109 protein-coding genes, 5 tRNA genes and 6 pseudogenes (2 of these 120 running past the window's edge) are annotated in these 112,367 nt (G+C 61.6%); 56 read left to right on the top strand and 64 right to left on the bottom strand.

The genetic code is table 11. The features are described from left to right. The 3 genes in view from ABIN98_RS11025 to ABIN98_RS11015 are tightly spaced (at most 50 nt apart) and all read right to left on the bottom strand, a layout consistent with a single transcriptional unit that may run on beyond the window. Positions 1-537 carry the 5' portion of a 4-(cytidine 5'-diphospho)-2-C-methyl-D-erythritol kinase gene (locus ABIN98_RS11025; RefSeq protein WP_346909921.1) on the bottom strand. 339 nt of this gene lie to the left of the window's left edge, so the window shows 537 of its 876 coding nt (coding positions 1-537); the start codon lies at positions 535-537; the stop codon falls past the left edge of the window. An 8-nt stretch (positions 538-545) separates the two neighbouring features. After that, positions 546-1,478: a tetratricopeptide repeat protein gene (locus tag ABIN98_RS11020; RefSeq protein ID WP_346909919.1), complete on the bottom strand. Its 933-nt coding sequence runs from the start codon at positions 1,476-1,478 to the stop codon at positions 546-548. A gap of 50 nt (positions 1,479-1,528) precedes the next feature. After that, entirely contained in the window at positions 1,529-2,341 is an 813-nt protein-coding gene (locus tag ABIN98_RS11015) for a hypothetical protein (RefSeq protein ID WP_346909917.1), read from the bottom strand. A 554-nt stretch (positions 2,342-2,895) separates the two neighbouring features. On the opposite strand from ABIN98_RS11015, the pseudogene ppdK reads away from it, so the two are divergent. Then, a pseudogene (gene ppdK / locus ABIN98_RS11010) lies at positions 2,896-5,565 on the top strand (pyruvate, phosphate dikinase). Between the two features lie 11 nt (positions 5,566-5,576). After that, positions 5,577-6,533: a methylmalonyl Co-A mutase-associated GTPase MeaB gene (meaB, locus tag ABIN98_RS11005; protein WP_346909915.1), complete on the top strand. Its 957-nt coding sequence runs from the start codon at positions 5,577-5,579 to the stop codon at positions 6,531-6,533. A gap of 9 nt (positions 6,534-6,542) precedes the next feature. Here meaB and ABIN98_RS11000 read toward each other — a convergent pair whose 3' ends face one another. The 3 genes from ABIN98_RS11000 to map all read right to left on the bottom strand — a co-directional run bounded on the left by ABIN98_RS11000 (position 6,543) and on the right by map (position 10,540). After that, positions 6,543-8,816: a bifunctional diguanylate cyclase/phosphodiesterase gene (locus ABIN98_RS11000; protein WP_346909913.1), complete on the bottom strand. Its 2,274-nt coding sequence runs from the start codon at positions 8,814-8,816 to the stop codon at positions 6,543-6,545. Between the two features lie 175 nt (positions 8,817-8,991). Beyond that, positions 8,992-9,699 (bottom strand): DNA repair protein RadC, encoded by a 708-nt coding sequence (gene radC / locus ABIN98_RS10995; RefSeq protein ID WP_346909911.1) that lies wholly within the window; start codon positions 9,697-9,699, stop codon positions 8,992-8,994. 10 nt (positions 9,700-9,709) lie between these two features. Beyond that, complete coding sequence (gene map, locus ABIN98_RS10990) at positions 9,710-10,540, bottom strand: type I methionyl aminopeptidase (RefSeq protein WP_346909909.1); 831 nt, start codon at positions 10,538-10,540, stop codon at positions 9,710-9,712. A 182-nt stretch (positions 10,541-10,722) separates the two neighbouring features. Here map and ABIN98_RS10985 point away from each other — a divergent pair. Beyond that, positions 10,723-10,808, top strand: a tRNA-Leu gene (locus tag ABIN98_RS10985). A gap of 180 nt (positions 10,809-10,988) precedes the next feature. Here ABIN98_RS10985 and ABIN98_RS10980 read toward each other — a convergent pair. After that, positions 10,989-11,264 carry a type II toxin-antitoxin system RelE/ParE family toxin gene (locus ABIN98_RS10980; RefSeq protein WP_346909907.1) on the bottom strand — a complete coding sequence of 92 codons (276 nt, stop codon included), beginning with the start codon at positions 11,262-11,264 and terminating at the stop codon, positions 10,989-10,991. Beyond that, positions 11,257-11,496 (bottom strand): type II toxin-antitoxin system ParD family antitoxin, encoded by a 240-nt coding sequence (locus ABIN98_RS10975; protein ID WP_394701481.1) that lies wholly within the window; start codon positions 11,494-11,496, stop codon positions 11,257-11,259. Before ABIN98_RS10975 ends, ABIN98_RS10980 begins: the two co-directional genes overlap by 8 nt. A gap of 233 nt (positions 11,497-11,729) precedes the next feature. Here ABIN98_RS10975 and ABIN98_RS10970 point away from each other — a divergent pair, with 233 nt between their 5' ends. Together ABIN98_RS10970 and sfsA are read left to right on the top strand one after the other, a co-directional pair. After that, complete coding sequence (locus ABIN98_RS10970) at positions 11,730-13,175, top strand: TrkH family potassium uptake protein (RefSeq protein ID WP_346909903.1); 1,446 nt, start codon at positions 11,730-11,732, stop codon at positions 13,173-13,175. Positions 13,176-13,265: 90 nt separating this feature from the next. Further along, the gene (gene sfsA, locus ABIN98_RS10965) at positions 13,266-13,970 is read left to right on the top strand and encodes a DNA/RNA nuclease SfsA (RefSeq protein WP_346909901.1); all 705 of its coding nucleotides are present in this window, start codon (positions 13,266-13,268) and stop codon (positions 13,968-13,970) included. A gap of 37 nt (positions 13,971-14,007) precedes the next feature. On the opposite strand, the gene ABIN98_RS10960 is transcribed toward sfsA, so the two are convergent. From ABIN98_RS10960 to ABIN98_RS10935, 6 genes are all read right to left on the bottom strand, one after another. Continuing rightward, entirely contained in the window at positions 14,008-14,763 is a 756-nt protein-coding gene (locus tag ABIN98_RS10960; RefSeq protein WP_346909899.1) for a L,D-transpeptidase, read from the bottom strand. Positions 14,764-14,868: 105 nt separating this feature from the next. Next, the gene (locus ABIN98_RS10955; RefSeq protein WP_346909897.1) at positions 14,869-15,228 is read right to left on the bottom strand and encodes a hypothetical protein; all 360 of its coding nucleotides are present in this window, start codon (positions 15,226-15,228) and stop codon (positions 14,869-14,871) included. Positions 15,229-15,317: 89 nt separating this feature from the next. Further along, complete coding sequence (gpt, locus tag ABIN98_RS10950; protein ID WP_346909895.1) at positions 15,318-15,827, bottom strand: xanthine phosphoribosyltransferase; 510 nt, start codon at positions 15,825-15,827, stop codon at positions 15,318-15,320. Positions 15,828-15,841: 14 nt separating this feature from the next. After that, on the bottom strand, positions 15,842-16,588 hold the full coding sequence (locus ABIN98_RS10945) for a molybdopterin-binding protein (protein ID WP_346909893.1): 747 nt from the start codon (positions 16,586-16,588) through the stop codon (positions 15,842-15,844). 145 nt (positions 16,589-16,733) lie between these two features. Then, on the bottom strand, positions 16,734-17,918 hold the full coding sequence (locus tag ABIN98_RS10940; RefSeq protein WP_346909891.1) for an FAD-dependent monooxygenase: 1,185 nt from the start codon (positions 17,916-17,918) through the stop codon (positions 16,734-16,736). Between the two features lie 22 nt (positions 17,919-17,940). Further along, positions 17,941-18,186: a zinc-finger domain-containing protein gene (locus tag ABIN98_RS10935; protein ID WP_346894849.1), complete on the bottom strand. Its 246-nt coding sequence runs from the start codon at positions 18,184-18,186 to the stop codon at positions 17,941-17,943. 234 nt (positions 18,187-18,420) lie between these two features. On the opposite strand from ABIN98_RS10935, the gene ABIN98_RS10930 reads away from it, so the two are divergent. Both ABIN98_RS10930 and ABIN98_RS10925 read left to right on the top strand, forming a co-directional pair. After that, positions 18,421-19,176 (top strand): alpha/beta hydrolase, encoded by a 756-nt coding sequence (locus tag ABIN98_RS10930; protein WP_346909889.1) that lies wholly within the window; start codon positions 18,421-18,423, stop codon positions 19,174-19,176. Beyond that, positions 19,173-20,057 (top strand): alpha/beta hydrolase, encoded by an 885-nt coding sequence (locus tag ABIN98_RS10925; protein ID WP_346909887.1) that lies wholly within the window; start codon positions 19,173-19,175, stop codon positions 20,055-20,057. Before ABIN98_RS10930 ends, ABIN98_RS10925 begins: the two co-directional genes overlap by 4 nt. A 281-nt stretch (positions 20,058-20,338) precedes the next feature. On the opposite strand, the gene ABIN98_RS10920 is transcribed toward ABIN98_RS10925, so the two are convergent. After that, positions 20,339-21,157 carry an enoyl-CoA hydratase gene (locus ABIN98_RS10920; protein ID WP_346909885.1) on the bottom strand — a complete coding sequence of 273 codons (819 nt, stop codon included), beginning with the start codon at positions 21,155-21,157 and terminating at the stop codon, positions 20,339-20,341. A gap of 138 nt (positions 21,158-21,295) precedes the next feature. Between ABIN98_RS10920 and cysE the strand changes: the two genes are divergently transcribed. Next, positions 21,296-22,156, top strand: a complete 861-nt coding sequence (gene cysE / locus ABIN98_RS10915) for a serine O-acetyltransferase (RefSeq protein WP_346909883.1) — start codon at positions 21,296-21,298, stop codon at positions 22,154-22,156. A 78-nt stretch (positions 22,157-22,234) separates the two neighbouring features. Further along, positions 22,235-22,450, top strand: coding sequence for a DUF3126 family protein (locus tag ABIN98_RS10910; RefSeq protein WP_190292886.1), 216 nt, complete (start codon positions 22,235-22,237; stop codon positions 22,448-22,450). Between the two features lie 20 nt (positions 22,451-22,470). Here ABIN98_RS10910 and ABIN98_RS10905 read toward each other — a convergent pair whose 3' ends face one another. Continuing rightward, positions 22,471-23,193, bottom strand: a complete 723-nt coding sequence (locus tag ABIN98_RS10905; RefSeq protein ID WP_346909881.1) for a hypothetical protein — start codon at positions 23,191-23,193, stop codon at positions 22,471-22,473. Between the two features lie 235 nt (positions 23,194-23,428). On the opposite strand from ABIN98_RS10905, the gene ABIN98_RS10900 reads away from it, so the two are divergent. Both ABIN98_RS10900 and ABIN98_RS10895 read left to right on the top strand, forming a co-directional pair. Beyond that, complete coding sequence (locus ABIN98_RS10900) at positions 23,429-23,755, top strand: DUF6949 family protein (RefSeq protein ID WP_346909879.1); 327 nt, start codon at positions 23,429-23,431, stop codon at positions 23,753-23,755. A gap of 31 nt (positions 23,756-23,786) precedes the next feature. After that, complete coding sequence (locus ABIN98_RS10895) at positions 23,787-24,314, top strand: gamma carbonic anhydrase family protein (RefSeq protein ID WP_346909877.1); 528 nt, start codon at positions 23,787-23,789, stop codon at positions 24,312-24,314. A 208-nt stretch (positions 24,315-24,522) separates the two neighbouring features. Here ABIN98_RS10895 and ABIN98_RS10890 read toward each other — a convergent pair whose 3' ends face one another. From ABIN98_RS10890 to ABIN98_RS10880, 3 genes are all read right to left on the bottom strand, one after another. Further along, entirely contained in the window at positions 24,523-25,044 is a 522-nt protein-coding gene (locus ABIN98_RS10890) for a transglutaminase-like cysteine peptidase (RefSeq protein WP_346909875.1), read from the bottom strand. 585 nt (positions 25,045-25,629) lie between these two features. Then, on the bottom strand, positions 25,630-26,259 hold the full coding sequence (locus tag ABIN98_RS10885; protein WP_346909873.1) for a PilZ domain-containing protein: 630 nt from the start codon (positions 26,257-26,259) through the stop codon (positions 25,630-25,632). A gap of 126 nt (positions 26,260-26,385) precedes the next feature. Further along, positions 26,386-27,030, bottom strand: coding sequence for a PAS domain-containing protein (locus tag ABIN98_RS10880; RefSeq protein WP_346909871.1), 645 nt, complete (start codon positions 27,028-27,030; stop codon positions 26,386-26,388). 479 nt (positions 27,031-27,509) lie between these two features. Here ABIN98_RS10880 and ABIN98_RS10875 point away from each other — a divergent pair, with 479 nt between their 5' ends. Continuing rightward, a complete protein-coding gene (locus ABIN98_RS10875; protein ID WP_346909869.1) occupies positions 27,510-28,277 on the top strand; it encodes a rhomboid family intramembrane serine protease in 768 nt (255 codons plus the stop codon). Between the two features lie 104 nt (positions 28,278-28,381). Next, the gene (locus tag ABIN98_RS10870; RefSeq protein ID WP_346909867.1) at positions 28,382-28,813 is read left to right on the top strand and encodes a CBS domain-containing protein; all 432 of its coding nucleotides are present in this window, start codon (positions 28,382-28,384) and stop codon (positions 28,811-28,813) included. 199 nt (positions 28,814-29,012) lie between these two features. On the opposite strand, the gene hisI is transcribed toward ABIN98_RS10870, so the two are convergent. Both hisI and folE read right to left on the bottom strand, forming a co-directional pair. Further along, the gene (hisI, locus tag ABIN98_RS10865; RefSeq protein ID WP_346909865.1) at positions 29,013-29,465 is read right to left on the bottom strand and encodes a phosphoribosyl-AMP cyclohydrolase; all 453 of its coding nucleotides are present in this window, start codon (positions 29,463-29,465) and stop codon (positions 29,013-29,015) included. A gap of 302 nt (positions 29,466-29,767) precedes the next feature. Beyond that, positions 29,768-30,403 (bottom strand): GTP cyclohydrolase I FolE, encoded by a 636-nt coding sequence (gene folE, locus ABIN98_RS10860; RefSeq protein WP_346909968.1) that lies wholly within the window; start codon positions 30,401-30,403, stop codon positions 29,768-29,770. 303 nt (positions 30,404-30,706) lie between these two features. Between folE and ABIN98_RS10855 the strand changes: the two genes are divergently transcribed. Next, positions 30,707-31,165, top strand: a complete 459-nt coding sequence (locus ABIN98_RS10855; protein ID WP_346909864.1) for an iron-sulfur cluster assembly scaffold protein — start codon at positions 30,707-30,709, stop codon at positions 31,163-31,165. Between the two features lie 67 nt (positions 31,166-31,232). Further along, positions 31,233-31,553, top strand: coding sequence for a membrane protein insertion efficiency factor YidD (gene yidD, locus ABIN98_RS10850; protein ID WP_346909862.1), 321 nt, complete (start codon positions 31,233-31,235; stop codon positions 31,551-31,553). Here the strand turns inward: yidD and ABIN98_RS10845 are convergent. From ABIN98_RS10845 to ABIN98_RS10820, 6 genes are read right to left on the bottom strand one after another with little or no spacing between them, the layout of a single operon-like run. After that, positions 31,550-31,774 (bottom strand): hypothetical protein, encoded by a 225-nt coding sequence (locus tag ABIN98_RS10845; protein ID WP_346909860.1) that lies wholly within the window; start codon positions 31,772-31,774, stop codon positions 31,550-31,552. The two genes, yidD and ABIN98_RS10845, sit on opposite strands and share 4 nt — an antisense overlap. Then, a complete protein-coding gene (locus tag ABIN98_RS10840; protein ID WP_346909858.1) occupies positions 31,771-32,535 on the bottom strand; it encodes a hypothetical protein in 765 nt (254 codons plus the stop codon). Before ABIN98_RS10840 ends, ABIN98_RS10845 begins: the two co-directional genes overlap by 4 nt. A 2-nt stretch (positions 32,536-32,537) precedes the next feature. After that, positions 32,538-33,626, bottom strand: a complete 1,089-nt coding sequence (locus ABIN98_RS10835; RefSeq protein ID WP_346909857.1) for a Rieske 2Fe-2S domain-containing protein — start codon at positions 33,624-33,626, stop codon at positions 32,538-32,540. Then, on the bottom strand, positions 33,623-33,787 hold the full coding sequence (locus tag ABIN98_RS10830) for a hypothetical protein (protein ID WP_346909855.1): 165 nt from the start codon (positions 33,785-33,787) through the stop codon (positions 33,623-33,625). Before ABIN98_RS10830 ends, ABIN98_RS10835 begins: the two co-directional genes overlap by 4 nt. Continuing rightward, on the bottom strand, positions 33,787-33,966 hold the full coding sequence (locus ABIN98_RS10825; RefSeq protein WP_346909853.1) for a hypothetical protein: 180 nt from the start codon (positions 33,964-33,966) through the stop codon (positions 33,787-33,789). The genes ABIN98_RS10830 and ABIN98_RS10825 overlap by 1 nt, the downstream gene beginning before the upstream one ends. A gap of 44 nt (positions 33,967-34,010) precedes the next feature. Beyond that, the gene (locus tag ABIN98_RS10820; RefSeq protein WP_346909966.1) at positions 34,011-34,700 is read right to left on the bottom strand and encodes an SDR family NAD(P)-dependent oxidoreductase; all 690 of its coding nucleotides are present in this window, start codon (positions 34,698-34,700) and stop codon (positions 34,011-34,013) included. 391 nt (positions 34,701-35,091) lie between these two features. Between ABIN98_RS10820 and ABIN98_RS10815 the strand changes: the two are divergent. The 4 genes and pseudogenes from ABIN98_RS10815 to thrS all read left to right on the top strand — a co-directional run bounded on the left by ABIN98_RS10815 (position 35,092) and on the right by thrS (position 41,705). Further along, positions 35,092-36,849, top strand: a pseudogene (locus ABIN98_RS10815) (B12-binding domain-containing radical SAM protein). A gap of 181 nt (positions 36,850-37,030) precedes the next feature. Further along, positions 37,031-38,158: a GNAT family N-acetyltransferase/peptidase C39 family protein gene (locus tag ABIN98_RS10810; RefSeq protein WP_346909851.1), complete on the top strand. Its 1,128-nt coding sequence runs from the start codon at positions 37,031-37,033 to the stop codon at positions 38,156-38,158. A gap of 6 nt (positions 38,159-38,164) precedes the next feature. Beyond that, positions 38,165-39,629: pseudogene (locus ABIN98_RS10805) on the top strand (RimK family protein). 105 nt (positions 39,630-39,734) lie between these two features. Next, a complete protein-coding gene (thrS, locus tag ABIN98_RS10800; RefSeq protein WP_346909849.1) occupies positions 39,735-41,705 on the top strand; it encodes a threonine--tRNA ligase in 1,971 nt (656 codons plus the stop codon). 109 nt (positions 41,706-41,814) lie between these two features. Here thrS and ABIN98_RS10795 read toward each other — a convergent pair whose 3' ends face one another. Next, positions 41,815-42,906 (bottom strand): hypothetical protein, encoded by a 1,092-nt coding sequence (locus ABIN98_RS10795; protein WP_394701480.1) that lies wholly within the window; start codon positions 42,904-42,906, stop codon positions 41,815-41,817. Between the two features lie 288 nt (positions 42,907-43,194). On the opposite strand from ABIN98_RS10795, the gene ABIN98_RS10790 reads away from it, so the two are divergent. From ABIN98_RS10790 to ABIN98_RS10775, 4 genes are all read left to right on the top strand, one after another. Next, the gene (locus ABIN98_RS10790; RefSeq protein ID WP_346909964.1) at positions 43,195-43,716 is read left to right on the top strand and encodes a nitroreductase; all 522 of its coding nucleotides are present in this window, start codon (positions 43,195-43,197) and stop codon (positions 43,714-43,716) included. 5 nt (positions 43,717-43,721) lie between these two features. Next, complete coding sequence (locus ABIN98_RS10785; RefSeq protein ID WP_346909845.1) at positions 43,722-44,324, top strand: flavin reductase family protein; 603 nt, start codon at positions 43,722-43,724, stop codon at positions 44,322-44,324. Between the two features lie 251 nt (positions 44,325-44,575). Then, complete coding sequence (locus ABIN98_RS10780; protein WP_346909843.1) at positions 44,576-45,613, top strand: transglycosylase SLT domain-containing protein; 1,038 nt, start codon at positions 44,576-44,578, stop codon at positions 45,611-45,613. Between the two features lie 111 nt (positions 45,614-45,724). After that, a complete protein-coding gene (locus ABIN98_RS10775; protein WP_346909841.1) occupies positions 45,725-46,879 on the top strand; it encodes a DUF2336 domain-containing protein in 1,155 nt (384 codons plus the stop codon). 37 nt (positions 46,880-46,916) lie between these two features. Here the strand turns inward: ABIN98_RS10775 and ABIN98_RS10770 are convergent, their stop codons facing one another. From ABIN98_RS10770 to ABIN98_RS10715, 12 genes are all read right to left on the bottom strand, one after another. Next, entirely contained in the window at positions 46,917-47,465 is a 549-nt protein-coding gene (locus tag ABIN98_RS10770; protein WP_346909839.1) for an Hpt domain-containing protein, read from the bottom strand. 168 nt (positions 47,466-47,633) lie between these two features. Continuing rightward, positions 47,634-48,446: an NAD kinase gene (locus tag ABIN98_RS10765; RefSeq protein WP_346909837.1), complete on the bottom strand. Its 813-nt coding sequence runs from the start codon at positions 48,444-48,446 to the stop codon at positions 47,634-47,636. A gap of 148 nt (positions 48,447-48,594) precedes the next feature. Next, the gene (locus ABIN98_RS10760; protein WP_346909836.1) at positions 48,595-50,103 is read right to left on the bottom strand and encodes a sulfatase-like hydrolase/transferase; all 1,509 of its coding nucleotides are present in this window, start codon (positions 50,101-50,103) and stop codon (positions 48,595-48,597) included. Further along, the gene (gene phnX, locus ABIN98_RS10755) at positions 50,100-50,882 is read right to left on the bottom strand and encodes a phosphonoacetaldehyde hydrolase (RefSeq protein WP_346909834.1); all 783 of its coding nucleotides are present in this window, start codon (positions 50,880-50,882) and stop codon (positions 50,100-50,102) included. The genes ABIN98_RS10760 and phnX overlap by 4 nt, the downstream gene beginning before the upstream one ends. Before the next feature lie 15 nt (positions 50,883-50,897). Next, a complete protein-coding gene (locus ABIN98_RS10750; RefSeq protein WP_346909833.1) occupies positions 50,898-52,085 on the bottom strand; it encodes a 2-aminoethylphosphonate--pyruvate transaminase in 1,188 nt (395 codons plus the stop codon). Between the two features lie 43 nt (positions 52,086-52,128). Next, a complete protein-coding gene (locus ABIN98_RS10745; protein WP_346909831.1) occupies positions 52,129-53,223 on the bottom strand; it encodes an ABC transporter ATP-binding protein in 1,095 nt (364 codons plus the stop codon). Beyond that, positions 53,220-54,221, bottom strand: coding sequence for an ABC transporter ATP-binding protein (locus tag ABIN98_RS10740; RefSeq protein WP_346909829.1), 1,002 nt, complete (start codon positions 54,219-54,221; stop codon positions 53,220-53,222). The genes ABIN98_RS10745 and ABIN98_RS10740 overlap by 4 nt, the downstream gene beginning before the upstream one ends. A 9-nt stretch (positions 54,222-54,230) precedes the next feature. Further along, the gene (locus ABIN98_RS10735) at positions 54,231-55,382 is read right to left on the bottom strand and encodes an ABC transporter permease (protein WP_346909827.1); all 1,152 of its coding nucleotides are present in this window, start codon (positions 55,380-55,382) and stop codon (positions 54,231-54,233) included. 3 nt (positions 55,383-55,385) lie between these two features. Continuing rightward, the gene (locus ABIN98_RS10730) at positions 55,386-56,378 is read right to left on the bottom strand and encodes an ABC transporter permease (RefSeq protein WP_346909825.1); all 993 of its coding nucleotides are present in this window, start codon (positions 56,376-56,378) and stop codon (positions 55,386-55,388) included. 65 nt (positions 56,379-56,443) lie between these two features. Then, on the bottom strand, positions 56,444-58,498 hold the full coding sequence (locus tag ABIN98_RS10725) for an ABC transporter substrate-binding protein (RefSeq protein WP_346909823.1): 2,055 nt from the start codon (positions 58,496-58,498) through the stop codon (positions 56,444-56,446). Between the two features lie 117 nt (positions 58,499-58,615). After that, entirely contained in the window at positions 58,616-59,539 is a 924-nt protein-coding gene (locus tag ABIN98_RS10720) for a LysR family transcriptional regulator (RefSeq protein ID WP_346909821.1), read from the bottom strand. Positions 59,540-59,578: 39 nt separating this feature from the next. Beyond that, positions 59,579-60,328, bottom strand: a complete 750-nt coding sequence (locus ABIN98_RS10715) for an SDR family NAD(P)-dependent oxidoreductase (RefSeq protein ID WP_346909819.1) — start codon at positions 60,326-60,328, stop codon at positions 59,579-59,581. 190 nt (positions 60,329-60,518) lie between these two features. On the opposite strand from ABIN98_RS10715, the gene ABIN98_RS10710 reads away from it, so the two are divergent. Further along, the gene (locus ABIN98_RS10710; RefSeq protein WP_346909817.1) at positions 60,519-61,835 is read left to right on the top strand and encodes an aminotransferase class III-fold pyridoxal phosphate-dependent enzyme; all 1,317 of its coding nucleotides are present in this window, start codon (positions 60,519-60,521) and stop codon (positions 61,833-61,835) included. A 6-nt stretch (positions 61,836-61,841) separates the two neighbouring features. Here the strand turns inward: ABIN98_RS10710 and ABIN98_RS10705 are convergent, their stop codons facing one another. Continuing rightward, the gene (locus ABIN98_RS10705) at positions 61,842-63,332 is read right to left on the bottom strand and encodes a PLP-dependent aminotransferase family protein (protein WP_346909815.1); all 1,491 of its coding nucleotides are present in this window, start codon (positions 63,330-63,332) and stop codon (positions 61,842-61,844) included. 267 nt (positions 63,333-63,599) lie between these two features. Between ABIN98_RS10705 and ABIN98_RS10700 the strand changes: the two genes are divergently transcribed. The 4 genes from ABIN98_RS10700 to ABIN98_RS10685 all read left to right on the top strand — a co-directional run bounded on the left by ABIN98_RS10700 (position 63,600) and on the right by ABIN98_RS10685 (position 68,073). Beyond that, positions 63,600-64,739, top strand: a complete 1,140-nt coding sequence (locus tag ABIN98_RS10700) for a substrate-binding domain-containing protein (protein ID WP_346909814.1) — start codon at positions 63,600-63,602, stop codon at positions 64,737-64,739. A gap of 98 nt (positions 64,740-64,837) precedes the next feature. Continuing rightward, positions 64,838-65,932: an ABC transporter ATP-binding protein gene (locus tag ABIN98_RS10695; RefSeq protein WP_346909812.1), complete on the top strand. Its 1,095-nt coding sequence runs from the start codon at positions 64,838-64,840 to the stop codon at positions 65,930-65,932. A gap of 3 nt (positions 65,933-65,935) precedes the next feature. Then, positions 65,936-66,859 (top strand): ABC transporter permease, encoded by a 924-nt coding sequence (locus ABIN98_RS10690; protein WP_346909810.1) that lies wholly within the window; start codon positions 65,936-65,938, stop codon positions 66,857-66,859. Then, positions 66,856-68,073, top strand: a complete 1,218-nt coding sequence (locus tag ABIN98_RS10685; RefSeq protein WP_346909808.1) for an ABC transporter permease — start codon at positions 66,856-66,858, stop codon at positions 68,071-68,073. The genes ABIN98_RS10690 and ABIN98_RS10685 overlap by 4 nt, the downstream gene beginning before the upstream one ends. Positions 68,074-68,077: 4 nt before the next feature. Here ABIN98_RS10685 and ABIN98_RS10680 read toward each other — a convergent pair whose 3' ends face one another. Together ABIN98_RS10680 and ABIN98_RS10675 are read right to left on the bottom strand one after the other, a co-directional pair. Further along, the gene (locus tag ABIN98_RS10680; RefSeq protein WP_346909807.1) at positions 68,078-68,560 is read right to left on the bottom strand and encodes a MarR family transcriptional regulator; all 483 of its coding nucleotides are present in this window, start codon (positions 68,558-68,560) and stop codon (positions 68,078-68,080) included. A 3-nt stretch (positions 68,561-68,563) separates the two neighbouring features. Further along, positions 68,564-69,058 carry a flavin reductase family protein gene (locus tag ABIN98_RS10675; RefSeq protein WP_346909805.1) on the bottom strand — a complete coding sequence of 165 codons (495 nt, stop codon included), beginning with the start codon at positions 69,056-69,058 and terminating at the stop codon, positions 68,564-68,566. Between the two features lie 388 nt (positions 69,059-69,446). On the opposite strand from ABIN98_RS10675, the gene ABIN98_RS10670 reads away from it, so the two are divergent. From ABIN98_RS10670 to ABIN98_RS10625, 10 genes and pseudogenes are all read left to right on the top strand, one after another. Next, the gene (locus ABIN98_RS10670; RefSeq protein WP_346909803.1) at positions 69,447-69,971 is read left to right on the top strand and encodes a hypothetical protein; all 525 of its coding nucleotides are present in this window, start codon (positions 69,447-69,449) and stop codon (positions 69,969-69,971) included. Further along, on the top strand, positions 69,908-70,288 hold the full coding sequence (locus ABIN98_RS10665) for a hypothetical protein (protein ID WP_346909801.1): 381 nt from the start codon (positions 69,908-69,910) through the stop codon (positions 70,286-70,288). The genes ABIN98_RS10670 and ABIN98_RS10665 overlap by 64 nt, the downstream gene beginning before the upstream one ends. Before the next feature lie 182 nt (positions 70,289-70,470). Beyond that, positions 70,471-71,103, top strand: coding sequence for an alpha/beta fold hydrolase (locus tag ABIN98_RS10660; RefSeq protein ID WP_346909799.1), 633 nt, complete (start codon positions 70,471-70,473; stop codon positions 71,101-71,103). 12 nt (positions 71,104-71,115) lie between these two features. Further along, complete coding sequence (locus tag ABIN98_RS10655) at positions 71,116-72,372, top strand: acyl-CoA dehydrogenase (RefSeq protein ID WP_346909797.1); 1,257 nt, start codon at positions 71,116-71,118, stop codon at positions 72,370-72,372. Continuing rightward, positions 72,372-72,824 (top strand): AMP-binding protein, encoded by a 453-nt coding sequence (locus tag ABIN98_RS10650; RefSeq protein WP_346909796.1) that lies wholly within the window; start codon positions 72,372-72,374, stop codon positions 72,822-72,824. Before ABIN98_RS10655 ends, ABIN98_RS10650 begins: the two co-directional genes overlap by 1 nt. After that, positions 72,706-73,038 (top strand): annotated as a pseudogene (locus tag ABIN98_RS10645) (AMP-binding protein); the annotation flags it as partial. The gene ABIN98_RS10650 and the pseudogene ABIN98_RS10645, both read left to right, overlap by 119 nt. 34 nt (positions 73,039-73,072) lie before the next feature. Then, positions 73,073-73,900, top strand: coding sequence for an AMP-binding protein (locus tag ABIN98_RS10640; protein ID WP_346909962.1), 828 nt, complete (start codon positions 73,073-73,075; stop codon positions 73,898-73,900). Positions 73,901-74,072: 172 nt separating this feature from the next. Beyond that, a complete protein-coding gene (locus tag ABIN98_RS10635) occupies positions 74,073-75,107 on the top strand; it encodes a TRAP transporter substrate-binding protein (protein WP_346909794.1) in 1,035 nt (344 codons plus the stop codon). Next, on the top strand, positions 75,104-75,634 hold the full coding sequence (locus ABIN98_RS10630) for a TRAP transporter small permease (RefSeq protein WP_346909792.1): 531 nt from the start codon (positions 75,104-75,106) through the stop codon (positions 75,632-75,634). Before ABIN98_RS10635 ends, ABIN98_RS10630 begins: the two co-directional genes overlap by 4 nt. Positions 75,635-75,698: 64 nt before the next feature. Beyond that, positions 75,699-77,015, top strand: coding sequence for a TRAP transporter large permease (locus ABIN98_RS10625; protein WP_346909790.1), 1,317 nt, complete (start codon positions 75,699-75,701; stop codon positions 77,013-77,015). 76 nt (positions 77,016-77,091) lie between these two features. Here ABIN98_RS10625 and ABIN98_RS10620 read toward each other — a convergent pair whose 3' ends face one another. The 14 genes and pseudogenes from ABIN98_RS10620 to ABIN98_RS10555 all read right to left on the bottom strand — a co-directional run bounded on the left by ABIN98_RS10620 (position 77,092) and on the right by ABIN98_RS10555 (position 91,071). After that, positions 77,092-78,489 (bottom strand): FAD-dependent oxidoreductase, encoded by a 1,398-nt coding sequence (locus ABIN98_RS10620; protein WP_346909788.1) that lies wholly within the window; start codon positions 78,487-78,489, stop codon positions 77,092-77,094. A gap of 1 nt (position 78,490) precedes the next feature. Beyond that, positions 78,491-79,105 (bottom strand): cysteine hydrolase, encoded by a 615-nt coding sequence (locus ABIN98_RS10615; protein WP_346909787.1) that lies wholly within the window; start codon positions 79,103-79,105, stop codon positions 78,491-78,493. Further along, positions 79,098-81,161 (bottom strand): hydantoinase/oxoprolinase family protein, encoded by a 2,064-nt coding sequence (locus tag ABIN98_RS10610; RefSeq protein WP_346909785.1) that lies wholly within the window; start codon positions 81,159-81,161, stop codon positions 79,098-79,100. Before ABIN98_RS10610 ends, ABIN98_RS10615 begins: the two co-directional genes overlap by 8 nt. Then, positions 81,158-82,898, bottom strand: a pseudogene (locus ABIN98_RS10605) (hydantoinase B/oxoprolinase family protein). The gene ABIN98_RS10610 and the pseudogene ABIN98_RS10605 overlap by 4 nt, the downstream one beginning before the upstream one ends. Further along, the gene (locus tag ABIN98_RS10600) at positions 82,895-83,761 is read right to left on the bottom strand and encodes an isocitrate lyase/phosphoenolpyruvate mutase family protein (RefSeq protein ID WP_346909784.1); all 867 of its coding nucleotides are present in this window, start codon (positions 83,759-83,761) and stop codon (positions 82,895-82,897) included. The pseudogene ABIN98_RS10605 and the gene ABIN98_RS10600 overlap by 4 nt, the downstream one beginning before the upstream one ends. Next, positions 83,758-84,264 (bottom strand): 3-isopropylmalate dehydratase, encoded by a 507-nt coding sequence (locus tag ABIN98_RS10595; protein WP_346909783.1) that lies wholly within the window; start codon positions 84,262-84,264, stop codon positions 83,758-83,760. The genes ABIN98_RS10600 and ABIN98_RS10595 overlap by 4 nt, the downstream gene beginning before the upstream one ends. After that, the gene (locus ABIN98_RS10590; protein ID WP_346909781.1) at positions 84,261-85,535 is read right to left on the bottom strand and encodes a 3-isopropylmalate dehydratase large subunit; all 1,275 of its coding nucleotides are present in this window, start codon (positions 85,533-85,535) and stop codon (positions 84,261-84,263) included. Before ABIN98_RS10590 ends, ABIN98_RS10595 begins: the two co-directional genes overlap by 4 nt. Beyond that, on the bottom strand, positions 85,535-86,239 hold the full coding sequence (locus tag ABIN98_RS10585; protein ID WP_346909779.1) for an ABC transporter ATP-binding protein: 705 nt from the start codon (positions 86,237-86,239) through the stop codon (positions 85,535-85,537). The genes ABIN98_RS10590 and ABIN98_RS10585 overlap by 1 nt, the downstream gene beginning before the upstream one ends. Continuing rightward, the gene (locus ABIN98_RS10580) at positions 86,232-87,008 is read right to left on the bottom strand and encodes an ABC transporter ATP-binding protein (RefSeq protein ID WP_346909777.1); all 777 of its coding nucleotides are present in this window, start codon (positions 87,006-87,008) and stop codon (positions 86,232-86,234) included. The genes ABIN98_RS10585 and ABIN98_RS10580 overlap by 8 nt, the downstream gene beginning before the upstream one ends. Beyond that, positions 87,001-87,630: a branched-chain amino acid ABC transporter permease gene (locus ABIN98_RS10575; protein ID WP_346909776.1), complete on the bottom strand. Its 630-nt coding sequence runs from the start codon at positions 87,628-87,630 to the stop codon at positions 87,001-87,003. The genes ABIN98_RS10580 and ABIN98_RS10575 overlap by 8 nt, the downstream gene beginning before the upstream one ends. 91 nt (positions 87,631-87,721) lie before the next feature. Beyond that, a pseudogene (locus ABIN98_RS10570) lies at positions 87,722-87,877 on the bottom strand (branched-chain amino acid ABC transporter permease); the annotation flags it as partial. A gap of 97 nt (positions 87,878-87,974) precedes the next feature. Beyond that, the gene (locus ABIN98_RS10565) at positions 87,975-88,847 is read right to left on the bottom strand and encodes a branched-chain amino acid ABC transporter permease (protein WP_346909773.1); all 873 of its coding nucleotides are present in this window, start codon (positions 88,845-88,847) and stop codon (positions 87,975-87,977) included. Between the two features lie 77 nt (positions 88,848-88,924). Then, complete coding sequence (locus ABIN98_RS10560) at positions 88,925-90,157, bottom strand: ABC transporter substrate-binding protein (protein ID WP_346909771.1); 1,233 nt, start codon at positions 90,155-90,157, stop codon at positions 88,925-88,927. 62 nt (positions 90,158-90,219) lie between these two features. Further along, positions 90,220-91,071 carry a GntR family transcriptional regulator gene (locus ABIN98_RS10555; protein ID WP_346909770.1) on the bottom strand — a complete coding sequence of 284 codons (852 nt, stop codon included), beginning with the start codon at positions 91,069-91,071 and terminating at the stop codon, positions 90,220-90,222. Positions 91,072-91,173: 102 nt separating this feature from the next. On the opposite strand from ABIN98_RS10555, the gene ABIN98_RS10550 reads away from it, so the two are divergent. Then, positions 91,174-91,734 carry a tautomerase family protein gene (locus ABIN98_RS10550; protein ID WP_346909768.1) on the top strand — a complete coding sequence of 187 codons (561 nt, stop codon included), beginning with the start codon at positions 91,174-91,176 and terminating at the stop codon, positions 91,732-91,734. A gap of 191 nt (positions 91,735-91,925) precedes the next feature. Next, a complete protein-coding gene (locus ABIN98_RS10545) occupies positions 91,926-92,402 on the top strand; it encodes a translation initiation factor 2 (protein WP_346909767.1) in 477 nt (158 codons plus the stop codon). 97 nt (positions 92,403-92,499) lie between these two features. On the opposite strand, the gene ABIN98_RS10540 is transcribed toward ABIN98_RS10545, so the two are convergent. Together ABIN98_RS10540 and ABIN98_RS10535 are read right to left on the bottom strand one after the other, a co-directional pair. After that, the gene (locus ABIN98_RS10540) at positions 92,500-93,348 is read right to left on the bottom strand and encodes an HNH endonuclease signature motif containing protein (protein ID WP_346909765.1); all 849 of its coding nucleotides are present in this window, start codon (positions 93,346-93,348) and stop codon (positions 92,500-92,502) included. A gap of 292 nt (positions 93,349-93,640) precedes the next feature. Then, a tRNA-Thr gene (locus ABIN98_RS10535) sits at positions 93,641-93,716 on the bottom strand. A gap of 339 nt (positions 93,717-94,055) precedes the next feature. Here ABIN98_RS10535 and ABIN98_RS10530 point away from each other — a divergent pair. From ABIN98_RS10530 to ABIN98_RS10520, 3 genes are read left to right on the top strand one after another with little or no spacing between them, the layout of a single operon-like run. Continuing rightward, a complete protein-coding gene (locus ABIN98_RS10530) occupies positions 94,056-94,370 on the top strand; it encodes an antibiotic biosynthesis monooxygenase (protein ID WP_346909763.1) in 315 nt (104 codons plus the stop codon). Then, positions 94,367-94,768, top strand: a complete 402-nt coding sequence (locus tag ABIN98_RS10525; protein ID WP_346909761.1) for a VOC family protein — start codon at positions 94,367-94,369, stop codon at positions 94,766-94,768. The genes ABIN98_RS10530 and ABIN98_RS10525 overlap by 4 nt, the downstream gene beginning before the upstream one ends. Further along, a complete protein-coding gene (locus tag ABIN98_RS10520) occupies positions 94,758-95,219 on the top strand; it encodes a hypothetical protein (protein WP_346909759.1) in 462 nt (153 codons plus the stop codon). Before ABIN98_RS10525 ends, ABIN98_RS10520 begins: the two co-directional genes overlap by 11 nt. A gap of 115 nt (positions 95,220-95,334) precedes the next feature. On the opposite strand, the gene rlmB is transcribed toward ABIN98_RS10520, so the two are convergent. Genes rlmB through ABIN98_RS10505 form a run of 3 tightly spaced genes read right to left on the bottom strand, consistent with a single transcriptional unit; the run spans position 95,335 to position 97,792 of the window. After that, the gene (rlmB, locus tag ABIN98_RS10515; protein ID WP_346909757.1) at positions 95,335-96,153 is read right to left on the bottom strand and encodes a 23S rRNA (guanosine(2251)-2'-O)-methyltransferase RlmB; all 819 of its coding nucleotides are present in this window, start codon (positions 96,151-96,153) and stop codon (positions 95,335-95,337) included. A 41-nt stretch (positions 96,154-96,194) separates the two neighbouring features. Further along, positions 96,195-96,941, bottom strand: a complete 747-nt coding sequence (locus ABIN98_RS10510; protein WP_346909755.1) for a DUF1499 domain-containing protein — start codon at positions 96,939-96,941, stop codon at positions 96,195-96,197. Continuing rightward, complete coding sequence (locus tag ABIN98_RS10505) at positions 96,938-97,792, bottom strand: sterol desaturase family protein (protein WP_346909754.1); 855 nt, start codon at positions 97,790-97,792, stop codon at positions 96,938-96,940. The genes ABIN98_RS10510 and ABIN98_RS10505 overlap by 4 nt, the downstream gene beginning before the upstream one ends. Positions 97,793-98,009: 217 nt before the next feature. Here ABIN98_RS10505 and ABIN98_RS10500 point away from each other — a divergent pair, with 217 nt between their 5' ends. Next, positions 98,010-98,477, top strand: a complete 468-nt coding sequence (locus ABIN98_RS10500) for a BA14K family protein (RefSeq protein ID WP_346909752.1) — start codon at positions 98,010-98,012, stop codon at positions 98,475-98,477. A 40-nt stretch (positions 98,478-98,517) separates the two neighbouring features. Here ABIN98_RS10500 and ABIN98_RS10495 read toward each other — a convergent pair whose 3' ends face one another. Both ABIN98_RS10495 and ABIN98_RS10490 read right to left on the bottom strand, forming a co-directional pair. Next, complete coding sequence (locus tag ABIN98_RS10495; RefSeq protein WP_346909750.1) at positions 98,518-99,015, bottom strand: PaaI family thioesterase; 498 nt, start codon at positions 99,013-99,015, stop codon at positions 98,518-98,520. Positions 99,016-99,048: 33 nt separating this feature from the next. Continuing rightward, a complete protein-coding gene (locus ABIN98_RS10490; RefSeq protein ID WP_346909748.1) occupies positions 99,049-99,501 on the bottom strand; it encodes a MarR family winged helix-turn-helix transcriptional regulator in 453 nt (150 codons plus the stop codon). 366 nt (positions 99,502-99,867) lie between these two features. Here ABIN98_RS10490 and ABIN98_RS10485 point away from each other — a divergent pair. The 12 genes from ABIN98_RS10485 to rpoC form a co-directional block, all read left to right on the top strand. Further along, a tRNA-Tyr gene (locus tag ABIN98_RS10485) sits at positions 99,868-99,952 on the top strand. Positions 99,953-99,974: 22 nt separating this feature from the next. Continuing rightward, positions 99,975-100,048 (top strand) — tRNA-Gly (locus ABIN98_RS10480). A gap of 166 nt (positions 100,049-100,214) precedes the next feature. Then, on the top strand, positions 100,215-101,405 hold the full coding sequence (gene tuf / locus ABIN98_RS10475) for an elongation factor Tu (protein ID WP_346909731.1): 1,191 nt from the start codon (positions 100,215-100,217) through the stop codon (positions 101,403-101,405). Between the two features lie 126 nt (positions 101,406-101,531). Further along, a tRNA-Trp gene (locus tag ABIN98_RS10470) sits at positions 101,532-101,607 on the top strand. 104 nt (positions 101,608-101,711) lie between these two features. Continuing rightward, positions 101,712-101,909: a preprotein translocase subunit SecE gene (secE, locus tag ABIN98_RS10465; protein ID WP_346894992.1), complete on the top strand. Its 198-nt coding sequence runs from the start codon at positions 101,712-101,714 to the stop codon at positions 101,907-101,909. Between the two features lie 57 nt (positions 101,910-101,966). Beyond that, on the top strand, positions 101,967-102,497 hold the full coding sequence (gene nusG, locus ABIN98_RS10460; protein ID WP_346894994.1) for a transcription termination/antitermination protein NusG: 531 nt from the start codon (positions 101,967-101,969) through the stop codon (positions 102,495-102,497). 177 nt (positions 102,498-102,674) lie between these two features. Next, positions 102,675-103,103, top strand: a complete 429-nt coding sequence (gene rplK, locus ABIN98_RS10455) for a 50S ribosomal protein L11 (RefSeq protein WP_346909746.1) — start codon at positions 102,675-102,677, stop codon at positions 103,101-103,103. 4 nt (positions 103,104-103,107) lie between these two features. Next, entirely contained in the window at positions 103,108-103,803 is a 696-nt protein-coding gene (rplA, locus tag ABIN98_RS10450; protein WP_346909745.1) for a 50S ribosomal protein L1, read from the top strand. A gap of 323 nt (positions 103,804-104,126) precedes the next feature. After that, a complete protein-coding gene (gene rplJ, locus ABIN98_RS10445) occupies positions 104,127-104,645 on the top strand; it encodes a 50S ribosomal protein L10 (protein ID WP_346909743.1) in 519 nt (172 codons plus the stop codon). A gap of 61 nt (positions 104,646-104,706) precedes the next feature. Beyond that, on the top strand, positions 104,707-105,084 hold the full coding sequence (rplL, locus tag ABIN98_RS10440; RefSeq protein WP_346909741.1) for a 50S ribosomal protein L7/L12: 378 nt from the start codon (positions 104,707-104,709) through the stop codon (positions 105,082-105,084). 185 nt (positions 105,085-105,269) lie between these two features. Continuing rightward, positions 105,270-109,409 (top strand): DNA-directed RNA polymerase subunit beta, encoded by a 4,140-nt coding sequence (gene rpoB / locus ABIN98_RS10435; RefSeq protein ID WP_346909740.1) that lies wholly within the window; start codon positions 105,270-105,272, stop codon positions 109,407-109,409. 101 nt (positions 109,410-109,510) lie between these two features. Further along, positions 109,511-112,367, top strand: the 5' portion of a protein-coding gene (rpoC, locus tag ABIN98_RS10430) for a DNA-directed RNA polymerase subunit beta' (protein WP_346909738.1). 1,343 nt of this gene lie beyond the right edge of the window; 2,857 of the gene's 4,200 nt are visible here — the first part of the coding sequence; it begins with the start codon at positions 109,511-109,513; the stop codon falls past the right edge of the window.

The following is a 112,367-nucleotide window of genomic DNA, read 5'->3' as shown; positions in this document are numbered from 1 at the left end:
GTTGACCAGGACGATGCCGGCAGGCGGCATGGCCGGTGCGGGGGTCAGAATGTCGCCGATACCGCTCATGCGCATGGGCTTCTGTTCCAGGCACACCGGTACGTCGGCCCCGAGCGCGAGCGCGAGGTCGAGGCGCTGCTGTTGCGGCAGCGATTGTCCGGTGTGGCGTTCCATGAGGCGAAGTGCGGCTGCCGCGTCGGCCGATCCCCCGCCGATCCCCGACGCCACGGGCAGGTTCTTTTCGAGCGTCACGCGGACATCCGGCGATGTGCTGGATGTCTCGGCGAAGCGGCGGACGGCCTTGAGCACCAGGTTGTCCTGAGCGGGGCCCTCGAGAGCTGATGCAAACGGACCTTCCAGCCGCAGCTCGGACGCCGCCGCCGGTTCAAGCGACAGCCGATCTGCGATGTCGGGAAAGACCACCAGCGAATCGAGCAGGTGATAACCGTCTTCGCGCCGGCCGGTCACGTGAAGCGCAAGATTGATCTTGGCCCGGGCGGTTTCCGACAACGCGCCGCCGCTCTCGTCATGCTGCATCAGGCCGGTCAGCCGCCGTTCTTGCTGCCGTCGGCCTTGGCTTCGTCGGCCTGTGCATCATCGAGGCCGTTTGCGATCTTTTTCAGGATCTTCGGCAGTTCTTCCGGTTCCGGACCCAGATCGCGCGCATGGTTCCACTGGAACCGGGCTTCGTTCTTGCGCCCCACCTTCCAGTAGGCGTCGCCCAGGTGGTCGTTGATGACAGGGTCGGAGGGGCGCAGTTCGATCGCGCGTTCCAGTTCCTTGACGGCCTCGTTATATTTTCCGAGTCGGTAGTAGACCCAGCCGAGGCTGTCGACGATATAGCCGTCCGTCGGACGCAGCTCGACGGCCTTCTTGATCATGCCGAGCGCCTCGTCCAGCTTCAGCCCCTGGTCGACCAGGGAATAGCCGAGGTAGTTGAGAACCAGCGGCTGGTCCTCGAAGAGTTCGAGCGCTTTGCGGAAGTCGGCTTCGGCCAGATCCCACTTGTCCTGGCGTTCGCGGCAGATGCCGCGGAAATACAGCAGCAGCCAGTGTTCCTTTTGCATGTTGCCGTCAAGGGAATCGATTCCCTTCGTGTAAACCACCTCGGCCTCGTCGAAGATCTTGTGACCGCGCAGAACATTGCCGAGGGAAACAATCGCTTCCAGTTCGGTGGGATCCTGCTCGATCAGCGCGGACAAATGCTCGCGGGCCTCGTCCACGCGATCCATTGAATTGTAGTTCAGTCCGATCTGGATTTCCGCATCGCGCTTGAGCGCAGCGTCTTCCGGAACCATTTTCAGAACCTCAATGGCCTGTTCCGGCTGACCCATACGCTCCAGGAGGCCACCCAGGCTTACGGCCGCGAACTGGGCTTTCGGATCGAGGTAGAGGGACAGCTGCAGGAAGGCGGTTGCAAGTTCCTCCGCGCTGTCGCGTCCGATCGCGGCCCCGAGCCCGTAGAGAATTTCAGACATGCCTTCGGCAGGAACGGACAGGATCGGAGGGATCGCGGCTCCGGATTCAATCAGCTCCTGGGTCTGTGCCAGGAGGGGGTGTGTCCCTTGAGCAGCCGGTCGTAGTCTTCCAGCGCCTTCAGGGCTTCGTCCTTCCTGCCGTTGGCGGCCAGTAGCCGTGCGTAGGCATCCACCACGCGGATGGCGCCCTGGTCAGCGTTATAGGCGATCTCGATCTGTTCGAGCGCTTCGTCGTTCCGTCCGGCGGCGAACAGGATCAGGGCACTGTGATCGGCCTTGAAGACGTCGAACCAATCCGGCCCCTTCAATTCGGCAATGGTCGCGAGCGCCTGGTCCACATCACCGGCGCCGTATTGGGCCCAGCCTTTCGCAATGCCGATCGAGAGATCGGCGAGCGGTCCGCCCGCGTTGGAGTCCAGTAGCGCCACCGCGTCGTCATAGGAGCCGTTGCGCATGGCCTCGGCTGCGAGCGTGAGTTGACCGAGGAAATTCCGCGAGCCGAGCTTTTCGAGATTGCCGGCGTACCGGGCGGCATCCTCGATATCCCCGTTTGCGAGTTTCAGGAGGAAGGTGCGCTCAAGCAGGACCGGGTTCGTGGGGTCGGCTGCGAGCGCTTCTTCGTAAAATGCGGCGGCCTGGGAAAAATCCTTCTCGACGCCGGCGAGGCGGCCTGAGAGATAGCTGCCTGACAGGGTGACCGGCAGATCCGTCGGCGTGCCGTACTGTATCTTCGGCTCTCCACCGGTTTCAGCGTGCGCCATTGGCGTCACGCTGCCCAAAGCGGCAGTGCCCATCAGCGCAAGGAAAAGAACGCGGAACGGCTTCTTCCGGATTGTCAGCTTCGCGCCGGTGATTTCAGTCATGTAACCTCGCATGCTTGCGGACGTCATAGTCACTTCCGCACGTAGTATAGGCCCGACAATGGCCCCTTTAAGGCCCCCGGGCAAGGGAAAGGCCTGAAAGTCCCCGGAAAGTCCAGGGGCAGGATTCATAAATCAGGTTGAAATGGCGCCGTACACGGCAAAGAGCTGCAAGGAGAGACGCGAAAAGCGGGCTCCCTGCCCGGTTGAGCGGTTCGACGCAGCAGATCGAAGCCGTTTCGGCGTCCTTTCAGGATATGTCCGATTTGCCCGGCTACAGCGTTGCCAGTTCTGGAAAACCGGACGGTTTCCTGCGAATTTGCGCCTCGTATCCGAACAATTTGGCTCATACCATTCCAATCTGATTTATGAAGCCTGCCCCTGCAGTAGTGCTTAAAAGAGGCGTTTCCGATTGGGTCTTGTTGCCGCAGCCTTTGGATGTTTGCCGTCTCATCTAAAAAAAAACTTGAGTCAGAAACCGCGGCATAGCAGGAATGTGCGGCGCAAAAAGCCCGGTGCACAGCCTCCGAGGCACGACTCGAGACGGAGAACGACTGATGACCAGATGGGTCTACAATTTCGGCAATGGAACGGCAGACGGCGCCGCAGATATGAAAAATCTGCTCGGCGGCAAGGGGGCCAACCTCGCCGAGATGAGCAATCTGGGCTTGCCGGTGCACGCCCGGCTTCACGATCACCACGGAAGTCTGCACCTGGTATTACGATCATGGTCAGTCCTATCCTGACGATCTTGAAGGCCCAGGTCGAGGAAGCGCTGAAGACGGTCGGCGCGGCTACGGACCGGAAGTTCGGCGACTTGAAGAACCCGCTTCTGGTCTCCGTGCGCTCCGGCGCCCGCGTTTCCATGCCCGGCATGATGGATACGGTGCTGAACCTGGGCCTGAATGACGAAACGGTGAAGGCCATCGGCGAGGACGCCGGGTGACATGCGCTTTGCCTATGACAGTTACCGCCGGTTCATCCAGATGTATTCCGACGTGGTGCTGGGCGTTGATCACCACGAGTTCGAAGAGATCCTGGAAGAGCACAAGTCCCGGAATGATCTCAGCCTGGATACGGAAATCACCGCCGAGGACTGGGTCGGTATCATCGACAAGTTCAAGGGACTGGTCGAAAACGATCTCGGCAAGCCGTTCCCGCAGGACCCGTACGAACAGCTCTGGGGCGCGATCGGTGCCGTCTTCGGGTCGTGGATGACCCATCGGGCACAGACCTACCGCCGTCTCCACGACATTCCGGGCAGCTGGGGAACCGCCGTCAACGTTCAGGCCATGGTGTTCGGCAACATGGGGGATACGTCGGCAACCGGCGTTGCCTTTACCCGCAACCCGTCGACCGGCGAAAAGGCCCTATACGGCGAGTTCCTGGTCAATGCCCAGGGCGAGGACGTGGTCGCCGGTATCCGGACCCCGCAGGACATCACCGAGAAGGCACGCATCGAGGCCGGTTCGACCCGGCCGTCTTTGGAAAACCTGATGCCGGAGGCCTTTGCCGAGTTCCAGTCGATCTGCGACCGGCTCGAAGCCCATTACCGGGACATGCAGGACCTGGAATTCACCATCGAAAAGGGCAAGCTCTGGATGCTCCAGACGCGCTCGGGCAAGCGGACGGCCAAGGCAGCACTGAAGGTTGCGGTCGACATGGCCGCCGAAGGTCTTTTGAGCGAAGAGGAAGCGGTGATGCGCGTCGAGCCGGGTGCGCTCGATCAGCTCCTCCATCCGACCATCGATCCGAAGGCGGAACGGGATATCATCGCAAGCGGTCTGCCGGCGTCTCCGGGTGCGGCTTCCGGCGAAATCGTCTTCACCTCCGACGAGGCGGAAGAGGCGAAGGCTGCCGGGCGCAAGGTCATTCTTGTCCGGGTGGAAACCAGTCCGGAAGACATTCACGGCATGCATGCGTCCGAAGGCATTCTCACCAGCCGCGGCGGCATGACCAGCCACGCGGCCGTGGTCGCCCGCGGCATGGGCAAGCCCTGTGTCGCCGGCGCCGGCATGGTCCGGATCGACTACCGAGCCGGTACGATCAGCGCCAGCGGACGGACGCTCAACAAGGGTGACATCATCACCATCGACGGCGCGTCCGGCCAGATCCTGGTCGGCGAAGTCGACATGCTGCAGCCGGCGCTTTCAGGCGATTTCGGCACGCTCATGGGTTGGGCGGACGGCGTGCGCCGGATGAAGGTGCGCACCAATGCGGAAACGCCGGCCGACGCCAAGGTGGCGCGCGAATTCGGTGCAGAAGGCATCGGCCTGTGCCGGACCGAGCACATGTTCTTCGAAGGCGAGCGCATCATCGCGGTGCGCGAGATGATTCTGTCGGAGACCGAGGACGGTCGCCGGGCGGCTCTGGCAAAGCTTCTGCCGATGCAACGCCAGGATTTCGCCGAGATTTTCGAAATCATGAGGGGCCTTCCGGTCACCATCCGTCTGCTCGATCCGCCGCTGCACGAGTTCCTGCCGAAATCGGATGAGGAAGTCGCGGAAGTCGCGAGCGCCATGGGCGTTTCGGCCGACAAGCTGCGCGAACGAGCCGATACGCTTGAGGAATTCAACCCGATGCTCGGCCATCGCGGCTGCCGTCTGCTGGTTTCCTATCCGGAAATCGCGGAAATGCAGGCGCGGGCCATCTTTGAGGCAGCGATCCAGGCAGGCAAGGCGACCGGATCGCCGGTCGTGCCGGAGATCATGGTGCCGCTGGTGGGCCTGAAGGGCGAACTGGATATGGTTCGAGCCAGCATCGAGGCCATGGCCGCCGCCGTTCAGACGGAAACGGGTGAAAGCCTCACCTACCAGATCGGCACCATGGTGGAACTGCCGCGTGCCGCCCTGCAGGCGGGCGAAATCGCCAAGTCGGCGGAGTTCTTCTCCTTCGGCACCAACGACCTGACGCAGACCACTTTCGGGATCTCGCGTGACGATGCGGCCTCCTTCCTCGGCACCTATCAGGCCAAGGGCCTGCTGGAACAGGATCCGTTCGTTTCCCTCGACCAGACCGGTGTGGGTGAACTGGTGAAGATCGGCGCGGAACGCGGCCGCTCGACCCGGCCCGACATGAAGCTCGGCATCTGCGGCGAGCACGGTGGCGATCCGGCGTCGATCGGGTTCTGCGAAACCGTCGGCCTCGACTATGTGTCCTGTTCGCCGTTCCGCGTGCCGATCGCGCGTCTGGCAGCGGCCCAGGCGGCTCTCAAGGCAAGGACCTGAGGGAGGGGGCAGTGAGCCGGCCCTTCCCGGACCTCGACGACCTTCGCCAGGGCGGCAAGCTTGCCCTGGCGCGCATGCTCACCCGGCTCGAAACCGAGGCCGGGTCGGCGGAAACCGCGCGTTTTCTCGATAAGGCCAGCCATTTTCAAGGCGGGCATGTTCTGGGCCTGACCGGTCCGCCCGGCGTTGGCAAGTCGACGCTGACGGATGCCTTGATCAAGGCGTTTCGCGGGCAGGGAGAAAGCGTGTCCGTGCTGGCGATCGATCCGTCTTCCCGCTTTACCGGCGGCGCGCTTCTGGGCGACCGGACGCGGTTGCATACGGACCCGGAAGACCAACAGGTTTTTGTCCGTTCCATGGCAGCCCGGGACCGGCTCGGCGGCCTGTCGGACCATGCCATTGCCGCCATTGCCCTGTTGCGGGCGGTCAGCGACCGGGTGATCGTGGAATCGGTCGGGATCGGTCAGTCGGAAAGCGACCTTGTGCAGGCAGCCGATACCATGGTGCTGTGCATCCAGCCAGGATCAGGCGACAGCCTTCAGTTCATGAAGGCGGGGGTGATGGAATTGCCCGACCTGATCGTCGTTACCAAGGCGGACATGGGACCGGCTGCGCGCCGGGCGGCTTCCGACGTCACCGGTGCCTTGTCTTTGACGAGGTCGGACAAGAATAGCTGGAAGGTGCCTGTTTTCGAAGTCTCCGCACGCTCCGGAAATGGCCTCGGCGAGCTGATCGATGGTGTCGCCGCGCATCGGCATCATCTGGCGGCAAGCGGCAGGCTTGAGGCAAAACGGGCCGCGCAGCACCGGCAATGGTATGAGGACATGATTCATACCCGGTTCGGCACGGCAGGGCTTGAGGCAGCAGCAAGTCGGGGCGAGGCAGCGGATCCTGCGGTTGCTCCGTTTTCGGCCTTTCGTGCGGTTTCGGACGAGTTGTCGAAACGGCTTGGTTTGTCCGACATCTAAGTATGAATTCTAGTACTCGGCGCGTCTGAGGGGCGCCAGCTCCGGGCTTTGCATTTCCGCCTGGAGTTCATGGTCGGCCAGGAACTCGTCCAGATCGCGCGCGGGTAGTGGATGGGAAATGAAATAACCCTGCAATCTGTGACAGCCGTTGGCCGTCAGATAGTCGGCCTGCTGCTTTTCCTCGATGCCCTCGGCCACGATGGTCATGCCGAGCGCCTGCCCCAGGCGGATGATCGTACGCACGATGGCGCGGGCTTCCGGGCTGTCGCTCATGGCGGAAATGAAATCCCGATCGATCTTCAGGGTATCGAAGGGGAAATGGCGCAAGTAGCTCAGGCTGGAATAACCGGAGCCGAAATCATCCAGTGCGATCTTGATGCCGAGGTCCTTCAGGCGTTTCAGCGATTGCAGGGTCTTCTTGTCCCGACCGGCAAAGACGGTTTCCGTCACCTCGATTTCCAGGCGGGCCGGGTCGAGGTCGAATTCCTCCAGGGTGGAAATGACCTTCTCGACAAAGCGGGGGTGCTTGAACTGGGTCGGCGAGACGTTCACAGAAACGACGACGCCGGGCCAACGATGCGCATCCCGGCAGGCCCGGCGCAGGACCCAAAGGCCCAGGTCGTTGATCAGACCGGTTTCCTCTGCGACCGGAATGAAGCTCGATGGCGGAACAGGCCCGGTGTTCGGCCGGTTCCAGCGGGCCAGCGCCTCGATCGCCACGATCCTGCCGGATCGGCTGTCGCACTGCGGCTGATAGGCGACGTCCAGGAGATCATCGTCAATCGCCTTGCGCAATTCGCGCGCGATCTCGTCCTTGGTCCGGACGTGTTCCTGCATGGACGGCTCGAAGAAAGACCATCGGTTCCGGCCGTTCGATTTGGCGTCATAAAGGGCGATATCCGCCTTGCGCAGAAGCTCCTCCGCCTCCAGTCCGTCGCGGGGGGCGAGGGCCGCACCCAGTGAAACGGTGACATGGATTTCGTCGGGGCCGAAGGAGACCGGCAGAACCATCATGTCCTGGAGCCGGCTCATGAACCGTTCCGCGTGGGTCTCGTTCGGGCAATCGGGCAGCAGGAGCGCGAATTCGTCGCCGCTGATGCGTGCGACGATACCGTCTTCGGGAAGAATCTGGAGCAGACGTTCGGCAATCGCGCAGATCACGTGGTCGCCGGCTGCGTGTCCGAGCGTGTCGTTGATGTCCTTGAAGCGGTCGAGGTCGAAATAGAGGACGGCCGCGCCGTTGCTGACGATCTTGGGATCATTCAGTGTCCGGTCGAGCAACTGGCTGAATTGTCTCCGGTTCGGCAGGCCCGACAGCGGATCGTGCAGGGATGCGCGCACCGCATCCGCCCGGCTGGAAGCCAGGTGTCGGGTCGATTGCCGGATGAACGTCATGACAACGATGGAAAGGCCGACCAGGGCCAGAGCCAGAACGGTCAAGACCGGCGTGATCCTGCTCTGCATTTCCAGGCCCGGTTGGTCCGCCTGCCAGTGGATATGTCCTATGATATGCCCGTCCGGAGCCTTCAGGTCGATCAATGGTCCGCCTGCTTCGGGCGCGGGGATGGAATCCAGAACCAGATCTTCCAACGCGGAAACCCTGCCGATTTCCGCAAGCAATGCGCCATTCAATTGTTTGAAGCTGATCAGAATGGCCGGTGGCTCGCGCTGGGATACCAGCTTGACGAGTTCCGGTGTGATGGCGGTCGCGGAAAACAGGTAGATATTGCCCTTGATCGAAACGATGCCGGTTTCAGACAGGGTATGTTCGTTGATCCTGTAATCAGGGTCGAAATAGAACAACCCGCTCGGTAGTGCTTTCAGGGAAGCGAGATAACGGTTCTGGACCGCTTTGACCGCCGGGGCCATGCGATCGAGCAGATCCGGCGTGACCCATTTCTCATAGACGTTCGGGCCGTCGACGAAACGGGGTTTGCGATCCTGGTCGAGCACGATCGTTCTGGAAAAGCCGTAACGCTGTTTAAGCCAGAGGGCGACGTTATGGTAAAGCCAGGCCGTGTCGTAGATCGGCCCGGTCGTGATATAATAAATCGGGTCGTTGACCAGGACACTTGCCTGCTGTCTGGCAAACTGGTCGCGGGTCAGCTGCAGAGTCCCGTTGAGCAGCTGGCGCTGACTTTTTTCCGCTGCCTGGTCGGAGATGTGCGCGGACCAGATCAGGAGCCCGAAGGTGATCGCTACGGCAATCAGCACGACCGCGAACATCGGGATGATGATCGCATTCGCGATCCGGTTGCCGTGCCTTTCTTTTGCAGCTGTCATCGGAGCTCCAGGAGATATCCGTAATAATATCGCCTAAAGCTGCTAATGAATGCAGAAGGAAGTTAGTTAATAAAATACTTGCGCTACTTGTACTGATCTTTTTCACTATGTTAGAAATATATTCTAATATGAATTATGATATACGTTGAAGTTACAATGTTGAACCCGGTATACGTTAGATAAGTTGTAGTCCGCGAAAGCTCGTCTCTCCGAATTTGCCGACGATGATGTGGTCGTGGATTTCGACGCCGAGAGGTTTGGCGATGTCGATGATCTGCTTCGTCATCTGAATGTCCGCGCGCGACGGCGTCGGGTCGCCCGAAGGGTGATTGTGGACCAGGATGAGGGCTGTCGCGGACAGCTCCAGCGCGCGCCGGATTACTTCCCGCGGGTAGACCGGGGTGTGGTCGACCGTTCCCCTCTGCTGCACCTCGTCGGCGATCAGGCCGTTCTTCTTGTCGAGAAACAGGATGCGGAATTCCTCGATGTCCGAATGCGCCATGGCCGATTTCACATAGGCGACAACCTGCGACCAGGACGACAACACGGCCCGTTCATCGACCTGGCCTTTGGTGTAGCGGACCGCACTTGCCTGGACGACCTTCAGATGCTCCGCGACCCTGTCTCCGACGCCGGGGATTTCGGTCAGGAGTTTGGGCGGGGCCGCGAGCACGCCGGCAAAGGAGCCAAAACGGCGAAGCAGGGCCTTGGCGATCGGCTTGGTGTCCTGGCGGGGCACGGCGGCAAATAGCAAGAGCTCAAGGAGCTCGTAATCCTCGAAGCCGGCTTCTCCGGTCTTGCGAAAGCGGTTGCGCAGCCGTTCCCGGTGACCGGCGTGGTCCGAGGGCGTCTTGTCCTCAGGGTCTTTCCGGCCGCCTCCCATGGTCCGGTCGTCAGGCCGGCGTCATGCCGGGCATATCCAGGCCCCCCGGCGAGGTGGTGAAGATCTCGCAGCCCTCCGGCGTGATGCCGATGGCATGCTCGAACTGGGCGGAGAGCGAACGGTCCCGGGTTACCGCCGTCCAGCCGTCGCTTAAGACCTTCACGTGGGGGCGCCCCAGGTTCACCATCGGCTCGATGGTAAAGATCATGCCGGGCTTCAGCTCGATACCTTCCCCCGGACGGCCGTAATGCAGGATGTTCGGCGTGTCGTGAAACAGGCGTCCGACGCCGTGGCCGCAGAAATCACGCACCACCGAGCAGCGCTCGCCTTCCACATAGGTCTGGATGGCATGACCGATGTCGCCCGTGGTGTTGCCGGGCTTGGCCGCGGCAATGCCGAGCAGGAGCGACTCATAGGTCACCTCGATCAGCCGTTCGGCGGCACGCTTGATCTTGCCGACCGGATACATGCGGCTGGAATCGCCATGCCATCCGTCCAGAATGTAGGTGACGTCGATGTTGACGATGTCACCGTCGCGCAGCGGCTTGTCGTTCGGGATGCCGTGGCAGACCACGTGGTTGACCGAGGTGCAGGTGGACTTGGTGTAGCCGCGGTAATTGAGCGTTGCCGGCAGGGCGCCGTTGGCTTCGCCGAACTCGAAAACGAAATCGTCGATTTCCTGCGTGGTTACACCGGGTTTGACCAGGGCCGCCAGTTCATCCAGGCACCGAGCGGTCAGCTGTCCGGCCTTGCGCATACCTTCGAAATCCTCTGGTCCATAAAGGCGGACCTGTCCGGTGTTTTTCAAAGGGGCGTCTGCGGCGTCGATATAGGTGACCATGGGCGGTACTTATGCTCTTGAGAGGGTGTTTATCGCGCAGGTTAGCGCGGCTTTCGTTTCCTGTCTTGCGCATCACATACCCTTGTCGGCCGATTTTTTCCAGACCGGGGGTAAAACTGCTTAATAACGGCCCGAAATCGGCTTGCGCTGTTTTTCACCAGCGGATAGGCATTTGGGAACACGCGGGCGTGGTGGAACTGGTAGACACAAGGGACTTAAAATCCCTCGGCCCTAGGCTGTACGGGTTCGAGTCCCGTCGCCCGCACCACCCTTCGCTCTTCGAGCTTCGGGTGGCTTGCCAACTGAAACTCGTTAGACGAAGGCGTGTCCTCCGAAGCCTTGGCGCAGGAGGACGGCTCTCAAATTTGAGTGCGTTGCCGGCCTTCGGGCTGCTTGAGCGCGGGTTTGTGGCGCTATCGGCCTTCGGCCTACTTGAGCGCGATGTTTCCTAGAAATTCTGCCGCCCGATCACGGCCATAACCTCAACGGCTGTGTCCGTCACCTTGTAGTAGACGCTGTGAACGCCGCATAGGCTGCGGCGATAACCTGGGCGAATTTCATTGACGGCCGGATACAGGAACGGGTTGTCACAAAGCTTCTGAAAATGATCGATCAGCGCATCGTAGTAGAGGTCGGCGCGTTCCTCTCCCCATTGAGCAAATCCGTATTCATAGAGGGTCGCCAGATCAAAGTCGGCCGATGCGCTGATTTTGAGTTCATACACTTGCGGCATTCTTGAGTTTTGCTTTGGCATCGGCGCGGATTTGTTCCGGTGTCCGATCGGAAAAGCCGCTTTCTTCCGCTGCGATCAGTTTCTTGCGGATTTCTTCCACCTCCCGCGCCTTGCGGATAAGGTCATTCACCACTTCGCTCTTGCTTGAATATTCTTCGCTTTCGACCTGCGCCTTGAGCCATTCGTCGTTCGGGCGGGTCAGGGAAATACTCTGTCTCGACATCATTCGGATCCCGTTTGGCGGTACATTTAATTGGTGTGATTATGCACCAGTTATGCATCAGGATACAGAAAATAACCGAGGGACACGACCGCGGCACGGCCCGGTTGGCTCTCCTCGGTATGCGACCCTCGCCATTGGCATTGTCCCAGAAACAGTCTAGGAAGTTTCAGAAATCGGAATGCGCATTGGCGGCCGTCATCTCAGGTCGCGCGCAGGACAGGTAGGAACGTTTCTTGATCTCGCTGCGGCCAGTCCTCAATGTGCTGGGGTTCCTCTATGTCGGTCTGGCGACCGCCATGCTGGTGCCTGCCATCGTCGATGTGGCGGCCAAGAACGCCGACTGGCGGGCATTCGTGTTTTCCGCCCTGTTTACCGGTCTCGTGGGCATGCTCCTGTCGATCGCTGCGAGCGGATCGTTAAAGGAGGGGCTGAACACCCGCCAGACCTTCGTGCTGACGACCCTTGCCTGGGCGACGCTGCCGGCCCTCGGAGCCCTGCCGTTCATGTGGCTCGGGATCGGCTATGCGGATGCGGTGTTCGAGGCCGTGTCCGGTGTGACCACGACGGGGGCGACGGTGCTGTCGGGCCTGGACGGGCTGCCGCCGGGGCTTCTCGTCTGGCGCTCGCTGCTGCAATGGATCGGCGGTATCGGCATCATCGTCATGGCGATCGTGCTCCTGCCGTTTCTCAGGATCGGCGGCATGCAGCTGTTCCAGACCGAGGCTTCGGACCGGTCGGAAAAGGTCGTCAGCCGGTCCATAGAGTTGATCCGGCTGCTCGGACTGGCCTATGTGCTTTTGACCGCCCTGTGCATCATTGCCTATCTGGCAACCGGGTTTGAGCTTTTCGACGCGTTCAATCACGCGCTGACGACAATTTCCACCGGCGGCTTTTCCACCCACGACATATCCTTCGGTTACTACACCAACCCGGTCTCGGGCTGGGTCGCCATTCTCTTCATGGTGATCGGTGCCCTGCCGTTCGTGCTGATTGTCCAGGCCTTGCGCGGCCAGCCGCTTCTTTTATGGCGCGATCCCCAGGTGCGGGCGCTTGTGGGCTTTCTGGCGGTCGTCTCACTGGTGATAACGGTCTATCTCGGCGCAACCATGGAGTTTTCGTTCGGCGAGGCGTTGCTCCGGGCGACCTTCAATGTGGTTTCGATCGTAACCGGGACCGGTTATGCGCTCGGCGACTATACCGAATGGGGCGGGCCGGTCGTCGGGATCGTGCTTATCCTCAGCTTCGTCGGCGGCTGCACCGGGTCCACCACCGGCGGTATCAAGATGTTCCGCTTCCTGGTCTTCTTCGGAACGGTCAGAGCCCATTTCCGCCGCATGGTCAGGCCGAACCGGGTGATGTCGGAGGAATACGGCGGAACCCGGCTGACGACGGAGTTGTCCTTTTCTGTTCTGGCCTTCCTGGTCGTCTACATGGGGGCGGTCGGTGCCGTCACCCTTGGCCTGTCCATCTTCGGGCTCGACTTGACGACGGCTCTGTCGGCAGCGGCCTCTTCGGTCGGCAATGTCGGGCCTGGGCTTGGCTCCGTCATCGGCCCGTCCGGTAATTATGCCCCGCTGCCGGACAATGCGAAGTGGCTGTTGTGCATGGCCATGCTCTTTGGTCGCTTGGAACTGTTCACAGTCCTGGTTCTGTTTGATCCGGATTTCTGGTCGCGCTGAGAAAGCCATCTCAAGCCAAACCCGCAAATTTTCGACCAAGCTCTACAAATCAGGCTTGTTTCCCTTTTGTTCTCGCGTTAATCAGATGCCATGAAATTCTCAGCTCCCCTTGTCAGCGGCCGTCTGGTCAAACGATACAAGCGCTTCCTGGCCGATGTTCTTCTCGATGAGGACGGCTCGGAAATCACAGCCCATTGCGCCAACCCCGGGTCGATGCTCGGTCTGAAGGAGCCCGGGTCCCGGGTGTGGCTGTCGCAATCGGATAACCCCAAACGCAAGCTCAAATATTCCTGGGAAGTGATCGAGGCGGACGGCGCGCTGGTCGGGATCAACACCGCCCATCCCAACGGTCTGGTGGAAGATGCGCTGAAGGCCAGTATGGTGCCGGAACTCGACGGCTTTGCCAGTCTGCGCCGGGAAGTGAAGTACGGCAAGAACTCGCGGATCGACATCCTGCTGGAAGGCGCCGACGGCGGTCTCACCTATGTGGAGGTGAAGAACGTCCACCTGATGCGGGAACCGGGCCTTGCGGAATTTCCCGATTCTGTGACGGCCCGTGGCGCCAAGCATCTGGCTGAAATGTCGGACATGGTCGCCGAAGGTCACCGGGCGGCCATGGTTTTCCTGGTGCAGCGGCCCGATTGCGATCGCATGTCGCTGGCCCGCGATATCGACCCGAATTACGGGCAGGCGTTCGACGCGGCGCGCAAGGCCGGTGTGGAGGCCTATGCGATCGGTTGTTCGGTAACCGTCGAAGGCATCGAGGTCGACAAGCCCGTCCGGATCCTGGACTGAACCCGGACGGCGTCGTTTCAAATTCTACGTGGTCAGATCAATTCTGACGGACGACGATCTTGGTGCCGACGGGAACGCGGCTGTAGAGATCGATGATGTCCTGGTTGAGCAGGCGGACGCAGCCTGAAGACACCGCGTTGCCGATGGACCAAGCTTCCGCCGTCCCGTGAATGCGGTACAGCGTGTCCCGATTGCCCTCGAAAATATAAAGCGCGCGCGCGCCGAGCGGGTTGCCGAGGCCCGGCGGCATGCCGTTCCGGTACTTCTCCAGATCCGGCTCGCGGGCGATCATTTCCGAAGGCGGCGTCCAGGTCGGCCATTCCTTCTTGCGCGCGATCCTTGCCTTCCCGCCCCACCTGAAGCCATCTCGCCCGATGCCGACGCCGTAGCGCATTGCCTTGCCGTTTTCCATGGTCAGGTAGAGGAAGCGGTTCGGCGTATCGACGATGATCGTGCCGATCGTTTCCGGACTGGTGTAGTTCACGATCTGACGATAGTAGCGCGGGTTGATCTTGCTGAGATCGACGGCGGGTATCGGAAACCGTTCTTCCGGCATGGCGCGATACATGCGCAGGACATCGGGCGGATATCGCCGGACAGTGCCGGGCGCGGTTCGCGGGTTGGCCGGGGTGGGAGGGTAGGCCCCCTGCGTCGGATAGGTGCCGTATTCGGACGGATACCGGGCCATTTGCTCGGGCGTCGGATAGGGAATGCGTTCCCGATTGGCGGTCGAGCAGCCGGCGAGGATGGAGCTTCCGGCTCCGATCAGGAACGAACGTCGGGTAAAATTCATTGTCTAGCCTGTTTCCAAAGACGTCAGAGGGCGCTGCGGTAGTTTCGCCTCTGAAACTTTCCCGTAGCTTTGCTGAGAGATTCAACGCACGAAGCGCGAATGGGTTCAGGAGACGTCAGACTTTGGAGGCGGTGAGGCGACGCGCAGGGTCACACCGCTGACGGCTTTGCCTTCGCGTTCACGTCCAGGGGCTTGTTGTGTCGGACGTTTTGCATCCGGCAAAAACGCCAGATGTAGGGCCGGCTGGAGGCAGTTTCGTCCCTTGCACCGGCTCGAGGCCGTCTTGTCCGAATGGTTCTGCCGGGCGTCGGCCAGGGCTTGATGAATTGCACCGGAGGACTGAGTCATCTGGACGAGCGCGGCGGTGCCGGCGTTATCGAGCGATCGCGTGCCGGTCAGGACAGGGCCGCAGGCCATGACAATCAGCGCGGCCAGTGTCAGTGCCCGCGCTATCATTCTGCCCATACTGAACAATCCAGACCGTTGCATGCCGTCTGCATGGCCTGCAATTGTGGCCAGTCTGTGTATCGACCCGGATCAAATCCGCGTGAGGTTTATCCGGCGGAATCTTTTGCCAGCGGCGGCTGGAACTGCCAGCCCATGTCCCAGGGGAAATAGATCCAGGTGTCCTGGGACACTTCGGTGACGAAGGTGTCGACCATCGGGCAACCGATCGGTTTGGCGTAGACGGTGGCGAAATGGGCCTTGGGCAGCATCTCGCGCACGACCTTGGCCGTCTTTCCGGTGTCGACCAGATCGTCGATCACCAGGACGCCGCTGCCCTGACCTTCTTCAAGATCGACCACCTTCGGATCGACCGGCTTGATCACCTCGAGTGTGCCCTGGTTTTCGTAGTCGTGATAAGAGGCGATGCACACGGTCTCGATGGTGCGGATGCCGAGTTCGCGGGCGACGATAGCCGCCGGAACGAGGCCGCCACGGGTGATGCATACGATGGCTTTCCAGTCGCCCTGGCCGGACAGGCGCCAGGCAAGGGCGCGGGCGTCCCGGTGGAACATGTCCCAGGAGACCGGGAAGGCTTTGTTCTGTTGGTTGGATTCCATGGGTTTTCCTTCAACTATTGTCCGGCAGCCTCGCGGACCGCGTCCGCCACGGCATCGGCTGCCCGGTTCATAACGGTTTCGTCCCGTGAACGGACGACGATCTGGGTGGTGAAACGGCCGTCGGTCGCCCGCGGATAGGAGCCGATCAGCGTTTCGGGAAATGCGTTCTGAATGTCGCGCAGGCGTTCGGCGATCCGGCTTTCGGGCAGGTCCGCGTCGACGGTGCGCGACAGCATCTTCCGGCCGGTCTTCAGGGTCGGCGCGATCGCATCGAGCATCGCCTGCATGATGGAGGGAACACCGGCCATTACGTGGACGTTTTCGATCCGGAAACCCGGCGCCTTGGAAACGGCATTGGCAATCAGATCCGCGCCATCGGGAATTCGCGCCATGCGCAGCCTTGCCGGGGTCAGTTGGCCGGCGGGAAAGTGCGCTTCGAGGATCGCTTTCGCCCTCGGGTCGACGTCGATGCCGACGCCGAAGGCTTCAGCGATGCTATCGGCGGTGATGTCGTCGTGGGTCGGGCCGATGCCGCCGGAGGTGAACACATAGGTGTACCGGCTGCGCAGCGCGTTGACGGCCTCGACGATCCGCTCCGTCACATCGGGCACGATACGAACCTCGCACAGGTCGATGCCGATCGCGGTCAGATAGTCGGCCAGAAAGCCGATGTTCTTGTCCTTGGTCCGACCGGATAATATTTCGTCGCCGATGACGACAAACCCGGCTGTGACTTCTTCCTCTGCCTTATCCGCCGTCATGGCAGCCTCCCCGGAGATTGTTGGCCGGAAATTGTCGGCCGGAAATCGTTGGCCGGAATTTGGTTGGGGGAAGCCTTTAGCCCAGACTGAGGCGCGGCTCAAGGTTTCGCTGGGGGAATCCCACGGCACATACGGCCTAGGAGCGCTAGCGCGGCGGGGTCCAGCCGTAGATCCAGTCCTGGCGGGCGGACAGACGGTCGGCGGTCATGAGCTTCATCACGGTGTCGCGGCCGAGGGCCATCGGGCCACTCAGGTGATAGATGCGGCCGTTTTCGGCGGCCGTCTCCTGCACCTTTTTTACACGCTTCCGGCGGGCTGCCTCGTAGGCCTTCAAGACGGCCCGGATATCGGTTGCGGATGGCGGGAAGAGATGGGCGAGGACGGCCGCGTCCTCGATCGCCATGGCCGCACCCTGGGCGGCAAACGGCAGCATGGCGTGAGCGGCATCTCCCAGGAGCGCGATCTTGCCGTCGCTCCAGGGACCGTTCGCATCGACGCCGCACAGCGCCCATTTGAGCCAGCTACCCGGCTTTTCCAGCAGGGCTTTTACGCCCGGGGCCCAATTGCCGAAGTGACCGAGCAGGGTGGCGCGGTCCGCCGTTGCCGACCAGCCTTCCTCGGTCCATCTTTCGGGGACCAGAGCAACCAGGTTGAATTCCCGGCCTGCACGGATCGGATAGTGAACCAGATGGGCGTTCGGGCCGAGCCAGAGGCCGGTACGGGAGAGCAAGTCTTCATCCACGTGTTCCGCGGGCAGGGTCGCCCGATAGGCCGTCAGACCGGTGTATTCCGGCTGTTTATGACCGGGGACCCGTCCGCGGATCCTGGACCAGACCCCATCGGCACCGATCAGGGCCTTGGCCGGAATCTGGGAGAGGATGTTCCCCGTCTGGACATGGCATTGCACGATGCCGTCGGGCGTGTCGCCGACCTCTATGATCTCGCTGCCCAGCCGAACCTCGATTCTGCCTTGTTCCAGGGCGCGGTCGAACAGGGTCTTCTGCAGATCGGCGCGGTGGACAACGAGGTAGGGGGCGCCATGGCGCTCCGCGATCCGATCGCCGAGATCGATCCTGGCGATTTCACGGCCCGTGCGGCCGGACCCGATGCGGATTGTGCGGGGCGCGACCGCATAGGGCATCAGGCGGTCCAGGACGCCGAGATCGTCCAGGACGCGGCAGGCATTGGGCGACAGCTGCAGTCCGGCGCCGACCTCGGCCAGCTCGCCCGCCCTTTCGACGACAAGCACATCATGCCCTGCGGCGCCGAGCGCCAGGGCCGCACTTAGTCCGCCGATCCCTGCACCGGCGATGACGACTGGAAGGTCCATGTTGGGTGCCGGAGGTTTCCGGTCAGGCTGCTTCCGGGGTCCAGATGCAGTCGTTCGGTGAGGATTCGGTAGGTTTCAAGGTTGCGTCGTACTTGTAGAGCGTGGAGCAATACGGGCAGACGACTTCGTCGCTGTCCCCCATGTCGAGGAAGACATGCGGATGATCGAAGGGGGGATTTGCGCCGATGCACATGAATTCACGTGCGCCGATCGCAATCGAATCGTGACCGCTGGTGTTCTGGAAGTGCGGGACGACATGATCCGCCATGGGGTCAATCCATTCCATTCGTGAGTGGGCAATTTGCAGCGGACCATACTGGTTTGTTCGGCAAAAGGGTAGAGGGGCAGGGAGGGGAATTATCGATTGTCCTGTCTGTGGAATGGGTCTCCGTTGTCGCGGCATTTCCCGGAGAGTGGCGTGAAGAAGGCTTTACCGGACGGCCTCATTGGACATAAGCTAACGGGCAATAAGGTTCCCTTTACGTAAGAGTAAATTCAAACGATGCCGCACTTTCACCTGGACGGACTCGATATCGCCTATCTGGACGAGGGTACAGGCGATCCGATCCTGCTTATTCACGGGTTTGCCTCCAACAAGACGATCAACTGGGTCTATCCGGGCTGGGTGGATCTTCTGGTGAAATCGGGCCGTCGGGTGATCGCCGTCGATAACCGAGGTCACGGCGAAAGCAGCAAATTCTACGACCCTGCCGCCTATGGTGCTCCGATCATGGCGGAGGATGCCCGCAAGCTGCTCGATCATCTCCGTATCGAGCGGACGGATGTCATGGGCTATTCCATGGGCGCCCGCATTTCCGCCTTCCTGACGCTCAATCATCCGGACCGGGTCAACCGGGTGATTTTCGGTGGACTGGGCTACGGCATGATCTCGGGTGTCGGCGATCCGGAGCCGATCGCGTCGGCCTTGGAGGCGGAGCGGTTGCAGGACGTGACCGACCGCACGGGCCGGGCTTTTCGGGCCTTTGCGGACCAGACTCAATCCGACCGGCTGGCGCTGGCTGCCTGCATACGCTCCTCGCGGCAGAAGATTTCCGAAGCCGATGTCGCAGGTATCACGCGTCCGGCTCTGATTGCGGTCGGAACCAAGGACGATATCGCCGGGTCGCCCCAACGACTGGCCGACTTGATGCAGGATGCGCGGGTCCTGGAAATCCCGAACCGGGATCACATGGTCGCTGTCGGCGACAAGGTCTATAAGCAGGGCGTTCTGGATTTTCTGGACGGGAGTGAAGCATGACGGGCGAGCGCGTTGAATTCATCGGAAATGAAAGCAACAAGCTGATCGCGGACCGGTATGGAGAAAGCGGCCAGCCGGTTATCCTGCTTCATGGTGGCGGTCAGACCCGACATTCCTGGGACGCGGCGGCGGAAAGCATCGCCCGTCAGGGACATGTGGTTTACTGCCTGGACCAGCGCGGCCATGGGGAAAGCGCATGGGTGCCGTCCGGGAACTATGAATTCCATGACTATGCCATGGATCTGATCGCGGTTGCGGACCGGGTGGCGGCGCTTCACGGAGCGCGGCCGGTCCTGGTCGGGGCCTCTCTCGGCGGACTGGCCGGCATGATGGCGGAGGGCGACCTCAAGACCGGCGCCCTGGCTGCTCTTGTTCTGGTGGATGTCACTCCGCGGATGGAGCTGGGCGGGGTCAGCCGGATTCTGGGTTTCATGGCCGAGCGGGTCGAAGAAGGCTTCGCAACGGTCGAGGAAGCCGCCGATGCCATCGAGCTTTATCTGCCCAACCGCAAGCGGCCGAAGGATCTTTCGGGCCTGTCGAAGAACCTGCGCCTGCATGACGACGGCCGTTACCGCTGGCATTGGGATCCGAAATTCATCGCAGCCAAGCACGGCAACGACAACGGTCATGCGATCGAGACCCAGAAAACCATGCTGAAGGCGGCGGCCAATCTGAAACTGCCAGTTCTTCTCGTGCGCGGACGGAATTCCGAACTCGTCTCGGAAGAGCATGTGAAGGAATTCATCGAGTTGGTTCCCCATGCGCATTCCGCCGACATCAAGAATGCGGGGCATATGGTTGCCGGCGACCGGAACGATATTTTCGCGGAAGCCGTCCAGTCGTTCCTGGACAAGCTGTTCAGGAACGCCGAAGCGTCTTGAAACTGCCAGAAACTGCCTGAATTCAGGGGCTTATGACGCGTTTCGGAAGTTGCGCTCCGGATAGGGCGGTCTCCTCCCGACAAGAGGGGGCCGGCTTGCCTCGGCTTCCTTTGTTATCCGTATTTTTAACAGGGTCCTCAGAAATCGATTCAACGCGAGTGCCCGTCGGCTTCGTTGATGCGGAGTGGAAAACGCGAGTCTTTTCAGGGTCTAACGCGCATGGATTGAGATCTTGATTCCTGTTTCTCGAAGATCGAATCAAGTGCTGTTGAGAAACGGATTCAACTTCCGGAAAATACAGGCGATCGTTTTTCCAGAAAGGCGTCCCGGCCTTCCACGACATCCGCACTTTCGAAACAGTCCAGAGCTGCTTCCCTGGCCCGGGCGAGAGCTTCCGGTTCGCGGCCGGCGGCGAAGGCGTTGATCGCGCGCTTGGCCGCGCGCAGGGTCAGCGGTGCATTGTTGCCAAGGGTCCGGGCGAGGCTTTCGATGCGGGCCTCGAGGGCGTCCTCGGTCACTGCCTCGTCCACCAGGCCGATGCGGAAAGCCGTCTCTGTGTCGATGCGTTCCGCGGTGAAGAGTAGCCGCTTGGCGGCCGACGGGCCGATCGGCTCGATGATGTCGGCGATGGCTTCCAACGGATAGGCAATGCCGAGGCGGGCGGCGGGAATGGCGAACAGGGCGCCTTCCGCCGCGATGCGCAGATCGCAGGCAAGCGCGATCCCCAGACCGCCGCCCAGGCAATGGCCGCGGATCATCGCAATGACCGGTTTCTCCGCGTGTTTGAGCGCCTTGAAGGCGGCAACGTTGATCGCGTCGTAGCTTTGCGCTTTTGTGCCGTCGGACCGGGTTTCGGCGAATTCGGAAATGTCCGCCCCAGCACAGAAACTGGTGTCGCCCGCTCCACGGACGACAATCACGCGGACTTGATCGTTCCGGACGAGGTCATCGACCGCAGCCGGCATGTCCTGCCACATGGCAAGGCTCATGGCGTTGCGCCTCGGCGCGTTGTCGATGATCAGCCAACCCGTGGAACAGGTCACTTCCGTGCGCAGGGATCCGGATGATTTCGAGGTGGTTTCGGCTGTCGTCACGGTCATGAGGAAGACTTTCACGTGGGTAAAATTAAGCGCAAAGAAACCAGCCTGAAGGAGCTCCGGCAAGTTTGACTTTGGAATTAGCCGCAGGCGTCCTATCTTAGGGCAACCACTTATTACGGCTTGAAAAGGAGACAAGCCATGTCGAACCCGTCCCCTCGGCAGAATGCGGCCAATCTGGCGCTTCACGATCCGGTCTGGCGTCAGCTTCGGGAAGAGGCCCAGGCCATGGTTGCCTGCGAGCCGGCCTTGTCTTCGTTTGTCTACGAGACCGTGTTGAACCACGAAACGCTGGAGGAAGCGGTCGTCCACCGTCTCGGTGATCGTCTGGGACGCGATATCGTGTCCGCCTCGCTGATCCGGCAGACCTATCTGGAAGCGTTGGCGTCCGAGCCCGAGCTTGCGGAAATCTTCCGGGTGGACATCGTCTCTGTCTACGATCGCGACCCGGCCTGCCACCGGCTGCTGGAGCCGGTGCTCTATTTCAAGGGCTTTCATGCGCTTCAGACCCACCGGCTCGCCAACTGGCTGTGGCGGCAGGGACGCGAGGACTTCGCGCTCTATCTGCAAAGCCGGTCTTCGGAAGTCTTCCAGGTGGATATCCATCCAGCGGTTCCCGTCGGGCGCGGGATCTTCATCGACCACGGCACCGGCGTCGTCGTCGGCAGCACGGCCTCGATCGGCGATGATGTGTCGATCCTGCAGGGTGTGACCCTCGGCGGAACGGGCAAGGAAGGCGGCGACCGCCATCCGAAGATCCGCAACGGCGTCCTGATCGGTGCCGGAGCCAAGGTTCTCGGCAATCTGGAGATCGGCCATTGCTCGCGCATTGCTGCCGGGTCGGTGGTTCTCAGCCCGGTGCCGCCCAACACCACGGTTGCCGGCGTGCCGGCAAAGATCGTCGGCAAGGCAGGCTGCGCAGAACCCTCGCGTTCGATGGACCAGCTCATCGAGGCGGAGAATGCCGGCAAGGCTGCCGTCAAGGAAGACGGGGAAAGCTGACGAAGACGGTTGGCTTGAAGCAAAAGTTCTGTAGGGTCCGCGTCAGAACCCACTCATTGATTGCGCAGGAGAAGCGACGTGAAACCCGATGAAATCCGAAAGCTCGAAGCCTATCTGAAACAGAAATTCGAGCTGGATCGCATTCAGGTCAAAGCCCGTCCGCGCAAGGACGACTCGGCGGAGGTTTACATCGGCGACGAATTCGTCGGCGTTATCTTCCGTGACGACGAGGACGAGGACCTGAGCTGGAATTTCCAGATGGCGATCCTTGAGATCGATCTGGACGAGGTCTGAGGACTTACCGGTCCGGACTTTTATTTTTTCCTGATTTCGAGCGCGCGGACCAGTTCAACGGCCCGCCGCTCCAGCCTTCCCCAATTGGCCAGATGCGCCTCTTCGAAGCGGTAGGTCAAAAGCAGCTCGCCGGACAGCTCCCGCTGTGCGGTGCAGATGGCGATCGTATCGCTCAGGGATTGACGGCAACGGGCGATGAACCCGGTCTCGCTGCCCGGCTCATAGACAATCTGATCCCGGGCGCCGATCGGGCTTGAAAGTGTCAGGACCCTGAGGCCTGCCGGACCGGCTCCCTCTTTTCCCCTGGCCAAACGTCTGTAGACCGGATCGAGCCTGTCGCGCATGGTTTCTCCGCGCGCGTTCCTGGCGATATCCAGAAGCACCACGTTGGAGCCTTCTCCGAAGGCCGCGAACTGGTCCGCCTTGTCCTTTTTAAAGCCGGACATGGTGGGCCATATCACGCCCAGATGCAGGGCCGACAGGTGCTCTCCCGTTTGTTTGACGCCAAGCCGCTGGGCCGGGGCCCGGATCATGTTCACGGGGACTTCGAAGGCCTGGCCGCCGACGAAAACGGTCCGGCTTCCGGGCTCGTCAGCCCATTCCATGTCCCCATTCCAGTATCCCGTCCAGCGGGCGGCCAGATACAACACGTATACCAGGGCCAGCACTGCCATGGCGGCCGTCAAATAGGTGAAATACCGCGGGCTGACGCCGCTCGAGGCGGGGAGCACAAGCACGGTCAACGACCGGCTCCCGGCGTTTCATATTGGCCGGACCATGTGCCTGAACCGTCTCGATGGGAGACGGCTGTCCCGAAACGGGATGGGATATCGCTCATCATTTCCAGCATGGGCCAGGATTTCTGTCCGGATTGGCAGGAGGGCTGGCCGAGACTCAAAACGGCACGGCGCTTGCACTTGACCCTTAACAAATTCTAAAGCAGCTTCAGCTTGTAAAAGTTAACAAAGGGTTAATGTTGTGTTGTTCCAGCTTTTCGTCGCGCTGTACATTGGTTGTGCGGGGTTTGTCTCAGCAGGCGTAATTGGCAGCTTTTACCAGTTGGTGACCGATCAGCCGCCGCGTTTCAATTTTGCCGTGGATAGCGTGATTGGCACGATCGCCGCCATCGGTGTGTGTGTACTTGCCGGTCCCTTCATCATCATGCGCAATGCCATTCGCGGCCGCCGAATCGAAGGCAGACCGATCGGCTGGCTGGTCGCCTCGTCTACGATCGCCGGCATGTGGAGCATCTGCTCTGGCCTTCTGGTCATGCAGTGCGCCTTGAGCATTGCCGGCAAGTTCTAACCGGCACGAAGCAAAAGGGAGGGGAAACGCAATGCCGATTTACAGCCTGGAGGGCGTTCAACCGGAATTTCCAGACGACGACCGCTACTGGGTCGCTCCGGATGCCGATGTGATCGGACGTGTTCGGCTCGACCGGGATGCGAGCGTCTGGTTCGGTGCGGTGCTGCGCGGCGACAATGAGCTGATCCATATCGGGGAACGCTCGAACGTCCAGGACGGCAGCGTGTTTCACACCGACATGGGCTCCCCGCTTACCATCGGACCCGATTGCACGATCGGCCACAAGGCGATCCTGCACGGCTGTACCATCAAGCGGAACTCGCTGGTGGGCATGGGGGCAACGATCCTGAACGGCGCGGTGATCGGCGAGAATTGCATTATCGGTGCTAATGCCCTCATCGGCGAAGGCAAGGTGATTCCGGACAATTCCCTGGTCGTCGGCATGCCGGGAAAGGTGATCCGCCAGCTGGATGCGGAGGCGGCCGAGGGCATCACGAAATCCGCCGCAGGCTATGTGCGCAATTGGCAGCGGTTCAAGGCGGGACTTTCGCCGGTCTGACCGGCTGTACCCTCGAATATCGCCCGGAGGCGACCGAAAAAGGACGGGAGCCGGCTTGCGGGGGCTAGCCGACTCCCTGGACCCGGTCGTGGTAGGGATGGGGAGGGTGGGGACGCGACCGGATCTTCCCGTTGCCCCGAAGGGCAATCCTCCAATTTCTATTTCCTGGCGTCGGGCAAGCCCGTCGGGCCGAAGCGCCGTGCCAGGCTTATTCGCTCACGCTACTCACCGTCGTGACCCGCGTGTCCGCGATACCTGTCCATTTCGCCGGAGCGCGCGTGGACTGGCGCTTGATGTATCTGTACGGCGTGGAATACCAGGGCAGGACCGCTTCGATCTGGTTGTCGAGGATCATGTCCCCCTGATCGGTGCGCACGGTCAGCACTGCGTGGCCGGCATTCTTCACGTCCTTGGCGACCGTGATCAGAAGCGCGCTTCTCGGCCAGCCTGCGGCAATGAGTTCGCGCTGTTTTTCGAGGACGTATTCCTCGCAATCGCCCGAACCGTTCACCGGATAAGTCCAGTATTCCGGCTTCCCGAAATTCTCTTCATCGGTCACCGGCCTGATCCGGCTGTTGATCTTGTGGTTCAGCGCGATCAGCTCATTCCATCTTTCTTCCGTCAGCTTGACCACGACCGGCGCGTTGGTGCCGCCCTGGCATTCACTGCGGTTCTCCCTACAGAACTGCACATGCCCGACTGGCGCTTTGACGACGGTGTCCATGGCCATGAAACGGCTCGGCGAGGCCTCTGCTGTCCATGAGGTCACTGCGGTTAAAAGAAGAACTGCAGGTATATAAGTGTACTTCTGATGTAATTTCATTGTAACGCCCTCCCCAAGGCTGACGTAACAATGACAGATGCGATTTTATTTCTTGAGAATTTAAAATATAAATCAAGAATAAAACTTTAGTTGGATTTGATCATTACTTTAGTAAATGTGTAATCTACTTTGAATTTAATTTGCTTCTTAGTTGAGTAAAATTGTTCCTATCTTCTGCAAGTCTCTGAAGAAAAGAGGAAATCACCGGAAACAGGAAGGTGGAGATCTGGCCTCGGACCATCAATGCGATGTCCCGGGCGCCAGTAACCAGCTGTTCCGCTAAGGTGAAACAGGGTGTTTTCCGGGATGTTTTTCTGAGAGAAAATTCGCTGCCAGGTGCACGCAAGGTTACCAAATCCCGAAGGGAATACCCTTCCGGTTTCCTTTACGGCAGATTTAAAGGTGCAGGCATGGTGGAAGCCGGAGCAGCTCCGCTGGTTGTTCAGCTGCTGAGCCGCTTACAATGTAAGAGAGAAGAAAGACCCGGACCGGTCAGTCGCCACTGGAAATATGATGTTCCAGCAGTTCCCGGTTCTGGATGGCCGCGAACTCCACGGCGATGCCGCCTTCGATGCGGCGAACGACACGGGCGCGCATCTTGCCAAGTGCGATGCTGTCGCCGGGCTCCGGCTGAACGTCGGTGGCAAGAGCCGCACCGGAAAGGGACACGTCGATGATCCGGCACATGTGTTCCGAACCGTCCGGCAGGACGATCTTGGTGATCGGGTTCTTGGGAACGAAGCGATCGTGCCGGCGGTCTTCGGGCAGATTGAGCTCGTCGCGGTTGGCGAGCCAGGTCAGGACATTGGCAATCTTGTCACGCTTGCGCGGCGTATTGCGCAGTTCGACCGCAAAGCCGCCGTCGAAGAGGCGTGCAATCCGGCCTTCCACGCGGCTCAGGTGGTCGAGATAGGCAACGACCCGTTCGCCGACGCGACCGGAAACGGGTGTGATCATGGCCATGCCGCCGGGCGACATGTCGATGACCTGGCACGGATATTCGCGCCGGTCTTCAAGCATGAAACGGCCGAGAATATTTACGGATACACGCTGATGCCGACGCCGGTCCGTTGCCTGAAGCGTTCTGCTTCCATCGGTTGCTGTAGCCAATCCGGCGCCCATGCGTCTAATACCCGTTTGCCCCTACGCCTGACACGTATTCCGGGAACGGGCGTCATCGCACACGTCCCAAGGAATCGCAGTTTACGGGCGTGGGGTTAACGATATGTAAGGCGCCGCTACTTCCGCTTACGATTTTCCGCCCGAATAGACCGTCAGGTGTCCTACCTGGCGTTCAGCACCTTGGGGAAGGCTGGAATGCGGCAGATTCATGCCTTCCGCGGTAAAGCGCGGCAGGATGGGATTGACGCCTTCGCCGGGCTTGAGGAAATACGGCCGCTCATCCGGCCAGACAAGACGCAGGCTGGTGATCGACTGGTTCAAAATGGGATGCAGACCGAGCCAGTAGGGGCGTTCCATCGGGGTGGAGGAGCCCAGGATCCGGATGCGGCCTTCGCCGGGAACATTCAGCGGCAGAAGCAGCATTTCCATATGCAGTTGCTGCTCCCGTTCGGTGTGGCCGGCCACTCCGATGACGGCAGCGGCCGCATCCTCGGTGATGGCGGCAATCAGGCTGGCGAGAGCCTCGCGATCCTTCTCGCTCCAGCCGCGCAGGAAATTGCGGCCTTTCAGTTCCCGGCAGTGTGCCGAGCATAGGCGCGTTCCGGCGAGCCGGTAGCGCACGTCATGAGGCGAATTCACTTCGAGGATGAACGTATCGCCCAAGAGCGACCGAATCCGGCCGGGATCGATTTCGCTGCGGTTGGGGGCAGGACGCGTTCCGCGCAGATCGTCCCAGTACTTGTAGAGTGTTTTGGTTACGCCGTTCTTCATCTGACTATGCCCCTGTCTTAAAGAGCGGTGCCGAAATCGAGCGGGTTACGACCGCCTGTCCGAAATCGGGACACCTTCGCTTCTGTCTCCGTGTTTGGGTCCTGTTAAGCAGAGGGCGTGCCAAATGGCGCAAAACCGGCGAAATGGGTGTGCGTCACACTTAATTAAGGTTAACGATTGCTTATCGTTGCCAAGAGGGCGGGACTTCGGCACCTTAATATTGCGTTAGGCAATCGGGGCTGCATTTGGGGGCTGGCCCCTTGAGGGCCTGACCGGTGGAGTTTCCTTAAAGGTTGCTCCGGGGGAGCGTGGGGACGCGACCAGCCATCGTCATGTTGGCACAAACGCCTGTCACCGAAACCGGTGGCAGGCGTTTTCTTTTGGGACGCTGGACCGCCCCGCGCGGGGTTTGTCTCCGCATGCCTTGCCATCGCCCTCATTTGACGTGCATGTTGGCGGCGTCACAGAGAAGGCCCGAGATGAACCAACACGTTTTCGAACCCGGACGCGGCGAGCCCGAAGAGCGAGGGCCCGAGCCGGCCTTCAACCTGCCCAAGGTGGTGGTCTGGCTCGCCGGGATCATGATCGTCCTGTTCGTGCTGCAGACCTACGTGTTCTCCACGCCGCTGAACAATGACATCATCATCTATTTCGCTTTCTGGCCGCTGCGCTACCAGCCGGAAGTTCTGGCGACGGGAGCGGCTCCCGGTGGACTTGCCGCCGATGTCTGGACCTTCGTTACCTATGCGTTTCTGCACGGCGGTGTTACCCACATTGCCTTCAACATGCTGTGGATGATCGTTTTCGGAAGTGCGGTCGCACGCCGGTTCGGGGCTCTGCGGTTCCTGCTCTTCTCGGCACTTTGTGCTGCTGGCGGCGCGGCGATGCATCTGGCCACCCATTTCGACGGGCAAGCACCGATGATCGGGGCTTCTGCCGCGATTTCCGGGCACATGGCGGCCGCAGCTCGGTTCGTGTTCGAGCTGGGCGGCCCCGCTGGCGTGATCCGGCGGACGGACGATGCGGCATTCCGGGTGCCCGCGGCTCCGTTGCTGCAGTCCTTCTCCAACAGGTCCGTGGTCGCCTTCTTAGGTGTCTGGTTCGGGATGAACTTTCTGTTCGGCCAGATCAATATGCCCATGGCCGGTGGCGCGGGCACAATTGCCTGGGAGGCGCATATCGGCGGTTTTCTGGCCGGACTGCTCCTTTTTCCCCTGATCGATCCCGTGCCGCGCAGACGGTATTAACATTCCTGAACTGCGACACTTTGCCTCGCTCGAATAATTTGTCATGATACCCGACCGGATGCCGCACGTCGGTGTCCCCTCGACGATACGGGAGGAGTTGGCAAATGACCGTTGGCATTATCTTGCAAGACAAAGGACACGACGTGATTACGGCACGCGGGACGACGCCGCTGCGCGATATTTGCACTACGCTCGCGGAAAAGGGGATCGGTGCCATCCTGGTGACCGATGCGGCCAATCACATCGAAGGCATCATTTCCGAACGCGATATCGTCAAGATGCTGGCGGCCAAGGGTCCGGCTTCACTCGATATGCCGGCTTCAAGCGTCATGACTACCTCTGTCGTCACCTGCGGTGAAGAGGACGCGATCATGGACGTCATGTCCAAGATGACCTCGGGCCGGTTCCGCCATGTTCCGGTCCTCAGGGATGGCAAGGTGGTGGGTCTGATTTCCATCGGCGACGCGGTCAAATACAGGATCGCCCAGGTCGAGATGGAAGCCGAACACATGCGGACCTACATCACCATGGCGTAGGGGGCTAACGTTTCGTTCGAGCGCCTGGTTCTGGCAGGGCCGCCAGCGACTCCGTTGCGTATTTATGAGGTCCATGCCCCTTGCTCCTGTCTCCCCCCTTGAGGGGGAGAAGGGAACATGAGGCTCGGGGGTGCCTTCTTTAGCCGGCCGTTTATCTTGGGAGTTTCCCCCACTCACCTCATGGCCGGTGTCTTATCTCTTACGCGCCGTAGACGTCCTTCGGGTCGTAGACGCGGTCTTTTTCCACCCGTTCCAGACGGAAACTGCCATCGTCCTCCCGGACGATCTTGCGGAAGAAGCAGGAATTGAAACCGGTGTGGCAGGTGGCACCGTTGCCGGCGACCTCGACCTTGAGCCAGATGGCGTCCTGATCGCAGTCGGTGCGGATTTCCTTCACATGCTGGATCTGGCCGGAGGTTTCGCCTTTTTTCCAGTAGCCCTGACGGGACCGGCTCCAGTACCAAGCTTCGCCGGTCTCGATGGTCCGGCGCAAGGCTTCGGCATTCATGTAGCCGACCATCAGCACGTCGCCCGTGACATGGTCGGTCACCACGGCGGCAATCAGGCCGTCGCCGTCGAATTTCGGCTGGAGAACCGCGCCGGTCTCGATTTCGGTCTTGTCGCCGCGCTCGGCGAAAATGGACGTGCACACAGGTAAATTCCCTCGCATAGGGTACGGACCCACAAAATTCCGCTTTCAGGCGTCAATCCGGCAAAGGAAAGTGAGAAAAAGCCTGCAGAACCATGTGTGTGCATGGTGCAAAGGCTTTGACGCGGCTTTCCGCAGCCGGATAGGCGTCCTTCGGATCGATCAGGAAATAGCCGCCTCCTGCGTTGCAAAATCTTAAAAACCTGCCGGGCTTTCTGCGATTTCTGCGCCTTGGATACAGCTATTTCCTGATCGACCTGAAAACAGAATTTTATGGGTCCGTACCCTAAATAGGGCGGGGGCTGTTACCGGCTCCCGCCGCGGACCAGGCTCATGAACTTGGCCTGCTCGGCCGGCTCGTCCTGGAAAACTCCGGTGAACTGGGTGGTGATGGTGGACACACCCTGTTTCTGCACCCCGCGCATGGTCATGCACTGATGCTCGGCCTCGAGCATGACGGCAAGGCCGCGCGGTGCGATCGTGTCGTCAATGGCGGAAGCGATTTGCGAGGTCAAGTGTTCCTGTGTCTGCAGCCGCTTGGCAAAGATGTCGACCACGCGCGCCAGCTTGGACAGGCCGACGACGCCGTCCGCCGGATAATAAGCGATATGGGCCTGGCCGATGAACGGCAGCATGTGGTGTTCGCAGAAGGAATTGAAAGGGATGCCGCGCACCATGACGATGTCCTGGTAGCCGCCCACATCCTCGAACACCCGCTCCAGATGGGAGAAGGGATCTTCAAAATAACCGGCATAGAGCTGCTCAAAGGCCTTGACGACCCGTTTTGGCGTGTCCAGCAACCCTTCGCGCTCCGGATCGTCGCCGGTCCAGGCAAGAAGCGTCCGCACGGCGGCTTCCGCTTCCTCGCGGCTCGGACGCTTGAGCTGATCGGGAGCCTTGCGCTCGAATTTCTTTCCGACTTGCTTGAGGACTGCGTCCATTTCGATTCTCGCTACCTTGCCCTGGTTACCCGTCATACGCTTTTCCCGGCAGAGCGGATCAATCCGCCGTATCTTTTAATTTCCGATGGCCCGGCCGTGAAGGACGCCCTGGGGCAGGTTCACGGTCGAATTGATCACATCCGGCTTGTGCCGCGGTGTTCTGAAGCGGATGATACGCCTATCTGACTTACAAGGCGATTAACTCAGGCTCTTGCAGAAAACCGACAACGACTGATCTATATAGGGAAAGACGTGCGGGCTGCAATGCAGACAGTGATCACCCGGTTTCACGAAGAGGCGAGAATGCTTGACGATATCTACAATGCCAGGATCCTCGAATTCGCGGGAAACATTCCGCGGATCGGGCGTCTGGAGCATCCTCAAGCGTCGGCAAAGGCCCATTCCAAGTTGTGCGGGTCCACGGTCATTGTGGATCTTTGCCTGAAGGATGGTGTCGTTTCCGATTATGCCCACGACGTGAAAGCCTGCGCGCTGGGCCAGGCGTCTTCTTCGATCGTCGCCCAACACGTCATTGGCGCCGCGCCGGAAGAACTGCGCGAGGTCCGCAAGACCATGCGGGCCATGCTGAAGGACGGCGGCGAGCCGCCCACGGGCCGGTTCGAGGACCTGAAATTCCTGGAGCCGGTGCGCGAATACAAGGCCCGCCATGCCTCCACCATGCTGGTCTTTGACGCCATCGTCGATGCGCTGGATCAGATCGAGGCAGAACATGCGGGGTCCAGTGCGGAGACCGTGGCCTGACCCGGGAAAGACCTGCGAAAAAAATGTCGACGGGCCTCGATAGGATGTTTGTTGTAAGATCACCGGGATGACCATTCTCAGAGACCTGCCGAAACTCATCGGGATCGGGATGATCCAACTGTACCGGTATACGCTGTCGTCCTTCATGGGGCGGGGCTGCCGCTATGCACCGACCTGTTCGGAATATACCGAAGAGGCGATCCGCACCTACGGGCTGTGGGCCGGCGGTTGGATCGGACTGTCCCGGATTCTGAGATGCAATCCCTGGGGTCCTTCGGGCTACGATCCCGTTCCCGATCACCTGCCGAGGGGCCGGAACTGGTTCCGCCCCTGGCGGTACGGCCACTGGACGGGCGCGCACATCAAGAAAGAGCACCGGCTGGATTAGTGCAGGAACTTGTCTGTCACCTTGTTGACGGCGGTCAGGAACACGACGACGAAGCCTGCGAAGGCGAGATAGCGCATTTCGGAAAAAATCGTTCCGTTCAGGTAGTTCAGACCGTCCCGCCACACCCACACGATGATGGCCAGTGCGAGGATGGTTACGGACAATCCGATCAGGTGCCGGCCAATCAGGTGCCGGGCTGGAGATTTCGTCGGTCCGCTCATGTGCCGCCGCCTTTTGCTTCCCGGTCCACCTTGAAGACCAGAAGGTCGTCCCGGCGTTCGACGCGGCCTTCCAGCACCACCGGGACGGCGGTTCTGTCCAGCAGCCATTTCGGTATCGGTCCGCCGTCGGCGGAGGCCATCAGCAAGAAGTTGTGGCCTTCGACCGGCGCAGTGGAGACGAAAACAGGCGGCACGCCGCCGCTGATGCACAGGTTGGCGCAGGCCTTGTGCGCAAGGCCGGTGCCCGGGCGCATGGCACCGGCAGCACATTTCCCGTCGCAGATTTCCCCGGTCAGGCGCCAGCGGCCCAGGTCTTGCGCAGTGGTGGGCACCGGCAGGTCCGCTGGTTGTTCATCCTCCGCCTCCATCCTGTCGCCGACCAGCAGCATCTCTAGGTCGCCGCGCCTGGCGAGAAAGCCGCCAACGACCACCGACTGTCCTTCCAGCTTTTCTGCCCGGTCCGAAACGCCGAATTTGCCGGTTCCGGCCAGCATGACGGCCCGGGCCGGCTTGCCGGCGGAAGCCGCGACCCGAAGAACGGGATAGGGCAGCAGGTCGATGGTTCCGGTCAGTTCGCCTTCCGGCGGTGGGCCGGCGAAGGATCCGGAACCCGGGCTGTCCGTGTCGAGCGCGACGACAAAGGCGGCGGCGGAAAAGGCTCCAACGAAGGTCACGATAAAGACCAGCATCAACCGGCGGATGTCGGCAGGCACTTTCTTGAAATAGCCGACGAAGAAGCCGCGCTCCGGTGGTTTCAGCATGGTCAGCCTCCGCTCGAGGCAGCTGATGCCGCGAGTTGCTCTTCGGGGATGGAAAGCGGTTCCAACCGGGTACCGAGCGGCAGGGGCTCCGGATCGACCAGGACACGGGTGCCGGACAGCGCGACGCGGTACTTGCGGATGCGTTCCTTGAAGGGCGGTGGCGAGCAGCCGTCCTCGAGCCGGTACTGGTAGCCGTGCCATGGGCAGGTGACCAGGCCGAGCACGACCTTACCTTCGCCGACCGGGCCGTTCTGGTGCGAACACAGGTTGGAAAGTGCGGAGAGTTTTCCCTTGGAGCGGAAGACGGCGATGCGCTCGCCGCCGGGTGCCGCTCCGATGATCGCCCGGTTTTCGGCAATCTCCGTGAGGTCGCCGATGTCGATCCAGTGCGTCTTTTCATCCTGCGCTGAAGCCGCCTTGTCGGCGGCCCGCTCCCGCCTGCCGGCGATCAGGTGCAAGGCGCACAGGGTCCCGAGGCTTATGAACAGGAAGACCCCGAGGGCCGCGTTCTTGCCATCGGCGAGCGCCCCAAGCGTCACATGGAGCACGACGGCTGCATAGGCCCCGTAGACGCTCATGTGGATCGCCTTCCAAAGGGGAGGAGACAGGAAGGAGAGCCAGAAATCGTGGCTGGTGGCGGCGAGCACGGCGAGGATCGTCAGTGCCAGCACGCCGAACAGCTCGAAGGGAAACCCCGCCACATGTCCGAAGCTCGTATTACTGGTGAAGAGTGCGAGCAATTGCGGCGTCGGGCTGAAGGCGAAATACCAGGCAAGCACGTACCAGGCATGGGTGGCGGCGACGATCGCGGTCATCACGCCGAAATGGCGGCGATTGTAGAGAAGCGGCATGAGGCGCACGTCGAGCCGGGCAAGCGGTCCAATGGCAAGCACCACCGTTAGCAGGATGAGGGCAAGCGACCCGAAGGCGCGCATCCGCAGGATGGGAACGTTTGTCTCCGCCATTGCCTGCGAGAGCATCGGGCCGAGCTTCAGGAAGATGAGCACATAGGCGACGATCGCAACGATCAGCACGGCGTCGTAGATGAGCTTGGTCCGGTTCCAGAGGACGGGCTGATAGGAAACGCTCATGATTGTCCTGTTGCCGTCTTGCTAGGTTCATCCAGCCGTATGGCCGGCGCGTCTTTGGAAAGTTTGGGGTAGCTCAGGAAAATGACGGTCAGCGCCACGGGCAGGGCGATTGCCAGCAGCGTCCAGATGGCGGCATGGGCTCGTCGGTGTCTGCGTTGCATCAGTGGCTTCCCCGCGACAGGACCCACCAGCGCCACAGGACCAGCGGCCACAGGAGAACGATGCCGGGAAGCAGAAGAGGCCGCACCGCATAGGCGCCCTCTGCGGCCTCATCGATCCGGTCGATGCCGTAAAGAAGGAACGCGATGCCCGTCACCAGACCGGCGGCAGCCCATACCATCAGGCCCCACGGCGACGGGATCGGAAAACGCCAGCATCGGCGACCTAAACCTTGCCGGTTGCGGGAATGGCGCCGCCGGTCGTGACGCCTCCCTCCGGCGTCATCAGGAAGGCGATCAGCCGGGCGATCGATTCCGGTTTCACCCAGGTGTCGGTCTTCGCATCCGGCATCGCCTCCCGGTTCTGCGGGGTGTCGATGGTGCCGGGAAGAATGCAGTTGGCGGAGATGCCATGTTTCCGGTTTTCTGCAGCGATGGCTTCCGTCAGGCGGAGGACGGCCGACTTGGAGGCCGCATAGGCGGCCTGGCGGGCGCCTGCTTTTTGCCCGGGGGCCGCGGAAATATGCACGATGCGCCCGTAGCCCGCCTCTTGCATGGGCTTCAGTACGGCGGCGCTGATGCAATAGGCCGTCTTCGCATTCATCGACATGAATTTTTCCCAGAGCGCCCAGACCGTCATCATCGACAGGGCCCATGCCGAAACCGCCGACCGTATTGACGAGGCCATCGAGCCTGCCGAAGGTCGCAAGGGCACTTGTCGACAACCGCCTGACAGGCTTCGGGTTTGGAGGTGTCGATGCCGCCGATCTTCAGCAAAGCGGCTTTTCCACTGGCGCCCGGCTCGAGCTGTTCCATGCCGGGGGTCGCTGAAATTCACGCAGACGACACCTGCACATACATCCTGCAGCGTATCGACGACGGCGCTGCCGAGGTTGCCCGATGCGCCTGTAACCATGACAATGCGATCTTTCATGATGCTCCCCTCCCGGCGCGGAAGTTCCGCGTCCCGTTCCCCTGCGACCGGCCGTCCGCAAAACGCGCTCAATCCAATGCTGGCTGCCAAATTGTCGCAGGTCAACAATCATGCCGCGCAGGCCGGCTGACACTTGCGTGACCGGCGTTTCGCCATCCACGTTCAGATTCCGATTCGAAAAGACTCAACGCTGGCTATGTAGGCGTCCCCGCAATCGCGGTACGGCGCCGCCGCTACGGAAGGCGCGGTCGAAATGCGGCCGGATTTCCGGATTAAGCATTGACCAGCTGTCAAGCCGGTGCGAGGTCGCCCGAGAAAAATACAGAAAACCCGGAAGGGTGGAGAGCTGCACGTGGAAGACTTCCATTTCATCATGATCAAGCCGACGCATTACGACGACGACGGCTACCCGATTCAATGGCTACGTTCCGCGATCCCCTCCAACACGCTTGCCTGCCTGAACGGCCTGGCAGAGGCTGCGATCGACGGAAGGCGCTCGGGCCCCGATGTCCGGATCCATCTGCACACCTATGACGAGACCAACACGCGGGTGAAACCGGCGAAGATCATCCGCATGATCCGGGAGTCCGGCGGCAAGGCCCTGATCGGCCTGGTCGGGTTCAGTCCAACCAGTTCCCGCGCGCGGTCGATCTGGCCCAGAAGTTCCTGAAGGCGGACCTGCAGGTTGCCATCGGTGGCTTCCACGTTTCCGGATGCATGTCCATGCTCAAGGAAATGCCGCAGGAGATGGTCGACGCGCAGAAGATGGGAATTACCTTCTTCGCCGGCGAAGCGGAGGATCTGCGTCTGGACGAGGTCTTCCGGCACGCCTATGCAGGTGAGCTGAAGCCGATCTACAATTACATGTCGGACCTGCCGTCGCTCGATGGCGAGCCGACGCCGATCCTGCCGTCGAAGCACATCCAGTTCACCGCCGGCTCCCATTCCAGTTTCGATCTGGGCCGGGGCTGTCCGTTCCAGTGCTCTTTCTGCACCATCATCAACGTACAGGGCCGCAAGAGCCGGTTCCCGCTCCGCCGACGACCTGGAGCGGATCATCCGCGACAACTACGCCCAGAAGATCAACCGCTTCTTCATCACCGACGACAATTTCGCCCGCAACCGCCACTGGGAAGAGCTGTTCGACCGGCTGATCTATCTGCGCGAGGAAGAAGGTTTCGACATCAAGTTCATCATCCAGGTCGACACGCTGTGCCACCGGATCAAGAACTTCATCGAGAAAGCGACACGGGCCGGGGTCAACCGGGTGTTCATCGGGCTTGAGAACATCAACCCGGACAACCTGATGGCCGCCAAGAAGCGGCAGAACAAGATCACCGAATACCGCGAGATGCTGCTCGCTTGGCGCGACCATGGCGCGACCACCTATGCCGGCTACATCATCGGGTTCCCGAACGATACCAAGGAATCCGTCCTGCGGGACATCGAGATCATCAAGAAGGAACTGCCGCTCGACCTCCTGGAGTTCTTCTTCCTGACGCCGCTGCCCGGATCGGAGGACCACAAGGTGCTTCTGGAAAAGGGCATCTGGATGGATCCGGATCTGAACAAATACGATCTGAACCACCGGGTCAGCCATCATCCGACGATGTCCGACGCCGAATGGGAGGATGCCTACCGCGCCGCCTGGGACAGCTATTACAGCATGGATCACGTCACCACGGTGCTGCGCCGGGCGGCGGCCCATCCCAGAGGCCGGCCGGGCAACAAGCTGTTCCTGATGATGTGGTTCTGGCTGATGGTACGCTACGAAGGCGTTCATCCGCTGGAGGGCGGTTATTTCCGGATCAAGGTGCGCACTGACCGCCGCTCGGGCCTGCCGATCGAAAACCCGCTGGTCTTCTATCCCCGTTACCTGACCGAGATCGTTTCCAAGCACTGGGCGATCGTCAGCAACGTTGCCAAGTTCTACTGGCGCTACAAGGCGATCAAGCGGGCGCCGGATCGCAAGACCTACACGGACCTTGCGCTAACACCGGTCGACCAGGACAATCAGAACGACCTGTCGATGATGATGGAGACCCGTGGCGGTCAGGAAGCCGTTGCCAAGGCCAAGCGTGACGCCGAATTGCGACAGTCGGGCAAGGACCGCGCGAAGGTCGCCGGCTAAAAATTCGAAATTGTCCGTGACGTTGCGGACCTTGTGTTTTTCGCAAGACAGAACCGCGCGATAGGAGTATTGAGGCTGTCGCTGCCGGCGGCAGCGGGCGAGTCTTTTTGCGGCCGCCTGACAGCCGGAGCAAAGGTTCAATTTACCGGCGCCTGGACGCCGGGTTTTCGGGGCCGAATGATTGCCCGACGATGCTGATAATCCGATCATAATCAGGGAAGCCGATCCGAAGGATCTGGACGGTCTGGTCGCGCTTGAAAACCGCTGTTTTGAAACCGATCGCGTGTCGCGGCGCAGTTTTAGGCGGTTTCTGGAGCGCTCGACCGCGCGGCTTCTCGTGGCCGAGACCGCGGGCAAGATCGCCGGCTACGCGTTGATCCTTCTGCGCAGCGGCACGGCGCTGGCCCGGCTTTATTCGCTGGCCATCGACCCGGATTGTAGAGGGGCGGGGATCGCCCGGCGACTGCTTGCCGCCAGCGAACGTGCGGCCTTCGAGGAAGAGCGGATCGTGCTCCGGCTCGAGGTGCGCGAGGACAACGAGGCTGCGATCGGCCTTTACCGCGCGTCCGGCTACCGCCCTTGCGGACAGGTTCCGGACTATTACGAGGACGGCTGCACCGCGCTCCGTATGGAAAAACTGCTGCATGGCCCCGGTGATAGACCCGGTCTGGGTCGAGGCCGGGCGCCTTATTACGCGCAGACCACCGAATTCACCTGCGGTCCGGCCTGCCTCATCATGGCGGCGAAGCAGTTCGACAGTGATTTTCCGACGGATACCCTGACCGAGCTCTCGTTCTGGCGCGAGGCGACGACGATCTATCTGGCCTCCGGGCACGGCGGTTGCGGGCCGTTCGGCCTGGCGACGGCGGCTGCGCGCAAGGGGCTGACGGCGGAGGTGCGGCTGTCGCCGGACGAACCGCTGTTCCTGGCTTCCGTGCGCGATCCGGAAAAGCGGGAAATCATGAAACTGGTGCAGGAGGGCTACCGGAGGGACGCGCAGGCGCTGGGCGTGACCTCATCTGACCAGCCGCTGATGGCCCGGGAGCTGGCGGCGGAGGTCGCCAAGGGCGCGGTGGCGATCGTGCTGATCTCCGGCTACCGCATGTTCGGTCAGAAAGTCCCGCACTGGATTCTTGTGCACGATCAGGACGAGCGCCATCTGATCATCCATGATCCGTGGCTGGAACACGAACGGCACGAAAGCCCCGCGGATGCGGCCAATTTGCCGATCCCGGATGCGGAATTCGAGCGCATGGCGCGATGGGGCCGGACGGCTGTCCGCGCTCAGGTCATATTACGAAAGGAATAGGGACGCATGCCGACCTGGGTCATTCTCGTCGATAATCTGAAAGACATCTCCAACGCGGATACGGCGCACAAGGTCATGACCGTCAGGGACTACCTGATGCGGCCGAAGCTGTTTACCGGCATCAATCCGAATATCCTGAACTTCTCCCGCTCCTTCGCCTACCAGGGGGCCGGCTATTACGCCTCTCTGCTGGCCGAGGCGCGCCAGCACAGGGTGCTGCCGAGCGTGGAGACCATGATCGAGCTGTCGCGCAAGCAGCTCTACAATCACGCCCTGCCGGAACTGGAAAACAGCCTGAACCAGTGCTTCCGCAAGATTGGGGATGCGGCGGCGGAGATTTCCAGGATCACCGTCTGTCTCGGGCAGACCGGCAACGAGCAACTGGAGCCCTTCGCGCGGCTGTTGTTCGACTGGTACCGGACCCCGATCCTGGAAGTCACGGTCGAGCCGGGCGAATGGCGGGCGATCCGCAAGATCCGTCCGCTGGCGATCACCGAACTGGATGCGCCGCGCCGCACCTTTCTGATCGAGGCGCTGGAGCGCTACACGCACCGTCCCTGGCGGGCGCCGAAACAGCGTGCGGTGATGAAATATGCGCTGGCCGTGCTCTCCGATCCGAAGGAAGAGCTGCCGCCCTCAAGCATTTCCTCGCTTAAATACATGGCGAAGGTCGCCGCCCGCCACGGCGTGGAACTGGTGCCGATCGGCAAGGGCGATCTGGACCGGCTTGCCCAGTACGACGCCCTGTTCATCCGCGAGACGACCAATATCGACAATCACACCTATCGCTTCGCGCGGCGCGCGGTGCAGGAGCGCATGCCGGTGATCGACGATCCGGTCTCCATGATCCGCTGCACCAACAAGGTCTATCTGGCCGAGCTGCTGGAGGCACACGGTGTTCCGACGCCGAAGACGGTAATCCTGTCCTCGCTGAAAGAGGCGGACCAGCTGGAAGAGCGGCTCGGGTCTCCCGTGGTCCTGAAGATCCCGGACGGGTCTTTCAGCCGGGGCGTGTTCAAGGTGACGGGGCGAGGAGGCGATCCGGGGCAAGCTGAAGGAGTTGTTCGAGGACAGCGACATCATACTGGCACAGGAATATTGCCCGACCGAATTCGACTGGCGTATCGGCGTGCTCGACGGCGAGCCGCTGTTTGCCGTCCAGTACCTGATGGCGAAGAAGCACTGGCAGATCGTGCGCCACGAGGACGGCAAGAAGTCGGTCGAGGGCAGCTTCCGCTCCACCTCGCTCGCCGAGGCTCCGCCCGCGGTCGTGGAAACCGCCATCCGCGCCGCGCGCTTGATCGGAGACGGGCTCTATGGTGTCGACCTGAAACAGATCGGCGACCGGGTCGTGGTCATCGAGGTCAACGACAATCCCAACCTCGACCACGGCTGCGAGGATTCGGCGGAAAAGGACATCGTCTGGGACCAGCTGATCCGCTGGTACCTGAAGCGGCTGGAGAACAGGTAGCAGCACGAGGTTGCCCCTCCCGCCCAAATCGCTTATGTGAAGGCGCATCAATCAAACGAGAAACGCTTACCTGCCTTGTCTGCAGGAGTGAGCTGGAGAAAAGATATGATCAGCCTGACTTTCCCCGACAATTCCGTGCGCGAATTCGAACCCGGCATCAGCGGTGCCGAGATCGCCGAAGGCATTTCCAAGTCCTTGCGAAAAAAGGCCGTGGCCGTCTCGATCGACGGCGAGCTGAGGGATCTTTCCGATCCGATCACCGCCAATGCCAGCATCGAGATCGTCACCCGTGACGAACCGCGTGCGCTGGAACTGATCCGCCACGATGCGGCCCATGTCATGGCCGAGGCCGTGCAGGAGTTGTGGCCGGGCACCCAGGTGACAATCGGCCCGGTGATCGAGAACGGTTTCTACTACGACTTCAAGCGCGTCCATCCGGACACCCGCGAGGACTGGCCGTTCACGCCGGACGATCTGACCGTCATCGAAAAGAAGATGCGCGAGATCATCGCCCGCAACGAGCCGTTCACCAAGGAAGTCTGGACCCGTGACAAGGCGAAGGACGTCTTCGCCGACATGGGCGAAGCCTACAAGGTGGAACTGGTCGACGCGATCCCGGAAGATCAGGACCTGAAGATCTACCGCCAGGGCAAGTGGTTCGACCTGTGCCGCGGTCCGCACATGGACTCCACCGGCAAGATCGGCAATGCCTTCAAGCTGATGACGGTGGCCGGCGCCTATTGGCGCGGCGATTCCACCAAGCCGATGCTGACCCGCATCTACGGCACCGCCTGGGCGAGCGACAGCGACCTGAAGAACTACCTTCACATGCTGGAGGAAGCCGAAAAGCGCGACCACCGCAAGCTCGGCCGGGAAATGGACCTGTACCATTTTCAGGAAGAGGGACCCGGCGTCGTCTTCTGGCATGCCAAGGGCTGGAGCCTGTTCCAGAAGCTGGTGGCCTATATGCGCCGCCGGCTGGACGCCGACTATGACGAGGTGAACGCGCCGCAGGTGCTGCATACCTCGCTGTGGGAGACCTCCGGTCACTGGGGCTGGTACAAGGAGAACATGTTCTCCGTGCAGTGCGCCGATACGGAAGCCGAGGACGACCGGGTGTTCGCGCTGAAGCCGATGAACTGTCCGGGGCACGTTCAGATCTTCAAGCACGGACTGAAATCCTACCGCGACCTGCCGCTGCGCCTTGCCGAGTTCGGTATGGTGCACCGCTACGAGCCGTCGGGCGCCATGCACGGGCTGATGCGCGTGCGCGGCTTCACCCAGGACGATGCGCATATCTTCTGTACCGAAGAGCAGATGGCGGCGGAATGCCTGAAGATCAACGACCTGATCCTGTCGGTCTACAAGGACTTCGGCTTCGACGAAATCGTCGTCAAGCTGTCGACCCGGCCGGAAAAGCGCGTCGGCTCCGACGAGCTATGGGATCACGCCGAAGCGGTGATGGAAAAGGTCTTGAAGCAGATCGCCGATCAGTCCGGCGGCCGCATCAAGACCGACATCCTGCCGGGCGAGGGCGCCTTCTACGGGCCGAAGTTCGAATATACGCTTCGGGACGCCATCGGCCGTGAATGGCAGTGCGGTACCACCCAGGTGGACTTTAACCTGCCTGAACGGTTCGGTGCCTTCTACGTGGACAGGGACGGGGAGAAGAAGACCCCGGTCATGATCCACCGGGCTATCTGCGGCTCGATGGAGCGGTTCCTTGGGATCCTGATCGAGAACTACGCCGGGCATTTCCCGCTGTGGCTGGCACCGCTGCAGGTGGTCGTGGCGACGATTACCTCCGATGCCGACGACTACGGTCAGGAAGTCGCCGAGAAGCTTCGGGCGGCCGGTCTCAAGGTGGAGACCGATTTCCGCAACGAGAAGATCAACTACAAGGTCCGCGAACATTCGCTGGCCAAGATCCCGGCGATCATTGTCTGTGGCAAGCGGGAAGCCGAAGAGCGGACCGTGAACGTCCGCCGTCTCGGCTCCAAGGACCAGACCTCCATGGGGCTGGACGAGGCAATCGCGGCTTTCGCCGAAGAAGCAGTCGCGCCGGATCTCAAGTAAGACACAAGCCAATCACGGGGAACTCGCGCTCATAGAGCGTGAGTTCCCCGTGCTGCCATGTCTGTGATTAAGCTGAAAGAGACTGCCGAACCGGGCGTGAGCGCCAGTTCTACTGCGTCACGCTGGCCGGCGCCGCATCGCTCGCGTTCGCCAGGACTTCCACTTCCTTGTCATCGCCCGATGCGACCTTGAACTTGCGCTGGAAAATCTTGCCGTTGTTCCGCGCGACCACTTCGTATTCACCGGCGGACAGGACGAAGGCCGGAAATGCGCCATTTGCTTCCACGACCACGTCGCCGCCCGGGCTCAAGACGGACCAGGAGGTATTGGCGATCGCTTCACCGCCCGGGTCGTTGACGAGCTTCAACGTGATGTCGGCGGCCTGATGATACATGGTCGCTTCGGTCAGTTTGCCGGGAATGACCTGAATGTCGGCCCGCACGACCGCATTGGCGCCGCCGTAACGGCTGACCACATGGTAAGTGTCGGAATTCAGCCGGACGATCGTCCCCGGCTTGATGTCCTGGGCCACGAGATTGCGTTCGCCGCGTTCGTTGTACTCGGTTCCGTAGATATCGAATTCGACCGTACCGTTCCTGATCTGCTGATCCTGGGTCAGCATGGCATCCAGTTTGATGCCGCCCGCGTTCAGGATCACCATCTTGGACATGACGTCCCGGCCGATGACGATCCGGTTGGTCGCGGTCGCATGTCCGTACGCGGTGTGAATCAGATAGGCGCCGGGATCGAGGCGGAATTCGGCATCGCCGCCGCGGGAGGTGGCAACAAGCTCAAGCCGGCCGTCCTCATTGGTGGTTTCGCTGTAGATGCGCCAGATCAGGCCATTCTCGAGCGACTTGCTGTCGCGGGTAAGCTTTGCCATCAGGTAGAGCGCACCCTGCTTGGTTCCGGCAGGGAAGGCGTCGCCGGGCAACTGCGTCGGCGCATAGGGAACCAGTGCGTCGCTGAACAGCGGCTCGGGTTCACGGTCGAGCAGGTTTTCGATCGGATTTTCCGGTGCGGCGGCCGGTGCGTTGGGATCGGGTTTTGCCCGAGGGGGCATCGGCGCGGTCTGGGCATGCGCCTCGCCTGTGAAACCGGGCAGATCCACGGTCGCAGGCGCGAAAACGAGGCCTGCGATCACTGTCAGGCCGATAACTGCCGCTTTGCAAGATCGCTTCACGATTCCGAACTTGCCCATTCTTACCCCGATACCTTACGGCGGTTTCTTTTCACGACTGCCACGTCATGCATACGCTTTTTTATGCTCCTGTCTTGTGTGCCGAAAAATCGGGCAAATTCAAGACCTATTCGTTAAAAGTTGACAACCGCGTTCGATGAATTACCTCAATGCGGCAGAGACTTCCAGGGTCATGACCCTAACCTTGACACCTCTAAGACAGGCGATCCCCATATGTCGAATTTCGCGCCCCGTTGCCAGGAGGCTCTCGATTTCCTTCTCAGGCGCCGCTCGCATCCTTCCGTCACCATGACGGCTCCCGCACCTTCGGAATCGGAGTTGACGGATATACTGACCGTCGCGGCCCGTGTGCCGGACCATGGAAAACTCGCCCCCTGGCGCTTTGTGATCTATCGGGCCGGACAGGGCGAGCGGATCGGTGAGAAGCTCCTGGAAATCGCAGAGGCGAAAGAAGGGGCGCAGCTGGACGAAGCGCGCCGGCAGCAGGAACTGACCCGCTTTGCCCGCGGACCGCTCGTCGTCGGTGTCCTCAGCTGCGCTGCCGTCCATCCGAAGATCCCGGTCTGGGAACAGGAGCTGTCCGCAGGTGCTGTCTGCATGAACCTGGTCAGCGCCGCCACGGCATCGGGCTATGCCGCCCAGTGGATTTCCGAATGGTATGCCTTCGATGAGGAAGCGAGCCGGTTCCTCGGTGCGAAGGACGGGGAGCGCTTCGCCGGCTTCATCCATATCGGTACGCCGACCCAGGCGCCGTTCGAACGCCCGCGCCCGGAACTGGCGCAGATTTGCACTGACTGGTCGGAGAGCTGAACCCCATGTTTTATGAAACGTCAAAGAACGATCACGGATTGCCCTACAATCCTTTCAAGGCCATCGTCGCCCCCCGGCCGATCGGCTGGATTTCCTCCCTCGACAAGGGGGGGCGTCCGAACCTGGCGCCCTACAGCTTCTTCAACGCGGTCGCCGACACGCCGCCGATCGTGATGTTTTCGTCGAACGGCTACAAGGACAGTGTGGCCAATATCGACGAAACCGGAGAGTTCGTCTGCAACATGGTGAGCTACGACCTGAGGGACGCCATGAACGCATCCTCCGCGCCGTTGCCGCATGGCGAGTCGGAGTTCGAACGGGCCGGCCTTGAAACGGCACCGTCGCGGCTCGTCAAGGCACCGCGGGTCGCCAAGGCCTATACCGCGCTGGAGTGCAAGCACCTGAGGACCATTCGCCTGCAGGATGTCGATGGCAAGGATGCGGATAACTGGATGGTGCTGGGCCAGGTGGTCGCCGTTTATATCGATGACAGCGTCATCGTCGACGGCCGTCTGGACATCACCCGTGTCCGGCCGCTGACCCGCCTCGGATACAAGGATTACGCGGTCACCGACGAAGTCTTCGAGATGACCCGTCCGCAGGACTGATTTTCGCAAATTGCGAAAACCATCGCCAAATTGCTGAGTCGGCCGGGTGCGCCTTTGGGGGCGTCCCGGCCGTTTCTTTTGGCTTGTTCACAGCCTGAGGACATAGTTTTCGGTAAATTTGACAAGTCGTTCGTGTGAAAGAGGTGACTTCCATCCCGAATATCTTCCAGGATGTCGTTTGTTAAGATTTTGTTAACCATTGAGGCGCGAAGTTAACCAACTAGTAACGGTTCCATCGGGGAGAAGGGATCATGCGTGTAGCTGACTCCGCCTCGATCGCGTCTCGGATCGAGCAAGCATTTCAGTCCGCAAGTACATCGACAGGTACCTCCTTTGAGTACCTGGTGAAGACGGCGGCACGGGAATCGTCATTCAATCCACAGGCCAAAGCCAGCACTTCGAGCGCGACCGGGCTTTTCCAGTTTATCGAATCCACCTGGCTTGAGACCATGAAGCAGGCCGGGCCGGAACATGGGCTGGGCAAATACGCAGACCAGATCGAGCAGACCAGAAGCGGCAAGTACCGGGTGAAGGATCCGGACATGCGCCAGGAAATTCTTGACCTGCGCAAGGATCCGGAAATCGCATCTGTTCTGGCCGGGGAACTCACCCAGAAAAACGCTGCTCAACTGAGCCAGAAGCTCGGACGCGATCCGACGGACGGTGAGTTGTATATGGCGCATTTCCTGGGCGCATCGGGGGCGAACCGGCTCATCAGCGCGACCCAGGACAATGCTGATATGCGCGCCGACAAGCTGTTCCCGACCCAGGCGCGGGCCAACCGGTCGATCTTTTATGATCGGAGCGGCTCGCCCCGGACAGCCTCGGAAGTCTATGAGGCTATCGTTTCCAAACACGATGCGGTCACCATGATCGCAAGCCTTTCCGGTTCCGCCGCTGTTCCGAATGCGAAGCCGGCAGACGGGGTGCGGGTCGCCAGTGGCCAGCCGGTGCCCGACAAAGGGATACCGGAGACCCTGACAGAGACCCTGCCGGAGAATCTGGATGAGGCGACGCAACGCGTCTTGAACGCATTCCGAGCCGCGGAAACGCGGAACCCGTTCGAGGCCCTGTTCCGGAATGACCCGGCTTCGGCAACGACCGGGGTCAACACCGCCTATACCTCGGCTTTCACGGCCGTCTCCGACAGCCGATACACGAGCAGCGCATCCTCGCAGGTTGCGGCCCAGGAACTGGCGGCGGCAGAACGTCACCGCCCGCTGGATCTGACGCAATTCCTGCGCTTCAAGGAAGATGACGATCAAAAGGATCTGTTGCCACCGGCTTGAGTGGGTCCCAGCGCCGGTCCTCGCGTGCGGATTGTCATATTTATGGTGAACCGATCGTTAAGTCTTTGATGTCAGGCTTGAACCTGAACCGAAGACCAGTTGTGCGTCACCATGATCATACGAGAGTTTCTGAATTGGGTTGAGAATGCTCCGGACGCGCCCCGCGCAGACGCTGCCGGTGCCCTTGCCCGTGCCTGGCTTTATTCCGACCTGAGCGAGGAAGATCGCAGGGCCGCTGCTGCGGCCCTCACATTCCTTCTGGACGATCCCTGTCCGCAGGTGAGGGAGGCTCTGGCGCGAAGCCTGGCGGAACACGGCGAGGCCCCGCGGCACGTTATTCTCAGCCTGTCGGAGGACGTCGAGGCCGTTGCCGAAATCGTCCTCACATCCTCGCCGATCTTTACCGAGGTTGAACTCGTTGACGCCCTGGCACAGGGTTCGGACCGCATTCAATGCGCCATCGCCAGCCGGAAGGGGCTCCAGCCGGTCGTTGCCGCGGCCCTTGCCGAGGTCGGTTGTGCCCGGGCCTGTCAGGTGATGCTGGAAAACCGGTCGGCCGAAATCCTCAAATCCAGCCTGGTTCGCATTGCCGAGCGCCACGAAGCCGTCATGCCGGTGAGCGAGGCACTGCTGAATCGGCCCGGTCTGTCCCTGACCCTGCGCCACAAGCTGCTCAGCCGGTTCGCGGAGCGGCTGGAAACCCATCCCATGTTTGCCGAAAAGGTGCCGGATCACCTGAAGGAGGAGTTCTTGGCGGATGCGGCGGACAAGGTCACCCTGCATCTCGCCCTGGAAGCTTCAGACAGGGAAATGCCGGACTTCGTGGAGCACCTACGCGCCGAGGCCCTGCTGACGACGAAATTCCTGCTGCGGGCCGTTTGTTGCGGCCGATTGCGGTTGTTTGCGGCAGCCCTCTCCCTTCTCGGCAACGTTCCGCCGGACCGGCTGAAACCGCTGCTGATGTCGGTCCGCCTGCCGGCGCTGAAAGCGGTTCTGCGCAAGGCGGGATTGCCGCTCCGATCTCACCAGGCCTTTCTGCTGGCCATCGAAATCGCCCGTAGTGCCGAGGCGGATTTCACCCGGGACATGAGCCTGGAGCAGGCGCGCACGCTGACCGAAGCCCTGTTGTCGGAAATTCAGGACGGAGCGCTCGGAGCGGACGAGGATATCGCCGCGTTCCTGCGACGGTTCGCGGTCGATGTGGCACGGCTGGAGGCACGGGCCTTCGTCAAAGGCAATTTGCAGAAAGCGCTGAAAGCCGCCTGAGGAAAGCCTTCGGAAAAGTAATGGCGGCAGGTGCCGCTCAGCCGATCATCAACTCGTCGTCTTCGGCCTTGGGCGGAAACTGGGCAAGGTAGTCTTCGGTCACTTCCGAAAGCCTGTCGGCAAGGGCCGCACCGGTCGGGTTGTCCGTGTCGCGGGCGCCTTCGGCGACCATAGCCCGGATCGCCTCGACATATTGCTCTACCAGGGACAGCGGCAACTTGTCCGGGCCGGGAACATGTTCCAGCAGGCGGCAGAAGCTGGAGGCAACAGACCCCACAAGGGGGTAGCCGAGCGTGAGCGCCTGGCCCTTCATGTTGTGAGCCGCCTGAAAGAGCGTCTCCAGGTTCGCCTTGGTGAGCCCTTCGGCGCGGATCGTGTCGTAGACATCCGTCAGCTCGGATGTCTCATTGCTCATCCAGCCGTCGAATTTTCCCGAAAGCCGTTCAAGAGCCTGTTCGGCCGCCTTCACCGGGTCGAAGTTCTTCGCCTCGCGCTTGCTCAAGACGCGTACCTTTTTCCGGAGATCCGTCGGAGGCGAGAGGATTTCCCGCCCTTCTTCCTCAAGAGGCTTTGCAGCCATGGTCATACCTTTGCCTCGCCGCATTTCGCAGGCGCTTTCCGCAACGCCGGGATTATCTCCTGATCTCCGGACCAGGGGCTTAAATTCGCGTTTCAGTATGCGTAAATCTGCTTAACAGTTTGTTAGTCAGAAAGGCGCGGGGGGGCAGGCGCACGGGCAGGCTGACGGGGGCCGTCAGTAGCGGAACATCTCCGTCAGGATGCGCTCGTCCCAGCCGTGCTCGCGGTCAAACATGATCAGACCTTCCACGCTGCCGTCCTCGTGAACGGACACCCTGGCCACATCCCGGATCTCCCTGTGATCGGCGGATGCGCTCACGGGGCGCTTTTCAGGCTCGAGGATGTCGATATCCACGCGGGCGTGATTGGGTAAAAGGGCGCCGCGCCAGCGTCTGGGCCGGAAGGCGCTGATCGGGGTCAGCGCCAGAAGCGGCGAGGAAATCGGCAGGATCGGCCCGTGGGCGGAGAGGTTATAGGCGGTGCTGCCGGCCGGGGTGGAGATGATGATGCCGTCGCAGATCAGCTCTTCCAGGCGCACGCGGCCATCGATGGATATGCGCAGCCGGGCGGCCTGGGAGGTCTGGCGGAGCAGGGACACTTCGTTTATCGCCTGGGCCGTGGCGCTCTTTCCCGACTGGTCGACCACTTCCATTGACAGCGGATGGATCGGGGTGGCGTCGGCCTCGGCGACCCTTTGGAGCAGGTCGTCCTCACGGTATTCGTTCATGAGAAAGCCGACCGAGCCGCGGTTCATGCCGTAGATCGGCTTGCCCGATCCCATGAACCGGTGCAGCGTCTGCAGCATCAGGCCGTCGCCGCCGAGCGCAATGATGACATCGGCGTCTTCGGCGCTGACTTCGCCATAGCGGGCCGCCAGAAGTCGTTGTGCCTCCTGCGCTTCCGGCGTGTCGCTGGCGACGAAATAAAGCTTTTCGACTTTTTTAGGCGCGTTGCCGGAGGCCTTTTCAGAAGGCGTCGCAATGGTCATCGTGAACTCGCAGGCGTTTCCCGATTGGCCCGGCCCCGTCCGGGCATCAGGCTCCTCACTTTCCCTTAATAGCAGGAAGTGATCGGCCGCCAAGGGCGATTCCGGCCGAAGGTGCCGGTTTTTGCCTTAAGGTATGCCCGTTGATTTTTCAGGAATAATAGTCCCAGACCGGTTTACGGGCCAGCGTGTCGTCATTGTGGCGCATGCGCAGGGACAGCAGATCGGACAGGCAATCCCGCAGGATCGGCTGCATCTCCGGGTCGTTCGACCGGTCCTTCAGCGCTCCTCCCGTGTCGGAAGGCTTGAGCAGGAGGGGCGGCAGTTCGGAGAAGTGGACGTATTGCCAGTCCGGCCCGCGCATGGCGAGCAGCGCCCGAGCGCGCCCGTCCGCCCCCTCGGGCAGGATCGTGTTGGCGGCCGAGACGTTGCGATAGTCGAATTCGAAGATCGCCGCCTTGCGCCAACGAGCCGGCGTCTGCGCATCGAGGAAGGGGCGAAGCGAGGCGCCGTCCGGAGCGTGTCCCGGTTCCACGCCGATCAGGTCGATGAGGGTCGGGAAGATATCGGCCGCCGAAGTAAAGGCCGTCACCCGGTTGGCCTTTGCCTTGCGCGGCGCGCGGATCATCAGCGGGATATGGTAGCTCTGCTCGAAGAACCCACCTTTTCCCAGCATCCAGTGGTCGCCCATCATCTCCGCGTGGTCGGAGGTGAAGATCACCAGTGTGTCTTCTTCCGCATCGGCGGCGCTCAGTCCGGATAGCAGCCGCCCGATCTGGGCATCCACTTCGGAAATCATACCGTAATAGAGCGCGCGGATCCGGCGGAAGTCGTCGCGGGTCAGGTCTTTTACCAGACCGTCCGCGCCGGGAATGTGGCTGGAGAGTTTTTGGCTGGCGAGGGCCGTTCTGACCAGCGGATGCAGGTTGGCTTCCTCGTCCGGGCTGGCGGCGCCGAGGAAGTCCGGGCCGTCCTCGGGATTGTACATCCGGTTATAGGGTTCCGGAACCGTGATCGGCGGATGCGGGCGCAGGTAGGAGATATGGGCAAACCACGGCTGCTCCGTGTCCTGCTCGCCGAGCCAGGACAGGAAGGCGTCGGTCAGGAACGCGGTCTGGGTTTCCTCCGCGCTGTAGGAAGGAGGTTCCCGGGAGATGCGCTGGCCGTCCTCTGGCGCGACATGATGGATCGTCGGGAAGGTCGCCGGATCATGGCCCCTGGAGGCAAGCCAGGAAAGCCAGGGCTTGTCGTCTTCCGGCAACATCTGGCGCACGGTAAAGCCCGGCAGCACGCCTTCATAGGTCGAAAGCGCCGGATCGCCCGGAGCGTGGACACGCGGATCGGGCGAGGTGTCAGTGTAGCCGAACAGCGTCGGGATGTAGCCCGCCCGGCGCGCGGCACGGGCGATGTTGTCGAAGCGGTTGTCCAGTGGTGCGCCGTTCCAGACGACCCGGTGGTTCATCTGGTAGAGGCCGGTATAGAGCGAGGCCCGGGCCGGCGAACACGGCGCGCAGGTGGCGTAGTGGCGCTCGAACACGGTTGCCTCATCGGCGAAGGCGTCCAGGTTCGGCGTCTTCACCACAGGGTGTCCAACGGTTCCAAGGCAATCGCCGCGCCACTGGTCCGCGGTGATCAGCAGGATGTTCGGCCGCGAACTCATTCCGTTTCCAGTTTTTCCATCAGGGCCGGAAGATCGGCAACCGTGTCGATCACGTAGTCGGCGCCGGCTTCCTTGAGTTTTTCGGTCGCGTGAACGCGCAGGGTATCGACTTCTTCACCCGACAAGGCTGCCAGCTCCTCCGGCGTCTTGCCGGCGAAATTGCCCGAAAGGGCCAGTCCTACGGTGAGGCAGCCGGCGGCAACGCCCTCGGCAATACCGGGTTCGGTATCGTCCACCTTGATGACAGCAGCGGGCGGATAGGCGACCAGATCGACGAAGCACTGGTACATGCCGAGCGGGCCCGGCCGTCCCTCGGGAAGGTCGTCGGCGCAGATCAGGTTGTCCGGCTCATAGCCCTGCTTTGCCGCGACCGGCAGGACGCGCTCCATGATGGAGCGGGTGTAGCCGGTCGTCGAGCCGATCCTGATGCCCTTTTCGCGCAGGTATTTGACCACATCGATCGCACCCGGCACCAGATCCGCATAGTCGGCGACGACCGCCTCGTTCATGGGAACGAAGACCTCGTAGACCTTGTCCACATCCGCATCGGTCGGCGCGTGGCCGTATTTCGCCTGCCATTGGGCTGCGATATCCGCATCGTCCATCATGGCGCGGATGTGGTTCCACTTCGGCGCGCCCATCGGCGCACGCGCCTGTTCTATGCTGGCAGTGATGCCGAATTTTTCAAACGCCTTCACGAAGACGCCCATGGGCGCGAAGGAGCCGAAGTCGATCATGGTGCCGGCCCAGTCGAACACGACGGCCTTGAACTTGGACATGTTTGTATTCCTTTGTTAAGCGGCGAGGCGGGCGCGTTCGATCAGGGCTTCAGCCGGCGGGGTGGCGCTTTCCACGCCCATTTCGGCAAGTACGTCGCGGGCGGCGGTGACCACCTCGCGCATGACATAACTGTCCATCTGGCCGATGCAGCCGACGCGGAAGCTTTCCACGACGGTGAGTTTGCCCGGATAGAGAATGAAGCCGCGCGCCTTCATCAGGTCGTAGAAGCGGGAGAATTGAAAAGCCGGATCGGCGGGGCAGAAGAAGGTGACGATGATCGGCGACAGCCATTGGGCGTCGAGCAGGGTTTCGAAGCCGAGTTCGCGCATGCCGGCGACCATGACATCGCGGTTCTCGGCATAACGCGCGCCGCGGCCGGCGACGCCGCCCTCTGCCTTGTGGGCGCGCAGCGCCTCCAGGAAGGCTGCGACCACATGGGTCGGCGGGGTGAAGCGCCACTGGCCGGTCTTTTCCATATGCGCCCATTGGGCATGGATGTCGAGGCTCAGGGAATGGCTGTTGCCTTTTGCCGCTTCCAGGGCGGATTTTTTCGCAAGGATGAAGCCGAAGCCCGGAACGCCTTCGATGCATTTGTTGGCCGAGGAGACGATGGCGTCGAACTGCAGCTTGCCCGGCTCCAGCGGCACGGCGCCGAAAGCGGACATGGAATCGATCAGCAGTGTGCGGCCCGCTGCGGCGACCGCGTCGGAAATTTCCTCGATGGGATTGAGAATGCCGGAGCTGGTCTCGCAATGGACCACCACCACGTGGGAAATCTCCGGGTCTTCGGCCAGAAGTTTTGCCACCTCGTCGCCGCGCGGCGGCAGGTAGTCGCCCTTGTCGAGAACGGCCACGGGACGGCCGAGATACTGCATGGTCTCCACGGCGCGCTTGCCATAGGCGCCGTTGCTCAGGATCAGGGTCTTTTTGTCCTTAGCGGTAAAGCTTGCCAGCATGGCTTCCACGGCAAAGGTGCCGCTGCCCTGCATGGGCACACAATCATAGGCCTCTTTGCCGTCGCCGAGCAGCTCGACCAGACCGGTGCGCATTTCGGCGGTCATGGCGCGGAAATCGCCGTCCCAGCTTCCCCAGTCGCGCAGCATGGCCTCCTTGGTTTCGATGGACGTGGTCAGCGGACCGGGGGTCAGGAGGTAGGGTTCACCGAGTTTGGGACGGGGCAGGGCCGGCTTTTCTGTTGTCATTGAAGTTCCAGGACAGTTGCAGGACAGTTCTTGGGGGGAGGCATTAAGAGTGCGGGCGTGAAAAATCGAATTCTTCGGCAAAATGGCAGGCGACGTGATGATCGGGAGCAATCTCACGCCATTCGGGAGCATCTGCCGAACAGCGTTCCCGGGCAAATGGGCAGCGGCTGTGGAACCGGCATCCGGACGGCGCGTTCAGCGGATTGGGGATCTCGCCTTCCAGCCTGATCGGATCGAATTCCACATCCGGATCGGCTTGCGGGATCGCGGACAGCAAAGCATGAGTATAGGGATGGCGCGGATGGAAGAACAAGCGTTCCGTCGGTGCGTATTCGACGAATTTTCCAACATACATCACCGCGACCCGGTGGCTCATCTGGGCGACCACGGAGAGATCATGGGCGATGAACAGGAAGGCGACGCCCATTTCTTCCTGAAGGTCTTTCAGGAGATTGACGATCTCCGCCTGGATGGAAACGTCGAGTGCCGAAACGCTCTCGTCGCAGACGACGAAATCCGGGCGGGAAACCAGAGCCCGGGCGATACAGATACGCTGGCGCTGGCCGCCGGAAAAGGCGTGCGGAAAGCGGCGCAGATGTTCCAGGTTCAGCTTGCAGCGTCCGGCGATGTCGCGCACGCGGGCGTCGATGGCGTCGCGGTCCTTCATCATGCCGGAGGCGATCAACGGCTCGGCGATGATGTCGCGCACGGTCATGCGCGGGTTGAGCGAGGAATAGGGATCCTGGAACACCAGGCTCATCTTCGAGCGGAACAGGCGCAGCCGGTCAGGCCCCATGGACGACAGTTTCACCGAGCCTTCGGAAAACACCATGTTCATGTGCTGGCGGAACTTGCGCAGCTCCTCGCCCTCGGCCTGGGCGAGATCCGTGTCCTGGCCGTCGGTGTGGAAGATGACCTCGCCGCCGGTCGGATCGATCGCCCGCAGGATGGCGCGGCCGACGGTGGTCTTGCCGGAGCCGCTCTCCCCGACAAGACCGACGGTCTCGCCGCGCTTGATGTTGAAGGAGACGTCGTCGACCGCACGCAACTGCCGGACCTCGGAGCTGAACAGCTTCTTCTTGCGGATCGGAAAGCGTACCTCGAGGTTCTTCACCTCGATCAGGACATCCTGGTTCATGCGGCCGACCTTCCTTCTTCGGTGTGCAACCAGCAGCGCACGGCGCGGGCAGGCGAGGGCGAAATTTCATCCGGAATGGTCCGGTCGCACAAGCCGGGAACGACCTCGCTGCAGCGGGTATGGAACGGGCAGCCGGATGGGCGCTCCGTCGGGCTCGGGATATCGCCCGGCACCGGGCTCAGCCGGTCGTGTAGCTTGTCGACGCTCGGGATCGCCTTGAGGAGGCCCTGGGTATAGGGGTGACGCGGCGAGCGGATCACGTCGCGGGTCGGGCCGCGTTCGACGATGGTGCCGAGATACATTACCGCGACCTCGTCGGCGATCTGGGCAATGACGCCGAGATCATGGGTGATGAAGATCATTGCCATGCCGAGATCGCGCTGCAGGTCGCGCATCAGCTCCAGAACCTGGGCCTGGATGGTGACATCGAGCGCGGTGGTCGGCTCGTCGGCGATCAGGAGCGCGGGGCCTGCGGAGAGAGCGAGTGCGATCATGGCGCGCTGGCGCATGCCGCCGGACAGCTCGTGGGGGTATTGATCGATCCGTTCCGGCGCGTTGGAGATGCCGACCTTGTCGAGCATTTCGATGGCCATTTCTCGGGCTTCCCGCTTGCCGACGCCCCGGTGCAAACGGATCGTCTCGATCATCTGGTTGCCGACGGTGTACACCGGGCTGAAGCTTGCCATCGGCTCCTGGAAGATCATGCCGATCTCGCCACCGCGCAACTTGCGCAAGGCGCGGGCGCCTGGCTTGACCTCGTCGATCTTGATCTCGCGGCCGTCCTTGGCGGTATAGCGGATGCGGGTTTCCGGCGAGAGCGTCGAGTTGCCCGGCAAGAGGCGCATCAGCGCCTTGGTGGAGATCGACTTGCCGGAGCCGCTTTCGCCGACGAGGCCGAGGGTCTTGCCTTTCTCGACCGAGAAGCTGACCCCCTGGACCGGGGTGATCAGGCCTTCGTCGGTGCGGAAGGAGATCGACAGGTTTTCGACTGTGAGCATGACCGTTTCCTAGCTGGCTTCGCTGTAGGGGTCGGCCGCATCGCGCAGGCCGTCGCCGATGACGGTGAAGGCAAGCACGGCGCCGACCACGAAGATGGCGGGAATGAACAGCCAGGGCGTCTGTTCGATCACCCGGACCGACTGGGCCTGCTGCAAGAGCACGCCCCAGGATACGGTCGGCGGGCGCAGGCCGAGGCCGACAAAGCTCAACGCCGTTTCCGACAGGATCATGTAGGGGAAGGAAATCACCAAATCGACGATGATGAAGCTGGTGAAGCTCGGCAGCATGTGCTGGCCGATGATCCGGCCCGGCCGGGCGCCGGCGAGCCTTGCGGCGACAACATAGTCCTCGCCGCGGATGGACAGCAGCTGGGAGCGGATACGCCGTGCCAGCGTCGGCCAGCCGAACAGGCCCAGGATCAGGGTCATGGCGAAATAGACCTGGGTCGTGGACCATTCCTTCGGCATGGCGGCCGCCAGACCCATGTAGAGTGGAATGATCGGAACGACGCGCACGACTTCGGTGACGCGCTGGATCACGTTGTCGGTCATGCCGCCGGCATAGCCGGCGATGCCGCCGATCAGCAGCGCCAGGACGAAGGAAATCAGCACGCCCATCACGCCGATGGAGAGGGACGTCCTTGTGGCGTACATGGTGCGGGAGAACACATCACGGCCGAGATCGTCTGTGCCCCACAGATGCAGTTTCGCCTTGTCATCGTCCAGACCGAACAGGTGCCGGTCGATGGGTAGGAAGCCGAGCAGATCGGTCGCCTCGCCCTTGGCGAAGAAGCGCACGTAGACGCGCTTGTCCGGATCGGGCACGGAGATCGCCCTGAGCGTCACCGGATCGCGTTTGGTCGAGACGCCGTGGATGAAGGGCTGGAGGGAACAGCCGTTCTGGTCGCAGAACATCGGCATCTGCGGCGCGCCATCGATGTATTTGGTGTCGCGGCTGGTCGGGCCGTAAGGGGCAACGAATTCGGCAAACAGGCCGAGCACGGCCATCAGGGCGAGAAAGCAGCCCGCGATGATCGCCGCCTTGTGCCGGCGGAAGCGCCACCAGATCAGCGTCCACTGCGAGGCCGAATAATATTTCAGCCGCTTCTGGCGTTCCTTTTCCTCGGCTGGGCTCAAGACGTCAGGGGTTGCGTCGACCATGGCTCAGGCTCCCAGCTTGATGCGCGGGTCCAGCCACGCGAGCAGAATGTCGGACACGAAGTTCATGAACACGATGATGAAGGTGAGTAGCAGCAGGATCGCGCCGGCCACGTACATGTCGAGGTCGAGATAGGCCCTGAGCAGCAGTTCGCCGAGTTCGGTAAGGCCGAGCACGGCAGCCACGATTGGCAGCTCGGAAAAGATCCGGTTCACGTCGAAGCCGATGGTGGAGACGATCGGGTTGATCGCGAGCCGGGCGGGGTATTTCAGGAGCAGCTTGGTTTCCGGCACGCCGCGGGCGCGCGCCGCGGTGACCGACAACCGGTTCAACTCGTCGGACATGGTCGCGCGCATGGTCTGGATCTGATAGGCGACCGCCGACCAGGCGAGCACCACGGCGGGCAGCCACAGATGCTTGATCAGGTCCCAGAATTTGCCCAGAGACCAGGGGGCATCGGCATAGCGCGATGAGAACAGGCCGCCGATATCGGCGCCGAACCAGCTGTTGGCGAAATAGAGCAGGATCAGCGCCAACAGGAAGTTCGGCAGCGCCAGGCCGAGATAGGAAAAGATCGTCAGGCTGTAGTCGACGGCGGAGCCGCGCCGGATGGCGGCATAGATGCCGACGGGAACGGATATCAGGTAGGTGAGGATCAGGGTCGTGAACAGGATGCCCAGAGTGAGCCACGCCTTGTCGCCGATCACCTTGACCACGGAGGTCTCGAAGGCGAAGGCCTGGCCGAAATCGCCGTGGAGCACGATGCCGCCGATCCAGTCGAAATAGCGCAGGACCATCGGTTTATCGAGGCCGAGATCGTGGCGGATCGCCTGGACGTCGGCGTCGGTCACGCTGATGCCAGTGCCGGAGAATTTCCGGAATGCGTAGCGGTCCGCGTAGTCGCCGGGCGGAATTTCCATGATGACGAACACCATGACCGACACCAGCGCCATGGTGACGATCATTCCGACCAGCCGTTCCAGGGTGAACCGAAGCATCCCGACCTCTCCTTCAAAAAGGCCGGGGCGGATTCGTCCGCCCCGGCCGGTTGCTCAAGCTGGACTTACTGTTCCATGAACCACTGCTGCGGGCGGTACGGATAGGTCCAGTAGAAGTCGTAGCTCTTGGCCTTGATCGGCTTCACGTTCTTCAGGTCGTTGCGGAACATGAAGGGGGCGACGATGTCGCCGACCGTGCCGATCTTCAGCAGGTTGTCGACGTGGATCTTGACGATCTCGGCACCCAGCTTGTTGCTTTCATCCGAGCCCATTTCGACCTGGAGGAACTTCTCCGACAGGTCCCAGAGCTGCTTGATGTCCGCCGACGGCTCGACGCCTTCCTTGCCGCCCGTTTCCTTCCAGGCCGCCCAGCCGAAACCGGTGCCCGGATTGAAGTAGTCGCCGAACGGCGGGATGAAGGCGGTCACGTCCTGGGAAATGGCCGGCCCGGAGGTGCCGTCGTATTTCCAGGTGGTGAGGTCGAGGTCGTTGTTGTTGCCGGCCGCACGATACTCGTCGGAGGTCACTTCCTTCAGGTCGACGCGGACACCGGCTGCGGACCAGTAGTCGCGCACCAGTTCCATCATCTTCACCGGAACGCCCTGGGTCGAATAGATCATGCGGATGACCAGCGGCTTGCCGTCCGGGCGCTCCAGGGTGCCGTCGCCGTCGCTGTCCTTCAGACCCATTTCGGCGAGCAGCGCCTTGGCGCCGTCGATGTCATAGGCGATGTTGGCGTTCATGACGTCGTCGGTGACGAAGGACACGGTCTTCGGTTCCGCCGGAACGCCCTGCATCGGCTTGCCCTGGCCGAGGTAGACGATCTCGTTGATCTCGTCGCGGTTCAGGGCGATCGACATGGCCTTTTCGAAACGGATGTCGTTGAAGATTTCGGCCAGGACCGGATCCTTGTGGGTCCGGTTGAAGGAGAAGAACACGTTTTCGCCGAAGGTCGGGGCAAAGCTGACGGTGTAGTTGCCCTTGGCTTCGTTTTCCTTCAGGAGCGGGAAGTCTTCCAGGAAGATCGCCTGCTGCTTCCAGACCACGTCGCCGTTCATGATCTTCAGGTTCTGGACTTCCTTGTCGCCGATGTAGATCTCGGAGATTTCCGGAATGTAGGGCAGCTGGTTGCCGGCCGTGTCCACCATGTGGAAGTAGGGGTTGGCGACGAGCTTGCGGCCTTCGGAGCTTTCCTCGACCACGATGTGGCTTTCCAGCGTCGGCACGACGGCGCGGCCGATCCTGGCGGCCTTATCGCCATCCTTCAGGAGCGGGGAGGGAACGTCCTTCCAGTCGGATCCGCCGTAGTAGAAGTCGACGGCGGCCTTGGCGCTTTCAAAACCGTATTCCTTGGCCACGTCCTCGGCCTTCGGATTGTACTTCGGCATGAACTGCGACAGGAAATGCTTCGGCTGGAACGGCTGGCCGTAATCGACGGCGAAGCGGTTCAGGATCCCCGGGGTCGGAACCGGGAAAGTGAAGGTGACGGTGGTCGGGTCGGTCGCTTCGACCTTGACCGGCTTGCCGGCGAACAGCCAGCGGCCCGGGGTCTTTTCGTAGACGTCCGGGTTCAGGATCATGTCGTTGTACCAGAAAGCGACGTCTTCGGCGGTGAACGGTTCGCCGTCGGACCACTTGTGGCCTTCACGCAGATTGATGGTCAGGACCGTGAAGTCGTCGTTCCAGGACCAGCCCTTGGCGACGTTCGGCACGACGGTCTGGAGATCGTCGGAATAGCGCACGAAGTTGACGTGGCGAACGGAGAGCAGGTCGGAGGTGCCGGATTCGGTGCCCTTGGAGATGCCCGTGATCACGCCGCCGTAGTGGCCGACCTTGTCATAAGGAGCAACGACCAGCGGTTCGGCCGGAAGGCGCTCTGCCAGTGCCGGCAGGTCCTTGTTGCCGAGGATCTTCTTGTTCAGATCGGCGATGGAGGGGTTTTCGGCAAAGGCGAGCTTGCAGGTGCCCTTTTCCTCGAATTCGGCCAGTTCGAACTGTTCCGGATAGTCGGAGGTCAGGCCCTTCATGTCGGCCACGGTGACTGCCGGGCAGGCGGCGAAGGCAGGTGCGCCGAGGACAGCAAGCGCTGCACCGGACAGGAGAATCGATTTGAACTTCATGACGGAGCTCCAAGAATGGAATGAAAGCGCCGCCTATAGAGGTATTTCCGATTACAGTTTTATGAATTTTTGAAAACTATAGCTTTTCATTATAAATTAACAAACGTCACAGAACCGTCAAATCTGCGATCGCACCGTATCGAGGAAGGCCTGGATGACGGCCACCTTGGCCATGTCCTTGTGCCAGACCACGAAATGGGGGGCGACCAGGGACGGGTCGTCGATATGGACCGGCACGAAGCCGTCCTGTTCGGTGACTTCGGCTTCCATACACACGCCGATGCCGACGCCGGAATGTATAAGGCTGGCGATCGAGCCCCATGAGCCAAGCGCCAGAAGCGTCTTCGGCCTGATGCCGGCAAGGGTTGCCGCGGCCTCGAAGATCTTGCGGGTTCCCGACGAACCTTCGCGCTGGATCAGCGGCAGGCCCTTGATGTCGGACCAGGAAACCGTGCCCTTTTCGATCAGCGGATGGCCCGGGGGAACGGCGAGCACGATCCGGGTGGTCACCAAGCGGAAGCCTTCCAGACCGGACGGAATTTCCTTTCCCGTGATAAAGCAGACATCGACCTTGCCGTCATCGAGCAGGCGCAGAAGGTCCTGGGTGGCAAGGGCGCGCGCCTCGATGGAGATATCCGGATATTTCGTCATGAAATCGGAAATCAGCGGGATCGCGAGCTGGAAGGTCGAATAGCCGATGCGAAGTTCTCCGGCGGCCAGTTTCTTCTGTTCGTCCAGATCGGCTTCCAGATCGGTGCAAAGGGCGAGGATCGCGCGGACGCGGGGCAGGAGGGCGGCCAGTGCCAGGGTCGGGCTGGTCGTATAGCCGGCCTTGGCAATCAGCCTGGTCTTGAACCGGCTCTCAAGCGCCTGAACGTGGTTGGAAATCGACGGCTGAGAGACGCCCAGTTCCTTGGCCGCGGCCGAAAAACTGCCCGTCCGTGCCACGGCCTCCAGCGCCCGCAACTGGCTCAGACTCAGCTTGCTGATCGGTTTTTTCGCCATGTTCCCCTGAACGTGCCGTTCTCCAGTGTCGGGCATTCATAGCTTCCGGGGTGTTGGAAGAACAGGGGATTCGCCTCAGCCTTCTCTTGCGATCTGCCAGCCGCCCCAGGACTGGCTGACCGGCATGATTTCGATGGAATTGAAGTTGAGATGGGGCGGCTGGGTCGCGACCGAGTAGATCGTGTTGGCGATGTCTTCCGGCTGAATGGGACTGGCGCCCTTGTAGAGGGCGTCATAGGCTTCCTGGTTGCCGCCGGTCCGGACGAGGGTGAATTCGCTCTCGCACAGGCCGGGCTCGATGGAGGTGACCCGGACGCCTTTGCCGTGAAGATCAGAGCGGAGACCCAGCGAAAACTGCCTGAGGAAGGCCTTGGTTCCGCCGTAGACATTGCCGCCGGGATAGGGCCAGGTCGCGGCGATCGAGGACAGGTTGATGATCATGCCTTTCCGCTTGATCAACGTTGGCAACAGCGCGTCGGTGATCGAGACCAGTCCGGTGACATTGGTGTCGATCATGGTTTTCCAGTCGGACAGTTTCGTCGCCGGCGCGGACGCTGTGCCGAGCGCAAGGCCAGCATTGTTCACCAGAACGTCGATGTCGCGAAAACCTTCGGGAAGGTCCGCAAGCGCGGAGGCCATTGCGGCTTCGTCGGTAATGTCGAAAACGGATCCGTGGAAGACATCGCCCAGTTCGTCCTTCAAGGCCTGGAGCCGTTCCGCCCGGCGGCCGGTGCCGATCACTTTCCAGCCGTTTTTGGCAAAAAGTCGTGCGGTTGCCTGTCCGAACCCGGCGGTGGTGCCGGTAATGAGGATGGTGCCGGTCATGCGGACACGCCTTTTCTGTTCCTGAACGTCGAGATTGGGCAAAGCATATGAATCCCGTCCGGGCGGACAATCCCATACACGGCGGTTTCGGGTTCTGGCCCCTATGAATTTGACGCCTGGCTCTACGATGGAGGCGCACGGTCGTGATTCTTGAAGGGACATTCTTCAGAGCCCAGAGGATCTCAGGCCGATGACCCAGATGCCGATCAACATGGACCACCACTGGCTCCCCTTCACGAACAACCGGCTGTTCCACCAGGAGCCGCAGATGTTCCAGAAGGCCAAGGGCATGCGCTACTGGACGCCGGACGGACAGGAGATCGTGGACGGCGCCTCGGGCCTGTTCACCTGCGCGGCCGGGCATGGACGGCAGGAAATCGCCGAAGCGGTCTACGCGCAGCTCCAGGAACTGGACTATTCGCCCCATTTCCAGCGCGCCGCACCGATCTCGTTCAAGCTTGCCGAGACGCTGAGCGGGATGCTGCCCGACGGGATCGATCGGGTCTTCTTCGGCTCGTCCGGATCTGAAGCCGTCGATTCCGCCATCAAGATCTGCATGGCCTACCATCGGGCCAGGGGCGAGCCGCAGCGGACCAAGTTCGTCTCCCGCGCCTGGGGCTATCACGGCGTCAACCTGGGCGGCACGTCGCTCGCCGGCATGGTCGGCAACCGGCGGGAATTCGCGGGCGTCACCTGCGACGTGGTTCACATGCGCCACACCTGGAACGAGGAGCAGCGGTTCACCAGGGGGCAGCCGGAAGACGGTGCGCATCTGGCCGACGACCTGGAACAGCTCTGCAGTGTCTATGGGGCTGAGACCATTGCTGCGGTCTTCGTCGAGCCGATCGCCGGATCAATCGGAACCATCGTGCCGCCGGTCGGCTACCTGAAGCGCCTGCGCGAGATCGCCGACAAATACGGCATCCTGCTCGTGTTCGACGAGGTCATCACCGGCTTCGGACGCACGGGGGCGGCCTTCGCCTCCCAGGAATTCGGCGTGACGCCGGACGTCATGACCATGGCCAAGGCGCTGACCAACGGCGCCATCCCGATGAGTGCCGTCGCGGTCAAAACCGAAATCCAGGAAACGGTCATCAACTCGATCAAGGCCGACCGGCCGGAACTGATGCACGGCTATACCTATTCCGCCCATCCGGTCGCCTGTGCGGCGGCCCTCGCCACCCTGCAGATCTACAAGGACGACGATCTGTTTGCCCGCGGCAAGGCCTTCTCGCCGAAATTCCTCGACGCCGTCTTCAGCCTGCGCAACCTGCCGCAGGTCTACGATCTGCGTGGTTACGGCATGATTTCCGGCATCCAGTTGGTGCCCGGAAAGGTGCCGGGAGAAAAGGGCTCGATCGTCCAGCGGCTCCTGTTCAAGGAAGGCCTGCATCTCAAGGCAACCGGTGATGCCCTGATCTTCGCGCCGGCTCTGGTGTGCGAGGAAGACGATCTCAGTCGGATGATTGAAATCCTGCAGAAGGTGCTCGGGCGGTCGGATCTCTGACGAGGGTCAGGGCGAAGGTGTGAGGCGCTCGACGATCCGGCCGAGGCGCTCCAGTCCCGGCGCGATCTTTTCCAGCGGAATGGCCGCGAAGCCGAGCCGGAGCCGGTTCTTCGGAGCCTCGGCGCCGAGATAATGGACGTCGCCGGCTTCCACGAGAATGCCTTCCTGTGCTGCCTGATCCTGCACCGTCTCCGCTGTCACAGTGGCGGGCAATTGCAACCAGACGGCCGACCCGCCGGTGGTCATGGTGACATGACAGGTCGGCAGATGCTTGTCGATGCCGCGCAGGATCGCGTTCCACTTGGCAGACAGCGCCTTGCGCTGGCGGCGGATGTGGGAATCGTAGTGCCCCTCCGCCAGGAACAGGGCCATGGCCCGCTGGTCCAGCGCTGACGGGTGACGGAACATCAGCCGGCGCAGGGCTCTGAGTTCCGCGATGATGGCGGCATCGGCGGAAACGAAACCCAGGCGCAGACCGGGGAATAGCGGCTTCGACAGGCTGGCGACATGGATGACGCGGCCGGTGCGGTCGAACCCGCGCAACGAGGGTTTCTGTGCGCCGATGAAGTTGAGCTCGTGTTCGTAGTCGTCCTCGACGATCGCGAAATCATGGGTTTCGGCCGCCGCCAACAGCGAGAGCCTGCGCTCCATCGACATGGTGACATTGGTGGGCGACTGGTGGCCCGGTGTCACGTAGACCAGCTCGGCGCCTGCCAGCGCCTCTGAGATCCTCATACCGTTGGAATCGACCCGGTGCGTCTTCAGATCCGCACCGAAAGACAGGAAGATGTTGCGCGCATCGACATAGCCCGGATCTTCCATATCCACACGGCCGCCCGGTTTGCAGAACAGGCTGGCGATCATGAACAGCGCGTTCTGGGCACCGATGGTCACCAGGATCTGGTCCGGATCCGCCCGGAAGCCGCGCTGGGGCAGGCTGCGCCGGATGATCTGGTCGACCAGCATGGGATCGTCCTTGTCGACCAGGTCGCCGATCCAGGTGGGGGCATGCTGGGCCGTTCCGGCCAGGCGGACACAGTCGCGCCAGCGGGCGACGGAGGTCTTGTCGGCAGAAAGCTGGCCGTAGATGAAGGGGAACTCGAACGACTGCCAGTTCGCGGGCTTGCGGATATTGGCCTGTTCGGAGAATCGATAGGTCAGCCGCTTGTCGAGATCGAACGGGCGCCTGGCGGAGGGGAGAATGTCCCGGGCCCGGTCGTCGATGCGGATGTTGAGCTGCTCGCGGATATGGGTCTCATTGATGAAATAGCCGCGCCGGTTCACGGATTTCAGATAGCCGTCTTCGGCCAGCCGTTCATAGACGAGCGCGACCGTATTCCGGGAGACACGGATCGATTTGGCGAAGACGCGGGTGGCGGGCAGGGGGTCGTGCAGCGGCCAGATGCCGGCGAGGATCGCCTCGATCAGCCGTTCCTGGATCTGGTGTTGCAGCCGCCGGTTCGGATCGAACGGCTTTTCGAAATATCTTTCCAGCATGCGCCCGGTTTGCTCGCGTGCGCCGCAGCGTCGTTTGCCCGGCAAACCATAACATCCCCTAATTTCAAGGAAGGCAAGCCGGTTTGACGCCTCTGGCTCCATAGATTTCACGCCCTGGCTCTAAAGGCCGATTTTGCAGCGCAATAGTCTGTTTCGGCAGCGAAGCCGTTGAAGCGGGCAAAAGAGATCCGCGCCGGCCCAGACCGGGACGTTTCGCACCGAGTTCCAGTTCCGGCCCGGGTCTCCGGGCATAATGAGGGGAATGATATGACTATTTATTCCAAAGGGTTGGTGACCAGCCGACGTAATTTTCTGAAGTCGACCGCCGTTGCCGGCGCCGGCCTTGCCATGCCGGCGATCGTAAGCAACAGTGTTCTGGCCTCGTCTGGCGAGATCAACATCATGATGTGGTCCGACTACCTGCCGGAGAGCTTCGTCAACGGCTTCATGGACAAGACCGGCATCAAGATCAACTTCACCGGTATCGGCTCCAACGAGGAAATCATCAACAAGCTGAAGGCCACCAACGGCGAAGGCTTCGACCTCGTTTCGCCGACGGTGAACCGCAACCTGCTGTGGGCCGAACTCGGCCTGCTGCAGCCGTTCGACATGGCCAAGGTGCCGCTCGACAAGGTCAACCCGGCCATGGCGCTGGGCGAGACCCACTGGAATTTCGGCGACAAGGGCTGCCATTGGCTGCCGCATATCTGGGGTACGGAAGGCATTGCCTGGCGCACCGACGCCTTTACCCCGGCCGGCGAATTCCCGAGCTATTACGACGTCTGGGACGACGCCAATGCCGGCAAGACCATGGGCCGCGGCCATTCCATGCTGCTAGGCCTCGGTCTCGGCCTCGAAGGCCGCGGCGAGATGGCTCCGGGCTCCATGTGGGAAGCCTACAAGACCCCTGAAAAGATGGACGAAGTCTGGTCCAAGCTGGTCGAGGTCGCCATTTCCAAGAAGCCGAACATCAAGCTGATCTGGAACGACGCCGATACCCAGAAGAACGGCCTTCTCAACGAAGGCGTCATCGTTGGTCAGACCTGGGACGGTCCTCCGATCGCCCTGAAGACCGCCGGCGAGCCCGTCATGTACCGTGCGCCGAAGGAAGGCGCGATGGCCTGGGTCGACGGCATGGCCATGCCGACCGGCGCCAAGAACATCGACCAGATCTACGCCTTCATCGAGACCGCCTACGACGCCAAGCTGGCGGGCGAGGCGATCAAGACCCACGGCTACAACTCCCCGGTCATCGGTGCTGCCGAATTCGGCGGCGAGGTCTATGCGAAGAACTTCGCCGATGCCTATCCGGGCGACGCGCTGGGCAATCTCAACGCCTGGCCGGCCGAAGCGCCGTGGTATTCGGAAAAGCGCACCGAATACACCAACAAGTTCCTGTCGGCCTGATTTCAGCCGATCCCGAACAGCGAACCGGGCGGCCTGTCCGTCCGGCTCACACCTGTGCTTTTTCAAGATTTTCCTGAAACCTGACGGATGGGAACTCGATGACGACGAAAGATATCGTTCTGGACCACGTCACGATCCGGTTCGGCCCCTTTACGGCCGTGGACAACGCCCACCTGACCATCAAGGGCGGCGAGTTCTTTTCCTTTCTGGGACCTTCCGGCTGCGGCAAGACAACCCTGCTGCGCTGTGTCTCCGGATTTAGCGAACCCTCCGAAGGCCGCGTGCTCATCGGCGGCAACAACATGAAGGGTGTCGGGCCAAACAAGCGGCCGACGGCCCTGATCTTCCAGAACCTGGCCCTGTTCCCGCTGATGTCGGTCGCCGACAACATCGCTTTCCCTTTGGAAGTGCGCGGTGTCGGCAAGAAGGACCGCCGCAAGCGGGCCGACGAGCTGCTGGACATGATCGCTCTGCCGGGTGTGGGCGACAAGAAGGTCCACGAGCTTTCCGGCGGTCAACGCCAGCGCGTCGCCATTGCCCGCGCGCTCGCGGTAGAGCCGGATATCCTGCTCCTGGACGAACCGCTGTCCGCGCTCGATCTGAAGCTGCGCCACCATATGCGCTCCGAACTCCGCGCCATCCAGCAGCGGGTCGGGCTGACCTTCATCTACATCACCCACGACCAGGGCGAGGCGCTGACCATGTCCGACCGGATCGCGGTGATGAATTCCGGGATCATCGAGCAGATCGGCGATCCGGAGACGATCTACAACAAGCCGAAGACCGCCTTTGTCGCGTCCTTCGTCGGTGAAACCAACGCGATCGAGGGCAAGGTCACCGCCCAGGACGCGGGCATGGTGTCGGTCGAGACACCGGTCGGCAGGCTGACGGGATCCGCCGCTGGCGGGCGCAATTACAAGCCGGGCGACGCCTGCATCCTGTTCATCCGCCCGGAACAGCTCGTCCCGGGTGCCTCAAGCGACGGCGGGAACACGATTGCCACCGAAAGGGTCAAGGAGGAGTTCGAGGGCAATTCGCGCCATCTATTCCTCAAGGCGAACGGATTGGATCTGCGCCTGAGCCGGGTCAACACCGGCGTGAAGCCCGACAGCGAGACAGGTGGGGCGGTTGACGTTTCCTTCGCAGCGGACAAGGCCATCGTCCTGCCCGCAAGCGCCCTGGCCGGAGCGTAAGCCATGGGAGCGTTGCGGCGGACATTCAACGGATTTGCAAGCAAGCACGGACTGGGCGTGGCCTGTTTTATCGGCGTGGCCGTACTCTTCTGGATGATCTTCCTGATCGCCCTGCCGCAGATCTCGATGCTCGACTATTCCTTCCGCTACAATCTGCCGGCCGCGGAAGTCGGCGGTCCCAACGACGTCTATACCTTCGCCAATTACGGCTATTTCTTTCAAGGCAACGACGGCACGTTCAACGGGCTCGATATCGGCATCCTGGTCAAGACCATGGTGGCGGCGGTGTTCGTCACGATCATCGACATCCTGATCTGTTATCCGATCGCCTTCATCCTGGCTCATTCGGCGACCGGGGTCTCGGCGCGGCTGATGGTGATCGGTCTGATCGTTCCCTTCTGGGTCAATGAGATCCTGAGGGCGTTTGCGTTCCGTGTCCTGTTCGGCGCTACCGGGCTGATCAACGGGATCGGGCTGTCGACCGGGCTCTGGGATCAGCCGATCGATTTCATCCGGGCAGACGTGGCGCTCTATTCCGGCCTGACCTACGCCTACATTCTTCTGATGATCTTCCCGATCTTCAATGCGGTCGAGGCGCTGGACCGGAACCAGATCGAGGCCGCGCGCGACATGGGTGCGAGCTGGTGGCGGGTTCACTGGCGGGTGGTGCTTCCGGTCGCCAAGCCGGGGATCGCCTCCGGGGCGACCATGGTGTTCATGCTGACTGCCGGAGCGCTGGCTGCTCCACAGATCCTCGGCGGGCCGTCCAATCTCTGGTTCACCCAGCTGATCTACCAGTGGTTCAACCAGTCGGCCAACTGGCAGCGCGGCTCGGCCTATGCGGTTATCCTCCTGATCGTCTGCATCGCCTTCGTCCTGATGATGATGCGGGTGTTCAAGGTCTCCATCGGGGAGATCGGCCGATGAACAGGGAAACCGGCGGCGGCCCTCTGGCTGTGGGCTACGCCCTGCTTTTCTTCGCCTTTCTGTTCGGGCCGCTGATCATCATGGTGATCACGGCGTTCAACTCGTCCAGCTTTCCGCGGATCACGCCCTGGGAATGTTTCACCGCCGACTGGTTCGGTGTCCTGATCGGCAACGACCGGCTGATGAGCGGACTGGCCAACAGTCTGGTCATCGGCATCGGTGTCGTCGCGATCGCCGTGCCGATCGGGCTTGCCGGCGCGCTGGCGCTGTCCGAACTCAATCCGAAGCTCCGCGCCGCGCTCTATACGGTGCTGATCACGCCGATCCTGGTGCCCGGCGTGGTTCTGGGGATTTCGACCATCGTCTTCTGGGGCGCGCTGGGCCGCAGCGTCGGTGCGGGCTACGAGTCGGTCTTCTTTGATGGCATGTTCCTGACCATGGCCGGTCAGGTCACCTTTATTTCCGCCTATGCCATGCTGGTGTTTCTGGCTCGTCTGCAGCGGTTCGATCCGACGCTGACCGAGGCCGCCCTCGATCTGGGCGCAACGCCGGGACAGGCTTTCCGCCGCATCCTTCTGCCGTTCCTGAAACCGGCGATCGGCTCGGCCGCCTTCCTGACGTTCCTGGCCTCGTTTGAAAACTACAACACCACGGTCTTCACGATCCTGTCCGGCAACACCTTCACGACTGCGCTGGCGTCAAAGGTCCGGCTTGGAACCGATCCGTCGCTGTCAGCCCTTGCTGTTATCATCATCGGGCTCACGCTAATCGGCGCGATCGTTCATGAAGCCTATACCCGCAGGAAAGAAGCCGAGCGTTCGGGGGAGGCGGCACGGTCGCGCATCTACGGCAATCCTGTGCTCAAGATGATGGTGCATCCGCTGAGCGTGCTGGCCCTTCTTGTGGCGGTCGCGGGTATTCTGATCTATCAGGGCAGTCGGTACGATTCTTCCGTTTGCCAGCAGCAGATCCTCGACGAAAAACGCGCCATACAGGAAAAGCTTCTGGAAGAGCAGCGCAAGCGGATACAGCAGCAGAAGCAGCTGGCCCCGGCGCCCGTCTCACCAGGAAGCGGCAGCGCCAGCCCGTCTCCGTTTGGCGGGGCGTTCAAGCCGAATACGCTCGCTCCCAAGGCGACCCCGTCCGATGCCAAGAAGGACAATCCATCACCCTTTGGCGGAGCCTTCAATCCGAACGCCCTGAAGCCGCAATAGGCTCTTACGCGTCGTCTTCCAGGCGGGAGATCAGGGTGCGCAGGACGCGCTTGAGCGTGACCATTTCCTCCGGCGTGTAGGAGGCGGTGACCCGGGCTTCGTGGGCCTTTGCCGCGCCGAGCAGGTCGTCGACCATGGCCCGGCCTTCTGCGGTGATAAAGACGAACGCCTTGCGCCGGTCCTTCTCGTCTTGGCGGCGTTCGACCAGTCCGGCTTCCTCCAGCCGATCGATGATCTTGGTGGTCGTCGGCTGATTGTAAAGACCGATCCGGGCGAGTTCCCCAACCGTCATGCCGTCGCCGTCCGACAGGGTCGCGAGCAAACGCCAGGTGGAGACACTGATTCCTCGCGCGCGCAGATGATCGTGGAACTGGCCGCTGATCAGATGGCTGGCATGGGCCAGCAGATAGGGCAGATAGTCGGCAATGAACAAGGCGTCGCTTGTTGCGGCGTCTTTTCCAATCGATTTCGAACCGGTCTTCGGCATGGCTCAGGCCGTGTCCGGATGGGGACGGGCAACGCCGTAGCGTCCGTCCAGATAAAGCAGGGGCTCGCCCTCGTTCAGGTCGAAATTTTCCACCTCGCCGACGAAGATGATGTGATCGCCGCCCTCGTAACAGAATGCGGTCTTGCAATGGAAGGTCGCGATGCAGCCGGGGATGACCGGAGCACCTTTATTGCCGCTTTCCCAGGCGACTTCGGAAAACTTGTCGCCGGGGCGGGCAAAGCTGTTGGACAGGGGGATCTGATCCGAGCCGAGCACATTGATGGTGAAATGGCCGGCATCTTCGAAATCGGCCCGGCTGGGGGAATTCCTGCCGATGGACCACAACACCATGGGGGGATCCAGCGAGACGGAATTGAAGGAATTGATCGTTAGCCCGACCGGCGATCCGTCCTCCTTGCAGGTGGTCGCGATGGCGATGCCGGTCGTGAAGCGGCCAAGGGCCTGGCGGAATTTTTTCTGATCGATCATCACCGTCATGAGGCGTTCCCTCGTTGTGTTGTCCAGCCGTTTCGATCGGCCGCTGTCGAAATTAGTTTAAGCATAAATATATTCCAATTGATATAATTTCAAATGCTTGCTACACATTGAATGTGGAGGAGACAGGACTATGACGCCATGGCTCCGCTTCCTCCAGGGTCAACAGGGAAACCGTAGACACCCATCGTGAGATGGGAGAAGGCAGGGAGGAACGATGCTTTCGGATCGTATTGAAGGCAAGTGGATAGACACCTTCACCAAGGCGCTTGAATTCTGCAAGGTCGCCGAAGGCGAGGAGGTGGCGATCCTCTCAGAAACCCAATCCCCGTGATCTCAACGTTCATCTGACCGAACTGGCGCTGTTGCGCCTCGGGGGCGCGTCCGTTCCATGTGGTTCTGCCGACCCCGCCGCAGCGCAGCCCGGTTCCGGCCCGGTCCACCGGGTGCCAGCGACAGCGTGCGTGGCCTGGGTCCGGTGATCAAGGCGCTCAAGTCGAGCTCCATGGTCGTCGATCTGACCGTGGAAGGCATGCTGCATGCGCCGGAACTGCCGGAAATCATCTCCGACGGCGCGCGCCTGTTCATGATCAGCAACGAGCATCCGGACGCGCTGGAACGCCTCCTGCCGGACCCGGCGCTGACGCCGAAGGTCAAGGCCGCGGTCAAGATGCTGCGCGCGGCGGAGTACATGACAGTCCTGTCCAAGGCCGGGACCGACCTCAAGGTCGATCTGCGCGATGCGCCGACCGCCGGTGTCTGGGGCTATTGCGACCGGCCGGGCACCGTCGCCCACTGGCCGGTGGCGTGGTGGTCAGCTTCCCCGGAGCGGGTACGGTCAACGGCACGCTGGTGCTGGATGCCGGCGACGTCAATCTCACCTTCAAGCGCTACCTGCAGGATCCGGTCAAGCTGACCCTTGAAAACGACTTCGTGGTCGATATCGAAGGCCGGGGCACCGATGCGGAGCTGCTGCGCCGCTATTTTGCCGCCTGGGGCGACAAGAACGCCTATGCCACCTCGCACGTCGGCTGGGGCATGAACCCGGGTGCGCGCTACGAGGCGCTGACCATGTACGATCAGCGCGAGACCAACGGCACGGAAGTGCGCGCCTATGCGGGCAATTTCCTCTATTCCACCGGCGCCAACGAATTCGCCAAGCGCTACACGCTCGGTCATTTCGATCTGCCGGTCGGCCAATTGCCGACATCGCCCTCGACGGCAAGCTGGTGATCGAAGACGGCAACCTGCTCGGAGAGTTGGCGTGAGCGCGGCCTCCTTTTCCCATTGCCCTGGGAAGAAGCGGGAACCGGCGATCCGGTGATCTTTCTGCACGGCGTCGGCGGTGGGGGCGGCAAGCTGGAAGTTCCAGCTGGATCATTTCGGCCGGACCCGGCGCGCGATTGCCTGGGACAATGCCCGGTTACGGCGGCTCGAAGCTGCTCGAAACCACGACCTTCTCAGGCCTGGCAGATGCTTTGCTGCGCCTGATGGATCATCTCGGTCTGGAAAAGGCGGACATCGTCGGCCACTCCATCGGCGGAATGGTGGCGCAGGAATTCATCGCAGCTCATCCCGACCGTGTGCGCAAACTCGTGCTGTCTGCGACCAGTCCCGCCTTCGGTAGCCCGGACGGGGATTTCCAGAAGAAGTTCGTGGCCGCCCGCCTGGGTCCGCTCGATGCGGGCAAGACCATGGCCGATGTTGCCAAAGAGGTGGTGCCCGAACTGATCGGCGACGATGCCGATCCGGACGGAGTGGCGCTCGCACGCCAGTGCATGTCGCGGGTGCCGAACGAAACCTACCGCGCGACCATGCAGTGCCTGGTGACGTTCGACCGGCGCGACACGCTCAAGCAGATCGCCGTGCCGACCCTGATGCTGGCCGGCGAAAAGGACACCAATGCGCCGGCGCCGATGATGGAACGCATGGCGGCCCGTGTTCCCGGCGCCCGTTATGTCTGCCTCGAAGGGGCGGGGCATCTGGCCAACATGGAATGCCCGGCGCGTTTCGACGCCGCCGTCGAAGAATTTTTAGATCTAGTCTGAGGAGAGCTGGATATGTCCGTATCCGATAACGAGCGTTACGCTCCGATTTTCGACCCCGAGGCCTTCCGGCTGACCGAGAAGCAGGCGAAGCTGACCGCTCTTGCGCGCAAGATCGGCGAAGAGAAGTTCGCGCCGCGCGCCGAGAAGTGGGACCGGGAAGCCATCTTCCCGATGGAAAACTACAAGGACATGCATGAGGTCGGCCTGCTCGGCATCTGCGTGCCGGAAGAAAACGGCGGCTTCGGCGCCGACTACAAGACCTACATGATGACGGCCGCCGAAATCGGCCGCTTCTGCGGCACCACCTCGCTCACCTGGAACATGCATGTGTGTTCGTGCCTGTGGACCGGGCCGCTGGCCGACGACCTGACCATGACCGACGAGCAGCGCACTGAGCATGAAAAGAACCGGGCAGTGCATTACGATCGCATCGTCAAGGAAGGCAAGATCTACGCGCAGCCGTTCTCCGAGGGCGGTGCGGCCGCAGCCGGCTTCCAGCCGTTCGGCACCACGGCGACCCGCGTTGACGGCGGCTGGCTGATCAACGGCAAGAAGATCTTCGCTTCGCTCTCCGGCTCCGCCGACTATTACGGCGTGCTGTGCACGGAGAAGAAGGAAAAACTGAGCCGCAAGGACACCATGTATGTGGCCGTGCCTGCCGATGCGGAAGGCGTTGAGGTTTACGGCGACTGGGATCCGCTCGGCATGCGCGGTACCGTTTCGCGGAACCTGCAGTTCAAGGACGTGTTCGTGCCGGACGATGCCTCACTGATGCCCAAGGGCGTCTATTTCGAGGCGGCAACCTCCTGGCCGCACATGTTCATGACGCTTACGCCGACCTACATGGGCATCGCCCAGGCGGCCTATGACTTCACCGTGCAGTATCTGCGCGGCGAGATCCCGGGCATGCCGCCGGTCAAGCGGCGTATGTACCCGACCAAGCAGCACGCGGTCGCCGACATGCGCATTATGCTGGAAATGACCAAGGCGCTGTGGTTCCAGGTCATCAGCGAAGCCCGTCCGAACCCGACCAAGGAGCAGGTGCTTCGGGCCTATGCGGCGCAGCACACGGTGATGGAAAACGCCAACGAGCTGTGCCAGCTTGCCATCCGTACCTGCGGCGGCCAGTCCATGCTGAAGAGCCTGCCGCTGGAGCGTCTTTATCGCGACAGCCGCTGCGGCTCTCTGATGCTGCCCTGGACGGCGGAACTGTGCGTCGACCGTATCGGCCGCGAGGCGCTGTACGAAAAGGGTGAGAGCGACGACTGATGGAGCTTTCCGCCTGGATTGACCGGCACGCCGACTTCACGCCGGACAAGACGGCCCTCAACTATGAGGGCCGGGCCATCAGCTATGGCGACTTCGCCGGGATGATCCATGCTCATGCCCGGGCGCTCAAGGGCGTCTTCGGCATCGGGCGTGGTGATCGGGTGGCCTATCTCGGGCTCAACAGCCCGGAGTTCCTGGCGCTGATGTTCGCCTGTGCCCGGCTCGGTGCGCTGTTCATTCCGCTCAACTGGCGTCTGGTGGCACCCGAGCATGTGTTCATCCTGAAGGATGCCCATGCCAAGGCTCTGTTCTGCGAGGCGGAGTTCCGGGAGCATGCGGACAGCATGCGGGCGGATTTACCCGATTGCGACTTCGTCTCCTGCGGTTTCGAAGGGGGAGGGGTGGCAGCCGCTCTCAAAGGCTCTGGCTTCGGCAGAAGGCGACGACCGTAACCCCCATGTGGATCTGAAGACGCCGCTGTTGCTGGTCTACACCTCCGGCACGACCGGTCATCCCAAGGGCGCGGTGCTGACCCAGGAAGCTGTGCAGTGGAACGCGCTGAACAGTTTGCACATGCATGGCATGACGGCCGCCGATCACGTCCTGACGTCCCTGCCGATGTTCCATGTGGGCGGGCTGAACATCCAGACCACGCCGGCGCTTTATGCAGGCGCCACGGTGACGCTGCACCGGAAGTTCGATCCGCGCGCGGTCCTCGCCGATATCGTCTCCGGGCGGGCCGAGCCTGATTGTCCTGGTTCCGGCCACCATCGATGCGGTTCTTTCCCTGCCCGAATGGCCGGAAGCGGATATCTCATGCCTGCGTTCCGTGAGCACCGGGTCTTCCTACGTGCCCGTGCCCCTGATCGAGGCGATCCATGCGCGCGGCATCCCGGTCCTGCAGGTGTACGGCTCTACGGAAACCTGTCCGATCGCGATCTATCAGAGGGCCGGGGACGCGTTCGAGACGGTCGGCTCGACCGGCAAGCCGGCGCTTCATTGCGAGGTTCGTGTCGTCGATGAGGCGGGGATGGATGTGGCGTCTGGCGTTTCCGGCGAGATCCTCGTGCGTGGCCCGAGCGTCATGTACGAATACTGGGGCAACGAGGCGGCGACGGAACAATCCCTGCGCGACGGCTGGTTTTTCACCGGTGATATCGGCTACCGTGGCGACAACGGCTATTACTTCATCAACGACCGAAAGAAGGACGTGGTGATCTCCGGGGGCGAGAATATTTATCCGGCCGAGCTGGAAGTGGTGCTGAACGGCATGGCGGAGGTCAGGCAGGCAGCCGTCGTCGGTCGCGATGACGAAAAATGGGGGCAGGTCCCGGTCGCCGTCGTAGTGCGCGCCGAAGGCTCAACCATCGACAAGCAGACCATTCTCGACCGTTTCAATGGTGTGCTGGCAAGGTTTAAACACCCCAAAGATGTGGTGTTCATGGAGGCCATGCCGACGAATGTCATGGGCAAGATCCAGAAATTCGCTCTCCGCACACATGTGAATGAAATTCACCTTGTTAAATAGACTAAGGAAACAGTGAAAAAGGTTGCAAATGAAACCAAAAGGCACTTAGTTTAGCGGTGAACGAGGAGGTTTGTCTGACGGGACTTGAGCTTGCGGGGCGCAGATCCGATAGTCCGACAATAATCGGGTTTTAAATCCCAACGATGCCGAACAAACGGCAGGAGGAGGTTGAATGTTTGCAAAGTTGAAATATCTGGCGCTGGGCGCAGTCGCTCTCGGAGCGATGGGCCTTTCCGGTGCCGCGAGTGCCGAAACGACCCTGACGCTGTCGTCCTGGCTGCCGCCGAAGCACCCGATCGTCGAGAACATGATCGTGCCGTGGGCTGCCGAAGTGGAAAAAGCCACCAACGGCAACGTGAAGGTCAAGATCCTGCCGAAAGCCATGGGCAAGCCCCCGGCACACTTCGACATTGCCAAGGATGGCCTTGCAGACCTCAGCTATGGCGTGCACGGCTACCAGCCGGGTCGCTTCCTGATGACCAAGGCCGTGGAAATGCCGTTCCTGGGCGACAGCGCAACCGCGTCTTCGGTGGCCTACTGGCGCATCTACAAGAAGTACCTGGAACAGTTCGACGAGCATAAGGGTACGGTTGTTCTGGGCGTGTTCACCCACGGCCCGGGCGAGATGTTCAACGCCGTGCGTCCGGTTGAAAAGCTGTCCGATCTCGACGGTCTGAAGATCCGCGTCGGTGGCGGTGTCGTCAACGAGGTTACCCAGGCGCTGGGCGTGACCAGCCTGCTGAAGCCGGCTTCTAGCTCCTACGAACTGATGTCCAACGGTGTTGCCGACGGTGTCTTCTTCCCGAAGGAATCCATTGCTTCGTTCAAGCTGAGCAAGCTTGTCCGTCACGCGACGATGGTTCCCGGCGGCCTGTACAACACCAGCTTCTTCCTGGTGATGAACCCGGCTTCCTTCGACAAGCTGTCCAAGGAAGACCAGGACGCCATCATGTCGGTGTCCGGCGAGAACTTTGCCCGCATCGCCGGCAAGGGCTGGGATGATGCCGACAAGGCCGGTGTCGACACCATGAATGCCGACGGCGTGGCAATCATCACCGCTTCCGATGATCTCGTTGCCGCGATCAAGGAAAAGACCGATCCGATCGAGGCAGCGTGGATCGCCGAGGTCAAGGAAAAGGGTCTCGACGGTGCACAGGTCATGGCTGATCTGCGAGCTGAAATCGCCAAGGTGGAAGCCGGACAGTGACAACAGCTTCTGCCAATAGTGGCAAGGCAAGCGACCGGGTCGTCCTCTGGACGACCCGGACACTGAGTCTCCTGGCCGCATTGCTTCTGATTTCGATGATGGTTCTCACCTTCGTCGACGTCTGGGGTCGCTATATCTTCAATTCACCGGTTCCCGGCGGTTTTGAGTTGACTGAGCTGATGTTGGCGACGCTTATCTTCGCCGGCCTGCCGTTGGTGACCATTGGTGGCGAACATATCACCGTCGACCTGATCGAATTCAGCGTGTCTCCGACGCTGGAGCGGGTTCGCGAAGGCGTAGTCAGCCTCGTCTGTGCATTCATGACCGGCGTTCTCAGCTACCAGATGTGGCTCAAGGCGCTCGAGCAGCTGGACTACGGCGACGAAACCGCTGTTCTTCGCATTCCGGTCTATCCGGTGACTTTCTTCATGTGCTTTACCGCTGCCCTTACATGTCTGGTGCTTGTGGTCCTGGCATTCCAGCAGGTCTTCGGAACACGGAAAGCTCCGGCTTCGGCCGCGCACTAACGGCAGACGGCCGCCGATGGCCCACGCGGTTTGAAACAAACACTTCAACGAACAAGGTATCCCCGTGCAGGAATCGCTCGTCGGCTTTGCCATCCTCCTTGTCCTGATCCTCTTGCGCCTGCCCATCGCCTTCGCCATGGGCCTGGTGGGGACGGTCGGTTTTGCCTATCTGGTCAACTGGAACGCCGCCCTGGCCATGATCTCGTCGGTCACCTACGAGACCGGCCTTGCCTATGACCTGTCCGTGGTGCCCCTGTTCATTCTGATGGGCAACTTCGTCACCCGGGCCGGGCTTTCAGATGAACTCTATATGGCCGCCAACGCCTTTCTCGGCCACCGCAAAGGCGGACTGGCGATGGCGACGGTGGTTGCCTGCGGCGGCTTCAGCGCGGTTTGCGGCTCGAGCCTTGCCACGGCCGCGACCATGGCGAAGGTCTCCATGCCATCCATGCGGCGCTATGGCTATACCGATAGCCTTGCCGCAGGCTCCATTGCCGCCGGCGGTACGCTCGGCATCCTGATCCCGCCGAGCGTCATTCTCGTTCTCTACGGCATCATGACAGAACAGGATATCGGCCAGTTGTTCATGGCGGGCATTCTGCCGGGCCTGCTGGGCATCCTGTTCTACCTGGGCGCGGTGCGGGCCACCATCTGGCTCAATCCGAAAGCCGGACCTCCGGGCGAGCGTCTGCCCTGGAACGAACGCTTCAAGGCACTGCGCGGCGTCTGGGGCGTGATGATGCTGTTCATCCTGGTGATGGGCGGGATCTATGGCGGGATCTTCACACCGACAGAAGCAGCCGGTATCGGCGCATCCGGTGCGTTCCTGTTCGCCCTGGCGCGGCGGAAACTCACATGGCACATTCTGTTCGACGTTCTTCTGCAGAGTGTGCGGTCCACCGCGATGATCTTCAGCGTGCTGATCGGTGCCCTGATCTTCTCCAACTTCATCAACTACGCCGACCTGCCGAGCATCCTGACCGAATGGGTGGCCAATTCCGGCCTGCAGCCGTTCGGCGTCATGCTGCTGATCATGGCCGTCTATCTGGTGCTGGGCTGTATTCTGGAAAGCCTGTCCATGATCCTGCTGACCGTGCCGGTCTTCTACCCGCTGGTCTCTGAACTGACCTTCCCCGGCGTGCCGCCGGAAATGATCCTGATCTGGTTCGGGATCGTCGTGGTGGTGGTCACGGAAATCAGCCTGATCACGCCTCCGGTCGGCCTTAACGTCTTCGTGCTGCGCGGCGTGCTTCCCGACGTCAAGACGGGCACGATCTTCAGGGGTGTGGGACCGTTCTGGATCGCCGACATCCTCCGGCTGACCCTGCTGATCCTGGTGCCCTCGATCACCTTCCTGCTGCCATCCCTGATGGGACGTTAGCGAGGCTCAGCCAGCTCAAACGACACAAGGGCGAAGCCGCCAAACGGCTTCGCCCTTTTTCTTTTGAAGAACCGGTTCAGGAGTGGCTGAAGCTGCCGGCGAGATAGCCGAAGGCGATGGCCGTGAGCAGTCCGTTGCCGGAAAGATAGCCGGAGACGTCCGGCCCGGAGACGCCGCAGGCCGCGCCGCCGCCGGCAAAGAGGTTGGGAAACGGCTTTCCCGCACGGTCGAGAACACGGGCCTCGTCGTCGATCATCAGCCCGCCCTGGGTGTGAAACAGGGCGCCGGTCACCTTGACCGCGTAATAGGGCGAGGCGAGGCCGGGCTTGCCGGTGAAGTCCCGGCCGAACGGATCTTCTGCCTTGCCAGACTGATACCCGGCGATACCGCTCAGCGTTTCCGCGAGGGCGGGCTCCGGCAGTCCGGTCACCTTTGCCAGCTCCGCGACATCGGCAGCCTCACGGATTGCGCCAGCCTTGACCGCTTCCGCGTAGTCCGGAAAGCCCAGGGCGAAGCCGTGGATGCGGGCATCGTAAATGTCCCAGGCGATGCCGTCCGGCTGGCCGAGCACATGAACGGCCTGTTCGGAATATCCGCCATGCTCGTTGGAAAAGCGGTGGCCTTCCGTATTCACCTGGATGCCGCCTTCCATCATCAGCGCCCAGGAGATCAGGATGCCGTGTGGATGGGCGAGAGAGCCGTGACCCTGATAGCCGGAGAGATGTTTCAGCTCCGCGCCAAGCGCCTCACCCCAGAGGAGCGCATCGCCCTTGTTGCCCTCGTGGCCGTAATACATGCCGTCGGCGATTTCCGGGATATGCCGGGCGACCAGCTCGCGATTGCCGCCATAGCCGTTGCAGGCCAGGATCAGCGCCTTGCAGCCCAGGATCTCGGTCTGCCCGTCCGGGCGGGCGATTTCGACGGCAATGATGCGGTTGTCGGCATCCGCATAGAGCCGTGTCACCGGTGCGTCGGTGACGACCGGAATGTCCGCCTGTTCCACGGCGGAAAGCAGACGGGCGAGCAGGGCGGCACCGGTCTTTTCGGGGACTGCGTGCATTCGGTGCCGGGAATGGCCGGGATAAAGGAAATCGTCGAGCACGATCCAGTCGAGGCCGTGCGCGTCGGCGAGCCATTCCAAAGCCGGGCCGATGGTGCGGCTGGCGAGCCGGGCAAGGTGCTTGTCGGACGTGCCCTTGGACTTGGCGAGAAGATCGGCCTCGAACAGGTAGGCTGTGTCGTCGTCGACGCCGATGGCGCGCTGAAACCGGGTGGCAGGCGCCGGCACGAAGCCGGAGGACATGGACGTCGAGCCGGAGGGCGACGCGTCGCGTTCAAGGACCAGGACATCCGCTCCGGCCGCTTTCGCCCGAAGGGCTGCGACCAGACCGCAGGCACCGGCGCCGATGATCACCACCTCGGCTTCCGCGTCAATGCGCGGCGGCGTGTCCCGTGAGATACCGCCCGCCGCCATCTCAGAGACCGGAAATCAGTGTGTGGGCCTCGGCACAGGTCATGATCTTCGACACCGTTCCGAGATCGCCGATGGATCTTTCGTGGGTTTCTCGCGAGAAGGCCGCGCAGCCGTCGGAGAGCACCAGAGTCTTGAAGTCGCGCACATGGGCATCGCGCACGGTGGAGGCGACGCCGCCGTTGGTGACGATGCCGGAGAAGATCAGCGTGTCGATGCCGGCCTTGCGCAGCACCCATTCCAGCCGGGTCATGTAGAAGGCCGAATAGGCGACCTTTTCTACCGTAAGGTCCGCCGGTTGCAGTTCGTCGACCAGGGCATGGCCCCAGCCTCCGGGCGCAAAGTCGCCTTTGGTCAGAAACGGGCGCAGTTCCTTCAGGTGCGGCGAGATGAAGGGCTCGCCGCCCTTGCCGGGCACCAGGGTGAAGTGGGTGGAAACGATCCATCCGCCTTTGGCCCGCAAGGCTTCGGCCAGCGGCAGGACGCGTTCGGGGAGAGCTGCGATATCGGCGTTCTTCTGGCCGCCGCGGGAATAAGCACCGTCCGGATGCAGGAAGTCGTTTTGCAGATCGACGATGACGAGCCCTGTGCGGGCAGGATCGAGAACCAGATCAGACATCGGCGCCGTTCCTGCGGTCGATCACCAGATTGCCGTAGGCATCGACGCGGCCGCGCAGGCCCGGATCGACGAAGATCGTCGTGTCCGACTGTTCCAGCAGGGCCGGGCCGGTGATCTCGGCGCCCACTTCCAGGTCGAGCCGTTCGTAGACGATGGCCTCGTGCCACGCGCCGTCGCAGAAGACCGAGCGCTTGCCGATGCGGCAGTCCTGTTCCGGCTTGCCGGAGGTCGGGGCGAATACAGCCATGTCGAGCTGCGGCCGGCGGCCGATGACGGCGATACGGTAGTTCATCACCCGCATGGGAATGCCGTCCAGCAAGCGGCCGTAGGCCTCCTTGTAGGCGGCTTCGAAGGCGGCGCGGATCGTGTCGGCGGTCAGGCCCGTCGCCGGAATGGTCACCGGCACGCTCACCGTGTGGGTCTGGCCCAGGTAGAGCATGTCGAATTCATAGACCCGGTCAACGGCGGCAAAGGCGACGCCCGCGCCGGCGAGCAGCTTTTCGGTCTCGTCGGCGATCGCCTCCATTTCGCGGCCGAGGTCGGCGGCGTCGATCTGGTCGAGCAGTCGGTTGACGGTCTGCACCCGGTCATGGCGCATGTCGGCAACGACGCAGCCGAGTGCCGAGGTAACACCCGGATAGCGCGGCACCAGGGCGGAGCCCAGGCCGACATCCTTGATCAGGGCGCCGGTGTGCAGCGAGCCTCCGCCGCCGAAGGGCATGGCGGCGAATTTCGCCGGGTCGTGACCCTTTTCAATGGAGACCAGGCGGATGGCACCGGCCATCTTGGCGTTGGCGAGTTTCAGGATCGCTTCCGCTGCTTCCTCGATGCTAAGGCCGAGCGGGTCGGCGATATGGCTCTTGATCGCCTGGCGCGAGGCGTCGATGTCGAGGCGGGAAAGCTTGCCGCCGATGGGCCGGTCCGGGTTGATGCGGCCGAGCACCACATTGGCGTCGGTCACGGTCGGCCGGTCGTTGCCGAGGCCGTAGCAGACCGGGCCCGGATCGGATCCGGCGGATTCAGGGCCAACCTGCAGCAGGCCGGACTTGTCGACGGAGGCGATGGAACCGCCGCCGGCGCCGATGGTGGTGATCTCGATCATCGGCGTGCGCACGACCATGCCGAAGTCGATCGCCGTTTGGGCGGCCAGTGCCGCTTCGCTTTCCGCCACCAGCGACACGTCGAAGGAGGTGCCGCCCATGTCACAGGTGATGATGTTTTCAAAACCCGCCGCCTTGGCGATTTCCGTCGCTGCGATGACGCCGGCCGCCGGGCCGGAGAGCGCGGTGCGCACCGGATAGCGCTTGGCCGTGTCGATGGACATGACGCCGCCGTTCGACTGGACGATCAGGATGTCGCCATCGAAGCCCTTCTCGGCGAGGCCCTTTTCCAGCCGGTCCAGATAGGATGACACCACCGGCTGCAGATAGGCATTGAGGGTCGCGGTCGATAGGCGTTCGAACTCGCGAATCTCCGGCAGGATTTCCGTGGCCGCGGTGACATACGCGTTCGGCCAGACGGACCGGACTGCCTCCACGGCGATGCGCTCGTTGTCGTTGTTGGCATAGCCGTTGATGAAGAACACGCAGACCGCCTCGCAGCCTGCATCGGCCAGCGCCTTTGCCTGTTCCTTGACCTGGGCTTCGTCCACCACTTGTGCCACGGAGCCGTCGGCAAGCACCCGTTCGCCGACCTCGACCCGGTCGGGACGTTCGACCACGGGGGTGAAGCTGCCCTTCAGGCCCCAGGTGGTCGGCCGGTCGCGGCGGCGCATTTCCAGCACGTCGCGGAAGCCTTCCGTGGTGATGATGCCGGTGCGGGCGCCTTTACGCTCCAGAAGGGCATTGGTACCGACGGTGGTGCCGTGGACCACGGTGGAGATCAAGCCGAAGTCGGCGACCTTCTGACCGATGCCTTCGACAAAGCCTTTGGACTGGTCGCCGCGGGTGGAGGGCACCTTTGTGGTGGTCACCGTGCCGTTCGCCTCGTCCAGGATGAACACATCGGTGAAGGTTCCGCCGACATCCACACCAATAACATAAGCCGGCTTGATCATTCTGCTGCCTCCGTGGCGCGCAATTCCTGTGTGGCGGACGTATCAACTCCACCTGTTTCACTCAGCACGACGCTGTATTCGTTCTTTGCACACTCCGGGCTGACGAAGCCCAGGCGGATATCTCGGGCGACGCTTTCCGGATCCCGGTCGCGCGGGTTGCCGTAGCCGCCGCCGCCGGGGGTCTCGAGCCTGAGCTTCTGGTCGCGCACGATGCTGACGCCGACGATCTTGGAGACCATGGGCGGTTCCTTGAAGCCGCCGGGCTGCTCGAACTGGAAGCGGTTGGTGGCTGCCTGATGGCCGCCGACGACGCCGGCCGGCGCGAACTTGCCGCGCTCGCCGAAGAGGAAGACGTCGGCCTGTTTTTCCAGGAGCTCGATCTCGTAAATCGCTCCGAGACCGCCGCGAAATTCGCCAGCGCCACCGGAGTCGGGCCGGAGCGCCCATTGGGTGAAGCGGACCGGGTAGGCGGCTTCCAGGATTTCCAGCGGCGGGATGGTCGCGGTGGAAATCGGCGCGTTGCCGTGGTTGAGGCCGTCGCCGCCCGCATGGGCGCCGTGGCCACCGCCGAAGAAAGAGAACATCACCCAGCGCTGGCCGTTGGCCCGGTGGCCGGCGAGCGACAGGGCGTTGATGGTGCCATAGGCGCAGGCCATGGCCTCCTTCGGGGCGATCTGGGCGACCGCCTCGAAGACAACGTCGATCAGACGCAGGATGGTTTCCGTATAGCCGCCGACGGGTTTCGGGCGCCTTCACCGACAGGAGCGAGCCCTCGTCAATGCGGAATTTCACTGGCTCTAGCACGCCCGCATTGGCCGGCACATCGCCGAAGATATGCTTCAGGGCGACGTAGCAGGCGGCAACGGTGGTCGAGCGGGAGATGTTAACCGGTCCGGCGCAGGCCGGTGACGAGCGGGTGAAGTCGAGCACCATGCGGTCGCCCTCGATGGTGAGGTCGAGGGCGATCTTCAACGGTTCGTCGTTGATACCGTCATTGTCGAGGAAATCCTCGGCGGAAACGGTTCCCGACGGCAATTCGGAAATCTGGGCGCGCATCATCTGCGCCGCGCGGGCCTTCAGCTCGACCAGGCAGTCGGCGACAGTGGCGTCAGTATATTCGTCGAGCAGCGCGTTCATGCGTCGCTCGCCCAGTTCCAGGGCGTTGATCTGGCCGTTGAGATCGCCGTAGAGCGACAGCGGCAAGCGGGAGTTGGCCGACAGGATATCGACCACGTCCTGGCGGAATTCGCCCTTGTCGTAGAGCTTGACCGGCGGGATCAGCATGCCTTCCTGGAAGCATTCGGTCGCGGCCGGATTGTAATTGCCCGGCACATTGCCGCCAACATCGTGCCAGTGGCCGACGGAGGCGAGGAAACAGAACACCTTGCCGTCCCGGAACACGGGCTTGACCAACCGGAAGTCGGAAAGGTGGGTGCCGCCGTCATAAGGATCGTTGAAGATCCAGACGTCGCCCTCGTTGATGCCGCCCTGCTTCGCGGCCTTGTCGATGACCGCCTTCACGGCAAAGGCCATGACGCCGACGAAGATCGGCAGGCCGGATTTACCCTGCACCAGGGTCTCGCCGGTGTTCGCATCGTAGATGCCGTGGGAGGCGTCATGGGCCTCGGCGATGATCGGGTTGAAGGCGGAGCGGAACAGGGTCGCGTCCATTTCGTCGGCGATCTGTTCCAGACGGCCCTTCAGGATTGCGAGCGTGACCGGATCTATTGCCATCAGTCGGCTTCCTCGTCGTATTTCTTGGCGTCTGCCAGGATGCCGGGCGTGCCGATCAGGCCGTTCAGTCCGGCAAAGTCGAACATGCGGCTGCGGAATGCCTCGTTCGAACCATTGGCGATGAGATTTGCGTAGTAGTCGCGGGCGGTGGCTGCGATGGCGCGCACGATCCCGCCGGGGAAGATCACGAAACTGAAGCCGAGGCCCTCAAGCCCCGCGGCATCGACGATCGGCGTCTTGCCGCCCTCGACCATATTCGCCATCAGCGGCACGCGGCCGGCGAAGCGGGAGACGATTTCCTGCATCTGCGCCAGCGACTGGGGCGCCTCGATGAAGAGCATATCGGCGCCGGCCTCCACATAGGCTTCGGCCCGGTCGAGCGCTGCCTCGAAGCCTTCGACGGCAATGGCGTCGGTGCGGCCGATGATCAGGGTGTCTTCCGAGGCACGGGCATCACAGGCGGCGCGGATCTTGCCGGCCATCTCGGTCTTGGAAACCAGCGACTTGCCGTCGAGGTGGCCGCAACGCTTGGGCAGGGTCTGGTCTTCCAGCTGCAGGGCGTTGGCACCCATACGCTCGAAGGTGCGGACCGTGCGCTGGACATTGAGCGCATTGCCGAAGCCGTTGTCGGCATCGACCACGATGGGCAGGCTGATCCGGTCGCGGACGCTTGCAATCGTCTCGGCAACCTCGCTCATGGAGACAAGCCCGATGTCCGGGCTGCCGAAGCGGGTATAGGCAATGGAGGCCCCGGACAGATAGACGGCTTCCGCACCCGATTGTTCGGCAATGAGGCCGGTCAGCGCATCATAGATGCCCGGTGCGAGCAGGATCGTCTGCGCGCCCAGTTTTTGTTTCAGGCTCATGAGCCTGTCTCCCTTTTTCGCTCTGCTGCGAAGCGTTTTTTCAGATGCGGCACCAGCCCACCGTCGGCGAGCATCCGCTTCAGGTTGTCGGGCAATGGTTCCAGCTGCACAGTTTGGTTTTTCGACACCAGGCGCAGTTCGCCGGCGTCAAGATCGAGATCAACGGCATCGCCGTCGACAATGGCGTCGAGATCGTCCGAAATCAGAACCGGCAGGCCGAGGTTAATGGCGTTGCGATAGAAGATGCCGGCGAAGGACCGGGCGATCACGGCGGCGACGCCCAGATGCTTCAGGGCCTCGGCGGCCTGTTCGCGGGACGACCCCATGCCGAAGTTTTTCCCCCCGATCACCACGTCACCGGGACGCACGGATCCTGCAAAATCCGGCCGGGCCGCTTCCAGGCAATGAGCGGCAAGCATGTCGATGCCGCCCTTCATGTATTCGCCCGGTGCGAGCTGGTCGGTGTCGATGTCGTCGCCGAAGAGAAAGACGCGTGCGCTCATGGCCGGCTCTCCCCGTCATTGAGGAATTCGCGCGGATCGGTGATCCGGCCGGTGACCGCGGAGGCGGCCACGGTCAGCGGCGAGCCGAGCCAGACCTTGGAGGAGGCCGCACCCATGCGGCCCTGGAAATTGCGCGCGGTGGAGGAAATGCAGGTGACGTCCTCGCCGAGGCGGTTGGAACCGTAGCCAGCGCAGATGCCGCAGGCATTGGCCAGGATCTCGGCACCTGCGTCCTCGAACACCTTCATGATGCCCTCCCTTGCCGCCCGGTCCTGGTCCCGCTTCGAGGCGGGGGCGACCATCAGGTCTAAAGCAAGCTTGCGGCCTTTCAGGATGCGGGCGGCCCGCTTCAGGTCTTCGTATTTCGCACCGGTGCAGGCGCCGATATAGGCGACATCGACTTTCGTGTCCGGCACTTCGGTCACGGGGGCCGAATTGGCCGGGGAATGGGGCGCGGCCACCTGGGGTTCCAGCGTGGCTGCGTCGAAGACGTGATGGGCGAGCAGGTCGGCACCCGGATCGGTACGCAGGCCCTGCCAGTTGCCGGCGTCACCGTCGACGCTTGCGAGGTAAGCGGCTGTGGTTTCGTCCGGTGCGATCAGGCCCGCCTGGGCGCCGAGTTCGGCGGCCATGTTGGACAGCGTCATGCGTTCCTGCATGGAAAGCGCTGTAATTGCCTCGCCGGTATATTCCACGGCCTGATACTGGCCGCCGTCCATGCCGAGCCGGCCGCAGAGCGCCAACATGATGTCCTTGGCGGTGACGGCGTCCGATAACCGGTTCCGCCATTCGATCAGGATGGTGCCGGGCACCCTGATCCAGATTTCTCCGGTGGCGAGCACGCCGGCCATTTCGGTGGCGCCGACGCCGAACATGTAGGTGCCGAAGGCCCCGCCGGTCGGCGAATGGCTATCGCCGCCGACCACGAACATGCCCGGCTTCAGGTGGCCGCGTTCAGGCAGCACCACATGGCAGATGCCTTCGCCGTCATGGAAGGCGACCTTGCGTTCCTTCGCCCACCGGCGGGTGAGTTCCAGGATGCGCGCGCCTTCGTCCGTGTCGCCGGGGACGAAGTGGTCGGAAATCAGCACCACCTTGTCCCTGTCCCACAGACCGACGCCCAGGTCCTGAAGGATCGGCTCGACCCGGCGCGGTCCGCCGGAATCGTGGATCATGGCAAGGTCGACTTGCGCCGTGACGATTTCGCCCGGCTTCACCGTCTCCCGGCCCGCTGCCCGTGCGATGATTTTTTGAGCGAGTGTAGTTGCCATCACGCCAGCCCCAGATAGGAGCGCTGCAGCTCGGGATCGTCCATCAGCGCGGAGGCGACGCCGGACAGGCGGATCTCGCCGTTTTCCATGACGAAGGCGCGGGCGGCGATTTCCATGGACTGAAGCACGTTCTGCTCCACCAGAAGAATGGTCAGCCCATCGTTGTTCAGCCGCTGGATCAGGTCGAACATCTCCTCCACCAGGAGCGGAGACAGGCCGATCGAGGGCTCGTCGAGGATCAGGAGTTCGGGTTCGGCCATCATGCCGCGGCCGATCGCCAGCATCTGCTGCTCGCCGCCGGATAGCGTACCGGCCTTCTGGGCGAAGCGTTCCTTCAACCTCGGAAAGACATCGACCACGTGATCGAGATTGCGCGCCCGGTTGGCCCGGCCGCGCCGGTAGGAGCCAAGCTCCAGGTTCTCGCGCACGCTCAGGTTCGGAAACACGTGCCGGCCTTCGGGCACATGGATCAGGCCGCGGTCGACGATCGCCTGTTCGGAAAGGCCCTGGATCTCCTCGCCCTTGAAACGAATGGTGCCGCTCCACGGCTTGATCAGGCCGGAAAGGACAGAGGAGAAGGTCGTCTTGCCGACGCCGTTGGAGCCGAGCAGGGCGACGATCTCGCCCTCCGTGATATCGAGGTCGATACCGCGCAGGACTTCGACCGCGCCGTAACCGCTTTTGAGTGCCGTGGCCTCAAGCATGGCTTGCCTCCCGCCGGGCCATGCGCTCGGCCATGCCCTTGCCGAGATAGGCCTCGACCACAAGCGGATCGCTGACCACGTCGGCCGGTGCGCCCTCGGCGATCAGTTCGCCCTGGTTCAGCACCCAGGTGTATTCGGAAAGGCTCATCACCGCCTGCATGACATGTTCGATCAGGAGAATGGTCACGCCGGCCTCGCGTACGGCGCGGATCACCGGAATGACGTCGCGGATTTCGGACGGGTTGAGCCCGGCGAGCACTTCGTCGAACAGGATCAGCTTCGGATCGGTCGCCAAGGCGCGAGCCACTTCCAGCCGCTTGCGGCCGGCAACGGTGAGGGACGAGGCGTCCTGGTCGAGCCGGTCGCCGAGCCCCACCTGCCTGGCGACGGCTTCCGCCTTTTCAAGCGCCTCGGCGCGGGAGCGGATGCGCAGATGGGCGCCGACGGCGATGTTCTCGCGCACCGTCTGGCCGGCGAAGGGCTGGACGATCTGGAAGGTGCGCACCATGCCGCGTTGGGCGATTTCTTCCGGGGCGTGTCCGGTAACGTCCTCGCCGAGGAATCTGACCGAGCCCGCATCCGGCTTGTGGAAGCCGGTGATGAGGGCGAACAGGGTGGTCTTGCCGGCGCCATTCGGACCGATCAGCGAGGTGATCTTGCCTTCCGGCACCGTCAGGCTGACGTTGTTCGAGGCCTTCACGCCGCCGAAGGATTTGACGAGACCGCGTATCTCAAGCATGGGGACTTCAGGCATGGGAACCTCAGGCATTGTGGGCTCCCGTGGCGGCGGGTTTGCGGCGCAGACGGTTCACCAGTCCGGCAAGGCCGCGCGGCATGAACAGCACCATGACCACCAGAACGATGCCGTAGAGAACCAGGCTGATGCCTGGAAGATCGCCGAGCAGTTCCCGCGTCAGTTCGGAAATCAGATGGAGACCGACAGCGCCGAGCAGCGGGCCGAACAAGGTACCCATGCCGCCGATGATCGGTACCAGCAGGCTTTCCACAGAGATGGCCGGGCCATAGGCGATGTAGGGGTCGAGGTAGAGGAAATACTGGGCGTAGAAGACACCGGCCAGGCCGGAAAACAGGCCGGAGAGCATGATCGCGCCCATCTTGACCCGGAAAGCGCTGACGCCGAGGGCGCGTGCGGCATCCTCGTTGTCGCGCACGGCCATCAGTTGCGCACCGAAACGGGAGTTGCCGATCCACCAGACGACCGCAAAGGCGGCAAGGGTCATCAGCCAGATGATCCAGAAGAAACCCTGCTTGGAGACGAACTGGAGATTGGCGGCTCCCTGGTCGAGCGGGATCAGGATGCCGACGCCGGCGCCGGTGAAGTCCACCGAGTTGGACAGGATGCGCAGCACCTCGGCGAAGGCGAGCGTCACCAGTGCGAAATAGGAGCCGCGCAGACCATAGCGGAAGGTGGAAAAAGCCGATAATGGCAGCCACGACCATGGCCATGAGCCCGCCGGCGACCAGGCCGAACCACGGGTTGACGCCGAGCTGCACCTGGAGCACGGCGACCGTATAGGCGCCGGTGCCGAAATAGGCGGCGTGGCCGAAGGAGAACTGGCCGCCGTAGCCGCCCAGAATGTTCCAGGCCTGGCCGAGCAGGGCCGCGTAAAGGGTCATGATCACCAGGTTTAGCCAGAACTCGGAAGCGATCACGAAGGGGGCGAGGCCGATGAGGGCGAAGACGATGCCGAGAATAGCGAGCTGACGCATGGTCTTACACCTTGTGTCCGAGCAGGCCGGTCGGCCGGAAGATCAACACCAGGATGAAGATCGCAAAGATGCCGATCTGACCGAGGCTTTCGCCCAGAAATAACCCGCCGAGGGCTTCCACGACGCCGATGATCAACCCGCCGATCAGGGCGCCGACGAAGGAACCCATGCCGCCGAGCACGACGATGGTGAAGGCGATCAGGACGAAGCCGTGGCCGACCTGGGGGCTGACGTAATAACTGGGCAGCAGCAGGCAGGCGGCGACGCCGAGGCAGGCGATGCCGAGGCCGAAGCTCATGGCATAGACATGCTCGGTGTTGATGCCCACAAGCTTGGCGCCCTTGCGTTCCTTGGCAAGCGCGCGGATCGCCTTGCCGAGGTCGGTCTTGGCCATCAGGACCCAGAGGATGCCGGCGGTGACGAAGGCGCCGGCGAAGGCGATGACCTTGGGCAGCGGCAGGAAGGCGCCGAGGAATTCGATCACCTCGAAGGAATAGGGAGTGTCGATCACCCGCGTGTCCGACTTGAAGACGAACAGGGACAGGTTCTCGATCACGATCGACAGACCGAGGGTGACGAGCAGGATGTTCTCGTCGCGACCGTGGCCGGCCCGGGTGATGATCCCGCGCTGCAAGGCATAGCCGAGCGCGAACATCAGCGGAGGAACGATCAGCAGCGAGACATAAGGGTCGACACCGAACTGAACGTTGAGGAAATAGACCGCATAGAGCCCGATCATCAGCAGCGCGCCATGGGCGAAGTTGATGATGTGCAGGACGCCGTAGATCAGGGTCAGCCCGAGGGCGACCAGGGCGTAGAGCGCCCCCGTGGTCAACCCGTTCAGCACGGACGGAATGAGAATGGCCAGGTCAGGCATAAGACCGCTCGAAACTTAGAAGAAAATGCGCCGGGCTTTGGGAGCCCGGCGCCAGGTCGAAGGCTTTCTTCTTCTTATTATTTCATCGGGAATACCGCGTCGGCGGACGCGAATTCCTTGGGGAAGATCACCTCGATGTCGCCGTTGAGCACCTGGGTGTTCACCGGCTGGGCGCCCTGGTTCTGACCGCCTTCCATCTTGGTCGGGCCGTAGGGCATGTAGGACATGTCCATGGTCGAGATCGACAGGGCGTTGTTGACCGCATCCTTGTCGGTCGATCCTGCCCGCTCGAAGGCATCGGCCAGGGCAAGAACGGCGTTGTAGGTCAGGAACACCTCATAGGTGTAGATGAGGCCCTTGGCTTCGGCGGCCGCCTTGCGCTGCAGCGCCACGTCCGACTTCGGATTGAACCAGTGGTTACAGTCCATGATGTATTCGGCCGCTTCCGGGAATTCCTTGACGAACTTGTAGTTCGACGCGGCGCCGCCGAGCACCGAATAGATGCCCTTGGCCTCGATACGCTGCTGGCGCATGGTGCGGGCGAGCAGGACGTATTCGTTGTAGTAGTTGGCCGGAATGATCAGGTCGGGCTTCTTCGCCTTGATCTGCAGCACGATGTTGGTGAAGTCGCGGGTCGGGTTGGCGTGCTTGATAACCTCGACGACCTCGATGCCTTTCTCGGGCAGCTTTTTCGACAGGAGGTTGGCGGTGCCGGTGCCGAACAGGGATTCCTCGTGGATGATCATGGCCGTCTTCGCCGGGGAACCGGCGGCCTTGTTGATCGTGTCCAGGTTGTCGACCGCGAATTCGGCGATCTTGCCGTAGCCCGGACCGAAGCGGAACGTGTTGGGCAGGCCGCGGGTGACGATCTGGTCGGATACGCCGACATCGACCACATGCGGGGTGTTGGTCTTGGCCGCTTCCTGGGACGTGGCGAGCGAAATGGACGAGGCATAGCCGGCGACGATGCCGTCAATACCGGCTTCGGCCATCTTGGCGACTTCGGCGGCGCCGATATCGGGCTTGCCCTGGCTGTCTGCAAGCACGGCTTCAAGCTTTGCGCCGCCCATGGACTTGATGCCGCCGGCCGCATTGATGTCGGCAATCGCCATCAGCGCGCCTTCGCGGCACTGGGTGCCGGAAAAGGCGATGAAGCCGGAGACCGGATGGATCAGGCCGACCTTGACGGATGCCGGCTGGGCGCGCAGCACCGCCGGAAATCCGGTAATACCAAGTCCGAGTGCGGCAGCACCGGTCGTTTTCAGAAAATCGCGGCGGACGATGCCAGCCGACTTCTTGTCATCGGTCATATAGACCTCCCGTTTTGGACCTTGTCAGGTCGTGGTTTCCCGGTTTCCCGTCTGGATCATTGTTATCCGCCGTCGGCCGGGACCGATGGCGTCGTTGTCGCCGTCCAGCGCGGGCCGCTTTCCTCGCGGACCCGTCGCATGGACATTTCGAAGTGATAGAGATCGGGGCGGTAAAGCACCCGGATGTATTCCACCGGCCGTTCCCGGCTGTCGCAGACCACGCGGCGGACCTCGATCAGGGGCGCACCGGCGTGGATCGACAGGGCACCGGCAACCTCGGAATCCGCAAGGGTCGCCGAAATCGTCTGCCGGGCGGAACTGACGTCGACCCCGGCCCGTTCAAGCAGATTGAGCAGCGGCGTCACGTCCAGGTCCGAGCGTTCGAACTGGCGGCCGATTTCCGCAGGCACGTAGGTGACCAGATAGGACATGGGCTGCTGGTCGAGCCAGCGGACACGGACAGCACGCTGGACTTCCGTTCCCGCGTCCAGCTCCAGTGCCTGGGCGATGTCGTCGCCGGCCGGCACATATTCGAACTCGAGCACCTGGGCCTTGGTCGCAAGGCCCATCAGGGAGACGTTTTCCAGCCAGCCGTCAATGGAAGAGGTCACCGCCGGGGCAGGGGGGCGCTTGACCACACGGGTGCCGCGACCGCGCTCGCGCACCACGAGACCGGCATCGGCCAGCTCGTTGAGCGCGCGCTTGGCGGTGATGCGGGAAACGCCGAATTCGGTGGTCAGGTCCTGTTCGCCCGGAACGAGGTCGCCCTCCGACAGGTCGCCGCCGTAGATGCGGTTCCGCAGGATCAGGAAGATCTGGTGATAGAGCGGGACGTGCCCGGACGGATTGAGACGCCCCATGGAGCGGCGTTCCGGCTCCTGCGCCTTGTCCATCTGCTCCGCTTTCGCGCTCACCGCCTATCCTCCGGCCGATTGAATTTGTTAAATGGTATGTCATTATACCATTATGTCAACCCGGTTCGTTTGGGCTAAAACAATTCAAGGGAGAAACAGGTCATGCCGGTCATTCGCGTCACCCTGATCGAGGGCTATTCCGACGAAACCCGCCAGCGGCTCGGCAAGGCGCTGACGGACGCGGTGCGCACCACCATGGCCGCGCCGCTTGACGGCATCACCGTGAATATCGAGGAACTGAAACCCTCCAACTACATGCGCGGCGGCCAGTCGCGGGTGCCGGGCAAGGCGGCGCCCGATCCGGCATCTCGCATCCGGGAATTCCTGGAAACCATGGAGGCGCGAGACCTCGAAAAAGCGAAAAGCTTCCTGGCACCGGACTTCAGGATGACCTTTCCGGGTGCCGCCGAATTCACCACGCTGGAAGACCTGATCGCCTGGGCGAAACCGCGCTACCGCTTCGTGACCAAGACCTATGAGCGCTTCGACACCTGCGCCGGTGACGGCGGCGGCATCGTCTATTGCTATGGAACGCTTTCAGGAGAGTGGCCGGACGGCAAAGCCTTTTCCGGCATCCGCTTCATCGACCGGTTCGAATTCGCCGGCGACCTGATCGCCCGGCAGATGGTCTGGAACGATCTGGCGGAGGTTGGCCGGGGGTAGGGCAAGCGGTGGCTCACAAGATGCCCCAGCGTCAGTTGTTCAGCGGGCAGCAATTTTTCCATGTCTTTGAAACCACTGCCTTTTAGGGTTTCGCCAGATTCGCCCGCTCAATGAACGGCGTACCCGTCTCTTTGCCTTGACCCGTGGTTCCGGATGGAACAAGTTGCGGTTGTTAAGGGCTGGGAGACAACATGCATAAGTTTATTGCGCTCGCGCTGAGCGGGCTGGTTCTTGCCGCATGCGGAACCGTCACGCGCGGCACATCGGAAAACGTCGAAGTCTATTACGATCCGCCGAAAACCAGGGTCACGACCAACATCGGCTACACCTGCGATATCAGCCCGTGCAGCCTGAAGGTTTCCCGGAAAAAGGAATTCACCGTCAAGGCGGAACTGGCAGGGTACAAGCCGCAAACGGTTGAAGTCACCAGCAAGACGGCGCCGGGCGGCGCGGCCGGGCTTGCCGGAAATGTGCTCATCGGCGGCGTCATTGGCGCGGGCGTGGACCTGGCTTCGGGTGCAACGCTCAATCATTATCCCAATCCGGTCGTGATCGAGATGGTGCCGGTCAATCCGGGCAACCCGGCAACCCCGCGCGGCGACCTGTCGGAGATCAAGAAGAAGCTCGCCGACAAGGAAAAGGCACGTCAGGCGGCGATGAATCGGTAGGGCGGGTCATAAAGTACTGTTGCGTGATCAGCATATATGAGCCGTTTGAAAGCTGCACCGGCGGGGGTTTATAAACTATGTTTGAGCTTTTGGTATATTATGCTCTGACGAGTACGGCTCCTCCACACTGGCTAATATTCATCCCACTGATTTCATTGTATGGAAGTTTTTTTATTACATTCATATTGAAAATATGGCTTGGCATTGTCGATTGTACCCGAATTGCTTCGTTACATTCGGTGCACTTACCGCCGCGAACTCCCAGCACATGCTTTGAGTTTCCAACCCGCAATAAGCCATCGCAACCGTAGACGAATGCGTCTTTGTGGGTATGCAGAATGTAATCAATTTCCATGCAGCTAGAGCCGAGCGTAAAGGATAGTGCGGGCTGGTTGTCGTTTCGATTAAAAACAAACCGATTGCCGGTATGCGAGAAATCTCCATTGACGGGTGCGTCAACAACGAATTCATTTCTCATGACTTGGCAAAGTACTGTTCCGTCTAATGCACGAAAAGTTCCCGAAAGTATTATTGGCTCAAGTGGGTTTTCAGAGAATGCGAAGGACAAGACAGGCTCGTAGTCTACTACGACGTGTTGCTGGGTGGCTTGAACATGAACGCCAGACCATTTTACATAAAAATCGGGTTTGATTATTGGCTGTGTATATCGGGTGGGCGTGTTTACGCCCCTTTTTGTTCTAACGGCCAATTCGATGTCACCCGCATCAAGGGCCCCGCTGTGAAACATTCGATGATGCTGATCGCAAAGCAATACGATATCGTCAGGATCGTGTTGCTTAGCTTCGGAAAAAGGTATTCGGTTATGGTGGTAAGTGTAGGGAATTGATCCGCAGCACACACAACCAAAACCGCTACGGTTCCTAACCTCCTTCTTAATATCTTCAGGTATGTTCCGCTTCAGACCGTTCTTGTTTTCGTTTGACATTCTGAAGTCTCCAGACGCGAATTGGAGTTTCATTGAAAATGGATATTTGAATACATTTTGCATGCTTGGTAAGCGAATAAACTGTAATGAATTTTATTCGAAATGCTACTAAAGTTTGTTTTTCTTTTAAGATTTCAGTTGGAAGAGCGGATGTGTGAACCGAAGCTGGGAAATGTCTATTGGCTTTGATCGCCATTGCGTCAGACACGAGACTGCTGAATGGAATTAGTTTTCCAAGATCGGAGCGCATCCCGTCACAAGGCAATTAAATCTAAATTTTGTCGGGAAAATCTGGTGCCGGCAGCAGGATTCGAACCCGCGACCCCCTGATTACAAATCAGATGCTCTACCAGCTGAGCTATACCGGCCTATGAGCCGCCTTCTAGCAGAAAATTTCGGCTTGTGCATGCTTTTCGCATGAGGGGACGGGAAAACCGTTCCTTCGGCGGGAGAACGGCGGAAACCCGGGCGCCGCTGCTATGCGTATTGTGGATATTCGGGAAGCATGGCTTTGCCGGAAACCGCTTTTTCCCGCGGTATCCGGCTTGGTCAGGCGCGGCGCAGTGCCGTGCGCGGTTCTGTCCGCTTCCGGTCTGGAATAAACTTGAATATGTTATTCAAGTTATTAAGATGCGCCGCAATCGGACCGGTTGGACGGGAGACCCGGCGGCGGTCGATTCGAAACCAGCGATGAAGGGGAGTGCGGAATGTTTCTTGCGATGAACAGGTTCCGAGTGAACAAGGGCCAGGAAAGCGCGTTTGAGGAGGTCTGGAAGAACCGGGATTCCCAGCTGGACAAGTTGCCGGGCTTCAAGAGCTTTCACCTGATGAAGGGTCCGGAAGCGGAAGACGGCGCGACCGTGCTTTATGCCTCGCACACGATCTGGGCCAGCAAGGATGATTTCATCGCCTGGACCAAATCGGAGCATTTCCGCAATGCCCACAAGAACGCGGGCAGCAACAAGCATCTTTATGCCGGTCCGCCCCAGTTCGAGGGCTTCGAGGCCGTCGAGGGCGCGTGAGCGCCGTGGCCGAAGTGGAAGCGATCCCGGTGCTTCCCTCGCTGGATTTCGCCGAGACGAAGTGCTTTTACGAAGGCCTGCTCGGGTTTTCGAACATCTATGAAGCAGACAGCCGGGTCATTCTGCGGCGGGGCTCGATCGAGCTTCATTTCTGGCTGACCGACCGTAAGGACTTCTGCGAAAACAGCAGTTGCTATATTCGTGGCGGCGGGATCGATGCCTTGTACGAGGAGTTTCGCGGCAAGGGCGTGCCCGGGCTCAGCGCCTATGAAGTGCGACCATGGAATATGAAGGAATTTCATCTTCTGGATCCCCATGGCAACCTGTTGAGCTTCGGTCGCATTCCTTTTGAAAAAGAGGAAATGGCGGAAGACGGGGAGGGCGCGCATGAGCACTGAACCTGCCCGTCCCGAGGCGCCGCGCCTTCCGGATGAAGCCGCGGTCGCGCTGGAGATCCTGCGGCTGTTCTGCTTCAGCTACGCCAGGCCTGAAAAACAGACCTGGGAACTGGCGATGGAGACGGCGGAGCAGAGGTTCGGCCCTCAGCAGGGCTGGGCGGTCGCCCGGTGCGTGCTGCGCGTCTTGACGGTGCTGCGCCGGTCACGGACGACGGCCATCGGCTTCAAGAATCCCTTCTGCCAATCCTGCCGCAACCGTCTGACCGAGGACGAACGGCGGTTCGTCGGTCTGCTCGGCCTGGCAAGGCAGGGCCGGTCTCAAGGTGCGCAGGCGGAGGCGCTGATTCTATGCGAGGGGTTTGATCCGCAGCCGTTGCTTCTGGAAACGGACCGGCTCGCGGGACTGCTGTTCTCAAAGGCGCAGCCGTCAAAGCGGATGGTGTTTCGTTAAGGGGGAAGTCATCAACTCTGTTGTCTGATTTCTTCCGCAGGTCATTCCAGATCTCGCGATGGCGCTGGCGTGCCACGCGGTCTGGAATGACGGAAGAATTCGGATCTCCGCGCCCTCAAAGCCCCATTTTCGTCCGTGCCACGTAGAGCGCGAGCACCGCGGCGTTGGAAACGTTCAGCGACCGGATCTGACCCGGCATGTCGAGGCGGGCGAGGTGATCGCAGGCCTCGCGTACGCCCTGGCGCACGCCCTTGCCTTCCGAGCCGAGCACCAGCACCGTCTTCGGGCCGAACTCCGTTTCTTCCAGCGAGGCCTCGCCGTCGCTGTCCAGGGCGACGCAGGTAAAGCCTTGTTCGCTCATCTCGGTGATGAAACGGGCCATGTTCTTCACCCGCACATGCTTGATCATGTCGAGCGCGCCGCTGGCGGATTTGGCAAGCACCGGGCCTTCTTCGGGCGCATGGCGCTCGGTGGTGACCACCGCATCGGCATCAAGCGCCACGGCGGAGCGCAGGATCGCGCCGACGTTGTGCGGGTCGGTGACCTGGTCGAGGGCAAGCACCAGCCGGGCGCCCCTCAGCTCCTTCACACCATAGGCAGGCAGGGGATCGGCTTCCAGAATCACGCCCTGATGGACGGCGTCCCTTGTGACCATGTGATCGAGCTGGCGCGGCTGCACCGTCTCGATCGGCACATCGATCCTGATGCCGCGTTCCTCAAGCCGGCGCTGGGCGTTCTCAGTGGCAAACAGCTTACGCCGCTTGCGGTCCTTATTGGCGAAAGCGGCCTCTACCGTGTGCATGCCGTAAAGCAGGATCGGGCCTTCCGGCGGCAGGCCGGGCCGGCGCGGTGCGGGCTTCTTCTTGGCAAAGGGGATGCGGCCGCCCTTGGCCGATGGGCGTTTGGGACGCCGGTTGGGAGTGTCGTCGGTCATGGCGCACTCCTAAACCTAAATCCGGCGGCGGGAAAGATGTTCTATTCTTCCGTCTTCTGTTTGAGGTCCGCCAGAAAGGCGCGGATGCGCTTTGCGTTGACGCCCCGGTCGATGCGCCCGACCCGGGAGCGGGAGCGGATGTCGACGAGGGAGCCGTCGCCGTCTTCCTGAATGCGGATGACGATTTCGTCCTTGAACCCGAAGATCAGCGAGCTGGCAACCGCCTCGATCCGCCCCTCGTCGGGCACCTCGGCGACAATCTCCCAGCGCCGGTCTTTCACGATATCGAGGGCGAGCGCATAGGTCTTCTCAGGTGACGTCGCCAGGGTCATCGGCGCCAGATCCGGATAGGCCGTCTGCTGCAGCTCGGCTGTCGCGCCGCCCGGATAGTCGATCGGGTTGGGCATGTCCCAGAAGACGGGCGGATCTTCCCGGTCGGTGGTGATGTCGTTGATCGGCGGATAGGCCCGCGCCGTGTAATCGAAGCGGGCGGTCATTCCGAGCAGCGGGGCGCTGAGGACAAGTCCCAGGAGGCTGACGATCAGGCCGCGCCTGCCGCCTCCGGGGCGGGAGATGACAAGGCCGGCAAGCGACAAGAGGCAGCCGACGCCGGATACATAGACGGCCCACTCCGCAAGGCTCATGACCTCGGCCACGAACCAGGTGCCGCTCCGATAACCGATTACCGATGCGGCAAACAGACCAAAGCCGATGAGGGCGGCAAGGAAGCCGATCAGGGCGATTGTGGAGAGGGGCTTGTGGTCAAGCGCCGGGTTTGGGCCGGTCATTCTTCTTCTTTCTTGAACGTCTGTTCCCGGTTGATCGCGTAGCCGCTGGCCGGTCCGCGCACGGGCTGGATCAGCATGCGGTCGAGCCACAGGTCCCGGACGGTGCGGAATTGTTCGATGCCGATGGTCATGCCCTCATGGCCGTCGCGGGGCTGGGGGGTGTAGGTGCCGAGCAGCCGGTCCCACCAGGGCAGATTGAAGCCGAAGTTGCTGTTGGTCTCCGCCGGGTGGATGGAGTGATGGACCCGGTGCATGTCCGGCGTCACCACCAAGAGCCGGAGGATCCGGTCGACATTCTCCGGCAGCTTCACGTTGGAATGGTTGAACATGGCCGTCGCATTCAAGAGCACCTCGAAGATCAGCACGGCGACGGCGGGCGGGCCGAGCACGGCGACGACGGCCAGCTTGATCCCCATGGACAGGAGGATTTCCACCGGGTGGAAGCGCAGGCCGGTGGTCACGTCGATTTCCAGGTCCGCATGATGCATCCGGTGCAGCCGCCACAGGGCGGGCACGGCATGGAACATGACATGCTGCAGATAGATCGCCAGATCGAGGGCGGCGACAGACACCACGATGGCCAGCCAGGCCGGGACCTCGAAGACGTTGAACAGCCCCCAGCCGCGTTCGGCAGCCAGAAGCGCCAGCCCGACCGCGACGATCGGGAAGGTGAGCCGTACGAGGAAACTGTCGAGGAGGACCACGCCGATGTTGTTGGTCCAGCGGATCACGCGGGGGATTTCCCGCCGTCGGCGGGGACAGGCTGCTTCCCAGAGCGCCATGACGATCAGAACGCCGAGGAAGAAGGCGATGCGAATCAAAGGTTCGTTCGCGAGCAGGGTTTCAGTCATTCGATCTGGGCCGTCTCCGGGGGCCGGTGGGTCGCCGGCCTAATTTCGAATTTTCTAACATATATGGGAGATCCGACCGGATACCAAGCGGACCGGCCCGGATCTGCCCTGACCGCGCTGGCGGGTTTTCGTCGCATTTGCGGGATATCAAGGCGCAGATGGAACCATTGGCGGTAGACTTTCATTAATGAAAGAGACCCTGAAGCGAGGTGATGTCATGACCAGACTTATTCGGAATGCGGCGCTGGCGATCATTCTGGGGCTGAGCGGATCGGCCATCATGGCCGCGCAGGCTTCCGCACAATCCTGCGACAGCTACGCCCGCGACTACGCCAATCGGACAACCCGGACCGGGAACAATGTGGTTGGCGGCGCTGTTGGTGGCGCCGTTGTCGGCGGTGTCATCGGATCCGTCACCGGCAGCTGGGGGCGGGGTGCCGCTATCGGCGGCGGTGTCGGAGCTGCGGCGGGCGCCGGCAAGTCGTCGATCGAATGGGATCGGGCCTATAAACGGGCCTATAACGACTGCATGGCCAGGCGGAATACGCGGTCGGCGCCGCGTGGCGGTGGCCTGGAGCCCTGGACGCCGCAGTGGTACGACTACTGTGGCCGCAAGTACCGGTCGTTCAACCCCAATACGGGCTATTACACGACTTATGGCGGCCAGCAGCGGTTCTGCCGGTAATTTTGCCTGAGGCAGGCGTCTTGACGGAGGATCGGCCGGATTACTGGCCGATCCCGAAGATCATGCAGTTCGCCGTACCATGGGCGATCAGCTTGCCATTGGCGTCGAGAAGACTGCCTTCGGCGGTTGCAAGGCGCCGGCCGCGGTGAACGACGCGGCCTTCGCAGCGGGTTTCTCCTGCGCCGGGCATCAGCGGCCGGACCATATTCACCGTGAGCGACGTGGTCGTGCACAGTTCGCCGGCTTCAAGGTCGGTATGGACCGCGCAAGTCAGGGCCGAATCGAGGATCGTCGAAATCCAGCCGCCGTGAACGGTGCCCTGCGGGTTCATGTGCGCGGCGGACGGCGTGCCGGTGAAGACGGCGCGGCCACGTTCCGCTTCCCGCAACATCATTTCCATGGTGACCATGATCGGCGGCGCGGGCAGCCGGCCGGCCAGCATTGCCTCAAAGATTTCCACGCCGCTCATGCGGGCGATGATGTCGCGGGGCAGGGCGCCCAGATTTGTTATGCTGTCGGCTGTCGTTGTTTCACTCATGATGGATGTGTCCCTGTTTGCCATCTCAAGGGGTCATTCGGCGGGGGTTGTTGCTTCCAGGCGGTGGACAGCCTTGCGCAGGGCCGACAGATGCGTCCGGATCGCATCGGCATCCGGTTCGTCAAGCATGTCGGTCAGGCTGTTCTGAGCCAGCTGCCAGGCTTCATAAGCTTCCGCCAGTCGTTCTTCGCCTAGTGCGGTCAGTTCCGGAACGACCTGCTTCGGCCCCTTCTTGTTTTTGCGAACGAGATCTGCCTGCTCCAGCGGAAGCAGGTTACGCTGGAGAGTGGAGCGTTCGATGCCCATCAGCCGGGCGAGCGCGCTTAACGACTCCGCCTTGCCGGAGCCGATCACGCCGAGCAGGACGGCTTGGGTGACCTCCAGGCCGAGCGGCGCCAGATAGCGATTATAATGGCGGGTGACCAGATTGGCCGTTCGTCTGGCGGCATGGGCCAGGCAAACACGGCCCGTCCATTCAATATCCATCGGGTTCGGTTCTCCGGAAGTCGGATGATGTTGCATATACAACGTAATTGGTTGTAGCTACAACAATTAAATTGTGGCTGTTGCGCGTGAGACCGGACGTTAACTGCGGAGAACTGCCGGATTCTACCATGAGATGACGCCTCGCAATTGACTGCAAATAAAGATAATTCCGGAACCTGAAATGCTTTCGTGCCCCGGCGGGAGGGCGGAGAAGTGCAAAGTTGGGAAATTTTCCAAATGATCTGCAAATCGGCGTTGACACCACTACCCGTCATCTGCATAACACGCGCCACGGGATTGCTCGCCCCTCCGGGCGGGCTCTTCGTGAAGCCATCCTGAACGCTTCGGCGCGAAGCAGGACGAGATGGAGGAGTGCCCGAGTGGCTAAAGGGGACGGACTGTAAATCCGTTGGCTATGCCTACGTTGGTTCGAATCCAACCTCCTCCACCATCGTCCGGCCAACCTCCGGTGCGCGGGTGTAGCTCAATGGTAGAGCAGCAGCCTTCCAAGCTGATGACGAGGGTTCGATTCCCTTCACCCGCTCCATCTTGGGTGCTGATCGGAGTGTCCGGAACGGAAGCTGCTTTCGCCCGGAAATCCTGAACAGAACATACGGGAAGCAATTCGTCGTCTGCGGATACGTCCAAAGCGCCGGAAAGCGTCCCGCCTCGAGCCTTTAACGATTACACGTATTGGACAGAGAGCGACGCCGATGGCGAAGGAAAAATTTGAGCGTAACAAGCCGCACGTCAACATTGGCACGATTGGCCACGTTGACCATGGCAAGACCACGCTGACTGCTGCGATCACGATGACGCTGGCTGAAGCCGGCGGCGCGGAAGCCAAGGCCTATGACCAGATCGACGCAGCGCCTGAAGAAAAGGCACGCGGCATCACGATCTCCACGGCCCACGTTGAGTACGAGACGGAAAACCGTCACTACGCTCACGTTGACTGCCCTGGTCACGCCGACTACGTGAAGAACATGATCACCGGTGCTGCCCAGATGGACGGCGCGATCCTGGTGGTTTCGGCCGCCGATGGCCCGATGCCGCAGACCCGCGAGCACATCCTGCTTGCCCGTCAGGTCGGCGTTCCGGCTCTGGTCGTGTTCATGAACAAGGTTGACCAGGTCGACGACGAAGAGCTTCTCGAGCTCGTCGAAATGGAAATCCGTGAACTGCTGTCTTCTTACGAGTTCCCGGGCGACGACATTCCGATCGTCAAGGGTTCTGCCTTGGCAGCTGTTGAAAACCGCGACCCGGCCATCGGCCGCGACGCGATCCGTCAGCTGATGGCTGAAGTGGATGCCTACATCCCGACCCCGGAACGTCCGAAGGATCTGCCGTTCCTGATGCCGATCGAAGACGTGTTCTCGATCTCCGGCCGCGGTACGGTTGTGACCGGCCGTGTCGAGCGTGGCATCGTCAAGGTTGGTGAAGAAGTCGAGATCGTCGGCATCAAGGACACGCAGAAGACGACGGTTACCGGCGTTGAAATGTTCCGCAAGCTGCTGGACAGCGGTGAAGCCGGCGACAACATCGGCGCCCTGATCCGCGGCGTTGGCCGTGAGGACGTTGAGCGCGGCCAGGTTCTTTGCAAGCCGGGTTCTGTGACCCCGCACACGAAGTTCAAGGCCGAAGCCTACATCCTGACGAAGGAAGAAGGCGGCCGTCATACGCCGTTCTTCACGAACTACCGTCCGCAGTTCTACTTCCGTACGACGGACGTGACGGGTGTTGTGACGCTGCCGGAAGGCACGGAAATGGTGATGCCGGGCGACAACGTGTCGGTTGACGTCGAGCTGATCGTGCCGATCGCCATGGAAGAAGGCCTGCGCTTCGCTATCCGCGAGGGTGGCCGCACCGTCGGTGCAGGCGTCGTCGCTTCCATCATCGAGTAAGATGAATTCGAATGCCGGGCAGCAAATCTGCCCGGCATTCATTTGTCCCGACATCTTGCCAAGGCAGGGCGGAGGGACTATCAGGAGCAAGGCCAGTCGGGATCTATTCGGACCGGTCATTCTTGAAGGGGTGTAGCTCAGTTGGTAGAGCGACGGTCTCCAAAACCGTAGGTCGGGGGTTCGAGACCCTCCGCCCCTGCCATTTTGCTCTTGATCATCGGCTCCTGAGGGCTTAAATAGGTTTCTCGGGTGAGGCGCGCGAAGCATTTTCGCGCGCCCACTCGCATTTAACAGACCGGAATCGGAATGGCGAAGACCAATCCCTTTACATTTGTTCAGCAAGTGCGCTCCGAAGTATCCAAGGTGACGTGGCCGACACGGCGCGAGACCGGGGTTACAACCGTGATGGTGTTCATCATGGTGGCGATCGCGTCGATTTTTTTCCTCGTCGCCGATCAGCTCATGGGTTGGGGCGTGAGCCTGCTTCTGGGCTTGGGCGGTTAAGGGCCCACTGGTTGAGCGGCGGAACAGTTTAGAAGAAAAAGAACGGATCTGAGGGTCATGGCCAAGCGCTGGTACATTGTGCACGCCTATTCGAATTTCGAGAAGAAGGTGGCTGAGGCCATCCGCGAAAAGGCCGAGCAGCAGGGGCTGTCCGATCTTTTCGAGGAAATCCTTGTTCCGATGGAAAAGGTCGTTGAAGTGCGCCGTGGCCGCAAGGTCGATACCGAGCGCAAGTTCTTCCCCGGCTACGTGCTGGTGAAGATGGAAATGACCAACGATGCGTATCACCTGATCAAGAATACGCCGAAGGTAACCGGTTTTCTGGGATCCGACCAGAAGCCGATGCCGATCCCGGAGCGCGAAGCCATGCAGATCCTGCACCAGGTGCAGGAAGGTGTTGATCGGCCGAAGCCGTCCGTCAGCTTCGAAGTCGGCGAGCAGGTTCGCGTTTCCGATGGGCCGTTTGCGTCCTTCTCCGGACTGGTGGAAGAAGTCGACGACGAGCGCGCCCGCCTGAAGGTCGCGGTGTCCATCTTCGGCCGGGCAACGCCTGTGGAGCTGGAATTCGGTCAGGTCGACAAGATCTGATCGTGTTGCGCCGCTGCGGCGGCGTGTGTGTGGCCCGGCAGCTCCGCAACGGATGTGCCGGGAGTAAAAGTCGGTGGCAGGTTCGGGCACTCTTCGCCGGGTGCTCACTAGGACCGGACCACCAACTCCCCAGGAGTTCGGGGATCAACTGCCGAACTCCGGTAATTGGAGAGAGAAATGGCGAAGAAAATTGAAGGTTACCTGAAGCTGCAGGTGCCGGCAGGGTCCGCGACGCCGTCGCCCCCCATTGGTCCGGCACTCGGTCAGCGCGGTCTGAACATCATGGAATTCTGCAAGGCGTTCAACGCGCAGACCCAGGATGTCGAAAAGGGTGCGCCGTGCCCGACCGTCATTACCTACTTCACCGACAAGTCCTTTACGTTCGAGGTGAAGACCGCCCCGGTGAGCTTCTTCCTGAAGAAGGCCGCCAAGCTGCCGAAAGGCTCGCAGACTCCGGGCCGCGGCACGGTCGGTTCCGTCAGCAAGGCACAGGTGCGTGAAATCGCCGAAGCCAAGATGAAGGATCTGAACGCCAACGACGTCGAGGCAGCAATGCTGATGGTCGAAGGCTCCGCCCGTTCCATGGGTCTCGAGGTTAAGGGGTAAGGTCATGGCGAAGGTAGGAAAACGAGTTCGCGCTGCCCGCGAAGGCATTGATCGCAACAAGACCTATGCTCTCGGCGAAGCGCTTGGCATGGTCAAGGAACGCGGCAAGGCCAAGTTCGACGAAACCGTCGAAGTTGCCATCAACCTCGGCGTTGATCCGCGTCACGCAGACCAGATGGTCCGCGGCGTGTGCATTCTGCCGAACGGCACCGGCAAGACCGTCAAGGTTGCCGTGTTCGCCCGTGGCGACAAGGCTGAAGAAGCCAAGTCTGCTGGCGCCGATATCGTCGGTGCCGAGGAGCTGGTCGCTGAAGTCCAGTCCGGCAAGATTGAGTTCGATCGCTGCATTGCAACGCCGGACATGATGCCGCTGGTCGGCCGTCTCGGTAAGGTGCTCGGCCCTCGCGGCCTGATGCCGAACCCGAAAGTCGGAACCGTGACCCCGGACGTGGCGGCTGCCGTCAACGATGCCAAGGGCGGGGCGGTTCAGTTCCGCGTCGAGAAGGCCGGGATCGTTCATGCCGGCGTCGGCAAGGTCTCCTTCTCGCTGGAAGCGCTGGAGCAGAACATCAAGGCGCTGCTGGATGCTGTCCAGAAGGCCAAGCCGAGCGGATCCAAAGGGTCTTACCTGAAGCGCATTGCCGTGTCCTCCACCATGGGCCCGGGCGTGAAGGTCGATCTGGCGAGCCTCGCCGAGTGATTTAAAGCGCCGGTCCGAGGCCGGCGCGCCAACAGAATTCCAGCCGGGCGACCGGCTGGATAGATCCGGCGGATAGCCGGGTCGCCCTGTCCGAGACTGCAGGTGCCGGGAAACCGGTTTAAGCCACATGGGCCTGCATAGATGGGTGAGAACCGAATTCCCGGGAACGGGCAGAAGGTTCGAACCAGGCCTTGCCGCTTGCGTTTCGCATGTGTCGAGGGGACAGGACCCTTGAGCGTCGCTTGCAGACGCCCCGGGTTCGGGGCCTAAGCAGGCGGCAAAGGCAAACCGGCGGCGGAAACGCCGCCAAATGGAGAAGGCAAGTGGAAAGAGCGGAAAAGCACGAGTTCGTGACGGCCCTCAACAGCGAGCTGGGTGATACCGGCGTTGTGGTTGTCGCGCACTATGCAGGCCTTTCGGTTGCGCAGATGACGGCCCTTCGGGCATCGGTGCGTGCAGCTGGCGGTTCTGTCAAAGTCGCAAAAAACCGCCTTGTGAAACTTGCCCTTCAAGGCACGGAACTGGAGCACATCTCCGACCTGTTTTCCGGCCCGACCCTGATCGCCTATTCGGAAGATCCGGTCGCAGCCCCGAAAGCTGTCGTTGATTTTGCCAAGGGACACGAGAAACTCGTGATCCTCGGCGGTGCTCTCGGCTCCACCAACCTGAACCCGGAAGGGGTCAAGTCTCTGGCTACCATGCCGTCGCTCGACGAGCTGCGTGCAAAGCTGGTTGGCATGATCCAGACCCCGGCGAGCCGTATCGCCCAGGTTGTCAACGCTCCGGCCGGGCAGCTTGCCCGCGTCTTCGGCGCGTACGCCAAGAAGGACGAGGCCGCATAAGGCGACCCAAACAAACACTGTCTGTAACCAATACTGGTTCGAACTTTAAGGTAGAAATAAAATGGCTGATCTCGAAAAGCTCGTAGATGAACTGTCCGCGCTGACCGTTATGGAAGCTGCTGAACTGTCGAAGCTTCTGGAAGAAAAGTGGGGCGTTTCCGCTGCTGCTCCGGTCGCAGTTGCTGCTGCTGCTCCCGGCGGTGAAGGCGCTGCTGCTGCAGAAGAAAAGACCGAGTTCGACGTCGTTCTGGCGTCTGCCGGCGACAAGAAGATCAACGTGATCAAGGAAGTCCGCGCAATCACCGGTCTTGGCCTGAAGGAAGCAAAGGAACTCGTCGAGTCCGCTCCGAAGCCGGTCAAGGAAGGCGTTTCCAAGGACGAAGCCGAAGAGCTGAAGAAGAAGCTGGAAGAAGCCGGCGCTTCTGTCGAGCTGAAGTAATCGGGCTTAACGCCCAACAGCGGTCCCGGAGCAATCCGGGACCGTTTTCTGGCCCCGGCGGGAGTTTCCCGTGTCCGGGGCAAAAGTCCCAATAGGGGGACGGTTTTCCGAAGCGCCCGGGCTCAGGCCCGATTGGAAAAGGGGCGTTTCGGCCAGCCGTTACCCGGCCGATACGAGGAGCGACAATGACCCAAACGTTCAACGGTCGCAAAAAGGTCCGGAAGTTTTTCGGATCCATCCGCGATGTTGCGGAAATGCCTAACCTCATCGAGGTTCAAAAGGCATCATACGACCAGTTCCTGCAAGTTGACGAGCTGCCCGGCGGCGGCCGGATCAATGACGGTCTGGAGGCGGTCTTCCAGTCCGTTTTCCCGATTTCGGATTTTGCGGGTACCTCTCTGCTGGAATTCGTTTCCTACGAATTCGAGACGCCGAAATATGATGTGGACGAGTGCCGCCAGCGCGGCATGACGTTTGCCGCTCCGCTGAAGGTCACCCTGCGTCTGATCGTGTTCGATGTCGACGAAGACACCGGTGCGAAGTCCGTCAAGGACATCAAGGAACAGGATGTCTACATGGGCGACATGCCGTTCATGACGGACAACGGCACCTTCGTCGTCAATGGCACCGAGCGCGTCATCGTTTCCCAGATGCACCGGTCGCCCGGTGTGTTCTTCGACCACGACAAGGGCAAGACCCATTCGTCCGGCAAGCTCCTGTTCGCTGCTCGTGTGATCCCTTATCGCGGATCCTGGCTCGACATCGAGTTCGATGCCAAGGACATCGTCCATGCGCGTATCGACCGCAGGCGCAAGATCCCGGTCACCTCTCTGCTCATGGCCCTCGGCCTGGACGGCGAGGGGATCCTCAACACGTTCTACAACCGGATCGACTACACCCGGACTGCCGAGAACACCTGGCGCATGCCGTTCGACGGCAACCGTCTGAAGGGGGCCAAGGCCTCCTACGATCTGGTTGACGCCGACAGCGGCGAAGTGGTCGTGGAAGCCGGTCGCAAGATCACCGCGCGTACCATCAAGCAGCTCTCCGAAAAGGGCGTGACCGCCCTGAAGGTGACTGACGAGGACCTGCACGGCCAGTACCTGGCCGAGGACATCGTCGATCCGTCCACGGGCGAGATCTTCGCCGAGGCCGGCGACGAGATCACCGGCAAGACCCTGGAAGAGCTGGTGGAACGCGGCTATCATGAGCTGCCGATCCTCGACATCGACCATGTCAACACCGGCGCCTATATCCGCAACACCCTGGCCGTCGACAAGAACGAGTCCCGCGAGGACGCGCTGTTCGACATCTACCGGGTGATGCGTCCGGGCGAGCCGCCCACGATCGACACCGCCGAAGCCATGTTCCAGTCGCTGTTCTTCGACGACGAGCGCTACGATCTGTCCGCGGTCGGCCGCGTGAAGATGAACATGCGCCTCGACCTGGAGTGCGAGGACACCGTCCGCGTGCTGCGCAAGGAAGACATCCTGTCCGTCATCAAGGTTCTCCTGGAACTGCGCGACGGCAAGGGCGAGATCGACGACATCGACAACCTCGGCAACCGCCGGGTGCGCTCGGTCGGCGAGCTGATGGAAAACCAGTATCGCGTTGGCCTGCTGCGCATGGAACGTGCGATCAAGGAACGCATGAGCTCGGTCGAGATCGACACGGTCATGCCGCAGGACCTGATCAACGCCAAGCCGGCGGCTGCCGCCGTGCGCGAGTTCTTCGGTTCCTCGCAGCTGTCCCAGTTCATGGACCAGACCAACCCGCTGTCTGAAGTCACCCACAAGCGGCGCCTGTCCGCCCTCGGCCCGGGCGGTCTGACCCGCGAACGTGCGGGCTTCGAAGTGCGCGACGTGCACCCGACCCACTACGGCCGTATCTGCCCGATCGAGACGCCGGAAGGCCCGAACATCGGTCTGATCAACTCGCTCGCCACCTTTGCTCGCGTGAACAAGTACGGCTTCATCGAAAGCCCGTACCGCAAGGTGAAGGACGGCGTGGTGACCAACGAGGTCGTCTATCTGTCCGCCATGGAAGAGGCCAAGCACTATGTGGCCCAGTCCAACGCGGTCTACGACGCCAACGGTCACTTCACCGAAGAGCTGATCACCTGCCGTCACGCCGGCGAGAACATGATGGTTCCGTCGGAACGCGTCGATCTTATGGACGTGTCACCGAAGCAGCTCGTGTCGGTCGCCGCGGCTCTGATCCCGTTCCTGGAAAACGATGACGCCAACCGCGCCCTCATGGGCTCGAACATGCAGCGTCAGGCCGTGCCGCTGGTCCGCGCCGAGGCACCGTTCGTCGGTACCGGCATGGAAGCCGTCGTGGCACGTGATTCCGGCGCCGCCATCGGCGCCCGCCGTACCGGCGTGGTCGATCAGGTCGATGCGACCCGTATCGTCATCCGGGCGACGGAAGATCTCGACCCGGGCAAGTCCGGCGTCGACATCTACCGGCTGATGAAGTTCCAGCGTTCCAACCAGAACACCTGCATCAACCAGCGTCCGCTGGTGCGTGTCGGTGACGTGGTCCACAAGGGCGACATCATCGCCGACGGTCCGTCCACGGATCTCGGCGATCTGGCGCTCGGCCGGAACGTGCTGGTCGCGTTCATGCCCTGGAACGGCTACAACTTCGAGGATTCCATCCTCCTGTCCGAGCGCATCGTCTCCGACGACGTGTTCACCTCCATCCACCTTGAGGAATTCGAGGTGATGGCGCGTGATACCAAGCTCGGTCCGGAAGAAATCACCCGCGATATTCCGAACGTTTCGGAAGAAGCGCTGAAGAACCTCGATGAAGCCGGGATCGTCTATATCGGTGCGGAACTGCATCCCGGCGATATCCTCGTCGGCAAGATCACGCCGAAGGGCGAAAGCCCGATGACGCCGGAGGAAAAGCTCCTGCGCGCCATCTTCGGCGAAAAGGCATCCGACGTTCGCGACACCTCCCTGCGCCTGCCGCCGGGGGTTTCCGGTACGGTCGTGGAAGTGCGCGTCTTCAACCGCCACGGGGTGGAAAAGGACGAGCGCGCCATGGCGATCGAGCGCGAGGAAATCGAGCGTCTCGCCAAGGACCGGGATGACGAACAGGCGATCCTCGACCGCAACGTCTATGGCCGCCTGGCCGAAATGCTGCTCGGCAAGACCGCCATCGGCGGGCCGAAGGGCTTCAAGAAGGACACCGTTCTGGACGGCGACGCCCTGAACGAGTTCCCGCGGTCGCAGTGGTGGCAGTTTGCCGTCGACGACGAGAAGTTCATGAGCGAAATCGAGGCTCTGCGCGGTCAGTACGACGACAGCCGCAAGCGTCTCGAGCAGCGCTTCATCGACAAGGTGGAGAAGCTGCAGCGCGGTGATGAACTGCCGCCGGGCGTCATGAAGATGGTCAAGGTCTTCGTTGCCGTGAAGCGCAAGCTTCAGCCGGGCGACAAGATGGCCGGCCGTCACGGAAACAAGGGCGTGGTCTCCAAGATCAACCCCTGTGAGGACATGCCGTTCCTGGAAGACGGGACCCACGTGGATATCGTGCTGAACCCGCTCGGCGTGCCGTCGCGCATGAACGTCGGACAGATTCTCGAAACGCACCTGGGCTGGGCTTGTTCCGGTATGGGCAAGCGGATCGGGGAACTCTACGATCAGTACCGCAAGTCCGGCGAGATCGATCAGCTTCGTGGCAAGATCGTCGAGATCTACGGCGACAACCTGAAGGGCGACAACGTCAAGGAGTACGATGATCAAGGCATCGAACGCCTGGCCGAGCAGCTCAAGAAGGGCGTTTCCATCGCGACGCCGGTCTTCGACGGTGCGCGTGAGCCGGATGTGGTCGAGGCACTCAATATCGCCGGCCTGAAGCCGTCGGGTCAGTCGACCCTCTATGACGGCCGGACCGGGGAAGAGTTCGACCGCCAGGTCACCGTGGGCTACATCTACATGCTGAAGCTCCACCACCTGGTCGACGACAAGATCCACGCCCGTTCGATCGGCCCGTACTCGCTCGTTACCCAGCAGCCGCTGGGCGGCAAGGCGCAGTTCGGCGGTCAGCGCTTCGGCGAGATGGAGGTCTGGGCGCTTGAAGCTTACGGTGCAGCCTACACGCTGCAGGAAATGCTTACCGTCAAGTCGGATGACGTGGCTGGTCGTACGAAGGTCTACGAGGCCATCGTCCGCGGCGACGACACCTTCGAAGCGGGCATTCCGGAAAGCTTCAACGTGCTTGTTAAGGAAATGCGGTCTTTGGGTCTGAACGTTGAGTTGCAGCGTACCGACCAGCCCATGATCACCGATGAACCGGCTGCAGATGCGGCCGAGTAACCGGATGGGCATGAAAAAGACCGAATTTGGACTTGGAATGCAGGCAGAGGGGAGCGTGAAGGCGGATTCGCTCCCCCGCCGTGCATCGAAGGAGATAGACCATGAATCATGAGGTCATGAACCTGTTCAATCAGCAGGCTCCGACACAGACCTTCGACAACATCCGGATCTCGCTTGCGAGCCCGGAGAAGATCATGTCCTGGTCTTTCGGCGAAATCAAAAAGCCGGAAACGATCAACTACCGTACGTTCAAGCCTGAACGGGACGGTCTGTTCTGCGCGCGTATCTTTGGCCCGATCAAGGACTATGAATGTCTTTGCGGCAAGTACAAGCGCATGAAGTACAAGGGCGTTATCTGCGAAAAGTGCGGCGTCGAAGTCACGCTTTCCCGGGTGCGCCGCGAGCGGATGGGCCATATCGAACTGGCCGCTCCGGTTGCGCACATCTGGTTCCTGAAGTCGCTGCCGTCGCGCATCGGCCTTCTGCTGGACATGACGCTGAAGGACCTGGAACGGGTTCTCTACTTTGAGAACTACGTCGTTCTGGAGCCGGGCCTGACCCCGCTCAAGCAGCATCAGCTTCTGTCTGAAGAAGACTATGTGGCTGCCCAGGACGAATACGGCGAGGACGCCTTCACCGCCATGATCGGCGCCGAAGCGATCCGCGAGATCCTGATGAGCCTCGATCTGGAGCGCGAAAGCGAGAAGCTGCGCGTGGAGATTGCCGAGGCGACGACGGAACTGAAGCCGAAGAAGCTCGCCAAGCGGCTGAAGGTCATCGAAGCGTTCATGGAATCCGGCAATCGCCCGGAATGGATGATCATGACCGTTGTTCCGGTCATTCCGCCGGATCTGCGTCCGCTGGTTCCGCTCGACGGCGGCCGGTTCGCAACGTCGGATCTGAACGATCTGTACCGGCGTGTGATCAACCGGAACAATCGTCTGCGCCGCCTGATGGAACTGCGCGCTCCGGACATCATCATCCGGAACGAAAAGCGCATGCTGCAGGAATCCGTTGACGCCCTGTTCGACAACGGCCGTCGCGGCCGCGTCATCACGGGTGCCAACAAGCGTCCGCTGAAGTCGCTGTCCGACATGCTCAAGGGCAAGCAGGGCCGGTTCCGTCAGAACCTGCTCGGCAAGCGCGTCGACTATTCCGGCCGTTCGGTCATCACCGTGGGACCGGAACTCAAGCTGCACCAGTGCGGCCTGCCGAAGAAGATGGCGCTGGAGCTGTTCAAGCCGTTCATCTACTCCCGCCTCGACGCCAAGGGCTTCTCCTCCACGGTGAAGCAGGCCAAGAAGCTGGTGGAAAAGGAACGTCCGGAAGTCTGGGATATCCTTGACGAGGTCATCCGCGAGCACCCGGTTCTCCTGAACCGTGCGCCGACGCTGCACCGTCTCGGCATCCAGGCCTTCGAACCGACCCTGATCGAGGGCAAGGCGATCCAGCTGCACCCGCTCGTCTGTTCGGCCTTCAACGCCGACTTCGACGGTGACCAGATGGCCGTTCACGTACCGCTTTCGCTGGAAGCCCAGCTGGAAGCACGTACGCTGATGATGTCGACCAACAACATCCTGCATCCGGCGAACGGTGGCCCGATCATCGTGCCGTCTCAGGACATCGTCCTTGGCCTCTATTATCTGTCGATCATGGCAGAGAAGGAGCCGGGCGAAGGCATGGCCTTCGGCGACATCGGTGAGATCCACCACGCGCTGGCCAACAAGGTCATCACGCTGCACACGAAGATCCGCGGCCGGTACAAGGGCGTCGATGCCGACGGCAATCCGACCAGCGACATCTTCGAAACCACGCCTGGCCGCATGCTCATCGCAGAGCTTCTGCCGAAGCATCACGAGGTTCCCTTCGACACCTGCAACAAGCTGATGACGAAGAAGGAAATCTCCAAGATGATCGACACCGTCTACCGCGCCTGCGGTCAGAAGGAGACGGTTATCTTCTGTGACCGGATCATGCAGCTCGGTTTCACCAATGCCTGCCGCGCCGGGATTTCCTTCGGCATGGACGACATGGTGATCCCGGACACCAAGGCCAAGCTCGTTGCCGATACGTCTGCCATGGCGACGGAATACGAGCAGCAGTACAACGACGGTCTGATCACCCAGGGTGAGAAGTACAACAAGGTCGTTGATGCCTGGGCCAAGTGTACAGATCGCGTCGCCGACGAGATGATGAAGCGCATTTCCGCGGTTCAGATCGACGAGGAGAGCGGCCGTCAGAAGCCGATCAACTCGGTTTACATGATGTCGCACTCCGGTGCCCGTGGTTCGCCCCAGCAGATGAAGCAGCTGGCCGGCATGCGCGGCCTGATGGCGAAGCCGTCCGGTGAGATCATCGAAAACCCGATCATCTCCAACTTCAAGGAAGGCCTGTCGGTTCTGGAGTACTTCAACTCCACCCACGGTGCCCGTAAGGGTCTGGCAGACACCGCCTTGAAGACGGCGAACTCCGGTTACCTGACCCGTCGTCTCGTCGACGTGGCCCAGGATTCGATCATCCTTGAGCCGGATTGCGGATCGGAACGCGGCATCACCGTTCAGGCGATCGTCGATGCCGGTAACGTCATCGCATCGCTCGGCATGCGCGTCCTTGGCCGGACCACGGCGGAAGACGTCTACAATCATGCCACCGGTGAGATCATCGTGCCGAAAGGCAAGCTGATCGACGAGAAGGACGTGGAAATCATCGAGGCGGCCAAGGTCCAGCAGATTAAGATCCGCTCGGTGCTGACCTGCGAAACCGAAACCGGCGTCTGCGCGACCTGCTACGGCCGTGACCTGGCCCGCGGGACCCCGGTCAACCTGGGTGAAGCGGTCGGCGTGATCGCGGCCCAGTCGATCGGGGAACCGGGAACGCAGCTCACCATGCGTACCTTCCACATCGGTGGTACGGCCCAGGTGGTGGACTCCTCGTTCATCGAATCCAACGTCGACGGGT

This window comes from uncultured Roseibium sp. (assembly GCF_963675095.2).
GTDB lineage: Bacteria > Pseudomonadota > Alphaproteobacteria > Rhizobiales > Stappiaceae > Roseibium.
Note: the sequence above shows the minus strand (reverse complement) of the source record. Positions and strands in the feature narration are given on the sequence as shown.

Coding starts and splice junctions, on each gene's coding strand:
- ABIN98_RS11020 (WP_346909919.1), bottom strand. CDS start 1,478: ATGTCTGAAATTCTCTACGGGCTCGGGGCCGCGATCGGACGCGACAGC.
- ABIN98_RS11015 (WP_346909917.1), bottom strand. CDS start 2,341: ATGACTGAAATCACCGGCGCGAAGCTGACAATCCGGAAGAAGCCGTTC.
- ABIN98_RS11000 (WP_346909913.1), bottom strand. CDS start 8,816: ATGACAGCTGCAAAAGAAAGGCACGGCAACCGGATCGCGAATGCGATC.
- radC (WP_346909911.1), bottom strand. CDS start 9,699: ATGGGAGGCGGCCGGAAAGACCCTGAGGACAAGACGCCCTCGGACCAC.
- map (WP_346909909.1), bottom strand. CDS start 10,540: ATGGTCACCTATATCGACGCCGCAGACGCCCCTTTGAAAAACACCGGA.
- ABIN98_RS10975 (WP_394701481.1), bottom strand. CDS start 11,496: ATGTCGAGACAGAGTATTTCCCTGACCCGCCCGAACGACGAATGGCTC.
- sfsA (WP_346909901.1), top strand. CDS start 13,266: ATGAAATTCTCAGCTCCCCTTGTCAGCGGCCGTCTGGTCAAACGATAC.
- ABIN98_RS10960 (WP_346909899.1), bottom strand. CDS start 14,763: ATGAATTTTACCCGACGTTCGTTCCTGATCGGAGCCGGAAGCTCCATC.
- ABIN98_RS10955 (WP_346909897.1), bottom strand. CDS start 15,228: ATGGGCAGAATGATAGCGCGGGCACTGACACTGGCCGCGCTGATTGTC.
- gpt (WP_346909895.1), bottom strand. CDS start 15,827: ATGGAATCCAACCAACAGAACAAAGCCTTCCCGGTCTCCTGGGACATG.
- ABIN98_RS10945 (WP_346909893.1), bottom strand. CDS start 16,588: ATGACGGCGGATAAGGCAGAGGAAGAAGTCACAGCCGGGTTTGTCGTC.
- ABIN98_RS10940 (WP_346909891.1), bottom strand. CDS start 17,918: ATGGACCTTCCAGTCGTCATCGCCGGTGCAGGGATCGGCGGACTAAGT.
- ABIN98_RS10935 (WP_346894849.1), bottom strand. CDS start 18,186: ATGGCGGATCATGTCGTCCCGCACTTCCAGAACACCAGCGGTCACGAT.
- ABIN98_RS10930 (WP_346909889.1), top strand. CDS start 18,421: ATGCCGCACTTTCACCTGGACGGACTCGATATCGCCTATCTGGACGAG.
- ABIN98_RS10925 (WP_346909887.1), top strand. CDS start 19,173: ATGACGGGCGAGCGCGTTGAATTCATCGGAAATGAAAGCAACAAGCTG.
- ABIN98_RS10920 (WP_346909885.1), bottom strand. CDS start 21,157: ATGACCGTGACGACAGCCGAAACCACCTCGAAATCATCCGGATCCCTG.
- cysE (WP_346909883.1), top strand. CDS start 21,296: ATGTCGAACCCGTCCCCTCGGCAGAATGCGGCCAATCTGGCGCTTCAC.
- ABIN98_RS10895 (WP_346909877.1), top strand. CDS start 23,787: ATGCCGATTTACAGCCTGGAGGGCGTTCAACCGGAATTTCCAGACGAC.
- ABIN98_RS10890 (WP_346909875.1), bottom strand. CDS start 25,044: ATGGCCATGGACACCGTCGTCAAAGCGCCAGTCGGGCATGTGCAGTTC.
- ABIN98_RS10885 (WP_346909873.1), bottom strand. CDS start 26,259: ATGGGCGCCGGATTGGCTACAGCAACCGATGGAAGCAGAACGCTTCAG.
- ABIN98_RS10880 (WP_346909871.1), bottom strand. CDS start 27,030: ATGAAGAACGGCGTAACCAAAACACTCTACAAGTACTGGGACGATCTG.
- ABIN98_RS10875 (WP_346909869.1), top strand. CDS start 27,510: ATGAACCAACACGTTTTCGAACCCGGACGCGGCGAGCCCGAAGAGCGA.
- ABIN98_RS10870 (WP_346909867.1), top strand. CDS start 28,382: ATGACCGTTGGCATTATCTTGCAAGACAAAGGACACGACGTGATTACG.
- folE (WP_346909968.1), bottom strand. CDS start 30,403: ATGGACGCAGTCCTCAAGCAAGTCGGAAAGAAATTCGAGCGCAAGGCT.
- ABIN98_RS10855 (WP_346909864.1), top strand. CDS start 30,707: ATGCTTGACGATATCTACAATGCCAGGATCCTCGAATTCGCGGGAAAC.
- yidD (WP_346909862.1), top strand. CDS start 31,233: ATGACCATTCTCAGAGACCTGCCGAAACTCATCGGGATCGGGATGATC.
- ABIN98_RS10845 (WP_346909860.1), bottom strand. CDS start 31,774: ATGAGCGGACCGACGAAATCTCCAGCCCGGCACCTGATTGGCCGGCAC.
- ABIN98_RS10840 (WP_346909858.1), bottom strand. CDS start 32,535: ATGCTGAAACCACCGGAGCGCGGCTTCTTCGTCGGCTATTTCAAGAAA.
- ABIN98_RS10835 (WP_346909857.1), bottom strand. CDS start 33,626: ATGAGCGTTTCCTATCAGCCCGTCCTCTGGAACCGGACCAAGCTCATC.
- ABIN98_RS10830 (WP_346909855.1), bottom strand. CDS start 33,787: ATGCAACGCAGACACCGACGAGCCCATGCCGCCATCTGGACGCTGCTG.
- ABIN98_RS10825 (WP_346909853.1), bottom strand. CDS start 33,966: ATGGTATGGGCTGCCGCCGGTCTGGTGACGGGCATCGCGTTCCTTCTT.
- ABIN98_RS10820 (WP_346909966.1), bottom strand. CDS start 34,700: ATGGTTACAGGCGCATCGGGCAACCTCGGCAGCGCCGTCGTCGATACG.
- thrS (WP_346909849.1), top strand. CDS start 39,735: ATGATCAGCCTGACTTTCCCCGACAATTCCGTGCGCGAATTCGAACCC.
- ABIN98_RS10795 (WP_394701480.1), bottom strand. CDS start 42,906: ATGGGCAAGTTCGGAATCGTGAAGCGATCTTGCAAAGCGGCAGTTATC.
- ABIN98_RS10790 (WP_346909964.1), top strand. CDS start 43,195: ATGACGGCTCCCGCACCTTCGGAATCGGAGTTGACGGATATACTGACC.
- ABIN98_RS10785 (WP_346909845.1), top strand. CDS start 43,722: ATGTTTTATGAAACGTCAAAGAACGATCACGGATTGCCCTACAATCCT.
- ABIN98_RS10780 (WP_346909843.1), top strand. CDS start 44,576: ATGCGTGTAGCTGACTCCGCCTCGATCGCGTCTCGGATCGAGCAAGCA.
- ABIN98_RS10775 (WP_346909841.1), top strand. CDS start 45,725: ATGATCATACGAGAGTTTCTGAATTGGGTTGAGAATGCTCCGGACGCG.
- ABIN98_RS10770 (WP_346909839.1), bottom strand. CDS start 47,465: ATGACCATGGCTGCAAAGCCTCTTGAGGAAGAAGGGCGGGAAATCCTC.
- ABIN98_RS10765 (WP_346909837.1), bottom strand. CDS start 48,446: ATGACCATTGCGACGCCTTCTGAAAAGGCCTCCGGCAACGCGCCTAAA.
- ABIN98_RS10760 (WP_346909836.1), bottom strand. CDS start 50,103: ATGAGTTCGCGGCCGAACATCCTGCTGATCACCGCGGACCAGTGGCGC.
- phnX (WP_346909834.1), bottom strand. CDS start 50,882: ATGTCCAAGTTCAAGGCCGTCGTGTTCGACTGGGCCGGCACCATGATC.
- ABIN98_RS10750 (WP_346909833.1), bottom strand. CDS start 52,085: ATGACAACAGAAAAGCCGGCCCTGCCCCGTCCCAAACTCGGTGAACCC.
- ABIN98_RS10745 (WP_346909831.1), bottom strand. CDS start 53,223: ATGAACCAGGATGTCCTGATCGAGGTGAAGAACCTCGAGGTACGCTTT.
- ABIN98_RS10740 (WP_346909829.1), bottom strand. CDS start 54,221: ATGCTCACAGTCGAAAACCTGTCGATCTCCTTCCGCACCGACGAAGGC.
- ABIN98_RS10735 (WP_346909827.1), bottom strand. CDS start 55,382: ATGGTCGACGCAACCCCTGACGTCTTGAGCCCAGCCGAGGAAAAGGAA.
- ABIN98_RS10730 (WP_346909825.1), bottom strand. CDS start 56,378: ATGCTTCGGTTCACCCTGGAACGGCTGGTCGGAATGATCGTCACCATG.
- ABIN98_RS10725 (WP_346909823.1), bottom strand. CDS start 58,498: ATGAAGTTCAAATCGATTCTCCTGTCCGGTGCAGCGCTTGCTGTCCTC.
- ABIN98_RS10720 (WP_346909821.1), bottom strand. CDS start 59,539: ATGCCCGACACTGGAGAACGGCACGTTCAGGGGAACATGGCGAAAAAA.
- ABIN98_RS10715 (WP_346909819.1), bottom strand. CDS start 60,328: ATGACCGGCACCATCCTCATTACCGGCACCACCGCCGGGTTCGGACAG.
- ABIN98_RS10710 (WP_346909817.1), top strand. CDS start 60,519: ATGACCCAGATGCCGATCAACATGGACCACCACTGGCTCCCCTTCACG.
- ABIN98_RS10705 (WP_346909815.1), bottom strand. CDS start 63,332: ATGCTGGAAAGATATTTCGAAAAGCCGTTCGATCCGAACCGGCGGCTG.
- ABIN98_RS10700 (WP_346909814.1), top strand. CDS start 63,600: ATGACTATTTATTCCAAAGGGTTGGTGACCAGCCGACGTAATTTTCTG.
- ABIN98_RS10695 (WP_346909812.1), top strand. CDS start 64,838: ATGACGACGAAAGATATCGTTCTGGACCACGTCACGATCCGGTTCGGC.
- ABIN98_RS10690 (WP_346909810.1), top strand. CDS start 65,936: ATGGGAGCGTTGCGGCGGACATTCAACGGATTTGCAAGCAAGCACGGA.
- ABIN98_RS10685 (WP_346909808.1), top strand. CDS start 66,856: ATGAACAGGGAAACCGGCGGCGGCCCTCTGGCTGTGGGCTACGCCCTG.
- ABIN98_RS10680 (WP_346909807.1), bottom strand. CDS start 68,560: ATGCCGAAGACCGGTTCGAAATCGATTGGAAAAGACGCCGCAACAAGC.
- ABIN98_RS10675 (WP_346909805.1), bottom strand. CDS start 69,058: ATGACGGTGATGATCGATCAGAAAAAATTCCGCCAGGCCCTTGGCCGC.
- ABIN98_RS10670 (WP_346909803.1), top strand. CDS start 69,447: ATGTGGTTCTGCCGACCCCGCCGCAGCGCAGCCCGGTTCCGGCCCGGT.
- ABIN98_RS10660 (WP_346909799.1), top strand. CDS start 70,471: ATGCCCGGTTACGGCGGCTCGAAGCTGCTCGAAACCACGACCTTCTCA.
- ABIN98_RS10655 (WP_346909797.1), top strand. CDS start 71,116: ATGTCCGTATCCGATAACGAGCGTTACGCTCCGATTTTCGACCCCGAG.
- ABIN98_RS10650 (WP_346909796.1), top strand. CDS start 72,372: ATGGAGCTTTCCGCCTGGATTGACCGGCACGCCGACTTCACGCCGGAC.
- ABIN98_RS10635 (WP_346909794.1), top strand. CDS start 74,073: ATGTTTGCAAAGTTGAAATATCTGGCGCTGGGCGCAGTCGCTCTCGGA.
- ABIN98_RS10620 (WP_346909788.1), bottom strand. CDS start 78,489: ATGGCGGCGGGCGGTATCTCACGGGACACGCCGCCGCGCATTGACGCG.
- ABIN98_RS10615 (WP_346909787.1), bottom strand. CDS start 79,105: ATGTCTGATCTGGTTCTCGATCCTGCCCGCACAGGGCTCGTCATCGTC.
- ABIN98_RS10610 (WP_346909785.1), bottom strand. CDS start 81,161: ATGATCAAGCCGGCTTATGTTATTGGTGTGGATGTCGGCGGAACCTTC.
- ABIN98_RS10600 (WP_346909784.1), bottom strand. CDS start 83,761: ATGAGCCTGAAACAAAAACTGGGCGCGCAGACGATCCTGCTCGCACCG.
- ABIN98_RS10595 (WP_346909783.1), bottom strand. CDS start 84,264: ATGAGCGCACGCGTCTTTCTCTTCGGCGACGACATCGACACCGACCAG.
- ABIN98_RS10590 (WP_346909781.1), bottom strand. CDS start 85,535: ATGGCAACTACACTCGCTCAAAAAATCATCGCACGGGCAGCGGGCCGG.
- ABIN98_RS10585 (WP_346909779.1), bottom strand. CDS start 86,239: ATGCTTGAGGCCACGGCACTCAAAAGCGGTTACGGCGCGGTCGAAGTC.
- ABIN98_RS10580 (WP_346909777.1), bottom strand. CDS start 87,008: ATGCCTGAGGTTCCCATGCCTGAAGTCCCCATGCTTGAGATACGCGGT.
- ABIN98_RS10565 (WP_346909773.1), bottom strand. CDS start 88,847: ATGCCTGACCTGGCCATTCTCATTCCGTCCGTGCTGAACGGGTTGACC.
- ABIN98_RS10560 (WP_346909771.1), bottom strand. CDS start 90,157: ATGACCGATGACAAGAAGTCGGCTGGCATCGTCCGCCGCGATTTTCTG.
- ABIN98_RS10550 (WP_346909768.1), top strand. CDS start 91,174: ATGCCGGTCATTCGCGTCACCCTGATCGAGGGCTATTCCGACGAAACC.
- ABIN98_RS10545 (WP_346909767.1), top strand. CDS start 91,926: ATGCATAAGTTTATTGCGCTCGCGCTGAGCGGGCTGGTTCTTGCCGCA.
- ABIN98_RS10540 (WP_346909765.1), bottom strand. CDS start 93,348: ATGTCAAACGAAAACAAGAACGGTCTGAAGCGGAACATACCTGAAGAT.
- ABIN98_RS10530 (WP_346909763.1), top strand. CDS start 94,056: ATGTTTCTTGCGATGAACAGGTTCCGAGTGAACAAGGGCCAGGAAAGC.
- ABIN98_RS10520 (WP_346909759.1), top strand. CDS start 94,758: ATGAGCACTGAACCTGCCCGTCCCGAGGCGCCGCGCCTTCCGGATGAA.
- rlmB (WP_346909757.1), bottom strand. CDS start 96,153: ATGACCGACGACACTCCCAACCGGCGTCCCAAACGCCCATCGGCCAAG.
- ABIN98_RS10510 (WP_346909755.1), bottom strand. CDS start 96,941: ATGACCGGCCCAAACCCGGCGCTTGACCACAAGCCCCTCTCCACAATC.
- ABIN98_RS10505 (WP_346909754.1), bottom strand. CDS start 97,792: ATGACTGAAACCCTGCTCGCGAACGAACCTTTGATTCGCATCGCCTTC.
- ABIN98_RS10500 (WP_346909752.1), top strand. CDS start 98,010: ATGACCAGACTTATTCGGAATGCGGCGCTGGCGATCATTCTGGGGCTG.
- ABIN98_RS10495 (WP_346909750.1), bottom strand. CDS start 99,015: ATGAGTGAAACAACGACAGCCGACAGCATAACAAATCTGGGCGCCCTG.
- ABIN98_RS10490 (WP_346909748.1), bottom strand. CDS start 99,501: ATGGATATTGAATGGACGGGCCGTGTTTGCCTGGCCCATGCCGCCAGA.
- tuf (WP_346909731.1), top strand. CDS start 100,215: ATGGCGAAGGAAAAATTTGAGCGTAACAAGCCGCACGTCAACATTGGC.
- secE (WP_346894992.1), top strand. CDS start 101,712: ATGGCGAAGACCAATCCCTTTACATTTGTTCAGCAAGTGCGCTCCGAA.
- nusG (WP_346894994.1), top strand. CDS start 101,967: ATGGCCAAGCGCTGGTACATTGTGCACGCCTATTCGAATTTCGAGAAG.
- rplK (WP_346909746.1), top strand. CDS start 102,675: ATGGCGAAGAAAATTGAAGGTTACCTGAAGCTGCAGGTGCCGGCAGGG.
- rplA (WP_346909745.1), top strand. CDS start 103,108: ATGGCGAAGGTAGGAAAACGAGTTCGCGCTGCCCGCGAAGGCATTGAT.
- rplL (WP_346909741.1), top strand. CDS start 104,707: ATGGCTGATCTCGAAAAGCTCGTAGATGAACTGTCCGCGCTGACCGTT.
- rpoB (WP_346909740.1), top strand. CDS start 105,270: ATGACCCAAACGTTCAACGGTCGCAAAAAGGTCCGGAAGTTTTTCGGA.